Genomic DNA, 113,442 nt, shown 5'->3' on the forward strand with positions numbered 1-113,442 from the left:
TGGTTGGTCATGTCGCGGATTGCTGTGAGGTGGCCGGTTCGGCGTACCAGGGTGAGAGCTGCTTGGAGCAGGGCTTCGTCGTTGGGCAGTCTCTCCAGAGCGAAGCCGGCGGGGCCTTCGATCGCGTGGAGCTCGATGGCGGTGAGGCCTGCTGCTTGGAGTTCGGCTTCTAGTTCCTCGGCGGTGTGGAAGTGGCCGGCGGGGAATCTGCCGCTAGGTGCTGGGGTGCCGGACTCAAGTACCTCGACCCAGGCTTGCGGGTAAGGCTTTGGCGGGATGTTGCCGAGGCTGACCGCCGCGTGGTGGATGAAGCGCGGGATCGCGGCGGCGAAGACCCAACCGCCCGGTGCCACGACGCGGACCGCCTCAGCCAGTGCTTTGAGGCGGTCCTCCGCGGTGCGTAGGTAATACAGCGGACCGAACAACAACGCGACCTCAAAGCTATTGTCAGCGAACCGCAACTGCCGGGCGTCCCCGACCTCTGCGTGGAAGGTCCCATGGCGCTGGGCCTTCACGACCTGCTCCTCGACCGGATCGACGAGCGTGACGCGATGACCCGCCTCGGCCAGCGGGTTGGCATGAATGCCGGTGGCGCCGCCGATGTCGAGCACCCTGGATCCGGCCGCGATCCTGGTGCCGACGAGTTCCTGAACGCGGATGAACTCGAGTGCGCTCTGCGCAGAGCGGGTGGTCAGACGTGCATCTTCATCGAAGACACTCGAGTAGTAGTGCTGGATCCCCGCGTCGATCCCGGCCTGTTCATCCATGGCCGAGGAGTCTAGGGATCACTGGTCCTGAACGAGCCCGAGCACGTTGCCGTCTTGATCCGTGAACGAGCCGACCAGGCGGCCGCCGCCGACATCGCGCGGCGAGTCCTTCACGGTCCCACCCGCGGCCGTCACCTCGGCCAGCTTCGCCTCGATGTCGTCCACGTGCCAGTAGGCCAGCTGACCATCGGGGCTCTGCGGGCCCTGGGGCACCAAGCCGATCTGCTGACCGGCCGTCTCGAAGCCCACGTAGTACGGCGACTCCACCTGCGGCCGGATCCCCAGCAGCGCGGCGTACAACTCGGTCGCCTTCGCCAGGTCCGACACCGGGTGCAGCACGGTCTTGATTCCCTGAGTCTCGCTCATCATCACTCCAGATCTAGTGGCTTGTTCCTTGCCACAAACCTAGAGCCCGGCCAGACGCAAAGCTTCTCGATTCCTGACCAGCTGTCAGTCGTGGTCGGGGTCGTCGGTCCAGTTGCCGCGTTCGGAGTTGAAGATCGACTTGCTCGAGTTGCCGGCGACGCGGGTCGACGTGGCGTGGTGAGCGGGAGCCGTGGTGGTCGTGGTGGTGGTCACCTCGGCGGCCGAGTTCATCCCGATCGGACCGGTACCGTCGTCGTCGGAATCGTCGTCGTCGCCCTGGACGACATCGACACTGGCGGAGGCCCGCAGGCCGGTGCGCTGGATGACGCGCTGGATCGTCAGGTCACGGTCGTCGGGACGGCTGACGTACCGGATCTCGCGGAAACCCTGGTCCTGCGCGGCCGACTCGAAGACGAAGTGGCCGTAGCCGAGCATCCGTCCGATGATCGGCTTCTGCAGGGTGATGTCGAGGATTCGGGCGATCGGGGTGGTCGCGACGGTCTGCGAGAAGACGCCGCGGATCCGCATCACCCGCATGTTGGTGACCACGAACCGGTCGCGATGCTCGGTCAGGAACCGCCAGAATGCGTGCCCGAGCAGCACCGTCACGATCACCAGCAGGGCGAAGGCCGCGTTGCCGAGGTTCTTCCACAGCATCACGATCAACAGGATCACCGCCAGGGCGATCTCAAGCATCGGCACGGTGAACACCACCCAGTGGTGCCGCACCTCGTCGATGACGACCTCGCCCTCGTCCGAGATGAGATGGCGCCGGACCTTCGGATCGAAGGCTCGGAACAGGCCTATTCCGGCCATCCACTCACTCCCCTGTCCACGCCGCTGTCGGCCCCGTCACAGCTAAGTGTCCCGCACGAATGCTCGATACGGGACACCTGAGCTGAAGGATCAGTTGAACAGCGCGGACAGGAAGACGATCACGCTCCCGAACGCATCGCCGACGGCCGAGAACGCACCTCCCACGGCATCTGCGGCACCCTTGGGCTGTGTGAACAGATAGAACGCCGCAAAGGCGATGACCAGCCAGATCAGCAGCTTCTTCGGCATGTCACCACTCCTCGTTCGCAACCAACTTGGTCGACTGTGTTTGTATCACGGATAGTCACCAACTGTCACTGACTGAACACAGCCCACCGCACAATGCTCACCAGCTTCAAGATCCATTCTGTAACGGATCAGGGGGCATGGCAGCCACCGGCGCGCCGCCGCGACACCACGGTAGCCCAGAACCCCGTATCACCGGGCTACTTGCCCGTTTTCGGATGTGACAGAGAGTCGCCGAGTGTGTCACTGGCAACGAATTCAGCTCTCAGCAGATCAGGCAATTAGCCACCGGGCGGAGAGCGCGTGGGGAGGACTTGGTCAGAGGGCGTCTAGTAGTTCGTCGGCGGCGGAGTACGGGTCAGTGCTGCCGTCGGCGACCTTGGCGGCTAGTACGTCGAGACGCGCGTCCCCATGCAGATGCGCGAACCGCGAGCGCAGTGCCGTCATGGCGATCGCCTCGATCTCGTCGCGGGCCCGGGTACGGCGGCGTTCGGTCAGGACGCCGTTGGCGCGCATCCAGGTCAGCCGGTCCTCGATCGCGACCACCACCTCGTCAACACCTTCGTTGCGTGAGGCAACTGTTTTGAGGATCGGCGGGACCCACGCGTCCGGGGCACGGTCGGCCAGGGCGAGCATCGCGCGCAAATCGCGGGTGACGTTCTGGACACCGTCGCGGTCGGCCTTGTTCACCACGTAGATGTCGCCGACCTCCAGGATGCCGGCCTTGGCCGCCTGGATGCCGTCCCCCATCCCCGGCGCCAGCAAGATGATCGTCGTATCGGCCATACCGGCGATCTCGACCTCGGACTGCCCGACACCGACTGTCTCCACCAGCACGACGTCGAAGCCCGCAGCATCAAGCACACGCAGTGCTTGAGGCGTAGTCCACGCAAGCCCGCCCAGATGCCCGCGAGAGGCCATAGAGCGGATAAACACCCCTGTGTCCGTCGCATGGTCCTGCATCCGCACCCGGTCACCCAGCAGCGCGCCACCGGAGAACGGCGACGACGGATCAACAGCCAGTACGCCGACCCGCTTCCCAGTAGCCCGGTACGCCGATACGAGCGCCGAGGTCGAAGTCGACTTGCCGACCCCGGGCGACCCAGTAATCCCGATGATGTGCGCTTGCCCCGCATGCGGAGCAAGCGCCGCCATCACCTCACGCAACAACGGCGACTCGTCCTCCACCAGCGAGATGAGCCGCGCCACCGCTCGGGAGTCACCATCCCGAGCACGCTCGACCAACTCGGCAACCGGTGCAGTCCGTCGGGGCATCAGCATCTCTAACGGCTCGGGGATGTTCTGTCCGGCAACGCTACCGCCGCCGGCTCCACGCGATGCGGAGGCGGCCCGCTCCAGGTCAGCTCTGCTGCGGTACGCGGACGATCAGGGCATCCCCCTGGCCGCCGCCACCACACAGTGCCGCCGCGCCCGTACCGCCGCCGCGCCGCTGCAACTCCAGCGCCAGGTGAAGTACCAGCCGAGCGCCCGACATACCAATCGGGTGCCCGAGAGCAATAGCGCCACCATTGACGTTGACCTTGTCCAGATCGACGTTCAACTCACGCGCACTGGCAATCCCGACAGCAGCGAAAGCTTCGTTGATCTCGATCAGATCCAGAGCACCCGGCTCGATGCCTTCCTTCGAGCAGGCCTTGACGATCGCGTTCGCCGGCTGGCTCTGCAGCGACGAGTCCGGACCCGCGACCGACCCATGCGCGCCGATCTCAGCGAGCCAGGTCAGCCCCAGCTCCTCAGCCTTCGCCTTGCTCATAACAACGACCGCGCAACCACCATCGGAGATCTGCGATGCTGAACCAGCCGTGATCGTGCCGTCCTTGCCAAACGCCGGCCGCAACCGCGACAGCGTCTCGACGGACGTATCGCCCCGCACACCCTCATCGGTGTCGAAGACCAGCGGGTCGCCCTTGCGCTGCGGCACCTCGACCGGCACCACCTCGTCGACGAACACCCCGTTCTTCCAGCTCTCCGCGGCCAGCTGGTGCGACCGCGCGCTGAACTGGTCCTGCTCCTCACGCGTCAGCTTCAGCCCGGAGTCGTTGGCCTGGTCGGTCAGCGCACCCATCGCCTGATCGGTGAACGCGTCCCACAACCCGTCGTACGCCATCGAGTCGACCAGCGTCGTATCGCCGTACTTGAAGCCCTCGCGCGACTTCGGCAGCAGGTGCGGCGCGTTCGTCATCGACTCCATCCCGCCGGCCACCACCACGTCGTACTCGCCGGCGCGGATCAGCTGGTCGGCCATCGCGATCGCGTTCAGGCCGGACAGGCAGACCTTGTTGATGGTGATCGCGGGCACGGTCATCGGGATGCCGCCCTTGACCGCGGCCTGGCGCGCGGCGATCTGGCCGGCGCCGGCCTGCAGGACCTGGCCCATGATCACGTACTCGACCTGCTCCGGTGCGACGCCGGCCTTGGCCAGCGCGCCCTTGATCGCGAAGCCACCGAGCTCGGCGCCGCTGAAGCCCTTCAGGCCACCCAGCAGCTTGCCGATCGGGGTCCGCGCACCGGCGACTATGACAGTTGTGTTCTGCGGGCTGCGAGTGGTGTCAGACATGCGTTCCACGATACCTGCGTGCGCACTGGTACGTGGTTGTCGATCGGGTCACACTCAGTTGGAAACACCCCCGCACTAGGCCAATCTGGGGCCATGGACGTCACCGGAACGCAGACCCTCTTCGAGGCGATCGACCACGTCGGCATCGCCGTCGCGGACTTCGACCAGGCGGTCCGGTTCTATGCCGAGACGTTCGGCATGACGGTCGCGCACGAGGAGATCAACGAGGACCAGGGCGTCCGCGAGGCGATGCTCTCGGTCGGAGACAGCGGCTCCTCGATCCAGCTGCTCGCGCCGATCACGCCCGACTCCCCGATCGCGCGCTTCCTCACCCAGCGCGGCCCCGGCATCCAGCAACTCGCCTACCGGGTCCGCGACATCGACGCCGTCTCGGCCACCCTGCGCGAGCGCGGCGCCGTTCTCCTGTACGACGAAGCGCGCCGCGGTACTGCGGGATCGCGGGTCAACTTCCTGCACCCGCGCTCCACCGGCGGAGTACTGATCGAGCTGGTCGAGCCCGCCGCGGAGCACTAGCCGTCACGCCCGCCGGACTGTCGGTGACGAAGCGCACTTCACCGCGCCCGGCGGCCGATTGAGGACTACTCTGAGCAAGTGCTGATCGACAGCGCCCCTGACGCAGTGAACGGTGGTCCAGCCGGTTTCCAGCACGATGCCTTCGTCTACGCTGACGATGATGAGTTCGTGCGCCGAGCAGCTCCGTTCCTTCGCGACGGCCTGATCGCGGGCGAGGTGGTACTGGCCGCCCTCCCCCAGGCACGCATCGCCTTGCTGCAAAGGGTACTCGGCAGTCTCGCCGAGCAGGTCACCTTCGTCGACATCACCGTCGCCGGGCGCAATCCGGCGCAGATCATCCCGCTCTGGACCGACATCCTGAGAAGGCATCCCGGTCGCCCGATCCGTGGGCTCGGCGAACCGGCGTACCCGGGGCGGAGCGAGGCCGAGTACGCGGAGGCCAAGCTCCACGAGGCCTTGCTCAACGTGGCCTTCGAGCACTCCGGCCCGTTCCGGCTGCGCTGCCCGTACTCCGCGACGGTGGTCTCACCCGAGCTCGATCCGGCCGACAACCACCCCGGTCCGGCCGGCGACGGTCCGCGGGACTGGAACGAGGTCGCGCTCACGCTGTTCGGTGTGCCGCTGCCCGGAGTACCGGAAAAGGCTGAGCGGCGGGAGTTCGGGTTGGCCGAGCTGACTCCGGTACGCCGGTGGGCGGCCGGCTGGGCGCGTTCGTACGGGCTATCTGCCGATCAGGTGGACGATCTGGCGCTCGCGTTGCACGAGATCTGCACGAACAGCGTGCGGTTCGGGGGCGGCCGAGGGACGTTGTCGCTGTGGGCGCAGGACCGCTCGCTGGTGTTCGACATCGCGGACGACGGCCGGATCGGCGACCTGCTGGTCGGCCGGGTGCTGCCGCCTACCGACGGTCATGGCGGGCGTGGCGTCTGGCTGGCGAACCAGCTCTGCGACCTGGTCCAGATCAGGTCCGGCGAGGCGGGGACGCAGGTCCGGCTGCACAGCAGGCTCGATTAGCAGACCACTAAACGCAGTGGACTGGAAAAGTGACGGTCGTCTCAACGGCTGCGACGTGCCTCACAGAAGCCTGCGGAAGGGGCATACTCGTCGGTAGATTCTCGCTTTCACAGCGGCTCCACCGACATGGAGGTACGACGTGAAGGACATCCTCGACGCGATCCTGGCCGGCGACACACCGGCCGAGGAGTTCGGGCGGCTGGAAGTACCGGAGCACTACCGCGGTATCACCGTGCATGCCGACGAGGCCGGGATGTTCGAGGGGCTGCCGGCCAAGGAGAAGGATCCGCGCAAGAGCCTGCACCTGGACGACGTGCCGACGCCGGAGCTCGGGCCGGGTGAGGCGCTGGTCGCGGTGATGGCGAGCGCGATCAACTACAACACGGTCTGGACGTCGATCTTCGAGCCGGTCTCCACCTTCAGCTTCCTCAAGCGGTACGGGAAGCTGTCGCCGCTGACCGCGCGGCACGATCTGCCGTACCACGTGGTCGGCTCGGATCTGGCCGGCGTCGTACTCCGTACCGGGCCGGGCGTGAACGCGTGGAAGCCGGGCGACGAGGTGGTCGCGCACTGCCTGTCGGTCGAGCTGGAGTCGCCGGACGGGCACAACGACACGATGCTCGACTCGGAGCAGCGGATCTGGGGTTTCGAGACCAACTTCGGCGGGCTGGCCGAGATCGCGCTGGTGAAGTCGAACCAGTTGATGCCCAAGGCTGCTCATCTGACCTGGGAAGAGGCCGCATCGCCGGGGTTGGTGAACAGTACGGCGTACCGGCAGCTGGTCTCGTCGAACGGCGCCAACATGAAGCAGGGCGACGTCGTGCTCGTCTGGGGCGCGTCGGGCGGGCTCGGGTCGTATGCGACGCAGTTCGCGCTGAACGGTGGGGCGGTCCCGGTCTGTGTGGTGTCGTCGCCGGAGAAGGCGGAGATCTGCCGGGCGATGGGCGCGGAGCTGATCATCGACCGGTCGGCCGAGGGGTACAAGTTCTGGGCCGACGAGCACACGCAGGACCAGAAGGAGTGGAAGCGGCTCGGGGCTAAGATCCGCGAACTGACCGGCGGGGACGATCCGGACATCGTCTTCGAGCATCCGGGGCGGGAGACCTTCGGGGCGTCGGTGTTCGTCGCGCGCAAGGGCGGCAAGATCGTCACCTGCGCGTCGACGTCGGGTTTCATGCACGAGTACGACAACCGGTACCTGTGGATGAACCTGAAGAGCATCATCGGCTCGCACTTCGCCAACTACCGCGAGGCGTGGGAGGCGAACCGGTTGATCGCCAAGGGCATGATCCACCCGACGCTGAGCCGGGCGTACTCGCTGGAGGAGACCGCGCAGGCGGCGTACGACGTCCACCAGAACCTGCACCAGGGCAAGGTCGGCGTCCTCACGCTGGCGCCGTCCGAGGGGCTGGGCGTGAAGAACACCGAGCTGCGGGAGAAGCACCTCAGCGAGATCAACCGGTTCCGCAACCGGTAGGGCTGTTTTCCACAGGCCCGGTTGGCGTGGTGGGTGGGAGTTCTGACAGGCTCTACTGTGGGGTTTTCATCCGAGCCGCCAGAAGGGACTCATTGGGATGGCTGACGAGTCGAGCCTGCCGTTTTTCGATCGTACTGCGACCGCCGCGGGTGGCTTCCCCGTGGGACGTCGCGGCTACGACAAACAGGCGGTGGACGACTACGTCCGCGCGCTGGAGATGCAGCTCGCCGACGCGCGCGGCCGGCTGGAGGAGTCGCAGGCCAACTCCGCTCCCCTGCAGCGGCAACTCGACGAGGCCAAGCGGCAACTCGAGGCCAGCGCCAACCCGTCGTACGCCGGACTCGGTGACCGGGCCGCGCAGATCCTGCGGCTCGCCCAGGACCAGGCGTCCGAGGCGCTCGAGGAGGCTCGGCGTGAGGCCGACGAGCTTCGCAGTACTGCCGCCAAGGAGGCTTCGGCCACCCGCGCGACCGGTGAGCGCGAGGCACAGGACATTCGTACCGTCGCGCTGAACGAGTCCGACAGCATGCGCCGTACCGCGGAAGGCGATGCCGCCGAGATCCGTCGTACCGCCGACACGGAGGCCGCTGAGGTGCTCGCGGCTGCCCGGCGCAAGGCGGAGACACTGCAGCTGACCGCCGAGTCCGAGTCGAGCACGATGAAGAACGGCGCGCTGCACGAGGCGGAGAAGATCCGCACCGCGATCCAGCGCGAGTCGGCCGCCCTGCGCGCGCGGCTCGCCGACGAGCGCGAGCAGCAGGCCAAGGAGCTCGCCGACAAGCACTCCAAGATCGCCGCCGACACCGAGAACCTGACCACCCAGATGCGCGAGGCCGCCGAGGCGTCCGAGCGCCGGGTCGCCGAGGCCACCGAGCAGGCCCGCAAGATCCGCGCCGAAGCGGACGAGTCCGCCGAGCGCACGCTGTCCCGCGCCCGTCGGGAGGCCGAGCAACTGCTCACCACGGCACGGACCCGCTCCGAGTCCGAGCTGGCCAACGCTGCTGACGAGGCTGAGCGGTCGCGCACGATCGTCGCCCGGGAGACCGAGCGGCTCGCCAAGCGGCGTGACGGGATCCTGGCTCAGATCGCCGGGCTGAACGACATCGCGAGCAACATCGCGCGGCAGGCTGCTGAGCTGGACTCCGAGACGGCTACTCCTTACAGCAACCCGTTTGCGGCTCCGCCCGCCTCCCCGGCACCGCCCGCACCTGCGTCTTCGCCTGCGGAGAGCCCGTTCTCTGCTCCGGCGTCCGCTGCGCCTGCGGGGAGCCCGTTCGCGGCGCCGTCCTTCGGGGATGACGCTCCGAGCAGTTCGTCGAGCTCGTTCGCCGCGCCGGCGGCCGGTGGTGCGGCTGGCAGTCCGTTTGGCACACCGGCGTACGACGAAACGCCTGCTACGTACGTCGGCGGGCCCGAAGAGCCGACCTCGACCTACTCCCCTGCCGCTGTGGAGCCGGAAGAGGCAGAGCTCGGCAAGGGTGGCAACCCGTTCGCCGGCAGCAGCCCGTTCATCGGTTCGGAGGCTGGTGAGGCACGCGTCGACGAGACGCGGATCGACACCGCCCTGCGGGTGGACGCGAGCAGCATCGACGACCTGCGGACGGCCGCCAAGCCGCCGCGCGACGAGACCCGGATCGACGAGTTCCGGCTCACCGATCTGACCTCCGACACCAAGGACGCCGACTCCGCCGATGCCGAGGCCGTCGCGGACCTCGACGACGCGAAGGTGACCGACGCGAAGGCGAAGGTGACCGGGGACGGCAAAGCCGCGAAGGGTGAGAAGTGACGCCTGCCGGCGACCAGGATGCGAACGGCAAGACCCAGGTAACGGAGATCGAGCAAGCCACCCGCGAGGCGAAGGCCGCTGCGGCCGAGGCCGCAGCAGCGGCTGACGACGCGGAGCAGTCCGCGGAGCACTCGGAGACATCTGCCGAGCAATCGGAGGATGCCGCCGAGCACGCCGAGGTCGCGGCCAAGCATTCCGAGCAGGCCGCCGCGGAAGCGAAGGCGGCGAGTGAGGACGAGCAGAGTCTCGTGGGTGAGTTGCTGATCGACGAGCGGCACCCGTCCGAGGGGATGGGTGCGCCCGGCCCGCCGTTGCGCCGGTCGAACCCGTTCGTCTTCGGCTTCTTCGCGGTCCTCGGCGGTCTCGTCGCCTACGGGCTGTGGCACGCGCTCGGCCAGGCGAAGTCGGTACTGATCCTGCTGGTCGTCTCGATGTTCATCGCCGTCGGCCTGAACCCGCTGGTCGAGTGGTTCATGCGCCGCGGACTCAAGCGCGGGCTCGCGGTCGGGGTCGTCTTCTTGCTGATGATCCTCGCGGTCACCGGCGTCGGCTTCGCGATCGTTCCGGTGGTGACCGACCAGATCGACGGGCTGATCAAGAACGCGCCCGGCTGGCTCGACCTGCTGACCAAGTCCAAGACGCTGAACAGCCTGAACGACAAGTACCAGTTCATCCAGAAGGCGACCGACTACATCCAGGACCCGGCGCTGGCCCAGAAGGCCTTCGGTGGCGTCCTCGGCGTCGGCAAGGTGGTCGCGAACGCCCTGTTCTCCGCGTTCACGATCCTGATCCTGACTCTGTACTTCCTCGCCTCGCTGCCGACCGTGAAGCGCGCGGCGTACAGCCTCGTCCCGGCCAGCCGCCGGAGCCGGTTCTCGATCCTCGGCGACGAGGTACTCGGCCGGGTCGGCGGTTACGTCAGCGGCCAGTTCCTGGTCGCGCTCTGCGCCGGCTGCTTCATGTTCATCTTCCTGGAGATCGTCGGCCTCGGCCAGTACGCCGTGGCGCTGGCGATCTGCGTGATGTTCACCGCGTTCATCCCGATGGTCGGCGGCCTGATCGGCGTCGTCCTGGTAGCCCTGATCGGCTTCACCGACAGCCTCTGGGTCGGAGTCGCCTGCCTCGCGTACGGCATCATCTACCAGCAGGTCGAGAACTACTTCATCGCACCTCGCATCATGCGCCGCGCAGTCAACATCCCCGGTGCCGTCACCGTCATCGCCGCCCTCTTCGGCGGCGCCCTCCTAGGCGTGGTCGGCGCCCTGATGGCCATCCCCACCGCCGCCGCCATCCTCCTAATAGTCCGAGAAGTCTGGGTCCGCAAAGCCGACGAGTCCTAACCCTCCGACGGAGGAGCCAGCAGGTCGCCGTCTCGCGTTCGGGTTCTCCCCCCACGCCGGCGCCCCACTCGCTCCTAATGAGTGTTGGCGGGTCGCCGGTTTGGCAGACTCGGGCTGGTAAGCCGCTGGCTGGTGAGCACTGGTCGCTCCTGGACGTTTGAGTTCTAGACGGAGAGCGTGCCCTGGCTGGTGACCGGGAGAAGTTGATCGCTGCTGGGATGTCGTGCCCGCCCCTTGCCGTGTGGTGGGGCGTGAGCACTGGTTCATTAGGTCGCTGACGGTTCTCCCGACCGGCTTGCTGGGTTGGTTAATGGCGTCGAGTTTTGGGAGACGATGTGAAGTTCTTTGTGGGTGATGACTGGGCCGAGGAGCATCACGATGTGGAGGTGATGGATCCCGGAGGTCGGGTGCTGGCCAAGGCGCGGTTGCCGGAGGGAATTGCGGGGATGGCCCGGTTCCACGGGTTGCTGGCTGAGCAGTTCGGTGATGCCGATCCCGACGAGGTAGAGGTGCTGGTCGGGATCGAGACCGACCGGGGTCCGTGGGTGGCCGCGCTGGTGGCGGCGGGCTATCAGGTGTTCGCGGTGAACCCGTTGAGCGCGTCGCAGTACCGCAAACGGCACGTGGTGTCCGGGGCTAAGAGCGACGCGGCGGATGCGCATGTGCTGGCTGATATGGTCCGGACCGATTCCCACCAGCTGCGTATCGTGGCCGGGGATAGTGCCGAGGTGCAGGCGATCAAGGTTGTCGCCCGGATGCACAAGACGCTGATCTGGGAACGGACCCGGACCGGTCAGCGGTTGCGGCATGCGTTGCGGGAGTACTTCCCTGCCGCGCTCGTGGCCTTCGAGGACCTCGATGCATCCGACACGCTGGAGTTGCTGGCCAAGGCTCCTGATCCGGCCGCGGCGGCCCGGTTGACGACCGGCCAGATCAGCGCGGCGCTCAAACGGGCTCGTCGTCGCAGTGTCGGTGAGAAGACCGGCCGGATCCAGGCGGCGCTGCGTGCCGAGCACCTCGGGCAACCCGCGGTGGTCACAGCCGCTTATGCCGCCTCGACCCGCGCGCTGACCGCGGTCCTGGTTGTTCTCAATGAGCAGGTCAAGACGTTGCAAGGTGAGGTGGAGGCGCATTTTGGCCGGCACCCGGACGCTGAAATCGTGTTGTCCCAGCCCGGTCTGGGATTGATCTTCGGCGCCCGGGTGCTCGCAGAGTTCGGCGACGACACCGGCCGCTACGCCAGCGCCAAAGCCCGCAAGAACTACGCCGCGACCAGCCCGATCACCCGTGCCTCGGGCAAGAAGAAAGTCGCTCTGGCCCGGTTCGTCCACAACGACCGCCTCATCGACGCCCTGATGGGCCAAGCCTTCACCGCGCTCACCGCCTCGCCCGGAGCCCGCGCCTACTACGACAAACAACGAGCCCGCGGCATCGGCCACAACCCCGCCCTGCGCCAACTCGCCAACCGGCTCGTCGGCATCCTCCACGGCTGCCTCAAAACCCGCACTCTCTACAACGAAACCACCGCCTGGTCCCACCAACCCCAAGCACTCGCTGCTTGACACCCCTAGCCCCTGGGATGTCTCCGTCGCTCACCAGGCACTGAGCTCCCACCCACCCTGCACACGAGCTCCTACGTCGGCCGCTAGACGACAACAACTCGTTGCCGCGCGCAACCAGCCGATCTGGCGACTCCGAGCCGAGTAGCCCTCCTGGGGTTGCCGTCCGGCGCAAGGAACTCCCCACGCCGGCACCCCGCCCGCACCTCCGTCGCCCACCAGGCGCTGAGCTCCCACCCACCAGGCGCTGAGCACCCACCCACCCGGCACATGAGCTCCCACGTCGCCCGCTAGGCGACAACAGCTCGTTGCCGGGAGCACCAGTTGCCTTGCGACTCCGAGCCGAGTAGCCGCCCCCGGGTGACTGCCCCGCGCAAGGAACTCCCGACGCGGCACCTCGCTCGCGCCTCCGCCGCTCACCAGGTGCTGAGCACCCACCCACCCGGCACGCGAGCTCCTATGTCGCCGCTAGGCAACAGCATCTCGTTGCTGCGCGCAACCAATTACTTTGGCGGCTCCGAGCTGAGTAGCCACCCCGGGTGGCTGTCCGGCGCAAGGAAGCGCCCCATGCCTGCTCCTCCGTCGCTCAACAGGCGCTGAGCTCCGGCTGGGCTTGCCCCCAGGTGGTGGACACCGGGGCCAAGCCCAGGCCCACCCCGAATGGGGGCTCGTCCGTCGCTCACGCGGCGCTCAGCTCCTACCCACCCGGATGCGGGCTCCTAGGTCGGCCGCTGAGCAACAGCAAGCCGGGTCCCTCACCCCTCCAAGGCGACCGCGTCGGCGGCGAAACCGGCGTCTTGGGTGGTGGATCACGCGTGTGCCGCGGCTCCTCACATAACACCTACGTCGCGCGCTGGGTTAGAGCAGTTCGTGCCGGGCGCAACCGATCGGTTCGGCGACTCGGGCCGGGTGAATTCAACCCCCGGCGCCGGGTGGCGAGCGACTGAGCCACGCGATGGCGAGGCAGGGGGCGGTAGGGCGAGGCGGAAGGCGGTACGACGAGGCAGAGGGTGGGTAGGACGAGGCAGAGGGCGGTGGGGCGAGGCTTCGGCATGGCGCCAGGTCGCCAATGCCTGCCAGGCGACGAACCCGCTCATCACCTCGGCACCGCCCGCCATCCGCCATCCGCCATCCGCCACCATCTCTCGGTACCAAGGTTCCGAGGCGACTGTGGACAGGGCAAGCGCGGTGATGTGTTGGGAGGTGCTCCGCGATGCGCCGGTGCTGGTGCGGCACCGGGTCGGCGTACCGGCTGGTTTGCTGTTCGAATTCGTTCGGGATCGAGGACAGGGAGGTGGGCGACGCGCAGACTGGCGGAGTTGATTCGCCAACCGGCTCGTCCTCTGGATGAAGGGCCGTCCGGTATCTGCCTCGGCGTCGCTGCTTCCGGATCGACCGGTACGGGCGTCGACCTGGTCACCTTGGCCGTCGAGAAAGGTCCACTCGTCTCTTCTGGGCGCAGCGCGGCCGACCTCGAAGGGCTGGGGATACAACGCCGTTGGTCGCTCTGCATGACTTACTTCGAATCGAGACAGGACCTCAGTACGTGATCGCGCTTGCCTGGGACGGCCTCCGCTGCTCTCCAAACGAAACTCCTGAAGCAGACCAGTGGGTCAGCCCTGACGAAGGCTCAGACCGCTCGGTCGACGACGGACCCATGTCGACCGAGAGCCTTATGGTCGGCTGCTTTGTGACTCCCGGCGCGGCCCCGATCAGGTGAGGCGGTGGGTGCCGGTGTGGTCGACGCGGAAGGTGAAGCCGTTGGGGGTGGTCCAGTGGAGTGCTCCTTCACCGGCAGGGCGGACTCGCCAGCCGTGGGCGTGGGTTTTGACGCGGTGGTGGTACCGCGTTGCTGGTGTGAGGTTGGTGGTGCTTGTTTGGCCTGGTGGTCCGTGGGGGTCGTAGGGCTGGATGTGGTCCAGGTCGGTGTGTGGGGTGGTTTCTGTGGTGCTGTAGGGGAATCGTTCGACGGGCTGGGCGAGGCGGATGCGTTCGCGGATGCGGGTGGGGATTTCGTAGGCGTTGACGTCGATGTGCTGGTTGAGGTCGATGACTGGTTTGAGGAGTACCTGGTTGTGGCCGAGTAGTTCTTTGAGCTGGGTGGCGATGAATGCTCCGTGCTCTTCGACTCTGACGATGCCTTCACCGGTCAGCAGCGTCTCGTCGGTGATGTGGACGTAGAGCACGACACGTCCACCCCTGCCCACCCCTCTCGCACTGCCGCTCCCGCTGGTCGCGATGCTGGCTCCCGGGGCGTGGGCGGCGTTTTTGATGGTGGCGAGTTTGCTGGCTAGTTGGTGGCGGGAGTATGGGTCGATCGCTGCTCGCGTCTCGACTGCAGGACAGCGGGTAGGGCTTGCCGGTTCTTCGTCGATGCTGGGGTGTGGCGCGTCCCAGTCTGGTTCGTCGGCTAGGTCGGGCTCACGGAAGTCGCCGGCCACGCCGACCGCGCCGAGGCCGTGGAAGTTGCTGGGGTCGCCGGAGTCGCTGGGGTCGCCGTAGTCGCTGAGGCCTACGGGCGGCTCGTCGGCCGGTACTTCGGGCAGGTCCGACTCGACCGTCGGAGAGCCGTCCGGCTGGGTGGCCGGTGTTTGGGGCGAGCCGCGCTCGCCGGTTCCGGTGCGGACGATGTCGGCGCTCAGCTCGGGATCCGGGGAGTTGCCGGGTGATTCTGGGGTGGGTCCTGCGGGTCGGCGCAGCTTGACTCCGAGTACGTCGCCAGATGGCTCTGCAGCGGGTGTTCCGGGCGCGGTTGCATTGGGTGTTGTGGGCTGGTTCGGGTCGGCGTGGGAGAGGTCGCGAGTCGGCTCCGGAGCTGTTGCCTTGGGCAAGCGCGGCTTGGCGTCCGAGGAGTCGTGGGGCGGGTTCGCCGCGGGTCCTCCGAGCGGGTTCGCCGCGGGTGCTCCGAGCGCGTTTGTAGCGGGCGCTCCGGTTGAGTTATCGGTGGGCGCTCCGGGTGGGTTGGTGAGGGGTGCTGCGGTGGAGGGCTGGTTGGTGTTGGTGCCCGGGGCATCGGTGGCCGGAGCGTCGGCGGCTGGGGTGTCGGTGGCCGGAGCGTCGGTGGCCGGAGCGTCGGCGGCCGGAGCGTCGGCGGTTGGGGTGTTGGTGGTCGGGGTGTCGGTGGTTGGGGTGTTGGTGGGGGTGGGGTGGGTGGCTAGGTAGCGGGCGGCGGTGAGGAGTTCGTAGGCGGCTAGGGGGTCGGCTAGCCAGCCGATGGCTTTGGCGCGGCGTTCGGACAGGGAGTCGGGGTCACCGAGTTCGCTGAGGGCCCAGGCGACGTCGTTGAGGGAGGCGTTGATGGCGATGACGTCGCCGCTGGAGGCTTTGACCCAGATGGTTTTGGTGCCGTGGTCGTCGGAGGGCTGGACCCAGACGCCGCGTTCGCGGGCGTGTTGTTCGGCGGCCTGGCGGGCGGCGTCGGGGTCGGCCTCTTTGACGACCGCGTCGATGATTTTCTGTAGGCGGTAGGCCGACAGGGTGTCGATGACGGCGACGACGCGTTCGTCGACGAGGGCGGCCGCTTCGAGGGAGAGTTTCAGGCAGGCGCGGGCGACAGCGCGGGCGCGCCACACGACGGTGTGGCCGTTGAGGGTTTTGGCCCAGATCCGTGGGAGGCGGTGGCGCAGGGCGAGTGCTTCGCCGATGTAGCTTGCGGCCGCGCCGCTGGAGATCTTGAGCAGGACGCCGAGTTCGGCGGGGGCGAATTCGGCGATCGGGGGGGCAGCCGTCGCCGCCGTACACGACGAGCCGCTCACCGCCACGCGCCCCGGAACTCTTCTCGGAGGTTGTGGGCAGGGTGGTGTGGAGGTCGGCGAAGTGCAGGGTTGCTTGGAGTTTGCCGAGAGCGGCGCGGTTTTCTTCCGTGTCGAATTCGACGGCGGCGTCGAGGGTCGCGGCAGCGTCGAAGTCATCCCATCCATCGTCGAACATGCGTTCGATTCTATCGTGACTTTGTGTGACGGTGAAATCGAGAGATGCTCATCTCCCTTATCTATAAGGGATGCCGCCGCGCCCGCGCTGGACCCTGGCGAGCGGCGGCGTTCCGGGTCCGCGGGGTGTTCGAATTCGTTCGGGATCGGCGACAGTGCATGAGCGGTGGCCGAGGCTGGACAACTAGCCCCTCCCCCGAGACAGCACCCGCACGCCCCTCCCCCATCCGCGGGTGCTGTCTCCCCCAACTCGGCACCGCGGGTGTGACCGACACGGAAGGCGAATCGGGGAGACGCGGCAGCACGCGTCCGCCACGGAGCGGCGGGCGTGCAGGACGCGTGGATGTAGGCGGTTAGGCGGGGTTGGGGTGGCTTTTGGCTGCCAGGCGGGCGGCTCGGTGGAGGGAGTCCAGGACGTAGGTGGGGACTCGGAGGCCTTGGCGGTGGGCCCAGAGCATTTCGAGTTCGAAGCGGCCTATTTGCTGGGCGTAGCGGTTGAGTTCGTCGTCGTTGGCTGCCGTGGTGATACCCAGGTGGTGCATCACGTCGCCGAACTGGGCCCACTGCTTCTTGGTGTAGGCGCCTACGGGTTCGAACGTGTACCGGCGCAGGGTTCTGACGATCCACTTCTGCCAGTCGGCCATCTCGGACCACAGACCCTGGGCGGCGATCTTGTAGTAGGCGAAGTGGCCGGGCTCCTGGCGGCGGATCGGAGCGACGACTGTCATCGCGACCGCCTTCTCGCCGAGGTCGAGCAGGCCTTGGTGAAGTTTGTTGTACGCAAGGATGGCCGACTGCTCCGTCGCGACACCGGTCAGGTAGTACAGCATCCGACTCACATCCTGGACGGCGCTCCATCGGCCGAGCGCGCCCAACACCTTGTAGCTGAAGGCCATCGAGGTGAGGTCGGGCTCCGACTGCGGCAAGCCGGCCAGCTGTTGCAACCGGTCCAGCAGGTAACCGTGATGCGTCTCCTGCGGCAGCCACACGTCGGCGTAGAAGTGTTTGTCGACCGGCGGCGGGTCGGGCAGCAGCAGGTTGAGCTCGAGGACGTTCCGCTCGACCTCCAGCTCGACCCGCGACATGTACGTCAGCACCGGACCGAATCGCTCGGCCAGCAACTCCGGCCGCACCATCGAGTAGTCGGCGCTGTCCACCGGGATCGGCGGGTGCTCCTCGGCAAGCCGGTCGACATGCTCGGCCAGCCGCGCCTCCACTGAGAACGGCTTCCGGGGACGACGCCGCCAGGGCGGTCCGCTCGCGGCGCTCATGGCCGGGCCACCTTGGTCGTCCGCACCCGCCGCGTTCTGCTGTTTTCGCAACCTCTCATGACGATTCTCACCCACCCCCAGGCCTCAGATCACCTTCAGCCGGTCTGACCTCTGGTAAGCACTACCTTACTTTCCACGGGGTAACATCACCCACTGCCTTTCACCCTGTACTACGTGATCCCAGGCACTTACACTCTCCCAGCTCGACGACGCGGACCTGAGCGATTCGGAGCAGGTCCCCGTACGGATCGGTGCAACTACTCAGTGCCGAACCAGACCGCCGACCGCAACGGACGGCAGGTGCCCGGTAGCCGGCGCAGCCACCGCCAGGCCGACGCCGACGTCGATCACCACTGACCGGCTCAGCCCGGCAACGGCAGACAGCGGGGTCCATACCGACTCAGCCGTCTCCCCGTTCGGCTCAGGCCGGAACTTACCGCCAGTGATCCGTACTCCGTAGAAGACCCCGACGTTCTGGTGCAGCGTCCCGTTGGTGCTCTCAGCAGCAGAGATCAGTCGCGAGTCCACGCCCAGCAAGCGCTCGACAACAGCCGAACACCCGGTCTCCTCGGCGACCTCACGGATGACCGCGTCGTACGGGTCCTCCGCGTGCTCGACCCGGCCGCCGGGGAGGGTCCACCAAGTCCCTTCCCCTAAAGGAGATACGTACCGGGCGAGCAGCACCCGGCCATCATCGATGCACACCGCGTACGCCGCCAGCCGGAAACTCATGGGCGCACCCTACTCAGAGCGAGGTGCCGCCGTTGATGTGCAGGACTGCGTCGACCTGGTCGAGCAATGCCTGGTCTAGAGGGAAGTACCCCTGCCGTGGGTTGATGTCGGTGCGCGTCCGGGCAGCTGCGAGTGCAGCGGCGGGCGTCAGGCCCCAGTCACTGATCGTGTGCTGCAGGTTGCCCTCGTATGTATCCGGCTCCGGCTCGGCCAGCCCGAGGGTCGGGCTGCTGCCAAGGCTGCTGGCGATCACCGCGTACCGCTGGCCCAGCAACTCACCCACGATGGCGCCGGCGGAGTACCAGTCGCGCTGAAGACCAGCCATGCGTTGCAGGTGGGCGTTGTGCGCAAAGACCAGCGTCGGGCCGCGCTGAGACTCGATACTGCGGATGTCGAGAAGGTTCTGCGCCATCAATGAGTCCCGGGCAGCCATCAACCGGGCGATCCGTACCTCCTGCGAGCCCGGTTGGGCTGCGACCTTGTGGTACCGCAGCAGGCCGAGACCGGCAGTGAGATGGGTACGAGCCCGGTACCAGTCAGCGCGTGAGGTCGCCGCAATGCGCTCCGGCGCACGGGCATAGAGCGAGATGAGCAGATCGTCGGCGATGACGCGCAACTGCTCGGCCTCCGGGGTATCGCCGATCGACTGCGCCGGGTCGAGGATCGCCTCCTCGCGGCTCCACCGTTCGTCGTCACCGACCAGACCGTCAAGATCGAGCTCGACGCCCAAGTAGTCGCGCGCATACTCCAGATAAATCCTCGGGCTGGCAGCGCTCGTGTTCTCAGTCGAAGCATCGAAGCCATGGAAGGCAACCCGCTCATCGGCCGGCCGACCTTCGTTGTACTCCCGCAGCCAGGCGACGAGTCGCTGGTTCGCCACCAGCTCCCCGAACCGATGCGAGAAGCCGGCACCCATGTCGAGCGTCCCCGAACCACCCTGGACGAAGTCGTCCACGAGTAGCCCGGAAACGCGATCGGTCTCCAGCGCGACGGACCGGAACCCCTGCTCCACCAGTACTGCGAACAGCTCGTTGCGGACCAGCCCGAAGGCCGGTTCCTGATGCGTCGGCTCGCCCAGCCCCAGCAGTTCACAGGACGGCGGTACGAAGTGTCGAATGTCTTTGCTCATGTCCCTGAATCTTATCGTTGAAGCTGCAAATGAAGACTTCAAGACCCCGTACTCCGCAAGCCAGCCGAAAAGTCTCAAACCCGTAGATCAAAGAGCCACCAACTGGCGAGCCGAAGAAAGTTGGAAAATGTGCTCGTCTCCGGCGCGGACCGGCGCGTAGTGTCGCTAGCGACGGGATTCCTGCCGAGGGGGGAAATCGTGAGCCAGCCTGCTGTCCAAGAGCCGGACTACCCGGACAACATCGACGCGGCCGTACTGAAGATCGCCGGCGTCGTGGTGCTCGGGGCCATCATGTCGATTCTCGACATCACCGTGGTCAACGTCGCACTGCCGACCTTCCAGGACGAGTTCGGGTCGCCCGACAGTCCGGTCTCCTACTCCACTGTCGCCTGGACCGTGACGGCGTACACGCTCGCGCTCGCGACCGTGATCCCGCTGACCGGCTGGGCCGCCGACCGGTTCGGCACCAAGCGGCTCTACATGACCGCGATCTTCCTCTTCACCGCCGGCTCGGCCCTGTGCGCGACCGCGTCGAGCATCGACATGCTGATCAGCTTCCGTGTCCTGCAGGGACTCGGCGGCGGCATGCTGATGCCGCTCGGGATGACGATCATGACCAGGGCCGCGGGGCCGCACCGGATGGGCCGGCTGATGGCCATCCTCGGCGTACCGATGCTGCTCGGCCCGATCCTGGGACCGATCCTCGGCGGCTGGCTGATCCAGGTGGCGAGCTGGCACTGGATCTTCCTGATCAACGTGCCGCTCGGCGTGATCGCGCTGATCTACGCCTGGCGGGCGCTGGCCCCGGACGTGGCGCACCGGTCGGAGTCCCTGGACATCCTCGGGGTGGTGCTGATGTCCCCCGGACTCGCACTGTTCCTGTTCGGTATCTCCTCGCTACCCGCCGAGGGCGGCGACTTCGGTGCGCCGCGGGTGTGGGTGTCGATGGTGATCGGCATCGCGCTGATGCTGGCCTTCGTCTGGCACTCGTTCCGGCCCGAGCATCCACTACTCGACCTGAGGCTGTTCCGGGACCGCAACCTCACCGTCTCGATCATCACGATGTTCCTGTTCGCCGCCGCGTTCTTCGGCGGGCTGCTGCTGGTACCGACGTACTTCCAGCAGATCCGCGGTGAGTCCACGTTGCACGCCGGCCTCCTGGTAGCGCCGCAGGGGCTCGGGGCGATGGTGACCATGCCGATCGCCGGCCGCCTGGTCGACAAGATCCCGGTCGGCCGGATCGTGCCGGTCGGGCTGGCGCTGATCGTGGTGGGCATGTTCGGCCTGACCCAGATCACCGCCACCACGTCGTACGGGCTGATCATCGCGATGCTGGTCGTGATGGGTTTCGGGATGGGCGGCACGATGATGCCGTTGTTCACCACGGCCCTGCGGACGCTGACCGGCGCCCAGGTCGCGCGCGGCTCGACACTGCTCAACATCAGCCAGCAGATCGCCTCGTCAGTCGGCGTCGCGACGATGTCGGTCGTGCTCACCAACCAGCTCAACGACTCGCCGATCATCCCCGGTACGCAGGGCGCACCCGGCCTGGGAGCGGGACTGCGCGAGACCCAGGCGGCGATCCTGTCCAACACCCGCCCGGACATTCTCAACGCACTCCATGTCGACCCTGCCGCCATCGCACGCGGTCTGGTCGACGCCGCGACGGCCTTCGCGCACAGCTACTGGGTCGCCTGGGTCCTGGTCACCATCACGCTGATCCCGGCGCTGATGCTGCCCCGTAAACGGCAGGCGTCAGACGTGGTCAACGCAGCCGCACCGCCGCCGGTAGTGCACTGATCAAGCGAGGAACGGCGTTACCGCAGCGAGGAAATCGTCGAGGCGTTCGGCATGTACCCAATGCCCAGCCTCGGCGATTTCGGCGTACTGAACCTGCGGGAAGTACCGCGTGATGATGTCGCGGTGGTCCTGCTGGACGTAGTCGGACTTGCCGCCGTAGACGAACAGCGTCGGGCCGTCGTACGTACCGTTCTCGTCGTCCGGCCAGCCGGAGATGGCGGGCAGCGCGGCCTCGATGACCGGGAGGTTCGGCTTCCAGCGGGCGCCCTGGTCGTCGAGGATCAGGTTCTGGAGCAGGAAGGCCCGGGTGCCGGGTGAGTCGACGGCGTCGACCAGTTGAGCGTCGACATCAGCACGGCGCTGGACGTGGGACAGGTCGGCGTGGCGCATCGCCCGGGCGTACTCGACGAAAGCCGGCGGGTACGTCACCGGAGCCGCGTCGACCACGACGAGGCGGTCGACCACCTCGGGGTGCCGGAGCGCGGTGAGCATCGCGGTCTTGCCACCCATCGAGTGCCCGACCAGCCCGACCGGGCCGACGCTGAGGTCGGTGATCGTCTCGAACACGTCCAGCGCCATCTCGGGATAGCTCATCGTGTCGGTGTGCGGCGAGCTCCCGTGATTGCGCAGATCGAAGGCGTACACCCGATGCGCCGACGCCAGCCGTCGCGCGGCCGTCATCCAGTTCCGCCCCGACCCGAACAGCCCGTGCATGACGACGACCGGCGAGCCACTCTCGCCGTACGCCGTAACTGGAAGCTTCATCAACAGCCTTTCTAACGGTGGCGTTGCCAGCAGGCCTTGTGCCAGTGGCGGCGCTCGTCCAGGGACTGGCCGCCACCGATGGCGGAGAGCAGGCTGGGGGTCTCCGGCCAGACGACCACGTGTGGCGTGGCCGGCGGGATCAGCTGGTCGCAGCCGGGGCAGCGGTAGGACTTGCCCGCCGCCGAGCCGCTGACATGGCGGACCATCCAGTCGCCGTCCGAGCGGGATTCCCGGTTCTGGTGTCCACCCATCAGCGGCCGGTCGCTGACCGGTCGCGTGTGTTTCGAGGGCTTCTTCTTCCGGGACACCATGACAACACCCAGCGTATCGGCCGGCCCCCAGCCCTCAGCACTCAGACTGTCTTGCTCTGATCGCGGAGTTCGCTGCCGACCTCGTGCATGTGGCCGAGGCCCATCCGGTACGACTCGACCACGCCGGTGTTCAGGTACGGCATCCCGATCTTGGCGCAGTACGCCTCGACCATCGGCTGGGCGAAGCGCAGGTTGGCGCGCGGCATGCTCGGGAAGAGGTGGTGCTCGATCTGGTAGTTCAGCCCGCCCATCAGCCAGTCGGTGACGAGGCCGCCCTTCACGTTGCGGGACGTCAGCACCTGCTTCTCCAGGTGGCCCCAGTTCGTGTCGGCGTCCGGCATCTCCATGCCCTTGTGGTTCGGGGCGAAGACGCTGCCCAGGTGCAGGCCGAAGAGCGCGTGGTGCAACGCGGCGAACGCGATGGCCTTGCCCGGCGACATGATGAGGAAGAGCGCACCGAAGTACAGGGTGAGGTGGGCAGCCATCAGGCCGAGCTCGATCCTCGCGTCGCGGCGATCGCGGCGGCTCCAGAGGAACAGCACGCTCGACACCTTGAGGTTGAGGCCTTCGAGGGTGAGCAGCGGGAAGAAGATCTTCGCCTGGTGCCTGGTCAGCCAGCCGTACAGGCCGGTGCGGCCCTCGGCCTGCTCCAGTGTCCAGACCAGTACGCCCTCGCCGACGTCGGGGTCCTTGTCGGTGTGGTTCGGGTTCGCGTGGTGCCGGTTGTGCTTGTCGTTCCACCAGCCGTACGACATCCCGCAGACGAAGTCGCCGTGCAGCATGCCCAGTACGTCGTGCAGCTTGCGCGAGCTGCCGACCTGCTGGTGGCCGGCGTCATGGCCGAAGAAGGCCGCGCGGGTGGTGAAGATCGCCAGCGGGATCGCGAGCAGCAGTTGCAGCCAGGAGTTGCCGAGCAGGACGATGCCGGCCCAGGTCGCCGCCAACAGCGCCACGTTCAAGGTGATCGCGATCACGTAGGAGGCGGTCCGGCGTTCGAGCAGCCCGGCTTCCTTCACTTCGCGAAGCAACGGCGCGAAGTCGCTGCCCTTGGTGGCTGTTCGTTCGCGGGTAGGGGCAAGCGCAATGGGCTGAGCCATTGAGTCCTCATCTCAGAGCGGTGGGGAGGCCTAGGCGTTCAGCCGCGGGCCAGCGTAGTGCAACCAGCCTGTGCCCCGGACCATCCGAAAGCATGAGTGCTACTACCTCAGTACCGAGGGGTGCTGAGGCCCAGCGGAGAGTGGGCCTAGCACCACTGAGGCCGACCTGACTCTCGGTCATGATGGTGATATGACGATCACACAGCAGGCGCCGAGGGTGCCGATGCGGTTCCCGGCGCTCGCTCAGCCCTTCGTGGCGCTCGGGCTGGCGATCCTCGCCGAGCTCGGGATCGCGTTCTTCGTCCTGAACGTCGTGGCGGTGCCGCTGATCGCGGTCTGGGTCGGAATCCCGCTGCTGCTCGTCTTCGTGCCGTGCACCCGCTGGTTCGCGAACTGCCACCGGGTCATCTATGCCTCCATCACCGGCGTCCCGATCCCCAAGCCCTACAAGAAGCCCCCGATGAAGGGGCTGTTGATGTGGCTGCGGACCACCCTGACCGACCCGGCGACCTGGCGCGACATCGCCTGGCTGCTGGTGAACGCGGTCGTCGGCTTCACCCTGACGTTGCTCTCGGCCATCTTCTTCCTGGCCTCGATCTTCTACCTGATCTACCCGTTCCTGGTCTGGGTCACCCCGGACGGCGTCTTCACCGAGCCGTTCGGTGGGCTGTTCACCGTCAACGTGGCGACCAGCTTCCTGGTCATCCCGGTCGGTCTGATCGCGTTCCTGATCTGGCGCGGCTCGGGTGAGCGCCTGCTCAAGGCGACTGCTTACATCGGCAAGTCGCTGCTCGGCCCGACCGAGAGCGCGCAGCTGGCGATCCGGGTCCGCGAGCTGTCCGAGTCCCGGGCCGAGACCGTCGACACCCAGGCGGCCGAGCTGCGGCGGATCGAGCGCGACCTGCACGACGGCGCGCAGGCCCGGCTGGCCGCGCTGAGCATGAACCTCGGGATGGCCGAGGAGATGGTGGCCCGCGACCCCGCCCAGGCGGCGGCGCTGCTCACCGAGGCCCGCGAGTCCGCCAGTACTGCGCTCTCCGAGCTCCGCGATCTGGTCCGTGGCATCCACCCGCCCGTCCTGGCCGACCGTGGCCTCGAAGGCGCGGTCAAGGCGCTCGCCCTGAGCATGCCGTTCAAGGTCGACGTGACGATCGACCTGCCCGGCCGCCCGCCGGCGCCGGTGGAGTCAGCGGCGTACTTCGCGGTCGCCGAGGCACTGGCCAACGCACTCAAGCACTCGGCGGCCACCACCGCCTGGGTCCAGCTCAGCCACGAGCGCGAACGCCTGCACATCCTGGTCGGTGACGACGGCGTCGGTGGCGCGACGGTACGGCCCGGCGGCGGTCTGTACGGTATCGAAAGGCGGTTGGCCGCCTTCGACGGTACGTTGACCGTGGCCAGCCCGACCGGCGGGCCGACCACTGTGATCATGGAGTTGCCTTGCGAGTCGTCATCGCTGAAGATCACGCCCTCCTCCGGGACGGCCTGATCCGGCTGCTGGAAGCCCACGACTTCGAGGTCGTGGAAGCCGTCGACAACGGCCCCCGGCTGGTCCCGGCGCTCGTCGAGCACCGGCCGGACGTGGCCGTCGTCGACGTCCGGCTGCCCCCGACCTTCACCGACGAGGGGCTGAAGGCCGCCATCGAGGCGCGCCGGCAGGTACCGGGGCTGCCCGTCCTCGTGCTGTCGCAGTACGTCGAACAGCTCTACGCCCGTGAGCTCCTCACCGGGGGCGGCGGCGCCGTCGGCTACCTGCTCAAGGACCGCGTCTCGAACGTGGCCGAGTTCCTCGATTCGGTACGCCGGGTCGCGGGCGGCGGTACCGCGATGGACCCGGACGTGATCGGGCAACTGCTGGCCCGCAACACGCGGGACGAGCCGATCGGGCGACTCACGCCACGCGAGTCCGAAGTACTGGGGCTGATGGCGGAGGGGCGGTCGAACGCGGCCATCGCGGGTGCGCTGTTCGTCACCGAGAAGGCCGTGTCGAAGCACACCAACAACATCTTCTCGAAGCTCGACCTGCCACCGTCGGAGGACGACAACCGCCGGGTGATGGCAGTACTCACCTATTTGTCGTCGCGCTGATGTAGAGAACCGGGCGCCGGCTTCGTCCCTGGGGTGTAAGCGGCACCTGAATCGATAGGAGTTGTTCGAGATGACGAAGTTCCTGCTGATCGTGGACTACCAGCCCGGCGTGATCGACACCCCGATGACGGAGTGGGCGCCCGAGGACGTCAAGGCGCACATGGAGTACTACAGCGCGCTGAACGACGAGCTCAAGGCGAGCGGCGAACTGGTGGAGCACCTGGCGCTCACCTGGCCTGAGGAGGCCAAGACGGTGGTCTCCGACGGCAAGTCAGCGCCGGTGATCACCGACGGACCGTTCGTCGAGTCCAAGGAGATGCTGGCCGGCTTCCAGATGGTCGACGTCGACTCCCTCGAGCGCGCCCTCGAGATCGCCGCCCTCGTCTCCCAGGTCCCCGGCCCCGGCGGCGTACCGATCCAGCAACCGATCGGCGTCCGCCGCGTCATGGAAGCCGCCGACTTCGAGGAGATCAACCCACTCGGCTGAGTCACAGCCGGATGCGGCGGAGGAACTCCTGGGTGCGCGGTTCGGCCGGGTGCTCGAGGATCTGGCCGGGTGGACCGACCTCCAGGAGACGGCCTTGGTCGAGGAAGCAGACCTTGTCGGCTACCGAGCGGGCAAACGTCATCTCGTGGGTGCAGAGGAGCATGGTCATGCCCTCGGAGCTGAGTTCGCGCAGCAGGTCCAGGACCTCGCCGACCAGTTCGGGGTCGAGGGCTGAGGTGACCTCGTCGAGCAGCATGAGTTTCGGGGAGTTGACCAGGGCCCGGGCGATGGCGGCCCGTTGCTGCTGACCGCCGGAGAGTTCGTCGGGCTTGGCCGATGCCTTGTCGGCCAGACCCACTCGTTCGAGCATCTCCAGGGCGCGGGTGCGGGCCCGGTCGCGGGGAACCCGGTGGACGCGGATCGGCGCGAGGGTGACGTTGTCCAGTACCGACAGGTGGGGGAAGAGGTTGTAGGACTGGAAGACGATGCCGATGCCGGAACGGACCTTGTCGGTGTCGATCCGGGGGTCGGTGATGTCGGCGCCGTCGAGTTCGATGACGCCGTCGTCGACGGTCTCGAGCAGGTTCACGCAGCGCAGCAGGGTGGACTTGCCGGAGCCCGATGCGCCGATCAGGACGACGCACTCCCCCGCCTCGACGTCGAGGCTGAAGTCGTCGAGGACGAGGTTGGTTCCGAAGGACTTCCGCACGTTGCGGATGGACAGCAGGCTCACACCGCACCTCCGCCGGCGCCGTACCAGCCCTGCCGCCGGGCGACCCAGTCGGTCAGCCGGGTCAGCGGGATCGTCAGGGCCACGAAGAGCAGCCCGGCGACGACGTACGGGGTGAAGTTGAAGTCTTCGGCCGTCTCCAGTTGCGCTGCGCGGATTGCGTCGATGACGCCGAGGACGGCGATCAGGCCGGAGTCCTTCTGGAGTGAGACGAAGTCGTTGAGGAGTGGCGGCAGCACTCGTCGAACCGCTTGTGGCAGTACTACGAAGCGCAGGGTTTGCCGGTGCGATAGGCCGAGGGATCGGGCCGCGGCTCGCTGGGACGGGTGGATCGACTCGATCCCGGCGCGGAAGACCTCGGCCACGTACGACGAGTAGGTGAGCACCAGTGCGGCGCCGCCCCATATCACCGCCTGGTTGGGCAAACCGCGCAACTGCAGGGCCGGTACGCCGAAGCCGAGCAGGAAGATCACCAGTAGCAAGGGCAGGCCGCGGAAGATGTCGGTGTAGGCGGCGGCGAAGATCCGGAACGGGAAGAAGATCGGGCCGCGCAGGGTGCGCATGATCGCCAGCGTCAGCCCGAAGATGACGATCAGCACCGCGCAGACCAGCATCACCCGGACGTTCAGCCAGAGGCCCTGGGCGACGACCGGCAACGCCTCCCAGCCGCGATGGAAGTCGAAGAAGGTCGCCCGCACCCGCGGCCAGCCCGGCGTCGACCCGACCCCGAAAACCACCAACGCCAACAGCACAACGGTGCTGATCCCGGCGATGGCGCCGGAGCGGACGGTCTGCCGGCGGCGATAGGCCAACCGCTCCAACTGCACCGCAGACGGCCTCCAGCCGTCAGGCTCCGCGTAGCCGCCGGGCATCTCTGGCTCTCGGCTCACGAGAGTTCCGGTGCGCCTTCCGAGGTCAGCCATTGCTTCTGCAGGGCGGCCAGCGTTCCGTCGGCGCGGAGAGCGTCGACCGCCTGCGAGACACAGGGCGTGAGCTTCGAGCCCTTCTCGAAGACGAAGCCGAACTGTTCGGGCTTGTCCGTCGCCGGGAGCTGGCCGACGATCTTGCCGTCGTCGAGCTGCGCCGCGGTCATGTAGAAACCGGTCGGCAGGTCGACCACGATGCCGTCGATCTGCTTGTTCTTCAGCGCCTGCACGGCCAGGTCGTTGGAGTCGAACACGGCCGGCTGCTGCTTCGGTTTGATCACGTCCCGCAGCGAGGTGTAGCTCGTCGTCCCGACCTGCGCGCCGAGCTTGGCGTCGGCGAGTCCGGCGACCGAGGTGACAGCGGCGATCTTGCTCCCCACCGTGGTGATCACGGTCTGCCGGACGTCGTAGTACCCGGTCGAGAAGTCGACGGCCTTGGCCCGGTCGGCGGAGATCGACACCTGGTTGACGTCCAGGTCGAACTTCTTCGGTCCCGGCGCGAAGGCAGCGTTGAACTGGACCGTCTGCCACTTCACCTCGGCCGGCTCGAACCCGAGCTTCTTCGCCACCGCGTAGGTGACCGCCGACTCGTACCCCTTGCCGTTGGCCGGGTCGTTCCCCGAGAACCACGGCTCGTACGCCGGTTTGTCGGTGCCGGCCGAGAAGGTGCCGGCCGTCTTCAACGCCAGCTTGTCCTTGCTGCAGGCATCGGCCGAGGACGGCTGCGGCGCAGTACCGGCAGAGTCTTCTTCAGGAGCACAGGCGGCGAGCCCGACAACAGCGAGGGCGGCCACGACGACCAGAGCTGAACGAGCAGTCATGGCAGAAGCGTAGAGCCCAACTGCCGCCTGTACTGCGTGGGGCTGTGGCTGGTGTGGGCGCGGAAGCGGGTGGAGAAGTAGAGCGGGTTGGTGAAGCCGACGTCGGTGGCGATGGCGGCGATGGGGCGGGAGGTCAGTTCTAGGAGGCGGGCGGCTGCATCCAGGCGGCGGCGTTCTACGAATTGTTGGGGCGTCACCGCCAACTGGGTGCGGAAGAGGTGGGCGAAGCGGGAGACGGAGAGGGTGCTCTCTCGGGCCAGGGTGACGATCGAGAGGTCGGCTCGGAGGTTGCGGTCGATGTACTCGATGGCGCGGAGGAGGCGGTCGTCGATCTGGGCGGCTTTGGGGTTCTGGGTGTCGCACCAGATGAGGGCCGCCTCCAGGGCGTTGATGCTCAGGAGTTCGCCTTGGGTGAGGACGCTGTCTTGGTGACGGACTGCGTCGGACAGGGCGCGGGTGATTCGGGCAGCGGCGGCTGGGCTGGGCGTCAGTTGGAGGATGCCGGGGGCAACTGCCGGCCAGTCGAGTAAGGGCAGCCAGTCGGGGCGTGGGTGGAAGTGGGCGAAGAGGAAATGCCAGCGGTCGCCTGCGGTTCCGTAGTCCTGGAGGGTGCCGGGACGGATGAGCGTGGTGACGCCGGGGTTGGCGTGGATGCCCGAGCCGACGCTGCCTTGGCCGTCAAGGGTGTGGATCAGGAGCCAGTCCGTCGTGCCGCGCCGACGGTACGTGGCGTAGCTCGGGCCTTCGTCGAACTCGCCGGCCAGCAGGCGGCGGACGGTTGGAGTGAAGGAGTCCGGCGTAGCAGGATCTCGAAGGTTCACAGTTCGATAGAGTATCCACACCTCAGCCTTGGCGGCGGATGCTGGAGGCATGACCAGCACAGTTGCAGAGGTGTACGCGCGGGACGGGATCGTGCAGGTGCCCGGCGTCCTCGGTCCCGCCGAGGTCGAGCAGATCAAGGCTGCGTACATGACGCAGGTCGCCGTGGATCACTCGCTGGCGATCGATGACGGCGTACCGGCGGAGGACCCGCTCGCGCAGTACCCGCGGTTCGTCCATCCGCATCGGCGGACCGAGGTGGAGGCCGGGCGGCTGGCATTGGAGTTGATGCTCGACAACCGGATCCTCGATGTCGTCGAGACCCTGATCGGGCCGGCATTGGGTGCTCAGTCGATGTTCTACTTCAAGCCGCCGGGCGCTCGGGGGCAGGCGATGCACCAGGACAACACGTTCCTGCGGGCGCATCCGGAGACCTGTCTGGCCGCGTGGATCGCGATCGATGATGTGGACGCGGAGAACGGCGGGCTGGCGGTGGTACCGGGCTCGCACGAGGTCGAGTTGGTCTGCCCGGAGCAGGCTGACCTGACTGAGTCGTTCACCAATGCCGAAGTACCGATTCCCGAGGGGCTGAGCAAGGTACAGACCCGGATGAAGGCCGGGGACGTGCTGTTCTTCCACGGCAGCGTCGTGCACGGCTCGCGGCCCAACACGAGCCCGGAACGCTTTCGGCGATCGCTGATCTTCCACTACATCCCAGAGGAGAGTACGGAGATCGCCGGCTTCTACAACCCGCTCGTACGCCCCGACCGCCGCACCACAGTCATCCCCGAAGCCATCGGCGGTGGGCCTTGCGGCGACTACGCCAACGCGGAGCCGTAAACCTGCCGAGCCGGGCCGCGCGGTCGGGAGCCGAGGGCACAGCCGGCGGCCATGATGGCCAGGAACGCGATCGTGATGAGCAGGGTCGGGACTGACCGGGCTGGCCCGAAGGGTTCTTCGGCTGCCGCGGCGGCCAGGCAGCCGGCGAGGGTTAGGGCGAGGAGGGCGCAGGAAAGGCTGAGCAGGCGGAGGAAGGCCGCTGCGACCGAAGGGTTGAAGCGCGCTCCGGTGAAGCGCACGCCTGGTTGTGGCTGAGGTGGGTGCGTCCCCCATTGATCGAAGACATGCCGCGGTACTTCGAGACTGTCGAGCGCGGCGAATCCGTTGGCCAGCACGTCGGCGGTGAGCTCGGTGTCGTCGGAGATCACCAGCGCGGTACCGGCGACGGTCAGCGTGAACGGCCTGGCATCGAGCAGAGCCTGCATCGTGCGCGGATGCAGAACAGCCATCAGGTACCGGGAGTCCTCACCCAGTACGTCGAAACTGCGGTTGAACTCCGCGCTCTCCAAGGACAGATCGGACCGCAGCATTCCGCTCCCCGGACGCACCTCGAGCGGCGGCAGCGCGGCCGGCAACGACGGCGCCACGAACACGGCTAACCGCCGGCGACGGCACAACACCCCATGCCACTCCAGCCACCGCACCTCGAACGCCACTCCCGCCGGAGCCCGTACTACGTTGCGCACGACCGCCGTCCGCCCGACCGGCAGGGGCAACAACGGCAGCTTGAGATCGGCAACCTCCCGACTGGTTGCCCCAGGCCACGAAAACCTCAGCAACAGGACAGCGACGGCCGCAATCACCAGCACCGGAAGCAAGGCGAGCAGGACGACAGCGCCCACGTCGTACAGGCTCCACAAGACCTTGCCGAAAAGAGCGCCGACGGCAACGACCGCGATCCAGCGCGCTACCCGTCCGGTCTGCGGCGAGATGGTGAGCAGCATCGCCGCACTCGGCAGAACGACCACAACCACCAGCACCATGGTCGAACTCCATCCCGGCCACTCCTCCCCGACCAGCCCCGGCATCATCAACAGCCCGAGCCCGGTCCAGACCAGCACCAGCAGATACGCGACGCCCAGCAAGCTGGCGCCTAACGACTTCGTCCGCATCCGCACACTCTGCCACTCCCCAGTGGCACGGCCGGATCAGCTGGAGTAGTCGCGGAAGCCGCGGCCTGTTTTGCGGCCGAGGTAGCCGGCGGTGACCAGGTGTTCGAGGAGAGGGGCGGGGGCGAAGCCGGGCTCGCGGAACTCGAGGTAGAGGGTGCGCTGGATCGCCAGGGAGACGTCCAGACCGACCACGTCGAGGAGTTCGAACGGGCCCATCGGCAGGCGGCAGCCGAGCTTCATCGCGGCGTCGATGTCGTCGACGCCGGCGTAGTGCGCCTCGAGCATCCGGACCGCGTCGTTCAGGTACGGGAAGAGCAGGCCGTTGACGATGAAGCCGGCCCGGTCTCCGCACCGTACCGGGTGCTTGCCTGCGGCAACTGCCACCGCGGCGACGGTGTCGGCGACCTCCGGCGAGGTACTCACCGTGCTGACCACCTCGACCAGCTTCATCACCGGCGCGGGGTTGAAGAAGTGCAGGCCGACGACGTCCGCGGGGCGCTTGGTCGCCATCGCCAGGTCGATCACCGGCAGGCTGGAGGTGGTCGTCGCCAGCACCGCTCCCGGCTTGCAGATCTCGTCGAACGTCTCGAACAGCGCCTGCTTGACGCTGAGTTCCTCGACGACCGCCTCGATCACCAGGTCAGCCTGGGCGAGGTCGTCGAGTTTCGCAGTACCGGTGATCCGGGTCAGGGCCGAGTCGCGCTCCTCGGAGGAGAGCTTGCCGCGCTGGACGCCCTTCTCCAGCGAGCGTTCGAGGGCCGCGCGGACGCGGTCGACCTTTTCGGTGCCGCGGGCGACGTACAGGACGTCGTACCCGGCCTTGGCGCAAACCTCGATGATGCCGACCGCCATCGTGCCGGAGCCGACGACGCCGACCTGCCGGATCGAGCGGACCGCCGGTGCTCCGCCCGAGGCCGAGGGAGTCAGGTCGTCATCGACGACGACCGGCGAGTCGGGCGACTCGTAGGTGTAGAAGCCGCGGCCCGCCTTGCGGCCGAGCAGCCCGGCGGTGACCATCTGCTTGAGGATCGGGGCCGGCGCGTGCAACCGGTTGCGGCCCTGCTTGTACATCGTGTCGAGGATCTCGTACGCCGTATCGAGGCCGATCAGGTCGAGCAGAGCCAGCGGACCCATCGGGTAGCCGCAGCCCAGCCGCATCGCGGCGTCGACGTCCTCGCGAGTGGCGTAGTGCGACTCGACCATCGAGACGGCGTGGTTCAGGTAGCCGAACAGCAGCGCGTTGGCGATGAAGCCCGCGCGGTCGGCCGCGACGACGGGAACCTTCTCCAGCTTGCGGGCCAGCGCGATGACGTCGTCGACCACGTCCGGCTCGGTGACGACGGTCTTGATCACCTCGACGAACTCCTGCACCGGCGCCGGGTTGAAGAAGTGCATGCCGACGACGCGGCGCGGGCGCTGGGTGGCGACCGAGATCTCGGTGACCGAGAGGCTGGAGGTGTTGGTGGCCAGGATGGCGTCCTCGCGGACCACCTTGTCGAGCGCCGAGAAGATCTCGCGCTTGAGCTCCAGCCGCTCGATCACGGCCTCGATCACCAGGTCGCAGTCGGCCAGCGCCTCGATCTCGGTGGCGAAGGTGACCCGGTCGAACAGCGCCTGCTGGTCCTCGGGCGACAGCTTGCCGCGCTTCACGGCCCGGTCGGTCGAGTGCTGGATGTGCCCGCGGCCGCGTTCGACCGCCTGCTCGTCACGCTCCACGCCGACGACGCTCAGCCCGTGCCGGGCGAACACCTCCGCGATACCGGCCCCCATCGTGCCGAGCCCGACCACTCCGACCGTCTTCAGTTCGCGCGCCATGGCTCGAAGTGTGCCAGTCACCACACTGGTCCGCACATGAGCTGTGTCACCCGCGTCGCCAACCTCACACCTCGTCGACCACCAGAGGGGTCCTGGTCCAGTCGTCTAGGAGGCGGTGGTGTTCGGGCGTGGCAGCCAGGGCTTCCGCGATCGAGGCGGGCCTGACATCCCGTACTGCGAGCTGCCGCGGCTCGAGCCACACGGCCCGGTAGCTGCCCGCCTTCGAGTGCTCCGGGCTGGACAGCTCCTCCCCGGTGCCCTTGCCGAACTCGCCGCCCAGTACTTCGGCCCGGTAGTAGTACTGAGTGCTGCCTCGGAAGTTGATGACTGCGAGGAGCCCGTCGACCCGGACAATCAGCCCTAGCTCCTCGTGAGACTCGCGGACGGCGGCCTCTTGCGGGGATTCGCCGTCCTCGACTCCCCCACCGGGCAGCGTGTAGTAGGTCATCCCACCCCGCACCCGCTCGATCGCGGCAACTCCGGCGGCGGTGAGCAGGACGATTCCCGCGCGGATCATCCCGGCGTACCGGCGGCTACCACGTGCCAGCCGTCGCCTTCGTGCTCGATGACGGCCGGGAGGTCGATGCCGAGGTTGAGGTCGGGGGCGATCACCACCACAGTCTCCCCACGATGTTGATCCGCAATCTCGCGCACCATCGCCTCGACCAGCCGCCGGTCCGCCTGGCTCGGGTTTGCCGGGGCCGGATGCTGTGCGGCGGGCAGCAGCGTCAACCTGACACTGAGTTCGTCCGCCAGCTGGGTGGCTGGACCTGTGGCCGCTGCGGTGGCGTAGACGGCGGCGATGCGCTCGCCCGCCAGGCGCTCGCGTGAGCCGGGCGGCAGGAGGATCAGCCGGGCGGGGCACATCAGGTTCATGGCTGGGGGCCCAGCGGGGGCCAGGGGCGGTACGGCAGGTTCACGGGCGGACGAAGGCCAGGGCCTGTTCGGCGTATTGGGGCCAGGTGGCGGCGTGCTCGAGGGGGATTACCACCCATTCCTTCATCGGGCGGCCCATGCCTGGGTCGAAGTGCTCTGCGCCGGTCAGTTTGAGGGCTTCTTCGCGGGGCTCGGGCGGGAGTTTGAAGGTCATCGCGTCGCCGAACAGGCCGGCCAGCATCTTCTTCTCGATCTTCAGGCACGGCATGCCGAACATGCTGCCCTCGACCACCCCGGCATCGGCGAGCCCTTTGGCGACCGCGTCGTACTCCAACCGCGTCTTCAGGCTGATCTTCGGCTTCATGGGCCCAGCTTCTCACCCGGCCCGGCAGGGCGACATGGGGTTCAGCACCGGATTGGACTACGGTGCTTTCTCGTGCGCCTGGTGATTGCTCGTTGCTCAGTGGACTACTCCGGACGGCTGACCGCCCATCTTCCGATGGCGCCTCGGTTGTTGATGGTGAAGGCGGACGGGTCTGTCCTGATCCACGCCGACGGCGGGTCGTACAAGCCGCTGAACTGGATGTCTCCCCCGTGCAAGCTGACGGAGGAAGACGGCGTCTGGAGCGTCACCAACAAGGCCGGCGAGGAGTTGCGGATCACCTTCGAGGAGGTGCTCAGCGATTCGTCGTACGAGCTGGGCTTGGACCCGGGGCTGATCAAGGACGGCGTCGAGGCGCACCTGCAGGAGCTGCTGGCCGAGCACGTGCACACCTTCGGCGAGGGCTTCACCCTGGTACGCCGGGAGTACCCGACCGCGATCGGCCCCGTCGACCTGCTCTGCCGGGACGCCGAGGGCAAGCACGTCGCCGTCGAGATCAAGCGCCGCGGCGAGATCGACGGCGTCGAACAGCTCACCCGGTACGTCGAACTGCTCAACCGCGACCCGCTGCTGGCCCCGGTCCGCGGCATCTTCGCCGCTCAGCTGATCAAGCCGCAGGCCCAGTTCCTGGCCACCGACCGCGGCCTGGAGTGCGTCACCGTCGACTACGACCTCCTCCGCGGGATGGAATCCGACGTACTACGCTTGTTCTGACTCAGCTACAGTGTGTGATCCACGTAAAGCCTGCCCGATATCGGGCAGATCTTTGCCAATGAACCTCATTTCACTGCACAGTGGGCGGGTGATGAGTGAGGCGGCGGATCCCAGCGAAGACCTCGTTGACCAGGTCAGCCGCACCACCGGACTGACGCCGGACGACGCCCGCCGGGTGGTGGCCGACGTCCTGGCGTACTTCACCGAGACGACCGAGCAGTACGTCCGGCGCCGGCACCGCGAGCTGCAGACCTACGGCGCCCGCAACGACGAGATCTTCGCCCGCCTCGGCAGCGAGCTGCGGCACTGGCCGGTCCGCTCCCCCGAGCTCTCGGCCCGCCAGCTGCGACGCATCGTCTACGGCTAACTGAACTGAACCCCCACGAAAGGAACACCCCTCCCCATGTGCGGAATCGTCGGATACGTCGGCACCAAACCTGCCGCGCCGATCCTGGTGGACGGCCTGGCCCGGCTGGAGTACCGCGGCTACGACTCGGCCGGTGTCGCCGTCGTCGGGTCCAGCGAGCTGAAGGTGCACAAGGACGCCGGCCGGGTCCGTGAGCTGGAGGCGTCGCTGCCCAAGCGGTTCGGCGGCAAGCTCGGCATCGGCCACACCCGCTGGGCCACCCACGGCGGCCCGAGCAAGGACAACGCGCACCCGCACGCCAGCGGCAACGAGCGGATCGCCGTCGTCCACAACGGCATCTTCGACAACGCCGGTGTGCTCCGCCGTCAGCTCGAGGAGGCCGGCGTCAAGCTGCGCTCCGAGACCGACACCGAGGTCCTCGCGCACCTGATCGAGCAGTCCGACGGCGCCACCCTCGAGGAGAAGGTGATGGCCGCGCTGCGCCGGATCGAGGGCACCTACGGCATCGCCGTGGTCGACCTGGACTTCCCCGACCGGATCGTGGTCGCCCGCAACGGCAGCCCGCTGATCCTCGGCATCGGCGACGGCGAGATGCACGTCGCCTCCGACGCGGCCGCGCTGATCCGCTACACCCGTCAGGTCGTCTACCTGGACGACGGCGAGATGGCCACCGTCAAGGCCGACGGCTACCGCACCTTCACCCAGGACGCGTCGCCGACCACCAAGACCGCCAAGACGGTCGAGTGGAGCGCCGACGAGTACGAGCGTGGCCTGCACGAGCACTTCATGATGAAGGAGATCCACGAGCAGCCGGAGGCCGTCCAGCGCGCCCTTCGCGGCCGCCTGGACGAGCGCTTCCACACCGTGCACCTGGGCGGCCTGAACATGGACGCGCGGGAGGCCCGGGAGATCAAGCGGGTCAAGATCCTCGGTTGCGGTTCGGCGTACTACGCCGGCCAGATGGGCGCCCAGTTCATCGAAGAGGTAGCCCGGATCCCCGCTGACGCCGAGCCGGCGTCGGAGTTCCGCTACCGCAACCCGGTGGTCGAGCGCGACACCCTGTACGTCGCGGTGAGCCAGTCCGGCGAGACGCTCGACACGCTGGTCGCGGTACAGGAGCTGAAGCGCAAGGGCGGCCGGGTGATCGGCCTGGTCAACGCGGTCGGCTCCAGCATCGCCCGTGAGGTCGACGGCGGTGTCTACCTGCACGCCGGCCCGGAGGTCTCGGTCGCGTCGACCAAGGCGCTCACCAACATGGCCGTCGCGTTCGCGATGCTCGGCATCCACCTCGGCCGGATCCGCGACGTCTCCCCCGCCGACGGCCGCCGGCTGATCGAGGGCCTGAAGCGGATCCCCGAGCAGATCCAGACGATCGTCGACCAGGAAGAGGCGCTGGGCGAGATCGCCGGCCGCCTCTCCAAGCACGAGAGCGTCTTCTTCGTCGGCCGGACCCGCGGCTACCCGGTCGCCCGTGAGGGCGCCCAGAAGCTGAAGGAGATCTCGTACCGGCACGCCGAGGCGTACCAGACCTCCGAGCTGAAGCACGGCCCGCTGGCGCTCATCTCGCCGGACGTGCCGAGCGTCGCGATCGTGCCGAAGGACGAGCTGCTGGACCGCAACATCGGCGCGCTGCACGAGATCGCCGCTCGCTCGGGCCCCCTGTACGTCGTCACCCACCCCGGCGTCGACGTCCCGGACGGCGCCGCCGCGGTGATCGAGGTCCCGAAGAACGAGCCGGAGCTCGACCCGATCCTGCTCACCATCCCGCTGCAGATCATCGCGTACTACGCCGCGGTCGCCCTCGGCCACGACGTCGACAAGCCGCGCAACCTGGCGAAGTCGGTCACCGTCGAGTAGTCCCGCACCTCCTCCGAACGCCGGCTGCAGCAACCTGCAGCCGGCGTCCGGCGTTCACGACCGGGTTGTAGGTTCTGTGGCGGCCCCCAATGCCTGACTTTCAGAGGACATCCCATGCACTGGAAGACTCCCCTGGCCGCGACCGTCACGCTCGCAGCTCTCACCGCCTCACTGACCGCCACGGCGGCCTCGCCCCAGATCGATCGCCACAGCAGCGACCCGGCGGCCTGCTCGCCGGACGCGAGCTTCCGCGGCTTCACCGACAGCCTGGACAAGACGACGTACGCCGGACTGCCGGTGGCCGGGCTGTCCGCGATCAACCTCAATGCGCCGCATCACGCGGTCGCGCTGGTCGACAACGTGACGAACACCCCGGCCCGGGTCTTCGGGCTCCAGCTGGGCGATGACCACGGCAAGCCCGAGGTCGCCGTGGACAGCGTCACGATCCTGCGCCGGCCGGACGGTACGCCGTACAACAACGTGGACTTCGACGGCGAAGGCCTGGTCAACGATCTGGGCGGCAAGACGATCCTGGCCACCTCCGAGCGCGAACCGTCGATCCGCCGCTTCAGCCTCTCCACCGGTCTCGAGCTCGCCTCGCTGCCGGTACCGTCGCGGTTCCAGGTCGCGCCGGCCGGCGAAGCCACCAGCAACGCGACCTTCGAGTCGCTCGCGATCAGCACCAACGGCCGCACCCTGTACGCCGGAATGGAAGGCCCACTCGCCTCCGACGGCACGGACGCCGCCGGCAGCACCCGCAATCGGATCCTCCAGTACACGGGCCGTCCCGGTGGCGCGTACTCCGTCGCCGCCCAGCTCGCCTACAAGCCCGACCCGGGGCTCGCCCTGGTCGAGCTCGCCTACGTGCACAGCGACCAACTGGTGTCGATGGAGCGGACCTTCACACCCGGCGTCGGCAACACGATCCGCGTCTTCAGCGTCTCGCTGACCGGGGCGAAGGACGTGAGCACCCAGGCATCGCTCGCGGACGCTCCGGAGAACGTGTTCGTCAAGAAGAAGCTGCTGTTCGACCTGGTGAACTGCCCGCCGTCGGGCGCGGTCGCCAAGCAGCCGCAGCCGAACCCGTTGCTGGACAACGTCGAGGGCCTCGCGCTCGGCGGCTTCCTGCCGAGCGGCCGCCGCCAGCTCTACCTGATCTCCGACGACAACTTCGGCGCCACCCAGATCACCCGGCTGTACTCACTCGCGGTCGACCTGCACTGAATCGTTGCCCTCAGCCACTCTCCTACAGCGTTCAGGTAGCGGGAGTGGCTGAGGGGCGACACAATGCGTGAATGCGCGTCATCGTGGTCGGAGCCGGAGTGATCGGGCTCAGTTGTGCCGTTCGGCTGGCCGAGTCCGGGTATGACGTGGCGGTGTTCGCTCGCGATCTGCCGTTGGAGACGACGTCGGGGGTCGCCGCCGCGATCTGGTACCCGTTCCTGTCGGCTGGTGATCGGGTCGCGGGGTGGGCGCGGACGTCGTACCGGGAGTTCGGCGAGCTGGCGGAGAGCGAGCCGTCGGTGCAGCTGCGGCACGGCAAGGAGTACCTGCTCGAGCCGACTCCCGATCCGGTGTGGGCCGATGTGCTGACCGACATGCAACGCGTCGGGTCGCCGCCGCCTGGCTTCCGCGACGGGTGGTCGTTCACGACGCCGGTCGTGGAGATGCCGCTCTACCTGCAGTACTTGGTGAAACGGCTCGAAGCTGCCGGTGGCACGCTCAACCGGGCCGCGCTGTCCGCCCTGCCGAACACGGCTGCGATCGTTGTGAACTGCGCGGGCATCGGCGCGCGGCTGACCGCGGCCGATCCGACGGTGACGCCGATCCGCGGGCAGGTGTTCACCGTCGAGCAATTCGGCCTGACCGAGTGGTCGATGGCCGACAGCAACTCCGAAGAGCTTTGCTACGTCGTACCACGCTCGAACGACATCGTCGTGGGCGGCACCGGCCAGCCGGGCAACTGGGATGTCGCCGTCGACGACAAGACCGCCCGGGAGATCCTCGAGCGCGCCGTCAAGCTGGTTCCCCAACTGCGCAAGGCGAAAGTCCTCCGGCACCGCGTCGGACTGCGACCCGCTCGACCGTCCGTTCGCTGCGAAAGCGTCCGCACTGGCGACCGCCAGGTGATCCACTGCTACGGCCACGGCGGCTCCGGCATCACCCTGTCCTGGGGTTGCGCGGACGAAGTGCTCGAACTGGTTCGGGAAGGTTGAGCCGTGCACATCCTCGACGGTGGAATGTCGAACGCCCTGGAAGATCGCGGGCACGATCTGTCCGATGCGCTCTGGTCGGCGCGATTGCTGAAGGACGCGCCGGGCGAGATCGCGGCGGTGCATCGGGCGTACTACGAAGCAGGCGCCACCTTCGCGACGACGGCCAGCTACCAGGCGAGTGTCGCCGGCTTCGGCGAGGCGGGAGTGCCACGTGACGAGGCAGAACGGTTGATCAGTTCCAGCGTCGCCATTGCCAAGCGAGTCCGAGACGAGTTGGCCATCGACGGGCAGGATCGGTTTGTGGCGGCATCGGTTGGTCCGTACGGCGCGGTCCTGGCCGACGGATCGGAGTACCGGGGCCGGTACGGCGTGAGTAAGGCGTTCCTGCGCGATTTCCATCTGCCCCGGCTGGAGTTGCTGATTGCCGCAGGCCCCGATCTGCTCGCCGTCGAAACGATTCCCGATCTCGAGGAGGCAGCGGTACTGGTCGAGCTGATCGACGAGATCGCCTTTCCTGCTTGGCTTTCGTACTCCGTGGCCGGTACTCGCACTCGCGCCGGACAGTCGCTCGAAGAGGCGTTCGCCATCCGGAGTACCAGCCTCGTCGCCGTTGGCATCAACTGTTGCGCACCGGAAGATGTCCAAGGGGCCGTCGAACTCGCCGCCGCGGGGACCGGAAAGCCGGTAGTCGCCTACCCCAACAGCGGCGAAGGATGGGACGCAGGAGGTCGCCGCTGGACCGGCGACGCCGCTGACTCCACCTCGTTGACGCCCGGATGGGTGGCGGCCGGAGCGGAGTACATCGGCGGCTGCTGCCGAGTAGGGCCTGAGGACATCCGGGCCTTGACCCGCGCGATCAGCTAGGGCTAGGTGGCCAGGCGGGCGTAGCGGCCGTTGCTTTCTACCAGGGTGGCGTGGGTTCCTGACTCGATGACCCGGCCATGGTCGACGACGGCGAGTTGGTCGGCGTCGCGGACAGTGGAGAGCCGGTGGGCGATGGTGATGGTGGTACGGCCCTCGGCTAGGCGGTCGAATGCTTGCTGGACGGCGCGTTCGGTCTCGGTGTCGAGGGCGCTGGTGGCCTCGTCCAGGACCAGGACACGCGGGTTGCGCAGGAGCGTACGGGCGATCGCGATTCGCTGCTTCTCGCCTCCGGAGAAGCGGTGCCCTCGGGAGCCGACCATGGTGTCGTAGCCGTCAGGGAGTCCGGAGATCAACTCGTGGACCTGAGCAGCTCGGGCTGCCTCTTCGATCTCCGCGTCCGTCGCGTCGGGCTTTGCATAGCGGAGGTTCTCGCGCACTGTCGTGTGCAGCAGGTAGGTCTCCTGGCTCACGACGCCGACCACACCGGCGAGATCCGCCAGCCGTAGGTCACGCAGGTCGATACCGTCGATGGTGACGCGTCCGCTGGTCGGGTCGTAGAGCCGCGCGACCAGTGAGGCGAGGGTGCTCTTGCCTGAGCCGGTCTCGCCGACCAGGGCGAGCGTAGTACCGGCTGGAACGTCCAGGCTGACACCGGCCACCGCGGCCGTTTCGCTGCCCGGGTAGACGAAGGTGACGTCCTCGAACCGCACATGGCCTTCGATCCGGGACGGATCGATCTCGATCGGGTCGGCCGGGTCGTCCACGTCGATCGGCAGGTCGAGGTACTCGAAGATCCGCGCGAACAAGGCCAGCGAGCTGGTGAGCGCGACTCCGACGTTGAGCAGTCCCATCAGCGGCCGGAACAGGCCGGCCTGCAGGGTGGTGAAAGCGATCAGGGTGCCGATGGACAGGGTTCCGGCAGTGAAGGGCAGACCGGCGCTCAGGTAGATGATCGCGGGGATGGCGGCGAAGATGACGCTCATCGAGGCCATCCGCCAGCGGCCGGCCAGCTCCGAGCGGAGCTCCAGATCGATCAACCGGGAAGATGACGCAGTGAAGCGGTCGACCAGGGTCGCGGCGGTGCCCATGGTCTTGCTGAGCTGCACGCCGCTGATCGAGAGGCCTTCCTCGACCGTCACGTTGAGATCCGCGAGCTCGCGCTGGCGTTCCGCGGTAATGGTCCGGCGCATCCGGGCGACCTTGCGGGTCAGGTAGATGGACGGCGGCATCACGACGAGCGAGATGAGCGAGAGCTGCCAGGACAATGCGAGCATGGCCGTGGCGGTGGCGATCGCCGTGGTCAGGTTGGAGGCGATCGAGGTCGCCGTCGAGGTGACGACAGGCTCCATACCGCCGATGTCGTTGGTGATCCGGGACTGCACCTCGCCGGTGCGGGTCCGGGTGAAGAAGGCGATCGACTGGCGCTGCAGGTGGGCGAACACGTCGGTCCGCAGCTTGTGCATGACGTGCTGGCCGACCTTGGTGCTGATCCAGGTCTGGACGACGCCGAGGGCCGAAGTCACCGCGGCGACGGCGACCATGCCGGCCACCAGCCAGATCAGCAGGTTGAGGTCCTGGTGCGGCAGCGCGTCATCGATGACGGCGCGCAGCAGGAAGGGTGACGCCATGGCCACCAGGGAGGATGCGACGATGATCGCCGTGACCACGCCGAGGGAGAGTTTGTGGGGACTGAAGAGCCGGCCGATCCGGGCCAGCGATACCTCGCGGGCCTGGGCCTTCTCGGCGGCTGTGGCTGACTTCCGGCCGCCTTCGGGGCGGCCACGTTTCTGATTCTCGTAATCCAAGGCTTACACCCGTTTCTGTCGGAAGAATATACTGAGGTTACCTCACTATGAGGGTACAACAGGATTGGTTGGTACGGTATTCCCATGGCCGCTGAGGACGAGGAGACGCTGCCCGAGTCGTTCTGGGGGGTCGCTCGCCAGCTCCGGCATCTGCGCAAGGAGTCGTTGGCCCCGCTGGACATCGCGCCGTCCCACGCGCGCGCCCTCGGGGTGCTGCTGCGCGAGGGTGCGCTCCGGCTCAACGAGCTCTCCGACCGGCTGCGCATCGCGGCCCGCTCGACCACAGAGGTGGTCGACGCGCTGCAGGATCGCGGGCTGGTCGAACGGCGTCCGGATCCGCAGGACCGCCGGGCGACGCTGGTGGCGCCGACCGACGAAGGGACCCGGGTCGGCGAGGCGATCCGCGCCTCCAACGACGCGGAGGCCGAGGCCTACTTCAGCATCCTCAGCGAGGCGGAGCGGGCCGAGCTGGCCGACATCCTTCGCAAGCTGCGGCGCTAGACGGCCAGGATCTGGCAGAGCAGGTCGAGGGCGCCGTTGTAGGAGTGGTCCGGCGGGGTGCCGTAGCCGACGATGAGGGCTTGGCGGGCGGCCGGGTCCGGGGTGAAGCGGTACCTGTCCAGCGACGCGAGCAGTAGGCCTTGCTGCTTGGCTCGGGCGACCACGTCGGCTGCGTCACCTGGTACGTCGAGCAGTACGTGGAGGCCGGCTGAGATGCCGGCGACTGTGACGCTGGGGGCTCGGACGGCTAGTAGCTCGACCAGGTGGTCGCGGCGGCGACGGTAGTGCTGGCGGGTACGGCGTACGTGGCGGTCGTAGTGGCCGGAGGCGATGAACTCGGCTAGTACGAGTTGGTCGAGGGTGGCCGTCAGTAGGTCGGTGGTGCGCTTCACCTCGAGGACTGGGTCCATCAGGTGTTCGGGCAGGACCATCCAGGCGAGTCGGAGGGCTGGGGCGAGGCTCTTGCTCGCAGTACCGGTGTAGACGACTCGCTCGGGGTCCAGGGCTTGCAGGGCGCCTACCGGCTGGCGGTCGTAGCGGAACTCGCCGTCGTAGTCGTCCTCGATCAGGATCGCGTCGGTCTCGCGGGCCCACTCGACTGCTTTGGTACGCCGGTCCGGTGCCAGCGGGACGCCGAGGGGCATCTGGTGGGCTGGGGTGAGGAGGGCGGCTTTGCCTGCGAGCAGGTCTGCGCGGACGCCGTGCTCGTCTACCGGGACGGGGGTCGGTTGGAGTCCCCTTGAGCGGATGACGTCCCAGTGCAGGTCGTAGCCGAACTCCTCGACGGACATGGTCCGGGCGCCTTGCAGTCTGAGCACGTCGGTGAGCAGGTTGAGTGCTTGGACATAGCCGGAGCAGACGAGGATGCGGTCGGGATCGGCCCGTACTCCGCGCGCTCGCGCGAGGTAGTCGGCCAGGTTCTCCCGCAACTCGGGCCTCCCCCGCGGATCGCCGTACCCGAAGGCGTCGTTGGGTGCCGCTGGCAGAGCCTTCCTCGCTGCCGCGAGCCACTCGCTCCGCGGGAAGGTCGACACGTCGGGTGAGCCAGGGGTCAGGTCATACCGGTAGTTCCTTGCCTCCGGCAAAGAAATTCCGGAGGAGGGGCGGAGGCGGCCGGAGCCGGCGGGGCTGGGGGCGGGGGGCCCGGAGGCGGCGGGGCCGGGGGTGGTGGGGCGGCGGGGATTGGTGTGGGTGGGGAGGACGCGGTTGGCGACGACTGTGCCTGAGCCTTGGCGGGCGGTTAGCCAGCCTTCGGCTACCAACTGACCGTAGGCGTCGGCGACTGTGTTGCGGGCTATGCCTAGGTCTTTGGCCAGTTGGCGGGAGGACGGGAGGCGGGTGCCCGCGGGGAGGCGGCCGGTGCGGATTGACTCGTGCAGGGCGTTGACGAGGTCGGCGCGGCCCCGCCGCTGCGCCAGGTCGAGATGCAGATCGGATCCCGCTGCCCCTCCCTCCCCCACCGCGGCATCCGCGGCGGAGCCGCGGATGCCGCGGTCTTTCACGTCTGCTTCCGGGCTGGAATTGGCCCTCGAACCTTCCATGGAAGTGGACCATACACCTGGGCCGATCTGGGCCTAGCGTTGTCGGCATGAGCACAAACACACGTCGCAGGGTCAAACTCGCCACTCACGCACCGGAGTTCTACCAGGCGCTGATCGCGCTGGACGAGGTGTCGGCGCTGGGGCTGGACACCAAGCTGGCACACCTGGTGCGGATTCGCGCTTCGCAGCTGAACGGCTGCGCCTACTGCCTGGACATGCACACGCTGGACGCCCTGCACGAGGGTGATACCGCCCAGCGGGTCAACGTCGTCGCCACCTGGCGGGAGGCGCGCAAGTTCTACACCGAGCAGGAGCTGGCGGCGCTCGAGCTGACCGAGGCGATCACCCTGATCAGCGTCGACCACGTCCCGGACGACGTCTACGAGATCGCCGCGAACGCCTTCGACGAGAAAGAACTCGCCCAGCTGATCAGCCTGATCATCATGATCAACGCCTGGAACCGGGTCGGCGTCACCTGCCGGATCGAGCCCGGCCACTACGACCCGAGCTGACCAGCGATGACCGCCCCAAGCAAGTCTGAGGCCTTCAGGGCGATGCATCACGGGCCGACTCCCCTGGTGCTGCCGAATGCATGGGATCCGGTCAGCGCCCGGGTCATCGCAGCGGCCGGGTACCCGGCGATCGCCACCAGCAGTGGTGCGGTCGCCCGGGTGCTCGGGTACGACGACGGGCAGCTGACCCCGGTGGCCGAGATGTTCGAGGCGGTCGCGCGGATCACCCGCGCGGTCGACGTACCGGTCACTGCCGACATGGAGGCCGGCTACGGGCTGGACGCGAAGGAGTTCGCCGAGCGGCTGCTGGAGACCGGTGCTGTCGGCTGCAACCTGGAAGACTCAATCGACGATCAGCTGATCGACGTAGAGCGGCAGGCCGACTACCTGTGCGCAGTACGGGCTGCTGCCGGTGCAGACCTCGTCATCAACGCCCGGGTCGACATCTTCATCACCAGTGGGAGCGTTGATGAAGCCATCGCCCGGGGCCGCGCCTACCGTCGCGCCGGCGCCGACTGCATCTACCCGATCGCAGCACCGCTCGACGTCTTGCAGAAGCTCGCCACGGACATCGGTGGTCCGCTCAACGCGCACGCGAAGCCGAATGGCCCGTCCGCAGCAGACCTGATCGCTCTAGGCGCCACCCGCATCTCCTACGGCACCAGTCTGCACAACTTCACTACCGACGTACTGCGGGAGCTTCTGCCGGACCTGACCTGATCACTTGCCGCGCCTGCGGGGTAGGAGGCCGGGGTCCCTGCGACCCCGGCCGACGTCGATCCCGAGCTGCTGCAACCGTAGGTTCATCGCGATGGCGCGAGCGCCGCCGCTGTCGAAGAAGCCGAACCGGTAGGCCTCGTTGGGATCGCCGGCCTCCCAGTACGGGACGTTCAGCTCGCCGTACTTGATGTAGTGCACCTCTGGCTCGCTACCGGCCGCGATGCGCGCCGCATCCTGCGCGCAGACGGGCACCCGCCTGGTACCACCCTTCGGCGGCGTCCAGAGGACCTCCGTCGTCGACGGGCCATGCCGCGGACTGAAGTAACACGGCACCCGTCGCTCGGGTACTGGCCGGCCGGTAGCGCGCGCTTGGACGCAGGCCAGCGCGTAGCGGCCGTCGGCCAGCAGGTCCACGACAGCACTGATCGACTCCCTGGTGTGCAGCCGAGGGGCGGCTCGCTTGGCTTGCTCGTAAGCATCCAGGGCCGCCTGGTAGTCGTACCGGGTGTCTCTATCCAGCTCCTGGCCCGCCAGACTCTCGTCGAGGCGGCTCAACTGCTCACCGAAGTGCGTGACGTCGTCGTCAGCGAGCCTGCGGATGTCCGCGAGCTCTGCGGCCGTTTGGCGGCGTGCTGCTCGCTTCGCCCAGACATACCGGCTCACCGCGGCGACCCCGCCACCGCCGAGGACGATCAGCAGCCACTCCATACTCGATGTTAGACGCGGAGCAGGCCCCTTGATCAGGTCCCGAGCAAGCGCACGGTCTCTGCCCGGCACGTCTGCCAGGCCTTGTCATCCGGGTCGATGAGCTCAAAGTGACCGACGTGTTCGAGTTCGGTCAACTTCACCTGATCGCCTTTGGCTACTGCGGCGTCACGGTAGCGGCGGCTCTGCTCGATCGGGACCTGGCCGTCGCGGGTGCCGTGCACGAGCGCGACCGGGACGTTCAACGGCAGCCGCTCGTACGGCGATGCCAGCTGATACCGCTTGCGGTCCTTGGCAGGCGTCGTACCGAGGAAAGCCGGCACCGCATCGCCGCCGACCTGCTCGTCATAGGCATTCACCAGATCCAGTACTCCGGCCTGTGACACGGCCCCAGCCAGTACGACCCGCGGTGTGGCACCCGGCGCCTCGGGCGGGAGACCCGCGCGGCCGGCGGCCCAGACGGCCAGGTGCCCGCCTGCCGAGTGCCCGACGGCCACCACCTTGCTGAGGTCCACTCGCGGCTGGTCAGCCAGCTTGTCGATCGCGGCCGCGACGTCCTCGAAAGTCGCGGGCCAGCCGCCGCCGTTGCCGACTCGGCGGTACTCGATCGCGTACCCGGCGATCCCTTGCTTGGCGAGGTCCTCGGCCAGCGGGGTGGCCAGTTCGCGACCGTAGCTGCTCATCCAGAAGCCGCCATGGATCACGACGGCCACCGGAACCTTGCCGTTGCCCTCGGGGAGGTAGAGATCCGCGACCTGCGACTCGTCGGTGCCATAGGAGATCGTCATCGCGCCCTTCCCGGGTTGAGCCTTCGGACTGCGGCGGGCCAGCGCGGCCACACCAGCGGTCGCGCCGACACCGGCAACACCGACCGTGCCTGCGAGCAGGAGGTTGCGACGTGTGATCACGAGACGAAATTCGGCGCCGGAGGCCGGCCGGATGGGTGATGATGACCGGCATGGCTAGCTATCGCGCGCGCTTCGACGCCACTGTCTCCTTCACGAACGGCGGCGGCCTGCAGGCCGAGGGGTTCCTCGTCGACGTACCGTCCGCAGACGTTACGTCCGCGGAGGTCGGCGAACTCTTCCTCGACTCCCTCGGCCTGCTGATGGCCGGCGAGGTCCAGCTCACCAACCTGGAGATCGTCGAGGCCGCCCACAAGGGCACCCGCGGCGGCCCGTCCGCCGACACCCGGCCAACCAGCGACCGACCGACGTACGTGGAACTCAGCCATGTCATCCGCGACGGGATGGTGACGCTGCCGAATCTGCCCGGTCCGGAGCTCGGCCTGCAGTTGACCCGAGAGGCGTCGCGGGAGATCTACGCGCCGGGTACCGAGTTCGAGATCGGCAAGATCTCGATGGTCGCCAACACCGGGACGTACCTGGACAGCCCGAACCACCGCTATCCCGACGGGCATGACCTCACCGGCTTCCCACTCGACCGGCTGGTCGAGCTGCCTGCGGTTGTGGTGCGGGTAGAGGACAGCGGGCGGCTCGGGATCGATGCGGCGGCGCTGGCGACGTACGACGTACGAGGCAAGGCGGTGCTGCTGCACACCGGCGACGACGCACGCTTCGGCACCCCGCAGTACGTCGAGAACCCGCACTTCCTCACCCGCGACGGCGCGCAATGGCTGATCGACAACGGCGCCGCACTGGTCGGCATCGACGCGGCCAACATCGACGACATGACCGACGGCACCCGCCCCGCGCACACCCTGCTGCTCGGTGCGGGCCTGCCGATCGTCGAACATCTGACCAGCCTGGCACAGCTCCCCCCGACCGGCGCGACCTTCACCGCCACGCCACCGCGGATCGAGGGCCTCGCCACCTTCCCAGTCCGAGCCTTCGCAACACTGAGCTAGGAATTTGTCGTGACTGCCAGACGGAGCGCATAGACAAGAGCCCAGTCCTGGTCGTTGGCGAGCGGGTCGGCGTGGTGGGCGGGGCGGTTGTTGACGGCGCTGGGGTAGACGAAGGCACAGGTGGCCGAGCCGTCCTGGTGGAAGTTGACCAGGTTGGCTTGGAGGATCGCGTTGCCTTTGGTCGTGAGCTGGTCGGCTTCGGACTGGGTGAGCAGGTCGCGGGGCCAGGTGAGGTAGACCGCGGCGCTGAGGATCGACCAGTAGTGCGGGAAGACGTCACCCCACTGACGCAGTAGGCCGAACCAGTAGCCGTCCCAGTGGCGGATGGGGATGTGGCGCAGGCGGACGTCGGGTTGGTCGGCGGCGAAGGCTGTGAGCCACGGGAGGCGGCGGGTTAGTTCGTTGGGGTCGAACGAATCGGGGGCCTCTTGGTGGGCGGCGATCAGGAGTTCCAGGAGTGGGGCGACCATGGATTGCTCGTAGTTGACCTCGTGGGGCGGGAGGTCGTCGCCGTAGTCGAGGAAGGCTTGCGCGTGGTTGGCGAGGTGGGTGCGCATCTTGGGGTCGACCTTGGCGAGTTCGCGCAGGAGCGGTCCCAGGTCGAAGGCCAGGAAGTGGGTGCCGCCTAGTTCGTAGTACCGGTCGAGGATGCGGATCGCGGTCCTGGGGTCGCCCTGGTTGAGGAAGAAGCGGGCGAACCAGGGGAAGTTGTGGAGGCGGACGTTCTCGTGGAGGCTGTCGTCGGCGACGGTGCCGTCCTCGGAGACCAGGTACTCCGAGACGAACTGCTGATAGCCGGTCAGCGCCTCGTCGAGCTCGGTGCGATCGCCCCAGCCGTTGTCTCTCGTTGCCTGGAGCAACAATGCTGTGCCGACGCGTTCGCGGGCGTCGGACCAGTCGCGCCAGGCGCCGGCGAGCATGCGCAGGCCGGTCTCGGTGTCGTACGGGACGAAGGAGAAGCGGCGGCTGTCGGCCAGCTCGACCGGGCGCTGGTGATCCAGTACGAAGCGGACGCGGCGCTCGACGATGGTGCGGAGGGGCTCGTGAAACAGAACGTTGATGCGGGACGTCACGGTGCCGTCGGTTGCTTCGACGTACTGCGTGCCAGGGGTTGCCGATGTGATGGTGGATGGGCCTTTTGCTCGCTCGGCCAGCTGGATCGCGATGGATTCGCCGACCTCCGCCACAAGCGTCGGCGCGTCGATGAGCGGCTGCCTGGTGGCGTGGAAGGCGGCGAGGGTGTCGTGCCAGGCGAGTTGCCAGGTCCAGCGGTGGGACTCGCCAGGGTGGAGGACGATCTTCGGCTGGCCGCCCATCGCGTGGGGCGCGCGGGCGTGGTCGGTGGGGTGGAGATAGAGGTGGCCGCGGATGTTGCTGCCGGTGTCGGCGTCGCGGGATTCGACGGAGTACGCCCAGAGCTCACCCTCCGTGAGTTGCAGACCGAGCCCGGGGCCGCTGCCGTCCATCGGCTGCGCCCAGACCCAGGAATCGGCGCCGCCCGTCCAGATGTGCGCGTGGACCGCGGTGTTGAGGCTCTCACGGGATGAGCTGTAGAGGTCGCGGTACGGGGTACTGATTCCGAGTGAGCCGATTGTCTGCGTCTCGCCGCTGGTGTTCCGTACTTCGTAGGTCTCGGTCCAGTGCTCTCCGAACCGGCGGCCGACCCGCAGTTCGAGGTCGCCGAGGCGGTACAGGAGATCGATCCCGGTCTGCCGCCACCGAGTGAAGTCCGGCGCGTCGAACCGGTGGCTGCCGCTGCTGGCGATCACGAAGCCCTTGCCCCAGTACCGCGCTGGGTCGTGGACCGGCCCGTCGTCGAGCAGCATCGAGTGCTTCCGGGTCGGATGCAGTACCGCCTTGACGGCCCCGTCATCCGTCAGCTCGACCCGTCCGGCCCCGAACGCAAAAGTTTCCGGCATTTCCCCAACCTAGCGATGTCGAGAACCCGTCGGCAGCCTCGTCCCCGGGGTGTAAGAGCCAATCCTTAGGGCCAAACCGAGAGGAAGAACATCATGAACAAGACCGAGATCGCCGAGATCCTCGCCAAGCCGTACTCGCAGGACCTGTTGAACGGCCCCGAGCCGGCCCGGTTCGCCTACAACGGCCTGGACGGCGATCCGCGGGTGATCCCGATCGGCTTCTGGGTGGAGGACGACCAGATCCAGATCGCCACCGTGCCGAAGGCGGCCAAGGTCGCCGCACTGCGCAAGCACCCGAAGGTCGCGCTGACCATCGACACCGGCGCCTTCCCCCCGAAGGTCCTGCTGCTCCGCGGCACCGCCGAGGTCGAGCTGGTCCAGGGCATCCCCGAGGGCTACCTGGTCGCCGGCCGCAAGGTGATGGCCGACGAGGAGCAGTACGCCGGCTGGCTCGAAGGCGTGAAGGCCCTGTACGACGAAATGGTGCTCATCACCGTCACCCTCACCTGGGCCAAACTCCTCGACTTCGAAACCACCATCCCCAAGGCCGTCGAAGACCTGATCACCGCCAAACAGCAGCAGAGCTAGAGATGGTTGGCGCGGCGGATGACGTCGACGACGTTGGACATCATGCCGGTCAGGTCGTAGTCCTTTGGGGTGTAGACGGCGGCGACGCCGGCGGACTGGAGGGCTCGGGCGTCGGCGTCGGGGACGATGCCGCCGACGACGACCGGGACGTCTTCGAGGCCGGTTTCGCGGAGGCCTTTGACGACCTGGGGGACGAGTTCCATGTGGGAACCGGACAGGATCGAGAGGCCTACGCAGTGGACGTCCTCTGCGACGGCGGCGGCGACGATCTGTTCGGGGGTCAGGCGGATGCCCTGGTAGATCACCTCGAAACCGACGTCACGGGCCCGTACCGCGACCTGCTCGGCGCCGTTCGAGTGACCGTCCAGGCCGGGCTTGCCGACCAGGAAGCGGAGCCGGCCGCCCAACTCGTCGGACGTTGCCGCGACCTTCGCGCGGACAGCCGCAATCGCTTCGCCTCCGCCGGAGACGCCGACTGATCCGGAGACGCCGGTCGGCGCGCGGTACTCGCCGAACATCTCCCGCAGTACGCCCGACCACTCCCCCGTCGTCGCGCCCGCGCGGACGCAGGTGAGGGTGGCTTGCATGAGGTTCTCAGTGCCCTTGGCGGCCTCACGCAGCCGGGCGAGTGCATCCTCGACCGCTTTCGCGTCGCGCTGCTCGCGCCAGAGCTGCAAAGACTTCAACGCGGCCGCCTCGGCCTGCGGGTCCGCCGTCTGGATCGCGGTGTCGAGATCGGCCGTGAGCGGTGACGGGTCGGTGTTCTCGAACTTGTTGACCCCGACCACGACCTGCTCACCCGACTCGATCCGCTGCCGGCGCTCGGCGTGCGACGCGACCAGCGCCTGCTTGAGATAGCCACTCTCGACCGCGACGACGGCGCCGCCCATCGCCTGAACGCGGTCGATCTCCTCCTGCGCCCCGGCGACCAGCTCGTCCACCTTCGCCTCGATCACATGCGAGCCGTCGAAGATGTCGTCGTACTCGAGCAGATCGGACTCGTACGCCAGTACCTGCTGCATCCGGAGCGACCACTGCTGATCCCACGGCCGCGGCAACCCGAGCGCCTCGTTCCACGCGGGCAGCTGGACGGCCCGGGCACGCGCGTTCTTTGAGAGCGTGACGCCGAGCATCTCGAGCACGATTCGCTGGACGTTGTTCTCAGGTTGGGCCTCGGTCAAGCCGAGCGAGTTCACCTGTACGCCGTACCGCAACCGGCGGGCCTTGGCGTCCGTCACGCCGTACCGGTTGAGGCAGACCTCGTCCCACAGCCGCACGAACGCGCGCATCTTGCAGGTCTCCTCGATGAACCGCACGCCCGCGTTGACGAAGAACGAGATCCGCTGGACGACATCCCCGAACCGATCGGCCGGTACCTGACCACCGTCGCGCACGCGGTCCAGTACTGCGATGGCCGTCGACAACGCGAACGCCAACTCCTGCACGGGCGTCGCGCCGGCCTCCTGCAGGTGGTAGCTGCAGATGTTGATCGGGTTCCACTTGGGAACGTTGGAGACCGTGTACGCGATCAGATCGGTACTGAGCCGCAGCGACGCGTCGGGCGGGAAGGCGTACGTGCCGCGGGAGAGGTACTCCTTGACGATGTCGTTCTGCGTCGTACCGGTCAGCTCGTCCGGCAGCGCACCCTGCTCCTGCGCGGCGACCTGGTAGAGCGCGAGCAACCACATCGCGGTCGCGTTGATCGTCATCGACGTGTTCATCTGCGCGAGCGGGATCTGATCGAACAGCGCCCGCACGTCGCCAAGATGAGCCACCGGTACGCCGACCTTGCCGACCTCACCCTTGGCGAGTGGATGATCCGCGTCGTACCCGGTCTGCGTGGGCAGGTCGAAGGCGACCGACAACCCCGTCTGGCCCTTGGCCAAGTTGCGCCTGAAGAGCGCGTTCGACTCCGCCGCCGACGAGTGCCCGGCGTACGTCCGCATAACCCACGGCCGATCCTTCTCGCTGCCCATGTACCCGAGAGTAGGACTATGTGCCCTTGTGAGTCCCCCACCCGTGACTGGTGTCACGAGCGGGGTAGGTCACACACCAACCCCACCGACGGCGAGGAGCCATCTCGGGGGTTAACCCCTCAGATGGTCGGTTGCCACCCCAGGTTCTCGGCAGGCAACCCACCACTTCAGGGGTTAACCCCTGAAACGGGCATGGGCTGGTTGAGCGCCGAGGGGAATGCTCAGGCGGATATCGGGAGGGGGGTGCGTTCGACGTGGAGGATTCGGTGGAGGCGGGTGACCGCGAGGATGCGGATCACCGACGGGAGTGGGTGGCGTAGGACCAACTGCCGGCCCAGGAGCTGGGTGCGGCGGTGGGTGGCTACGAGGAGGCCCAGGCCGGTGGCGTCCAAGGCGTCGAGGGATTCCAGGTCGACGATGACGTCGCCGTCGGAGTTGTCGATCAGGTGGTTGAGTCGCTGTCGTACGTCGCCCACCGAACGGACGTCCAGCAGTCCGGTCAGGTAGATCACGTGGGTCGGTGCGAGCATGTCCGTGCCCTCCGCTCTTCCGGCGGCCCCCGAGAATCGGCCGCGCTTGCAGCGTTGTATTGGTAGAGACTCCCTGGCGACGCGTTAGGTTGCCAAGAGTTCGTGATCTTCCATTTCGCGAGACAATGGTGTCCGTGTTCGCTGAGCACTACTTCCTCTTCCCCGTCGTGGCCATCGCGTTCGCGGGCGGCATGGTGCTGCTCACCCGCTGGGCGTTCTCCAAGGCCAAAGGCGGGTCCTTGGTGCGCCGTACTGACTACTCCCCGGCCGAAAAGGACAGTTTCGGACTGTTGATCGACGTCCAGACGGTCCAGACGTACAACGAGGCCCGGGTGAAGGTCGCGATGCTGAAGGATTTCGGCATCAAGGCGACGGCCGCGCGGACCAAGCAGGACGCCAGACCGGCCGTGAAACACGGCTGGAGCGTCTACGTCTGGCCGGCCGACGAGCAGGCCGCCCGAGGATTCCTGAACTCTTTCTGACTCCCGTTGTCATCCGGATCGACCCCCAGCGCGTCATGAACGCGGACTGTCGGCGGGGTCGAGAAGGGTTCTGGGGACATCGGACAAGAACAGGGTGAGCCGGACGGCAGCACCAGCGCTGCCCCGGGACCGACAGGTCCCGGCGAGCCTCCGGCCGACAGCATGAGGAGTTCGATGACGCCCGACCTCGCCTTGGCGACGCTCGCGTTGCCCGGCCGGCCGCTGGTGTCCAGCCGGGTGGACCTGATCCCCGACGAGGACGCCCGCACTCTGGAAGCGTCGACACGGGAGCCCGACCGGTTCACCCTGATCTTCGACCGGTACTTCCCTCAGGTGCACTCCTACGTCGCGCGCCGGCTGGGCAGCGACCTGGCCGACGACCTGGCCGCGGAGACGTTCCTGGTCGCGTTCCGGCAGCGGGCCAAGTTCGACGGGCGCAACGGCGTCGTCCGGGCCTGGCTCTACGGGATCGCGACCAACCTGATCCGGCGACACCGGCGCGACGAAGTACGGGCATGGCGGGCGACTGCCAAGCTGCCGCTGCCGACGTCGACGGGTGGTCATGAGGAACGCGTCGCCGCTCAGGTGACCGCGCAGGGCGCCAGTCGCCAGCTCGCGGCCGCGCTGGCGAAGGTTTCCGCCAAGGACCGCGAAGTACTCATGCTCGTGGCGCTCGGCGAACTCACGTACGACGAGGTCGCCGCAGCGCTCGGCATCGCCAACGGGACCGTGGCGTCGCGCCTGTCCCGAGCCCGCAAGGTGGTTCGTGAACACCTCGGCCACACCGATCCGACCGCAACTCGCGATGAGGCCTGAGATGAACGAGTTCGACAAGATCCGCAAAGCCTTCCCCGAGCAGCCCGGCCCGTCCGCGGACGCGACGAACAAGGCGCGCCGGCAGGTCCAGGACCTCATCCGTGAGGCGCAGACCGCCAAACACCGAGACCGCTGGTACGCCGCGGCGAAGTCGGGGCGGGTCGGAATGGCCCTGACCGCGACGGCCGCCACCGTGGCGCTGGCCGCGCTCGCGACACCGCTGATCCTGGCGCCCGGCCCCGATGCCGGCGATGCGGGACCGGTGCCGAGCACGATCACGCCGACCAGCCCCAGGCTGACGACGGCCAGCCAGGTCCTGGTCCAGCTCGCCCTCAAGCAGGAGATCGACGAGAAGGTCTCCGGCAAGTACTTCCGGGTCCGCAACCTTCAGATCCGCGGCTTGATCGAGGTCGGCTCACCGAAGTACAAGATCGCGCAGAAGAGCATCACCGAGAGCTGGATGCCGATGCGGCAGGGCGTCGAGTCCTGGTTCGGCTGGGTCGATCTAGGGGCGCACCCGGCGACTCGCGCGGACGCGGCCAAGTGGCGAGCCCAAGGGTCGCCGACGCAGTGGCCGCAGAGCGAGACCGATCCGATCACGATGGCGCCGAGCGAGCCGGTCGTGAACAAGATGACCTTCGACGAGGTTCCGCCCGGCTACTACCTGAGCGGGGTCAAGCCGGTGACCGCCCAGCAGATCCAGGCGCTGCCGACCGACCCCGAGAAGCTCCGCGCCGTGCTCGCGGCGAAGCCGGAGGCGTGGATGACGGCCGACGACATCAACTACCAGGTCTTCAACGCGGCCGGGCGGTTGCTGTTCGAGATGCCGTCGCCGCCGAAGCTGCGGGGCGCGGCGCTGCGAGTGCTGTCGATGCTGCCGGGCGTGCGGATCAAGGAGAACGTCAAGGATCCGATCGGCCGGACCGGCACCCAGATCAGCATGGACTGGGCCAAGCCCGGTCGGCCTTCCAGCGGACCGACCCGGCTCTGGGACGGCAAGACCAACTACGTCGTCGACCCGGCCACGGGCCGGTTGCTGAGTTCGGAGTACGACGGTCAGAAGAAGGGTGCCAGCGTCGTCCTCGAGTCCGGCTGGACCGACGAGAAGCCGACGCCGCCCTCCCCAGCCATCCGCTGAAGCCCGCTCCCCGCTAGAGCCCGCTAAAGCCCCTCGCCTGATCCGGCGACGGCCCCGCCCGGCCGTCGCCGTGCTTCGCCCTGCCCGACTGTGCTTTCCCACGCCCCAGAAACGCCCATTTCGTGAGGTGAACCTTGTCCCGATCCCGCAAGCTGGCCGCCGCGACCATCGTGTCGCTGGCGGTCGCCGCCGCCCTCGCGGTCCCCGCCGCCGGCCTCCAGAACCCTCCCCCGAGCCAACCCAGCGCCGGTACTGATGGAGCCGGCGCTGGGTTGGCGGCCACCGTCAATCCGCTCACCATCACCCTCGTCACCGGCGACAAGGTGACCGTAGGGCGAACCGCCACCGGTTACACCCCCGTCACCGTCCAGGCAGGCCCCGGCCGCGAAGGAATGGCCTTCCACAAGGTCTCCTTCAAGGGCAAGGAACTCGTCGTCCCGCTGGACGCCTTCCCGCTCGTCTCGTCGGGCATCGTCGACGAGCGACTCTTCGACGTCAGCCTGCTCGCCACCCTCGGCCTGGATGACAAGTCGTCGCCCCGCCTCCCATTGCTGGTCCAGTACGCCGCCGGTGGCGCGGCCCGTGCCGTCCGCTCCGCCCTCCCCGAGGGCACGTTGGTCAAGCGCGAACTGCCGATCATCGACGCCGTCGCGATCGGCCAGGAACGATCGCAAGCCGGCGACCTCTGGTTCAACTGGCTCAACAGCCCGCAGGCCAAGCGCAAAACCGGCCTGGCCGGCACCGTCAAGAAGCTCTGGCTCGACGGCGGCGTCACCCCGAACCTCGACCGCAGCGTCCCGCAGATCGGCGCCCCGGCAGCCTGGAAGGCCGGCTTCACCGGCAAGGGCGTGAAGGTCGCCGTGCTCGACTCCGGGTACGACGCGACGCACCCCGACTTCAAGGACCGGGTGATCGCCACCAAGGGCTTCACCGCGGACCAAGATGGCACTGTCGATGAGAAGGACGTCGTCGACCGGATCGGCCACGGCACCCACACTGCCTCGACCGTGGCCGGTACCGGTGCAGCGTCGGGCGGCAAGTACAAGGGCGTCGCTCCCGATGCCGGCCTGATGATCGGCAAGGTGTGCGGCGATCGCAACTGCGAGTCGTCCGCGATGATCGCCGGCATGCAGTGGGCCGCCGAGTCCGGCGCGAAGGTCGTCAATATGAGCATCGGCGGCGGCCCGAGCGACGGTACGGACATCCTTTCCGAGACCATCAACGAGCTGACCGCCAGTACCGGCACGCTGTTCGTCGTCTCGGCCGGCAACTTCGGCGCCGCGCAGACCGTATCGACCCCGGCCGCGGCGGATGCCGCCCTGGCCGTCGCCTCGGTCACCAAGTCCGACACCCACAGCGAGTTCTCCAGCCAGGGCCCGCGCGTCGGCGACCTGTCGGTGAAGCCCGACATCTCCGCTCCCGGCAGCCACATCGTGGCCGCCCGCGCGGCGAACACGCCGCTGGCACCGTTCGCGATCAACGATTCGTACGCGGATCTGTCCGGTACTTCGATGGCCGCGCCCCACGTCGCCGGCGCGGCCGCCCTGCTCGCCCAGCAGCACCCGGACTGGAAGGCCCCGGAGCTGAAGTCGGCGTTGATGGGCTCGTCGGTCGGACTCGACGGCCAAGGCATCTACACCCAGGGCGCCGGCCGGGTCGACGTCGCGCAGGCGATCAAGCAAGAGGTCCTGGCGATGCCCAGCAACCTCAACCTCGGGCTGCAAGCGGCACCGCACGACGACGACAAGCCGGTCACGAAGCCGGTGACGTACGTCAACAAGAGCTCCCACCCGGTCAGGCTGACTCTCCGCCTCGAAGGCGCCAAGCTGTTCCGCCTCGACCGGTCCTCGATCACCATCCCGGCCAACGGCAGCGCGCAAGTCAACGTCACGGGTCGCACCGACGGGCGTGAGGCCGAGGGCGCGTACGCCGCCTGGCTCATTGCCAACGGCAACGGCAACGGTCCGGCGATCCGCACGACCGTTGGCATCGGCAAGGAGGTGTCGACCTACGAGCACACCCTGCAGATGACGGACCGTACCGGCGCACCCGCCACCAACGACGACCTGCATCTGGCCGGTACCTACCTGATCAACATCGAACGCCAGGAGGGGTACTCGGTCGCGGCCGGCGACACCGTCAAGCTCCCGGCCGGGCACTACCTGGTCGACGGCTACGCCGCCACCCTCAGGTCCGACGCGCCAGGCCTCCAGGAGATCACGTACTACACCGAAGGCGACCTGGTGATCGGCAAGACCGGGCCGGTCGTACTGGACGGCCGCCGGGCGGCGAAGGTCGCGTTCAAGGCTCCGGTCACCGGCGCCACCGCCGCGACCGGCGGGATTGGGATGAACCGGACGCTTGCCACCGGCACCTATATCGGCGGCGTCGGCCTCGACGGGAACGGCGTCCCCAACGCGGAGCCCGAGCTGTACGTCGTACCGAACAAGACAGGCACCGCTCAGACCTACACGGCGTACTCGCATGTCGCCTGGGCCGGCGCTCCGGACGGGCCGGTGCCCGGCGTCGGGAGCTTCCTGAACAGCCCCTACCTGTACCACGATGTCGCCGTCTGGCCCGGCCGCATTCCGGCCCACCCGTCGGTGATCACCAAGCCTGCCGACTACGCGCACATCAACGCGTCGTACGCCGGTGAGCCCGGCTTCTACGCCGACAACTACGGCTTCCCCACGGCGCCGCAGCCGGCTGCGGACGGTACCCGGCTGCCGTTGTTCGTCTTCACGCCGGCGATCAGCATGAGCCTGCCGTTCCGGCGGGACGAGTACTACTCGGCGAAGGGCGTGGAGTGGGCCTTCAGCAACCAGGTCTACAGCTTCAGCGAGGAGAACGGGTACGAGTACCACTCGGTGCTCGACTCCGAGGTGAATGCCTTCCGGGCCGGGAAGACGACGAAGCTCGACTGGCAGCGGGGTGTCTTCGGCCCGAGCCTGCCCGACCCGCGGATCGGCAATCCGGGACGGCCGAAGCTGCCTTGGGTGTCGCGCGATGGTGACATCCTGAGCGTCTACGTGCCGACCTTCTCCGACGGCGTGCCCAACCGGCTCGGTGATGTGGGCAGCGCGTCCGAGCAGACCACGCTGTTCCGCAACGGCCAGCAGATCGGCTCGACGGATTCGGTGGCGATCCAGACGTTCGCGCTACCGGCCGGCGCTGCGACGTACCGGCTGGCGAAGGTGGTCAAGCCGGGTCAGGTGTGGACCAAGCTGTCGACGGAGATCTCGTCGGAGTGGACGTTCAAGTCGCAGCGGACGCCGGACGGTGTCGACACTGCGCTGCCGCTGCTGAATGTGCGCTACACGCCGGCTTTGGATGACCGCAACCGGGCGCCCGGCGGCCGGTTCGAGTTCCCGGTCACCGTCCAGACGGCGTTCCTCGCGCCCACCAAGCCGATCGTGTCGCTGCAGGTGTCGGCGTCCTTCGATGACGGCGGCTCGTGGCGGCCGGTGGCGGTACGGCGTACCGGCGTGAACACCTTCAAGGCGGCCGTCGACCAGCCGTCCAGCGGCTTCGTCACCCTGCGCTCGATCGCGATCGATGCCGCAGGCAACAAGGTCACGCAGACCATCAAGCGGGCTTACGAAGTCAAGTAGCCCACCTCGAACACCTGGCGGCTCGCGGCTGAGGGGCTCCGAGCCGCCAGGGTTTCATTGGTGATCTCCAGACCGGGGAAGCGGCGGCGCATGGCGGCCTCGTAGCGGTCGGCGTAGGCGTGGTCGCCGATGTACTCGCCGATCTGGTGCTGGCCGAACCACAGCCGGACCCGGCGCCGGGACGACAGAACTGTCACGCCGCGAAGCTACAAGCCTCATCGATCAGCCATGTTTCCGCTGATTACAGCAGGAAGTCCTCGGCCTGGCGCGCGGAAGAACAGGCGAGCCGCTGAGTTCGCAGGGACAATTCAGTGCATGTTGCTGGTACCGGGGGACCCGTCGGAGCCGCGGCGAGTGGATCCACACTTCGCCGCGGAGGCGGACGCGGCGCGCGCTCTCGGCGTACCGGTCGCGGTGGTCGACCACACCGCACGGGAGCACCCGGAAGACATGGTGGCCGCGGTACCGGCCGGCGACGACGCCGTTTATCGCGGCTGGCCGATGACGATTGCTGAGTACGCCACCTTCGCCAAGGTGCTCGATGCTCGGCGGGTGACGTTGCGCACCAGTCCTGACGACTACCGGCTGGCGCAGGACCGTACTCGCTGGCCTAAGGCGCTGCGAGCCGTAGTGGTGGACTCTGCGGACGGCCCGCTCCTGCGGACCTGGTGGATCGGTGGCCGCTGCCTCCAACTCTCGGCCGGGATCGATCTGGTCGAGATCGAGCCTGTCATCACCGATCTGGCCCTCCCCTTCGTCACCGCCGACCTGGTACGCCGTGCCGACGGCGCCTGGCGGATCGCCGCCCTCACCGACGGCCAGATCAGCGCTTGGCCCGTCTCCAGGGACCCCGCGGACCTCCTGGCGGGGCTGTTCTGACGGATGCGGGACAATGGCAGTGATGACGCTCACCGAGAAGCTGCCCGGCTCCACCGAAGTCGATGCCCTGTACGACGCCTTTGCCACCTGGGTGGGTGAGCAGGGGATCTCGTTGTATCCGGCGCAGGAAGAGGCGCTGATCGAGGTGATGACGGGGTCGAACGTGATCCTGTCGACGCCGACCGGCTCCGGGAAGAGCCTGGTGGCCACCGGGTCGCACTTCGCGGCGCTCGCGAACGGGAAGCGGACGTTCTACACCGCGCCGATCAAGGCGCTGGTGTCGGAGAAGTTCTTCGCCCTGTGTGATGTCTTCGGGGCCGACAAGGTCGGGATGCTGACCGGGGACGCGTCCGTCAACGCCGGGGCGCCGATCATCTGCTGTACCGCCGAAGTGCTGGCCAACGTGGCGCTGCGCGAGGGCCGGGCCGCCGATGTCGGTCAGGTGGTGATGGACGAGTTCCACTTCTACTCCGAGCCGGACCGTGGCTGGGCGTGGCAGGTACCGCTGCTGGAGCTGCCCGACGCCCAGTTCATCCTGATGTCGGCCACGCTCGGCGACGTCGAGCGGTTCAAGATCGACCTGAACCGGCGGACCGGCCGGCCGACGGCGATCGTCTCGTCGGCCGAGCGACCGGTGCCGCTGGTCTACAAGTACGTCACCTCGCCGCTGCACGAGACGCTCTCCGAGCTCCTGGTCACCCACCAGTCCCCCGTGTACGTCGTCCACTTCACCCAGGCGTCCGCGCTGGAACGCGCTCAGGCGCTCACCAGCATCAACGTCTGCACGAAGGAGGAGAAGGACAAGATCAAGGAGCTGATCGGGCACTTCCGGTTCAGCCCGGGCTTCGGCAAGACGCTGCAGCGCCTCATCATGCACGGGATCGGCGTCCACCACGCCGGCATGCTCCCGAAGTACCGGCGGTTGGTCGAGCAGCTCGCGCAGGCGGGGTTGCTGAAGGTCATCTGCGGCACGGACACCCTCGGCGTCGGCATCAATGTCCCGATCCGTACCGTCCTGCTGACCGCGCTGAGCAAGTACGACGGCCGCCGGCAGCGCATCCTCAAGGCGCGTGAGTTCCACCAGATCGCGGGTCGCGCGGGCCGGGCCGGGTACGACACCTCCGGCACCGTCGTCGTCCAGGCGCCGGATCACGTGGTGGAGAACGTCCGGCTGATGGCGAAGGCCGGCGACGACCCGAAGAAGCAGCGCCGGGTGCAGCGCAAGAAGCCGCCGGAGGGTTTCGTCACCTGGGGTGAGGACACCTTCGACCGGCTCGTCGCCGCCGATCCCGAGCCGCTGCAGTCGCGGATGCGGGTCAGCCACGCGATGCTGCTGAACGTGATCGCCCGCGACGGCGACGCGTTCGCGAGCATGCGGCACCTGCTGCAGGACAACCACGAGGACTCCAAGGCGCAGCTCCGGCTGATCCGGCGCGCGATCCAGATCTACCGCACGCTGCTCACCGCGGGCGTCGTCGAGCGCTTGGACGAGCCCGACGAGAACGGCCGCACGCTGCGCCTGACGGTCGACCTGCAGAAGGACTTCTCGTTGAACCAGCCGCTGTCCACCTTCGCGCTGGCGGCGCTGGACCTGCTCGATCCTGAGGACCCGCTGTATGCGCTGGACGTGGTCTCGGTGGTCGAGGCGACGCTGGAGGACCCGCGCGCGATTCTGATGGCGCAGCTGCACCACGCCAAGGGCGAGGCCGTGCAGGGGATGAAGGCCGACGGGATCGAGTACGAGGAGCGGATGGAGCTGCTCGACGAGATCAGCTGGCCGAAGCCGCTCGAAGAGTTGCTCGAGGCAACTTTGGACATCTATCGACAAACCCACCCGTGGATCGCCGAGGCCGGCCTGTCGCCGAAGTCCGTCGTCCGGGACATGTTCGAGCGCGCGATGACGTTCGGCGAGTACATCCAGTACTACGCGCTGGCGCGCTCCGAGGGCATCGTCCTGCGGTACCTCAGCGACGCGTACAAGGCGCTCCGCCAGACGGTCCCGCCGGACAAGGCGAACGAGGACCTGACCGACCTGATCGAGTGGCTCGGCGAGGTCGTCCGCCAGACCGACTCCAGCCTGCTCGACGAGTGGGAAGAGCTGACCAACCCGAGCACCGACGAGATCGTCGCGCCGGTACCGGTCGGCCCTCGCCGGATCACCTTGAACACAAGGGCTTTCCGGGTACTCGTCCGCAACGCGATGTTCCGCCGGGTGGAGCTCGTCTCGCTGCACCGCTGGGCCGAGCTGGGCCAGCTGGACAACGACTCCGGCTGGGACGCCGGACGCTGGGCAGAGGCCGGTACTGCGTACTACGCCGAGCACGACTCGCTGCCGACCGGCCCTGCCGCTCGTGGGCCGGCCCTGTTCATCGTCGAGGAGCACCCGGGCTACTGGGAGGTCCAGCAGATCATCGACGACCCCGAGGGCAACCACGACTGGCGCATCACCGCCACCATCGACCTGGACGCCTCCGACGAGGCAGGCGACCTGGTCCTGGAGATGGTCTCCTTTAAGCCTTTGTAGGCCACTCCACGTCGACCTCTGCGGGAGCCTCGTAGTCCACACCGGCTACGTCGAAGCCGTAGAGGCGGCGGACCTCCTCGTAGAACCAGACGGTGTCGGCGACCTCGGCGATGTTGTCCTGGGTCGCTGCGTCCCACTGCTTCTTCACAGCGCCCTGCACGTCGTCAGTCAGCTCCCAGCGGTCCAGGCGGATGCGGCCGTCCTCATCCAGGTCCAGGGGCTTCTCGCCGGTCAGTTGGTCCCAGAGGGAGATGGACTGCTGCATGGGTGTCTGCAGGCCGTCGCCGAGCACCTTGTGCAGCAGGCTCACGTACAGGCCGATGCCGGGGATCGCGGACGACGCCTGCGTGACAGCGGCGCCGTTGACCGACGTACGGGCCTCTACGCCGTCTCGCTGGCGCAGTTCGCTAGCGGTGGCTTCCAGGTGGGCCTTGGCGGCGCCGATCGAGCCCTGGCGATAAATCGGGCCGGTGAGCTCACTGCCGATGTAGGTGAGGGCAACAGTGCTGAAGCCGTCCTTGAGCAGCTTGCGCTCCTCCAGGGCGTCCACCCAGCGGGCCCAGTCCTCGCCACCCATGACCGCGACGGTGTCGGCGATCTCCTCGTCGGTGGCGACCTCGATGCCGACCTCTTGCAGGACCGGCTGGCCGTCGTCGTACGCGAGGCTCTTGGTCTGCGCGGCCTGGCCGATCGCCTTGATGGCCGACTGGTACGTCGTGTCGGTGCGCGGGTCGACCCGGCGCGGTGCGGCGACGGAGTAGATCAGGTAGTCGACTCCCCCGAACTTCTCCTGCAGCAGGTCGAGCACGTCACTCTTGGTGGTGTCGGCGAACGCGTCGGCATTGATGAAGTGGAACGTGCTGCCCACGCTTTCGGCGTACGCGGCGGTGGCGGCCGTGCGGTACCAGCCCGCGGTGGCAGTACGACGTGCCGGCGCCTTCTCGAAGGAGACGCCGATGCCGTCGATGCCATACCGGGCCAGCCCAGCGACAGTCGCGGCCAGTCCGTAGCCCGAGCTGGAACCGATCACGAGCGCGACCGGGCGCGTCTCCGGCGTCCGTGCCTCGACCTGCTCCGTCAGCCCTCGGACGATCTGCTCACACCCAGCAGGGTGCGAATCGAGGAAGAGGAAACCGCGGCCGACGGGCTTGATCACGCGCTCAGTCATGCGACCGACTTTAAGGCATTTAGTTCCAGTAGAGCTCTGCGTCGTCCGGCTCGACAGTCACATCGGCACCCAGGCGGCGCAGGTTGCCCGCGAAGTCCGTGTAGCCGCGGTGTACGTGGTGGGCCGCTGAGACCAATGTCTCGCCCTCGGCCGCGAGACCCGCGATGACCAGCGCGGCACCGGCGCGGATGTCACTGGCGACCACCGGAGCGCCGGACAACCGCGGCACACCCCGTACGACGGCGTGGTGGCCGTCCGTCTGGATGTGCGCGCCGAGCCGGGTGAGCTCCTGGGCGAAGGTGAAGCGGCCCTCGAAGAGGTTCTCGGTGACCATCGCGGCGCCGTCGCTGACCGCGTTCATCAAGATCACGAACGCCTGCAGGTCGGTCGCGAACCCCGGGTACGGCAGCGTGACGACGTCGACCGGCTTCGGGCGGTCGTTCATGACGACGCGGAAGCCCGGGTTCAGGATGGTGATCTCGGCGCCGGCCTTGTGCAGCTTGTCCAGCGGCAGTTCGAGGTGCTCGGCGTGACCGTTCGAGACGGTGATGTCACCCTTGGTGATGGCGGCGGCGAACGCCCAGCTGCCGGAGACGATCCGGTCCGGCACGGTCACGTGGTCGACCGGCTTGAGCAGCCCGTCGACGCCGGTCACCTCGATTCTCGGCGTACCGGCGCCCTCGATCACCGCGCCCATCTCGACCAGCATCGCGGCGATGTCCTGGATCTCCGGCTCGCGGGCGGCGTTCTCGATCACCGTGGTGCCCTTGGCGAGCACCGCGGCCATCATGATCGTCTCGGTCGCGCCGACGCTCGGGAAGTCCAGCCAGACCTCCGCGCCGTGCAGGCCCTGGGGTGCCTCGGCGATCACGAAACCGTGCTCGATATGGACTTTCGCGCCCATCGACTCCAGGCCGGCGACGTGCATGTTGAGGCCGCGGGAGCCGATGTTGTCGCCACCCGGCAGCGCCACCTCGGCGCGGCCGCAGCGGCCCAGCAGCGGTCCGAGGACCGAGATGGAGGCTCTCAGCTTGCGGACCAGCTCGTAGTCGCACTGGTACCCGATCTCCGCCGGCACCGCGATCGTCGCGCTGGCCGAGTCCGCGTCGATCTTCACCGAGCAGCCGAGGGTGTCCAGCAACTGGGCCATGAAGGTGACGTCGAGAATGTTCGGCACTTGCCGCAGCGTCGTCGTCCCCTCCGCCAGCAGTGCCGCCGCCATCAGCTTCAGCACGCTGTTCTTCGCGCCTGCCACCTCGACGCTGCCCTCGAGCCGTGCCTCGCCTGCAATCCGAAACCGTTCCACCTGCTGACTGTATCGGCTCGTCGTCGCGGGCTTGCGTAGAGTGCCGTGACATGGCTGTGAACTTGACGCGGATCTATACCCGGACCGGAGACGCCGGCGAGACCCGCCTGGGCGACATGAGCAAGGCATCGAAGACCGATCCACGGGTGGTGGCGTACGGCGATGTCGACGAGGCGAACTCCTCGATCGGCGTCGCGATCGCGGCCGGCCACCTGAACAGTTCCCTGGTGCTGCTGCTGACCAGGATCCAGAACGACCTCTTCGACGTCGGCGCCGACCTGTGCAACCCGATCTCTCCGGACCCGGAGTACCCGCCGCTGCGGATCACCCAGGACTACGTCGACCGGCTGGAAGGCTGGTGCGACGAGTACAACAACCGCCTCACCAAACTCCGCTCCTTCATCCTCCCGGGCGGTACGCCGGGCGCCGCATACCTGAACGTCGCCCGCACAGTCACCCGCCGCGCGGAACGCTCCGCCTGGACAGCCGTCGAAACCCACGGCCCCACGATCAACCTGCTGGCGATCACGTACCTGAACCGCCTGTCAGACCTACTCTTCATCCTCGGCCGAGTAGCCAACCTGTCCTCGGGCGGCGACGTCCTCTGGGTCCCTGGTGGCGACCGCGACCCTAAGTAAGACGCCAGCTCATCGGCATCGTGAGGACGCCAGTGGGTGGGAGGCCTAGGGCCGCGTAGATGGTGCTGGTGAGGCCGTCTGCGGTCCAGGACCGCGCTGTGGCCGCCAGGTCGTCGCTGGACTCCGGCGGGCGCAGGCGGTCCAGCAGGGTGCGGTGAGGGGCTGCAGTGAGGGTGATGTTGTCCCGGTCGAGGCCTGCACGGTTACAGGCGAGGCGGAGGGCGTGCTCGAAGCCACCCAACTCGTCGACCAGCTTGCGCTCGTGGGCGTCGGCGCCGGTCCACACCCGGCCGCGGGCCAGGGCTTCCAGGTCAGCCACTGGGAGACCACGGTCCTGAGCGGCCTTGGCGACGAAGTCTTCGTAGATGCGATCGAGGGACTCTTCCAGCCGCTCCCACTGCTCGGTGGTGAACTCCTCCTGGGCGGAGTACATCCGGGCGTTGGCGCCTTCCGACACAGCCTCCTGGGAGATGCCGATGCGTCCAAGGGCGTCCCGTACTACGCCCTTGCCGGAGAAGACTCCAATGGAGCCGGTGATGGTGCCGGGCTGGGCGACGATGACATCGGCGGGCATCGCGACGAAGTACCCGCCGGACGCTGCCACGCTGCCCATGGAGGCGATCACTGGGCGGCCGGTGGCCCGTAGGCGGAGTACCTCGTGGCGGATGGCGTCTGAGGCGACGTATGAGCCGCCTGGGCTGTCTATCCGTAGTACGACGGCCCTGACCTTGTCGTCTTCGGCTACTGCGCGCAGGGCGGCGCCAATGGTGTCCGAACCCGAGCCGGGGCCGCCGATGGGTCTGCCACCCGAGTTGCGGCCGACACTGATGCCGCCGCTGATCCGGATGACCGCCACTACGGGCTTCTGCGGCCAGGGGAGGTTCTGGCGGACCTCCTGGAGCGTCCTGGGACCGCGGCGGACGTACCGCTCGGCCAGGAGCGGTGTGGTCTCCCCCAGCTGCTTCTCCAGCGCCTCGTACACATCCGACCGGTAGCCGAGCTTGTCGACCAGCCCAGCCTCACGACCCGCCTCCGCCGACAGCGGAGCGTCATCCACGAGCTCCCGCACCTTCGCAGGCTCCAGCCGGCGCCGTACTGCGATGCCCTCGACGATCTGCTCGTACGCCGACTCGGCCAGCCGCGACGCCATCTCACGGGCCGGCCCGGACATCTCCTTCTCGGTGAAGGTCTCCACCGCCGACTTGTACTCCCGGCGCTTGCCGAACTGCGGAATCACGCCAGCCTTGTCCAGCGCCCCCTTGATGAAGGTGGCCTGGATGCTGACGCCGGTGATCGCGAGATCGCCCGACGGCTGGACCCAGATCTCGTCGAACGCCGTCGCCAGGTAGTACGGCACGGTCCCGCCGCCGATCTCGCCGAACGACTCGGTCCAGGCGACCGCGCCCTTGCCCGACGCCCGAAAGTCCGCCACGGCCTCCCGCAGGTCCTGTACCTGAGCCAGCGACAGCGCCGGCCCACCCAGGTGCGCGACCAGCCCGACCACCTGGTCGTCCTCGGCGCCCTTGCGCAGCGCCCGCACCAACTCCCGCATGGTCGGCAGATGCCGAGCCCGGAAAGCGGCCAGCGGCGAAGCAGGCGGAGTCTCCAGGACCCCACGCGTCAGATCCAGTTCCAGCAGAATGCCCGTCATGTATCGACCCTAGACGGACCGATCAACTGAACAAGCCGCGGATGTCGTCCGGGCTCAGACCGGCGCCGAAGGCGTTGCCCTCGTCCATCACGCTGGCGAACAGGGCCGCCTTGCGCTCCTTGAGCTCCATCACCTTCTGCTCGATGGTGTCCTTGGCGATCAGGCGGTAGACCATCACCGACCTGCGCTGGCCGATCCGGTGGATCCGGTCCACGGCCTGCGCCTCGGTCGCCGGGTTCCACCACGGATCGAGCAGGAAGCAGTAGTCCGCCTCGGTCAGGTTGAGCCCGACACCACCGGCCTTGAGGCTGATCAGGAACAGCGGCGCCGTACCGTCCTTGAACTTCTTCAGTACTGCGGGCCGGTTGCTGGTGCTGCCGTCGAGGTAGCAGTACTCGATCCCCTCCGCGTCCAGCCGCTGCCGGACCAAGGCGAGGAACCCGGTGAACTGGCTGAAGACCAAGGCCCGGTGACCGCTGCCGATGATGTCGGGGAGCTGCTCGAGCAGAGCGTCGATCTTCGCACTGGGCAGGTCGCCATGGACCTCGTCGATCAGGCCCGCATGCAGGCTCAGCTGCCGCAGGAGGGTCAGCGACCGGAAGATGGTCATCCGGTTCTTGTCGAAGTCCGCGACCAGGCCGAGCACCTTCTGGCGCTCACGTTGCAGGTGGGTCTGGTAGATCTTGCGATGCCTCGGATGGAGCTCCACCTCGAGCACCTGCTCCTGCTTTTCCGGGAGGTCACCGGCCACCTGCTCCTTGGTCCGGCGCTTGACCAGGGGCTTGATCCGGCGGCGCAACTGGGCCAGCCGCTCGGCGTCGCCCTCCTTTTCGATCGGGCGTACGTAGTACCGGTCGAAGTGGGTCGGGCTGGGGAACAGGCCGGGCGAGGTGATCGAGAGGAGCGACCAGAGCTCCATCAGGTTGTTCTCCATCGGCGTACCGGTGATGGCCAGCTTGAACGGAGCAGGCAGCCGGCGGCAGCACTGGTAGACCTTCGACTGGTGGTTCTTGGCGAACTGCGCCTCGTCGAGAACCAGTCCGGCCCAGGTGCGGCCAGCGTACGCGTCGATGTCCAGGCGGAGCAGCGTGTACGAGGTCACCACCACGTCGGCGTCGCGCATCACCTCGTCGAGGCTCTGGCTGCGGCGACGCAGGGTGTCGGGGACGGTCACCACCTTCAGCCCGGGAGCGAATCGCGCAGCCTCGGACGGCCAGTTCGACACGACGCTGGTCGGAGCGACGATCAGGAACGGGCCGGCGCCCGTCTCCTTCGCATGGGCGATCAAAGCCAACGTCTGCAGGGTTTTACCGAGCCCCATGTCGTCGGCGAGGATGCCACCCAGCCCGAACTTCCAGAGGAAGGCCAGCCAGCGGAACCCCTCCAGCTGGTACGGACGCAATGATGCCGCGATCATCGCCGGGAGCTCGGTCGCGTCGGTCGTCTCGATCGAACGCAGCGCGGTCAGCTGCTGCTGCCACCCCTCGGCCTGATGCTCCACCAGACCTAGGTTTTCCAGGTCCTCGAAGAGGCCGACCTGGTACCGGCTGATCCTGAGATTGTCATTGGGGATGTCCTGGAGGGCCTGTGCCTCCTCGATCAGGGCTCGCAATGCCCGCAGCTCTGGTTTCTGCAGGCTGAAGTGGGCGCCGCTGGTCATCAGCACGGACGACTTGCCGGCCGTCAGGGCCCGGAAGACGTTGACGAACGGCACCCGCTGCCCCTCGACCTTGATCGTGATCCCGAGATCGAGCCAGTCCGTCTCACCGGCCTCGGCCGAGGTCGAGACCTCGATGGTCAGCGAGTCACCGACCTCGCGATAGTCGGCCGGCTCGCCACTCACCTCGACGTCCACCTGCGGATCCGCGACCAACTGCGGAAGCAGCTCGGTGCTGAACCGCACGGTGTCGAACTCCTGCAGGCTCTCGGGGAGGGACTCCGGCTGCAACTCGAGCTCGGCGAGGATCTCGCGTTCCTGGTCCAGGTCGCGGTAGATCTCGCCTGGTCCGGTGGCCTGTCCGACCGGTACCCGCAGTTGCGAGCCGTCGACCTTGTAGAGCCAGCTCCACTGCAGATCCAGCGCATGCCCAGGACCGTAGTCGGCCTGCAGGCTCAGCTCGGGGCCGGAGATCGTCGGCGGGCTGAACGAGTCGTCGGAGGAGATGACCGTGGCCAGCTGCCGGAGCTTCGGGTAGTACTCCGCGCGGAACCGCGCGCCGTCCGCTGCCGGGATCTTCAGCTCCTGCGCGGTCAGGGCGACCTGCTGGAGCTCGGGCGGTACCGGCCGGGTGAACTTGGCCAGCCGGAACCGCAACCCCTCGAGATCTGTGGACGGACCGAGATCCGACCGGTCGACCCAGACCAGCCCGTGGCCCTCGGCGCCGATGAACTCGACCGGCACCACGGCGGACGGCGGGTCCTGCTGATCGCCGGCGATCCGGGTGAGCGGCCGGATGAGCAGCGCCCCGGACTCCTCCGTCGTGATGTCCAGACAGAACTCGGCGACACCGTACGGATCGAGATCCCCAGCATTCTTCCTGCTGTGGACGAGGCGTACGCCGACGGCCAGCGCCTGGTCCAGCAGCGGCCAGAGCTGCCTGCTGTCGAAGGCCGACAGCTCGAACGTCTTCTCGTCGCCCTGCCGGTACGGCGACCTGGCCCGGCGCGAGGTGTAGGACGCGTACAGCTCCTGGAGCGCCTGCGAGTGCGCCCTGACCAGCTCGCCGTACGGGTTGTCCAGCGTCGCCCAGGTCAGGTTGCCCCGGATCCAGCCGTTCTTGCCCCGCTTCATCACCCGGGCGAGGAGCACCGGCTCGCCCGCTCCGGACCGGCTCTTCGTCGAGTACGGAGCCGGTATCACCAGGGACAGCTCGATCGCGAGCGGTGCCGAACCGGCTCGATCGCGCAGGACCGGCGCCTCCTGGCCGACCAGGGAGTCCAGCGATGCTTCCCAGCCGACCGCCCGCGCGATCGCCCGGCCGACGGGCGCCGGCTCCACTTGCACAGTCGCAGTCGTGGCAGCCGACAGGCCCGACCCGTCCGACTCCGAAGAGGACAGGATCGCATTCAGCGCGACTGCGGCGACGTGCTTGCAGTCGAGCCCGACCGGGCAGGTGCACTCGCCGTCGAGATAGCTCGCCCGGCCGTCGACGCCGATCGAGACGAAGACCGCGACCTCGTACAGATTCTCCAACTGCCCACGAACGCGACCGCGCAGCGCGTTCACCGTCGGGTCCCACCATGTCGACCGAACAGCCCCACCCTGGGCATAGCCGAGTCCACGCGCGTAGGCAGCCATCCCAACGGCGTCCTTCACCTCAACAGCACTGAGGCCCTGCACGATCGGTGGCGGCACCTACAGGTAGGTCTGGGTGCTCGGGGGTGCGGATTCCATCCACGCGAGGACGCCGGTGAGGGCCTCTTCGGTCATCGCGAAGTGGACGGTACGGTCGCGCAGCTCGGCGTCCACGATGACGTGGCCGGCGTAGGTGACCAGGGGCTCGTTGCCCATCGGGCGGCGGGTGGTCACGCCTTCGAGCTGGCGGCGGTTGACGGTGAGTTTCGGCCACCAGGCGAGGCTGAAGACCCGGAACCACTGCAGGTCGTCGCCGACGTAGCGGGCCAGTCCGAGGGCCCAGCCACGCCCATGGTCCTTCTCAGCGAGTTGCAGGCTGCAATCGAACGTGCCGCCGTCCCTGGACAACCAGCGACGACGGCACGCGAAAGCGATGATCAGCAGTACGGCAGCAAGGCAACAGACCCCGACCAATTCGAGGACTGTGCTCATAAGTTGCCAACCTCATTCCTGGCGCCCTCGCTGTGGTGGCGCCATGCCCGAACCGTACTGAGTACAACTCTTTTCAATTATTGCAGGTGGGGTCAGGACGCCTTCTCGGCGGCCCTCACCCTGGCTTCGGCGAGCCGGACCTGCTCCTGCTCGTCCTCGCTGTCGGTCCCGGTGGACTGGGCCTGCTCGAGCGCCCGCTTCGCCTCTTCGAGGTCGATGTCGTGCCCCATCTCGGCGTTCTCGGCCAGGATCGAGACCCGGTCGTGCGCCACCGAGATGAAGCCGTCCGGAGCGGCCGCGACGAAGTACTCGTCGTCGACCGTCCGCACCTGGACCGTACCGCCCTCCAGCAGACCCAGCAGCGGGGCATGGCCGGGGAGGATACCGACGTCGCCGTCGGTGGTACGGGCGATGACGATCTTCGCCTGTCCCTCCCAGACCACCCGTTCGGCCGCGACCAGCGCGACCTCGAGGTGCTTGCCCGACTCGTCGGCCATCAGAGTTCCTTCTGGAGCTCAGCCCAACGCCGCTCGACGTCGTCGAGCGAACCGACGTTGAAGAAGGCCTGCTCGGCGATGTGGTCGCACTCGCCCTCGGTGATCTTCTTGAACGACTCGATGGTGTCCTTCAGCGGCACCGTCGAACCCGGCGTGTTGGTGAACTTCTCCGCCATGTACGTGTTCTGCGAGAGGAACTGCTCGATCCGGCGCGCACGCGCGACGGTGATCTTGTCCTCTTCGGAGAGCTCGTCGACACCCAGGATGGCGATGATGTCCTGCAGTTCCTTGTTCTTCTGCAGGATCTGCTTCACCCGGACGGCCACGTCGTAGTGCTCCTGGCCGATGTACTGCGGGTCGAGGATCCGCGACGTGGAGGTCAGCGGGTCGACGGCCGGGTACAGACCACGCGACGCGATGTCACGCGACAGCTCGGTGGTCGCGTCCAGGTGCGCGAAGGTGGTGGCCGGCGCCGGGTCGGTGTAGTCGTCGGCGGGAACGTAGATCGCCTGCATCGAGGTGATCGAGTGACCGCGGGTCGACGTGATCCGCTCCTGCAGAACGCCCATCTCGTCGGCCAGGTTCGGCTGGTAACCAACCGCCGACGGCATCCGGCCGAGCAGCGTGGAGACCTCGGAACCGGCCTGGGTGAAGCGGAAGATGTTGTCGATGAAGAGCAGTACGTCCTGCTCCTTCACGTCGCGGAAGTACTCCGCCATCGTCAGCGCGGACAGCGCGACGCGCAGCCGGGTGCCCGGCGGCTCGTCCATCTGGCCGAAGACCAGCGCGGTGTCCTTGAAGACGCCGGCGTCTTCCATTTCACCGATCAGGTCGTTGCCCTCACGGGTGCGCTCACCGACACCGGCGAACACCGAGGTGCCACCGAAGTTGTGCGCGATCCGGTAGATCATCTCCTGGATCATGACGGTCTTGCCGACGCCCGCACCGCCGAACAGGCCGATCTTGCCGCCCTGGACGTACGGGGTGAGCAGGTCCAGCACCTTGATGCCGGTCTCCAGCATCTCGGTCTTGGACTCGAGCTGGTCGAAGGCCGGCGCCTTGCGGTGGATCGGCCAGCGCTCGGTGATCTCGAACTCGGACTCGTCCTGGTTCAGGCACTTGCCGGTCACGGACCAGACCCGGCCCTTGGTGACGTCGCCGACCGGTACGGAGATCGCCGCGCCGGTGTCGCGTACCTCGGCGCCGCGGACCAGGCCGTCGGTCGGCTTCATCGAGATCGCCCGGACGATGTTGTCGCCGACGTGCAGCGCAACCTCGAGGGTGATCGTCGTGGTGACGTCGTTCAAGGCGATGTCCACCTCGAGCGCGTTGTAGATGTCGGGCATCGCGTCCGCGGGGAACTCGATGTCGACGACCGGGCCGATGACCCGGGCGACGCGACCAACGGCACCTGCCGCGCCGCTGTTGTCCTTCTCGGTAACCGTGGCAGTCATCTCTCTCACTCGCTCCCGGCGTTGGCGTCGGCCAGCGCGTTCGCGCCACCGACGATCTCGCTGATTTCCTGGGTAATGGCCGACTGACGCACCTGGTTGTACTCGCGGGTCAGTCGTTCGATCAGATCCTGCGCGTTGTCCGTGGCGGACTTCATCGCGCGCTGCCGGCTGGCCAGCTCGGAGGCCGCCGCCTGCAGCATGCAGAAGTGGATCCGGCTCGCGACGTACTTCGGCAGCAGCCCGTCGAGCACGTCCTCGGCGGACGGCTCGAACTCGTACAGCGGCAGTACGTCCTCGGCGGCCGGTGCCTCCTCGCCCTCGACGACCTCCAACGGCAGCAACCGGATGACGTCCGGCTTCTGCGTCAGCATCGAGACGAACCGGGTGAAGACGATGTGGATCTCGTCCACGCCGCCCTCCTCGGTGGGCTTGAGGAAGGCCTCGATCAACGCGTCGGCGATCTCCCGCGCACGGGCGAACGACGGCGCGTCGGAGTCGCCGCTCCACGACTGCGCGACCTCGCGCTGCCGGAAGGTGTAGTAGGCGATCCCCTTGCGCCCGCTCAGGAACGGGACGATCTCCTTCTCGGACTCCCGGAGCAGCTGGTTCAGCCGCTCGCCCTCCCGGATGACCGAGGAGGAGTACGCGCCGGCCTGGCCGCGGTCGGAGGTGATCAGGAGAACCGCGGCCCGCTTGGGGTTCGGCTTCTCGGTGGTCAGCGGGTGGTCGACGTTCGAGAACGTCGCCACCGCCGACACCGCTCGGGTGAGCTCACGCGCGTACGGACCGGCCGCCTTGGCGCGTTGCTGCGCCTTGACGATCCGGGACGCAGCGATCAGCTCCATCGCACGGGTGAGCTTCTTGATCGTCGAGACGGAGGCTCGCCGATCCTTCAGCTCACGTTGGGTTGCGGGCATGGACGATCAGCCCCGCTTCTGCTTGGTGATCTGCTCCTGCTCGACGTCCTCGGAGTCCATCGCCGCCGTCTCTTCCTTGCCGACCAGCAGCTGGCCGTCGGAGGTCTGGAAGGTCGGCTTGAACTTCTTCAGCGCGTCGGTGACGGCGTCGGCCGAGTCGTCCTCGAACTTGCCCGACTCGCGGACGGCGTCGAGCACGTTGCTCTCCCGGCGCAGGAAGTCCAGGAACTCACGCTCGAACCGGAGCACGTCGTTGACCGGCACGTCGTCGAACTTGCCGGTGGTACCGGCCCAGATCGAGACGGTCTGGTCCTCGACCGGGTACGGCGAGTACTGCGGCTGGCGGAGCAGCTCGACCAGCCGCTGACCGCGGTCCAGCTGGCGGCGCGAGGTGGCGTCGAGGTCGGAGGCGAACATCGCGAACGCCTCCATCGCGCGGAACTGCGCGAGGTCCAGCTTCAGCGAGCCGGAGACCTTCTTCATGCCCTTGACCTGCGCGGCGCCGCCGACCCGGGACACCGAGATGCCGACGTCGATGGCGGGGCGGATGTTCGCGTTGAACAGGTCCGACTGGAGGAAGATCTGGCCGTCGGTGATGGAGATGACGTTGGTCGGGATGAAGGCCGAGACGTCGTTGGCCTTGGTCTCGATCACCGGCAGACCCGTCATCGAGCCGGCGCCGAGCGCGTCGCTCAGCTTCGCGCAGCGCTCGAGCAGCCGGCTGTGCAGGTAGAAGACGTCACCCGGGTAGGCCTCACGGCCCGGCGGGCGGCGGAGCAGCAGCGACATCGACCGGTAGGCCTCGGCCTGCTTGGTCAGGTCGTCGAAGACGATCAGGACGTGCTTGCCCTGGTACATCCAGTGCTGGCCGATGGCCGAACCGGTGTACGGCGCGACGTACTTGAAGCCGGCCGCGTCGGACGCCGGGGAGGCCACGATGGTGGTGTACTCCATCGCGCCGGCCTCTTCGAGCGCGCCGCGGACGGCGGCGATCGTCGAGCCCTTCTGGCCGATCGCGACGTAGATGCAGCGAACCTGCTTCTTCGGGTCGCCGGACTCCCAGTTGGCCTTCTGATTGATGATCGTGTCGATCGCGATCGCGGTCTTGCCGGTCTTGCGGTCGCCGATGATCAGCTGACGCTGGCCACGGCCGATCGGGATCATCCCGTCGATCGCCTTGATGCCGGTCTGCATCGGCTCGCGGACCTCCTGGCGGTCCATCACGCCGGCCGCCTGCAGCTCCAGCGCGCGGGTGCCCTCGAGGCCGGTGATCTCACCGAGGCCGTCGATCGGCTTGCCCAGCGGGTCGACGACGCGACCCAGGTAGCCCTCACCGACCGGCACGGACAGGACCTGGCCGGTCCGGCGGACCTGCTGGCCCTCTTCGATGCCGCCGAAGTCGCCGAGCACGACGACACCGATGCTGCGGACGTCGAGGTTCAGCGCGATGCCCTGGGTGCCGTCCTCGAACTCGAGCAGTTCGTTCGTCATCGCCGAGGGCAGGCCCTCGACGTGCGCGATGCCGTCACCCGCGTCGATCACGGTGCCGACCTCTTCGCGGGCAGCCTCGTCCGGCGTGTAGTCGCGGACGAACTGATCCAGGGCGTCCCGGATCTCCTCCGGCCTGATCGTGAGCTCAGCCATTATCTTCCGTCCCTGCTTCCTTGACCTTTGCTGGCCTGGTGATGGGCTCTAGAGGCTTGCTGACCACTAGCGCCGTATATGTCGTTAGGGGTCAGCCCGCGATGCGCCGTTGCGCCTCGTCGAGCCGGGCCGCGATGGTTCCGTCGATCACTTCGTCACCGATGTCCACCCGGACGCCGCCGACCACGCTCGGGTCGACGATCACGTTCAGCTGGATGTCGCGGCCGTACTGCCGGCCGAGCACCGTCGCGAGCCGGGTGCGGTCCGCCTCGGACAGGTCCGCGGCGACCCGGACGGTCGCGATGCTGGCGCTGCGCCGGTTGGCGGCAGCGACCTGGTACGCCCGCATCGAGCCCGCGAAGTTGCGGCCCCGGCCGTCCACCGCGCGCTCCGCCAGCCGCACGGTCACGTCGGTCGCCTTGCCCTGCAGCAGCCCGTGGATGAGCTCCTGCCGGGTGGCCACCGGGATGTTGCGGTCGCTCAGCTTGTCATTCAGTGCCCGCTCGGCGGTGACGATCCGGTCGAGCCGGAACAGCTCGTCCTCGACGTCGTCCAGCTTGCGCTGCCCATCGGCGTAGGCCACATCGGCCTGCACGCTCAGCTCGTCCAGCGAGTCGCCGAGGTCGCGCCCGCTGACCCAGCGGCCGGACACCGCGGCGGTCAGGATCTCCAGCGCCTGAGCGGAGATCTTGCCGCCGAGCAACTGCTGGGCCAGACCGGTCCGGGTCGCCACGGGGCGGGCCGGGTCGGTCAGGGCCCGCCGGAGCGAGCCGTTGCCGTCGAGCAGCTTGGCCACCGAGAACAGCTCGGCGCCGAGGCCTTCCGTGACGGTGACACTCGCCAGGGCCTCCTGGGCCTTGGCGAGTGACTCCCTCGATGTGCCGCGCATCAGCCGTCCGTTCCGACGGCCTGCCGTGCCGACTCAGAAGCTTCCAGGTCGGCCAGGAAGCGCTCGACGGTCCGGCGCTGACGCGCCTCGTCCTCGAGCGACTCACCGACGATGCGACCGGCCAGCGTGGTCGCCATCGTGCCGACCTCGCTGCGCAGCGAGGCCACGGCCTGCGTGCGCTCGGCGTCGATCTGGGTGCGGGCGTGCGTCACGATGCGCTCGGCCTCGGTGTTGGCCTGCTCACGCATCTCCGCGATGATCAGCGCACCCTGCTCACGCGCGTCCTCACGGATCTTCGCAGCTTCCTGCCGGGCTTCCGACAGCTGCGCGTTGTACTTGTCGAGGGCCGCCTTCGCCTCGGCCTGGGCCACCTTGGCCTCGTTCATTCCGCCTTCGATCGCCGCGGTCCGATCGGCATAAGCCTTTTCGAACTTCGGAACTACGACCTTGGCGAAGGCGATGGCCAAGAGGACCAGGAACACGAAGCCGAAGATGATCTCAGCCGTGTGCGGCAGCAGCGGGCTGGGGGTTTCCTCAGCGGCCTCTGTCAGCGGCAGAAGTGTCGTCAGCATGTTCAAGTCCTGTCAGTCAGGGGTGGAAAGATCAGGCGCCGGTCTTGCCCTTGAAGACGAAGGCGAGCGCGATACCGATGATCGCCAGAACCTCGGTGACGCCGAAGCCGATCCACGCGATCGACTGCAGCTTGCTCTGTGCCTCGGGCTGACGCGCGGTGCCGTTGATGACCGCGGCGAAGATCAGACCGACGCCCACGCCCGGGCCGATCGCGGCGAGACCGTAGCCGAGGACGGCGATGTCACCGGTGATTGCGAGAGCGATGTTGCTCATTGCGGTGGTTCCTTTCGGTACGGATAGGGACTATCCGGGTTTCCGTTACGACGGTCAGGTGTACAGCTGGGTGGTGCTGATCAGTGCTCGTCGGAGATCGCGCTACCGATGTACTGCGCGGTCAGTACGACGAAGATGTAGGCCTGGATGCACTGCACGAACAGTTCCAGGCCGCCGATCGCCAGCGCCATCAGCCAGGTGATGATGCCGACACCGCCGATCGCGATGCTGCCGGAGTGCAGCACCATGTACTCGCCACCGGTGACGAAGACCAGCAGCAGGATGTGGCCGGCGAACATGTTGGCGAACAACCGCAGGCTCAGCGAGATCGGCCGGACCAGGATGTTCGAGATGAACTCGATCGGGATCATCAGCGGCATCAGCCAGACCGGCACGCCGGCCGGCATCGTCTGGTGCTTGAAGTAGCCCCAGAGGCCCTTCTTCTTGATGCCGACCGCGTTGTAGATGACCCAGCTCATGATCGCGGCCACGTACGCCCAGCCGATGTGGCTGAAGGTCGGGAACTGGATGAACGGGATCGTCGCCGCGACGTTGTTCAGCAGGATGAAGTAGAACAGGCCGCACAGGTACGGCACGTACTTCATGTACTCCTGGCTGCCGATCGCGTCGCGCGCCATCGAGTTGCGGACGAAGTTGTAACCCAACTCCCCGGCGAACTGCAGCTTGGACGGCACGATGGCGGCCTTGCGGGACGCACCCCAGTAGAACCAGATGATCACCACCACCGACAGCGCCGCGACCAGCACCGGCTTGGTGAACCAGTCGACGCCGTCGATGATCGGCGGGGTGTCGAAGCTTTGTGGACCGGGTGGGATGAACTCGGTCGGAACGCCGGCGCTCACCGGGTCTCCTCTCGCGTCGTGCTCAAGTCGTTCGCCATAGGGCTAAGGGCAGGGCGGCTCAGGGCAAGGCGGTCAACTACGTCAGACCCGGTAGGGCTCAGGACCGCTGCCGGTACCGGAAGTTCAGCAACATGATCGTCAGGCCGGCACCGAGCACGATGCCCACCGGAAGCAGAAACTTGGTGCCGAGCCAGCGATCCAACCCGAAGCCGATGCCCCCGTAGACGAGGACTCCGCCGATCAAGTAGGACAGGACCCGCCAGCCATCGCCGGATGTGTTCGGCGTCGGCTTCGGATCCTCGTTCTGGCTCATTGGCACCCGAAAGGTACCAGCCCGCGACACGCCGGGTCACATCGGCCTGAGCGGGGTGTCCAGTGCCATTCGACACACCTTCGGTAACGGCTTGGAAACGGCTATCCCAGGCGTCACGCAGGGTGCTCACGGGTTCACCTCGTGGTCGAGGTCGTAGATCGGGACGCGCAGCCGCGACCAGGCCCAGATCTCGCCGGCCATCCAGCCCATCACGACCACCATCGCGGTGATCCCGAGCGCGGTCAGGTTGACGTTGCGGGCCAGCGAGTCGGAGTTGATCGCGAGTGCGAGCAGGCCGCCGAAGATCGCGATCCGGCCGGTGTAGGAGGCCATCGCGACACCGAGCTGCATGGTCGGGCTGGTGTGCCGCGCGGCGTGCAGCGCGAGCAGACCGGCGCCGGAGAAGATCAGCACCGTCAACAGGCCGAGCAGCGCGCCCCACAGACCTTTGGATCCGGCGGCGACGGTCGCGACGGCGGCTGCGTTCACGCCGACGACCACTGCGGCGATCGCTGCGCCGCGCAACATCGCGAGAGCCGGGTGCTTTGTTGCTTGGCCGGCTTCTTTGGGGCTACTTACTGCGGGAGCCATCTGGTGGTTCCGTCCTGCTGGCGGCCGGGATTTTGCCCTCGGTCGTCGGGTGGGCGGGGTCAGGGGTGAAGCTGTTGATTGCTGGTGCTTGTGAAAACTAGCACAAAGTCTGCACGGTCAGCAAAACCAGCGTCCCTGCCGCTGTACACGAACACCTTATCGGTAGGCCACGAGACCCACTGGTCTGGTCCTGGTCAGACCTTCGACAGGGTCCGCGCGGAGCGCCTCGGGAGGCCGGTGGTGAGGAGGATGGCGGTGACCGCGACGGTGAGTACCAGGAGGGCGGTCCACCACTTCAGCTGGAGGCCCAGGACCACCACGCCGAAGGCGATCAGGAAGGTCCACAGGTACATCAGCAGGACCGCACGGCGGTGCGAGTGGCCGCGCTGCATCAGGCGATGGTGGAGGTGGAGCTTGTCGGCGGCGAAGGGGGAACGGCCGGCCTTGGTACGCCGGATGTAGGCCAGCGTCAGGTCGAGCGCGGGGATCGCCAGCACCGCGATCGGGAGGATCAGCGGGAGCAGTGCGGGCAGCAGGCTGGAGCCGCCGACCTCGTACGGGACGGCGTTGGGGTCCATCTGGCCGGTCAGGCTGATCGTCGACGCGGCCAGCATCAGACCGATCAGCAAGGCCCCTGAGTCACCCATGAAAACTCTTGCTGGGAAGAAGTTGTGCGGCAGGAAGCCCAGGCAGGCGCCGGCCAGCGCTACCGTGATCAGGGTCGAGGTGGTGGCGCGGTCGAGGTTCTGCTCGACGTTCAGCAGGTACGAGTAGGTGAAGAAGGCGGCCGCGCCGATCGCGGTGACGCCGGCGGCCAGTCCGTCCAGGCCGTCGACGAAGTTCACCGCGTTGGTGGAGACGAGCAGGATGCCGGCGGTCAGCACGGCGAGCTGGGCGGGCGGCGGCGAGAAGATGCCGCCGGGCAGCGGGAGCCAGTACAACTGGATGCCTTGGACAACCATCACGCCGACGGCCAGGACCTCGCCGGCCAGCTTGGTGATCGCGTCCAGTTCGTACAGGTCGTCGACGACGCCGACCGCGCAGATCACCACGCCGCCGATCAGGATCGCCCGCGCGTCGTGCGCGACCTGCAGGCTGTCACCGAGGAACGGCAGGCTGGAGGCGACCGCGAAGCCGGCGATCAGGCCGCCGAGGATCGAGATGCCGCCGAAGTACGGGATCGGGACCTTGTGCACGTCCCGGGTGCGGACCTTGGCGACGGCGCCGTACCGCAACGCGATCTGCCGGGCCACACCGGTCAGCAGGAAGGTCGTGGCCATCGCCACGAACAGGACCAGCAGATACTCGCGCACTAGTCCGCAGGCCTCACATCAGCTGCCTTGTCATCCTCGGGCTTGTCTTCGGTCTTCTCGTTGGACGCCTCGGCCGGTATTTCGGTTGGCTCGTCCTGCGGCTTCGCGTCCTGGACGGTCTCGTCGGCGGGCTTCTCGTCAGCGAGCTTCTCGTCTGTGGGCTTCTCGTCAGCGAGCTTCTCGTCGGCGGGCTTCTCGTCGGCGGGCTTGTCGTCCGGTTCGAGGTCCGTGGTGGCTTCGGGGACGACGTCGCGGATCTGCTGGACGGACAGGGCACCGATCCGGACGACGTGCGGGACGTCGCCGGTGAGGTCCACGATCGTCGACGGCTGTCCGCCGGTGGCGACCCCACCATCGAGGTAGACGGCGACCGAGTCGAGCAACTGCGCCTCGGCGTCGTACACGTCCAGTGCCGCCGGCTGCCCGCTCAGATTCGCCGAGCTCACTGCGAGCGGTCCGGTGCGGGACAGGAGTTCACGGGTGTTCTCGTGGTCGGGCACACGCAGCGCCACGGTCCCCTGGGTCTCCCCCAGGTCCCACATCAGCGAACCCTGCGCGTGGCAGATCACGGTCAGCGGCCCCGGCCAGAACTTCTCGCACAGCTTCCGGCCGGCCTCCGGTACGTCGGTCGCCAGCGCGTCCAGCGACTCGACCACCGAGATCAGCACCGGCGGCGGCATGTCGCGGCCGCGGCCCTTGGCGTCCAGCAGCCGCTGGACGGCGTCGGCCTTGAAGGCGTCGGCCGCGATCCCGTAGACGGTGTCGGTCGGCAGGACGACCAGGTCGCCCGCCTCGATCGCGTCCACGGCCGCGCGGTAGGCCGGGGCCAACTCGTCACCGGTGAAGTCAAAGCGCTCGCTCACGGAGTGAATCGTGCCACTCCGGTGGTCACCCGCCCCAATCGGGTGCACCCTGACATTCGCGTGTCAGCTTCCCGGCGGACCGCCCGCGGCCGTGCATAAGATCCCGGCCATGACTGTGACACGCGACTTTCTCGCCGGCCTGCCGAAGGCCGAGCTGCATGTCCACCACGTCGGCTCCGCCTCGCCGCGGATCGTCGCCGAGCTGGCCGCCCGGCACCCGAATTCGGCGGTGCCCGCCGACGCGGCCGCGCTGGCGGAGTACTTCGTCTTCACCGATTTCGCCAAGTTCATCGAGATCTACCTGTCCGTGGTCGACCTGATCACCACGCCCGAGGACGTCCGGCTGCTCACCTACGAGGTGGCCCGCGAGATGGCCGGCCAGAACATCCGGTACTCCGAACTCACCGTCACGCCGTACTCGTCGGTCAAGCGCGGAATGGCCGCCGAGGCGTTCTGCGAGGCGATCGAGGACGCCCGGACCGCAGCGGAGAAGGAGTTCGGCGTCGTGCTGCGCTGGATCTTCGACATCCCCGGCGAATCCGGTCTGCCCGCGGCCGCTGAGACGCTGCGGATCGCCACCGAGATCCGCCCCGATGGCCTGGTCGGCTTCGGGCTCGGCGGCCCGGAGATCGGCGTACCGCGGCCGCAGTTCGCCCCGTACTTCGATGCCGCCCGCGCCGTCGGTCTGCACAGCGTGCCGCACGCGGGTGAGTCCACCGGCCCGGAGACCATCTGGGACGCCCTGCGCGTGCTCAAGGCTGAGCGGATCGGCCATGGCACCTCTGCCCTGCAGGACCCGGCTCTGGTCGACTACCTAGGCGAGCACCGGATCCCGCTCGAGGTCAGCCCGACCTCCAACCTCGCCACCCGCGTCGTCGCGTCGTACGACGAGCACCCGCTCCGCGGCATGGTCGACGCCGGCCTAGTCGTCACCATCAACTCCGACGACCCGCCCATGTTCGGCACCGACCTGGTCAACGAGTACGCCGTCGCCGCAGACCTCCTCAACCTCGACAACCAAGGCGCCGCCGACCTGGCCCGCACCGCAGTCCACACCTCCTTCGCCGACGAAACCACCAAAACCAACCTCCTCACCGAGATCGACGACTACGTAGCCAAGGCCTGACCAACACCACCCACAGGCCACCACCCACACAGCCCCACTCCGCCTCCCTGGCCCACGTCCGCACCCGGGCTAGCCACCACCACGCCGTACACCACTCTGCGGGACGCACCTCCTCGCGCCCACCCCGCTTCCCTCGCCCACCGCTCCGCCCGCCCCGCCTTTCTCCCCGCCCAGCCTCCCTCCCGCTGCCCCAGCACCCCCCGGCGTCCCATCTCGGGGGTTAACCCCCGAGATTGCGGGTTGCCACCCAAGATTCCGGGGTGGCAACCCACCATTTGAGGGGTTAACCCCCGAGATTGCGGGCGGCGAGGCGGGTGGTCGGTGGGGCGGGTGGTGGTGGGTGTGGATTTGTCGGCGGAGCGTGGTTCCCTGGTGCGGTGCGTAGGACGGCTGTCGTTGTCACGAGCTTGATGCTGCTGCTGGCGGCGGGCTGCAGCGACGGTAAAGCGGATGCGGGGCCGGGGCCGGTGCTCAAGCCTGTTCCGAAGTCGTCGGCTGCTAGTTCGATGCCTGGTCCGCCGGCTGATGGGGATCTTCCTCGTGGTGGGCGGCAGCTGTTCCCGAAGTACCAGCTGGTTGGGTACGTCGGGTTGCCGGGCTCACCTGCACTCGGGCCGCTCGACAAGGATCTGGACGCGAAGGCGGACAAGCTGGAGAAGCTCGCCAAGTCGTACGCCGTCGGGCGTACTCCGCTGCCGGTGCTCGAGCTCATCGTCGTCGTCGCGAGCGGCGGCCCGGGCAAGGATCGCAAGTACCGCAACCGGCTGGCCGACGAGAAGATCGAGAACTACCTGAAGGTCGCGCGCGAGCACAAGATGCTGCTGTTGCTCGACATCCAGCCCGGCCGGGCGAAGATCCTCGACGAGGTGAAACGGCAGGAGCGCTGGCTGAAGGAACCCGACGTCGGCCTCGCCTTCGACCCCGAGTGGGCGGTCGGTCCGGGCCAGGTGCCGGGCCGGGTCTTCGGGCACACCAGCGGTGGCGAGCTGGACAGCATCGCGAAGTACCTGTCCGGTCTGGTCGAGCAGAACGACCTGCCGGAGAAGGTGTTCGTCTTCCACCAACTGTCGACGCGGATCGTCAGCAATGAGAAGGCCCTGAAGGAACATCCGGGCGTCGTCACGATCAAGTCGGTCGACGGAATCGGCAACCGGAAGGACAAGGAGTCCACCTGGCGCAAGCTCACTCCGACGATGGCCGCCGGGGTGCATGCGGGGTTCAAGCTCTTCTACCAGGAGGACACCCGGCACGGCCCGCTGATGACGCCGGCACAGGTGATGGCGCTCAAGCCGCGCCCGGAGTTCGTCGTCTACGAGTGAACTCTGCGCCCAGTGGCGAAGCGGTGCTTGCCAGTCAGGTCGAGCTGATCGCGTACCTCGGTGAAGAGACCGGTAGCCGCGAAGACGGCCGGCGCCGACTCCCCCTGTACGTCCGCATGCTCGCAGCCGAACCAGCCACCGGGCTTCAGCAAACGACCGGCCGTGGCGGCGACGACCTTGATCTCGTCGAGCCCGTCGTCACCCGACCAGAGCGCCAGCGCCGGGTCATGGTCACGCACCTCGGCGGTGACGGATTCCCAAGCAGTCAAAGGGATGTAGGGCGGATTGGAGATCACCGCGTCGACCTGGCCGTCCAGCTCCGGTAGGCAGCCGTCGATGTCGCCCTCGTGCAAGGTGGCCCCGGTCCCGGCCAGATTGCGCCGGGCCCAGACGCACGCCTCGGGCGACAGCTCGACTGCATGCACCGTGCTGTCGGGTCGCTCGGTAGCGACGGCGCCCGCGATTGCACCTGAGCCGCTGCAGAGGTCGACCACTAGCGGGTTCTCGACGTCGGCGATGCGGTCGAGGATCCAGCCGACGAGCACCTCGGTCTCAGGCCGCGGTACGAACACCCCTGGCCCTACTGCGAGGTCGCGGTAGCGGAAGGCCGCAGTACCGGTCAGGTGTTGCAGTGGCTCACGCTGCGCTCTACGGGCGAGCAGGGCGGCGTACTGCGCCTCCTGGTCGGCGGTGGGCTTCACGAGCCCCAACTGCATCCGCCGTACGCCGGTGACGTGGGCAAGCAGCTCAGCGGCGTCGTAGTCGGGGGACGCGACCCCTGCGTCGGCCAGCTGGGCAGTGGCCTCCGCTAGCAACGTACGGACGCTCACTGGCTTTCGACGGCCTCTAGACGAGCGGTGAGGTCCGCATCGGTCAGTGCCTGGATCACCGGGGCAAGCTCGCCGTTGAGCACCTGGTCAAGGTTGTGCGCCTTGTAGCCGACCCGGTGGTCGGAGAAGCGGTTCTCCGGGAAGTTGTAGGTGCGGACGCGCTCGGAGCGGTCGACCGTACGGATCTGCGACCGGCGGGCGTCGGACGCCTCCTGGTCAGCCGCCTCCTGCGCGGCGGCGAGCAGCCGGGATCGCAGTACCCGCATGGCCTGCTCGCGGTTCTGCAGCTGGGACTTCTCGTTCTGCATGGAGACGACGATGCCGGTCGGCAGGTGGGTGATCCGGACGGCGGAGTCGGTCGTGTTGACGCTCTGGCCGCCGGGGCCGGACGACCGGAAGACATCGATCCGCAGATCGTTCTGGTCGATCTCGACGTCCACGTCCTCGGCCTCGGGCAGCACCAGGACACCGGCCGCGCTGGTGTGGATCCGGCCTTGCGACTCGGTCACCGGCACCCGCTGCACGCGGTGCACGCCACCTTCGAACTTCAGCTTCGCGTACGGCGCTTCGCCGGGCTCGGGCGTGCCCTTCGCCTTCACCGCGACGGTGATCGACTTGTACCCGCCGAGGTCGGACTCGGCCGAGTCGAGCACCTCGGTCTTCCAGTTCTGCGACTCGGCGTACTTCAGGTACATCTTGAGCAGGTCGCCGGCGAAAAGGGCCGACTCGTCGCCGCCCTCCCCCGCCTTGATCTCGAGGATCGCGTCCTTGTCGTCACTCGGGTCACGCGGCACCAGCAGCACCTGCAGCTTCTCGGCCAGCTCATCGCGCCGGCGCTCGAGCTTGGTCGCCTCTTCCGCGAAGCTCGCGTCCTCGTGGGCAAGCTCCTTGGCGGCCTCGATGTCATCGGCCGTCTGCAACCACTCCGCGTACGTCCGCACCACGGGCGCCAGCGCGGCGTACCGCTTGCCGACCTGCCGCGCGACCGCCTGGTCGGAGTGCAGCTCAGGATCCGACATCCGCCGTTCCAGCTCGGCGTACTCCGCCTTCAGCGACTGCACTGCCTCGAACATGCCTGCACTCCTTCCTTCGGTTCCACTGTGGACAACGCAACGGCGCCGGTCCCGAATCCCCTGGGGGACTCGTGGACCGGCGCCGGAAAGTCGCTACTTCTTCGCGTACCGCTTCTCGAAGCGGGCGACGCGGCCACCGGTGTCGAGAATCTTCTGCTTGCCGGTGTAGAAGGGGTGGCACTGCGAGCAGACCTCGGAGCGGATGGTGCCGCTCTCGGCCGTCGAGTGGGTCTCGAACGACGCGCCACAGGTGCACGTCACCTTGGTCAGCACGTAGTTCGGGTGGATGTCGCTCTTCATGGATCTCCTCGAGTCAAAGGCGGGCCCGGGTCGTCCGCTTGGTACGAACGTGAACCGGAACCAACAGACAAGTTTGCCATCTCAGGCCCCAACCTGACGAATCGCCCCGGTATTCCGGGGCGATTCGGTCAGCTTGTGGTTACTTCTAGTTACCGTTGTCCGTCGTGTGACCGTTGCCGGCCGACGGAGTCGTCTTGTTCACCTGGAGCAGGAACTCGATGTTCGACTTGCTCTCCTTGAGCTTGCCGATCAGCAGTTCCAGCGCGGCCTGACCGTCCAGCGCGCTCAGCACCCGGCGGAGCTTCCAGACCACCGCGGTCTCGTCCTTCGACATCAGCAGTTCCTCGCGGCGGGTGCCGGAGGCGACCACGTCGATGGCGGGGAAGATGCGGCGGTCGGCGAACTCGCGGCGGAGCCGGAGCTCCATGTTGCCGGTGCCCTTGAACTCCTCGAAGATGACCTCGTCCATCTTGGAGCCGGTCTCGATCAGCGCCGTCGCCAGGATGGTCAGCGAGCCGCCGTCCTCGATGTTGCGGGCCGCGCCGAAGAACCGCTTCGGCGGGTAGAGCGCCGACGAGTCGACACCACCGGACAGGATCCGGCCGCTGGCCGGGGCCGCGATGTTGTACGCCCGGCCCAGGCGGGTGATCGAGTCGAGCAGGACGACCACGTCGTGGCCGAGCTCGACCAGGCGCTTGGCCCGCTCGATCGCCAGCTCCGCGACCGTGGTGTGGTCGTCGGCCGGCCGGTCGAAGGTCGAGGCGATGACCTCACCCTTGACCGTGCGCTGCATGTCGGTGACCTCTTCGGGCCGCTCGTCCACCAGCACGACCATCAGGTGTACTTCGGGGTTGTTCGTGGTGATCGCGTTGGCGAGCGCCTGCAGCACCATCGTCTTACCGGCCTTCGGCGGCGAGACGATCAGGCCGCGCTGGCCCTTGCCGATCGGGCTGACGATGTCGACGATCCGGGTGGTCAGGATGTTCGGCTCGGTCTCGAGCCGGAGCCGCTCGGTCGCGTACAGCGGGGTCAGCTTGTTGAAGTCCTGACGCTGCTTGGCGACCTCGGGGTCCGACCCGTTGACGGTGTCGATCCGGACCAGCGGGTTGAACTTCTCCTTGCGCTCGCCGTCCGACGGCTGCTTCACCGCGCCGGTGATCGCGTCACCCTTGCGCAGGCCGTAGCGCTTAACCATCGACAGCGCGACGTACACGTCGTTCGGGCCGGGCAGGTAGCCACTGGTCCGGACGAAGGCGTAGTTGTCGAGCACGTCGAGGATGCCGGCCGCGGGAACGAGGACGTCGTCCTCGTTGATCGTCGGCTCCGGCTCGAAGCGGTCGTTGCGGCCACGGTTGCGCTGGTTGTCCCGGCCGCCGCGATCGTTGCGGTCGTTGCGGTCGGTGGTGGGACGGTCGGTGGTGGTGCGGTCCCGATCGCGGCCCCGGCGGCGACGGCGACGGCCCTCACCCTCCTCGCCCCGGTCGTTCTGGTTCTGCCGGTCGCGGTTGTTGTCGCGGCCACCATCGCGGTTGGCATCGCGATCGGTGCGCTGACCGTCGCGGTTGCCGTCCCGCTGGCTCTCGCCGCGGCTCTGCTGAGAGTCGCGAGCCTGGCCATCACGCGCCTGGCCATCGCGGGCCTGGCTGTCACGGCTGTCCCGGGTCTGGCCTTCACGGCTGTCGCGGGTCTGGCCGTCGCGGCTGTCCCGGGCCTGGCTGTCGCGCTGGGTGTCCCGCGCGTTGTCGCGGCCACGGTTGCGGTCGCGGTTGCCTTCGGTACGGTCGCCGCGGCTCTCGCCACGGTCGGTGCTCTGCTCGATCGACGGGCTGTCGGCCGGCTCACGAGTCTTCTCCGGCGCCTGCACGACCTCAGTCGTGGCTGCGCCGTTCCGCGCCGCGACCGGGGCCGACTCGGCCGACCGGTCGGTGACGCTGGTGGTGGCGCCGTTCTGCTCGGCCGTCTCCGTGCCACTCTGGGTGGCGGCGGCGCGCGTCCGGCGACTGCCGGCCCGCTGCGGTGCGTCCTGAGCGGGAGCCTCGGCCTTGACCTCAGCGGTCTTGGCCCTGGCCTTGGTGGCCACCGGCTCCGCGGCCTCGTCCAGGGTCGGCTGACTCGACCGCGAGCGAGAGCCCGCGGCGCCGATACTCGCCTGGTTGGCCTTGATCGCCTCGATCAGCTGGCCCTTGCGCAGCGCGCCGGTGCCCTTGATGCCGAGCGTCCCGGCGAGCTGCTTGAGCTCGGGGAGCAGCATGCCTTCGAGGCCGCCTCCGGTCTTGCGGCGCCGCGTTCCGGCGGTAGCCGTCGCGTCAGTGCCCGGGGCCGAGGTACCGGCTCCGCTGGAGGCTTCAACAGTTTCTGTCACGTGAGGTCCTTCCCACACGGATGGACGATGTCCTGAGAGGCTCATCGCCCGGAATCATCTCCCGCGACCGACGAAACGGCGACGCGGGGTAACAAAGAGGCGGCTCTCGCTGAATCTGGGTCCCCCGGAAATCTCCGGCGCAGGCGGCGCAAGTTCTTCACTGGGAGATCGCCACGTACACCTGGGGTGCCGGGAACAAAGCCCGATGCGGCGAGAGTTCGCCGATCACCTGGAAGGCGATCGGGTGAGTCGAGACTAGCACCCATCAGGGTCAGTCTGCTGCCTCGGGATGTTCAACGCGTGTCCGGGATCGTTCATTCCCGCCCTCGGCGAGCAGAAGTTCTGCATCCGCGGGCCAGACCTGTACACCGAGTGGATCGATGCCGAGCTCGTACCGCCGCCAGCCGTCCGGTGCTTCGTCGGCACGTTCGGGCTCCTCGCCGATCACCAGCACCGTCGGGCCGGCGCCACTGACGACCGCGGCCAGACCGCTTCCCCGGAGCTTGTGCACAAGGGCAAGGCTCTCGGGCATCGCGGGTTGCCGGTACTCCTGGTGCAGCCAGTCCTCGGTCGCTGTCATCAGCAAGGATGGCCGCGAGGTCAACGCAGCAACGAGCAATGCGGCCCGTCCTGCATTTGCAGCTGCATCTGCATGCGGTACTGCGGATGGCAGCAACCCGCGAGCCTCTTTGGTCAGCACTCGCGTCGACGGCACGTACGCAACTACCGACAACTCGGCCAACGGCTCCAACCGAACTGTCCGGCCGGTGTCCCCATCGGTCCACGCGATCGTGAACCCACCCAACGCACAAGCAGCCACGTTGTCCGGATGCCCTTCGATCTCGTGAGCGAGCTCCACCACCCGCTCCCGATCCAACGGCTCCCCCGCCAACCCGTACGCCGCCGCGATCCCCCCAACGATCGCAGCCGACGACGACCCCAACCCCCGCCCATGCGGAATCCGGTTCTCACACCGCAACGTAAATCCCGGCACCGACGCCCCAAGTGCATCCAACCCAGCCCGAATAGCCCGCACCACCAGGTGCGACTCATCCAGCGCGACCTCACCCTCACCGGGCCCAGTCACCTCAACACTCACCCCGGTACCACCAGGAACCACCGTCAACTCGTCATACCGGGTCAACGCCAACCCAAACGCATCAAACCCCGGCCCAAGATTCGCACTGGTAGCCGGCACCCGAACCCGAACCGCCCCGGCTGCGCCTAGCCCGGACCCGCCGTCGGCCGCGTCGCTGCCCGGAGTGCCGCCGGCCACTTCGCCGTCATCCAACTCGCCGCTGCCCGATCCGACGTGCCCGCTTACACCGTCGGCCGTCTCGCGGCCGGCCGAGTTGCCGAACGGATCGCCGCTGGCCGTTTCGCCGTCGTCCAGCTCGCCACCACGCCTTCCAGCGTCGGCGAACTCTCGCCCGGCTGACTGGTCGCTGGTCGAGGCCAACTCAAACCAGCCCAGCCACGCGGGCGACCGCGTCGGTGTCGGCCGGCGTGACCGGGGACTCGGCGACCGTTGCATAAGACAGTGCAGTGTCGATGTCCTTCAAGCCGTGGCCGGTGACTGTGATGACGATGGTGGAGCCGCCGTCGAGGCGACCTGCCGCCTTCGTTGCCAGTAGGCCGGCGACGCCAGCGGCTGAGGCGGGTTCTACGAAGACGCCTTCTCGGGCGGCCAACTCACGTTGGGCGGAGAGGATCTGGTCGTCGGTGACTGCCTCGATGCGGCCGCCTGACTCGTCCCGGGCGGCTTCGGCGAGGGTCCAGGATGCCGGGTTGCCGACCCGGATCGCGGTCGCCTGGGTGTCCGGCTTCTCGACGATCCGGCCGGTCACGATCGGCGCCGCGCCCTCGGCCTGGAAACCCCACATCTGCGGGACCTTCGAGGAGATCTTGTCCTTCCGGTACTCCTGGTAGCCCTTCCAGTACGCCGCGATGTTGCCCGCGTTCCCAACCGGCAGCAGGTGCAAGTCAGGAGCATCACCAAGCGCGTCACACACCTCGAACGCCGCGGTCTTCTGGCCTTCCAGCCGGACCGGGTTGACCGAGTTCACCAGCGCGACCGGGTAGTGCTTGCCCAGCTCACGCACGATCCGCAGGCAGTCGTCGAAGCCACCGTCGATCGACACCAGCTTCGCGCCGTGCACGATCGCCTGCGCCAGCTTGCCCTTCGCGATCCGCCCGGCCGGGATCAGCACCAGCGGCAGCATCCCCGCCCGCACCGCGTACGCCGCGGCCGACGCCGACGTGTTCCCCGTCGAGGCGCAGACAACAGCCTTGTCACCGGCCTGTGCGGCGAGCGAGATCGCCACCGTCATGCCACGGTCCTTGAACGAGCCGGTCGGGTTGTTGCCCTCGACCTTCAGCCAGACCTCGCAATTGGTCTGCTCGCTCAGCCACTGCGCGGCCACCAGCGGCGTACCGCCTTCGCCCAGCGTGACCACCGGAGTGTCCGCCGAGACCGGCAACCGGTCGCGGTATTCCTCGATCACGCCTCGCCATTGATGAGGTCGCTGCTGTGGCCTCTGCTGACTCATTGTCTTCAATCCCCTTCGACCCGCATCACACTGCTGACCTCACGGACGATGTCCATGTCGCGCAGGGCTTCCACGGTCGCGGAGAGTGCGGCGTCGGTGGCGGTGTGGGTGACGACGACGAGCTGCGCCTCACCACCCCGGCCCTCCTGGCGGACGGTCTGGATCGACACGCCGTGCTCGGAGAACGCGAGGGCCACCGCCGCCAGCACGCCGGCCTTGTCGGCCACGTCCAGCGACACGTGATAGCGAGTCCGGGTGGCACCCATCGGACGGGCGGCCCGCTGGGTGTACGACGACTCGCCGACCCCCGGCACGCCCTTGAGCCGGTTGCGCGCGGCGGAGACCAGATCCCCGAGGACAGCGCTGGCCGTCGGGGCGCCGCCGGCCCCACGACCATAGAACATCAGCTGGCCGGCCGCTTTGGATTCCACGAAAACGGCGTTGTACGCGTCCCGGACCGACGCCAGCGGATGGCTCAGCGGGATCATCGCCGGGTAGACCCGCGCGCCGACCGAGTCGTTCTCCTCGTCCAGCTCGCAGATCGCCAGGAACTTCACCACGCAGCCCATCTCGCGGGCCGAGGCGATGTCCGTCGCGGACACCTCGGTGATGCCCTCGCGGTGCACGTCAGCGATGGAAACCCTGGTATGGAAGGCCAAACTGGCCAGCAGAGCAGCCTTGGCGGCGGCATCGAAACCCTCGATGTCGGCGGTCGGGTCGGCCTCGGCGTACCCGAGGGCCTGGGCCTCCTCGAGCGCCTCGTCGAAACCGGCGCCGGTGGAGTCCATCTTGTCGAGGATGTAGTTCGTGGTGCCGTTGACGATGCCCATCACCCGGGTCACGTCATCACCGGCCAGCGACTCACGCAACGGGCGCAGGATCGGGATCGCGCCGGCGACGGCGGCTTCGAAGTACAGATCTCGCTCGTACTTCTCCGCGGCGGCGAACAGGGTCGGGCCGTCCTCCGCGAGCAGCGCCTTGTTGGCCGTGACGACGGAAGCGCCATGCTCGAGAGCGGTGAGGATCAGGCTGCGGGCCGGTTCGATCCCGCCGATCACCTCGATCACCAGGTCGAGGTCACCGCGCGAGACGAGCGCTTGGGCGTCGGTGGTGATGAGGGCCGGGTCGACCGCGATGTCGCGCGCCCGGCCTGCTCGGCGTACGGCGATGCCGGCGATCTCCAGCGGAGCGCCGACCCGGGCGGCGAGGTCGTCGGCCCGCTCGGTGAGGATCCGGACCACCTCGGTCCCGACGACGCCGCAACCCAGCAGCGCCACCTTCAAGGGTTTGCCTGACGGTTTCACTCGGCCCCCATGTCCAGTGCAAGCATGTCGTCCTCGGTCTCGCGACGGATGACGACGCGCGTCTGCCCGTCCTTGACCGCGATCACCGGTGGCCGCGGTACGTGGTTGTAGTTGCTCGCCATCGACCGGCAGTACGCGCCGGTGCCCGGTACGGCGACCAGGTCGCCCGGCGTGACGTCGGCCGGCAGGAACTCGTCCTTCACCACGATGTCGCCCGACTCGCAGTGCTTGCCGACCACCCGGGCGAGCGTCGGCCCGGCCTCGGAGTAGCGATTGGCCAGCGTGCAGGAGTAGTCGGCGTCGTACAGCGCGGTGCGGATGTTGTCGCTCATCCCGCCGTCGACCGAGACGTAGGTGCGGTAGGCGTCGCCATCGAGTGCGACCTCCTTGACCGTGCCGACCGCGTAGACCGTGCACATCGCCGGGCCGACGATCGCGCGGCCGGGCTCGATCGAGACCCGCGGCACGTCGATACCGTGCCCGCGGCACTCGTGCTCGACGATCTTGCCCATCTCGGTGGCCAGCTGCGCGGGGTCGGACGGGTCGTCCTGGGTGGTGTACGCGATGCCGAAACCGCCACCGAGGTCGAGCTCGGGCATGTCCACGCCGAGCTCGTCGGAAACCCTTGCGTGCAAGGCGATCACGCGCTTCGCGGCGACCTCGAACCCGGACGAGTCGAAGATCTGCGAGCCGATGTGCGAGTGCAGGCCGAGCAGCTCCAGCTCGGGCGCTTCGTTGATCCGGGCAACGGCTTCGTAGGCCGCGCCCGAGGTGATCGAGAAGCCGAACTTCTGGTCCTCGTGCGCGGTCGCGATGTACGCGTGGGTGTGCGCCTCGACGCCCGCGGTGACCCGGACCATCAGCGGCGCGACGACGCCGCGCTCCTTGGCCAGCTCGATCAGCCGGGTGATCTCGTACTCGGAGTCGACGATGATCCGGCCGACGCCGGCGTCGAGCGCCCGGGCCAGCTCCTGCTCGGACTTGTTGTTGCCGTGGAACCCGAGCCGCTTCGGGTCGGCGCCCGCTCGCAGAGCGACGGCGAGCTCGCCGCCCGAGCAGATGTCGAGGTTGAGCCCCTCCTCCATCACCCAGCGCACGACGGTCGTACTGAGGAAGGCCTTGCCCGCGTAGTAGACGTCGAAGTCCTTGAAGCCGAGCTTGAACGCGCGCGCCCGGGCCCGGAAGTCGTCCTCGTCCAGCACGTACGCCGGGCTGCCGTGCTCCGCGACGAGCTCGCGCAGGTCGACGCCGCCGACCTCGAGGGCGCCGTCGCCGTTCTTCTTGGCGGTCGTCGACCACAGCGAAGTGACCAAGTCGTTGGGGTCACGGGGCGCGCGCAGCCAGGGCGGTGAGTTGTGCCCGAGGTCGGCGTGCAGCGTGCCCGCCTCGTGCGCCCTCACATCCGCTCCGGGGCACTGACGCCGAGCAGGTCGAGCCCGTTGGCGAGGACCGTCTTGGTGGCGCCGACCAGGGTCAGCCGAGCCTTGTGCACCGGCTCGATCTCCTCGTCGCCGCGCGGAAGTACCCGGCAGACGTCGTAGAACTTGTGGAACGCCGACGCGGTGTCCTCGAGGTAGCGGGCAACCCGGTGCGGCTCGCGCAGCTCGGCGGCCGTGGCGATCACCCGCGGGAAGTCGGCGAGCGCGCGGAGCAGGTCGCCTTCCTTCTCGTGGCTGAGCAGGCCGGGCTCGAACTCGTCCAGCTTGATCCCGAGCTCGTCGGCGTTGCGCAGGATCGAGGCGAGCCGGGCATGCGCGTACTGCACGTAGTACACCGGGTTCTCGCTGACCTGGCGGGTCATCTCCTCGATGTCGAGCGTCAGCGGCGACTCGACCGGGTAGCGGCACAGCGTGTACCGCAGCGGGTCGACGCCGCTCTCCTCGACCAGCTCTGCGAGCGTGACGATCGTGCCCGCGCGCTTGGACAGCTTCATCTCCTCACCGTTCTTGAGGATCTTGACGAGCTGGCCGATCAGGATCTCGATGTTGTGCTCGGGGTCGTCGCCGGCGCAGGCCGCGATCGCCTTCAGCCGGTTCACGTAGCCGTGGTGGTCGGCGCCGAGCAGGTAGATGCAGACCTCGAAGCCGCGGTCGCGCTTGTTCACGTAGTACGCGGCGTCGGAGGCGAAGTAGGTCGGCTCGCCGTTGGTCCGGATCAGCACCCGGTCCTTGTCGTCGGTGAAGTCGGTGGTGCGCATCCAGAGCGCGTCGTCGGCCTCGAACAGGTGGCCCTGCGCGCGGAGCTTCTCGATCGCGTGACCGACACCGTTCTGCTCGTGCAGGGTGCGCTCGGACATCCAGACGTCGAACTCGGTCCGGAACTGAGCCAGCTGGTCCTGCTGCTCCTTGAGCTGCCGGACATAGCCGGCCTCGCGGAACGCGACCAGTTGGTCGGCCTCGGGCAGCTCCTTGATCCCCGGCTCCTCGGCGACGATCCGCGCCGCGAGGTCGTGGATGTACTCGCCGTGGTACCCGTCCTCCGGCACCGGTACGCCGTTGGCCGAGGCCATCAGCGAGGCGCCGAACTTCTCCATCTGGGCGCCCCGGTCGTTCACGTAGAACTCGCGGGTGACCTTGGCGCCGGCGGCGATCAGCACCCGGGCCAGCGCGTCGCCGACGGCGGCCCAGCGGGTGTGGCCGAGGTGCAGCGGGCCGGTCGGGTTGGCGGAGATGAACTCCAGGTTGATCGGCTGGCCCTTGAGCGAGTCGGTACTTCCGTACGCCGCGCCCGCCTCGAGGATCTGGGCCGCGATCTTGCCCTGGGCATCGGCCGCGACCCGGATGTTGATGAAGCCCGGGCCGGCGATCTCGGCCGCCGTGATGGCGTCGTCGTCCTGCAGTTTGGCCGCCAGCAGCTCGGCCAGCTTGCGCGGGTTGCCCAGGCTGGAGCGCTTGCCCAGCTGCATCGCGATGTTGGTCGCGTAGTCGCCGTGCTCGGGATTCTTGGGCCGCTCGACCTTGAGCTCACCAGGCAGCCCACCCTCGACCGTCAACGTCCCGTCGTCGACGAGCGCGGTCAGAGCCAACAAAATCTTCTCAGCGAGCTGTTCCGGAGTCACCGGGCCAGCCTAATGGCCAGCGCGCCAAACCCTTGACCCAGTATCCACAGCCCGGTACGGCGCCGCTCCCGGGCGGCCGCTCAGGCGGGTTTGAGGCTGAGGATGGCCGTTTTGCCGGTGACCGAGACGGTGGTGACTTTGAGGCTGTTGAGGATGTAGCTCTTGCCGGGGCCCTGGGCGCTGGTGCTGAGGCTGCAGCAGCCGCCCTTGGCGCTGTAGGCGACCGTGCCGTCGCTCACGCGGTCGATCTTCAGGGTGCTGGTGAAGCCCAGGGTGCTCCGCTTGACCGGGAGGCGGGTGCCGGTACGGACCGTGACCTCGCAGCGGGAGTCGGCGCAGGCCTTGTAGTTCGTACCGTCAGCCGCCTTCGGGAGCGGCTTGGCCGGCGGGGTCGGCGTACCGGCGGTGTCGGGCGGTGGGGTGTCGCCGGGGCCTGGGGTGGGGGTGGCCGTGGGGCTTGCGGGGGTGGTGGAGGCCGGGGCGGCCGCGCCGTTGTCGTTCTGGCCGCCGCAGCCGGTCAAGGCGAGTGCTGCGAGGGCGGTGGCGACTACTGCGAGCTTGCTGTTCATACCGGTAGTCAAGCGGGCCCTAGGGGTTGTCAGGGGCGGTTGCCACCTTCCTGCCACCCGATCAGTGCTTGGCTGCGACCTGGATGACGCTCTCCCGGGGGAGCTTGGTGTCCCAGGCGGCCTTCTCGCCGTTGACGACGACGGTCAGCGAGCCGCAGGCATCGGCCAGGCAGCGGTCGTCGTACTTGACTCCCCAGAGGGTGAAGAACTGGTTCAGGGTGGGGCGCTCGGCCTTCGTCTTCGCCTCCACCCACAGCACCCCGTCGGTACCGTGCGTGTGGACCGCCGCCTGCTCGGCGCGCAGCCGGTCGACGCCGATGTCCGCCGGGATCTCCACCGGCTTGCCGTCGACCGTGACCGAGAGCTTCAGCGTGTACGGCGCCGGGCCGCTGAAGTCGAGCGGCAACCGCTCGAACCCGGCCTTGTCGATGTACGAGACCGCATCCCGTGGCGCGCTCCACGGGGGTGCGCTCGTCCTCAGCTCCGCCGGCCCGGGTTCGGCCGGACCGACCTGGCAGCCGCTCAGCACCGGTACCAGGCTCAGTGCGACGGCGACCGCCAGCAGACCCGCTCTCATGGGGAGCAGGGTTTCATGCCACCCGCGTCAGTCCTCCGACGGCATCATCACCCAGAGCACGATGTAGATCAGGAACTGCGGACCGGGCAGCAGACAGCTGATCACGAAGATGAGCCGCATCGTGTTCGCGGAGATGCCGAAGCGGCGCGCCAGACCGGCACACACACCGCCGATCCAGCGGTTACCGGACGGTCGGACCAAGGAGCTAGCCATGAGTTCGTTTTCCTTTCGGTGCTTGGGGTTACGTCCACTATGACGACTCCGGTACCCAGTGGGATCCCGCAACACGGAAGACCCAGGGACCGACCAGGGTCTCCCCCAATGCGAACCCTCACTGAATTTCCTGCTAAGGTTCTGCTCGTTCCTGAGCCCCCGTAGCTCAGGGGATAGAGCACCGCCCTCCGGAGGCGGGTGCGCAGGTTCGAATCCTGCCGGGGGCGCCCGAAAGCAAGAAGCCCGTGACCGAACTGGTCACGGGCTTTCGTGCTTTCTCAGCGCTGGAAGCGGTAGGTCTTGCTGTCGGTGGTGATGCAGACGCTGGGCGAGAGGACGATGACGCGGAGGGTGGCGTCGGGCTCGAAGTAGTCGATGCCTTCTACCTCGAAGGTGCCGGTGCAGGCGCTCTGCAAGGGCAGTCGGCCGAGTGAGGTGACCGTGCCGGTGACGTCGGTGCTGCCGACCGGGGCGGAGAGATCGACCTGCAGGAGCGGCTTCGTCGTACCGAAGAGGGTGCCGTCGGGGTCGTCGGAGGCGCAGAGCAGTTGGGTCGCGGTGACGAAGTCGCAGCCCTGGATGTCGCGGACCTGGTGGTTCAGCCGGATCGCCGAGGCGTACGGCAGGTTCTGCGCCGGGTTGGTGGCGCCGACCCCGGGCATCGGAAGTACCAGCAGCCGGTCCATCGTTCCCCACTCGCCGGTCACCATCCAGTGCACGTCCGGTGATACCGCGGAGAAGCTGTTGTTGCTGGCCTCCCAGGACTCCAGCGCGTGCTTGTAGTTGGCCCACTTACCGGCCGGCGACTGCACCCGGTACAGCTTCGCGCCCCGGTCGTCGCGTTGGTACGGCTCCACGTACCAACCACCGGCGGCACCCGGATCGCCGACATGGTTCCAGCCGCCGAGCAGCAGATCGAGTGGGATGGTCGTGCTCCCGGTGTACCGGTACGACGTCGTGCCACCACGCGTCACCGTGGCCAGTCCCTGGCCTTCGTCGAGCGGCCGGGCGTTGTCGGATCCGACGATCCGCCACCCGGTGACGGCGTGGGCTTGCAGCGGAATGAGCAGGGCGGTCAGCGCCGCCACGAAGATGATCCCCAGTTTGCGCATTCACTGGTTGTAGCAGCACATGCTGTCAGCGTGATGAAATCCCGGTGCCTACCGAACAAATCGGTTGGTGCCGAGCGGGAATCGGCGTTTGATGAGCCGCATGGCTGAGGTTGAGGGGACCTGCGACGCCCGGTTCGGGGCGGTGCGGGAGGCGCTGGTCGCGTCGCTGGACGGTAAGGACGTCGGGGCTTCGGTCGCCGTCTATCTGGGGGACGAGCCCGTCGTGGATCTGTGGGGCGGGTACTTCGACGAGGCCCGCACCAGGCCCTGGGAGTCCGACACGATCACCTGCGTCTTCTCCACGACGAAGACGATGGCCGCGTTGTCGATGCTGATCCTGGCCGATCGCGGCGTACTCGACCTGGACGCGCCGGTGGCGAAGTACTGGCCAGAATTCGGTGCCCTGGGCAAGGACAAGGTGCTGGTGCGGCAGGTGCTCGGGCACACCTCGGGCCTGCCCACTTGGGAGGTACCGGTACGGACCGAGCAGCTCTACGACTGGTCGCTGATGACCAGCCTGCTGGCCGAGCAGGCACCGAGCTCTCCGCCTGGGGAGGTCGGCGCCTATCACGCGGTGACCCAGGGATTTCTGATCGGCGAGATCGTACGGCGGGCAACCGGCCGGACCCTCGCCACCTTCTTCGCCGAGGAGGTCGCCGGGCCGCTCGGCGCCGACTTCCAGCTGACCGTGCCGCCCGAGGACGACCACCGGGTCTCGCCGGTCATTCCAGCTCCGACCAGAGCGCCTGAGCTGGTCGCGGCAGGGCCTGGGAACCCGCCGATTCCTGCTGAGACCGCCAACACCGAGGCGTGGCGGCGGGCCGATATCCCATCGGCCGCCGGCTTCGGGAACGCACGGTCGGTCGCGGCCGTGCAGTCGGTGCTTGCCTCCGGCGGCGAGGCGCGTGGGGTGCGGTTGCTGTCGAAGGCCGGGTGCGAGCGGGTCCTCGAGGAGCAGTTCTCCGGCATCGACGAGCTGTTCGGCGGCCGGATGCGCTACGGGATGGGGTACAGCGTGCAGGGCCGGACCTGCAGTTGGGGTGGTTGGGGAGGGTCGATTGTGCTGGTCGACCTCGAGACCCGCCTCACCGTCGCGTACGTGATGAACCAGATGCTGGAGGAGAGCGCGCTGGGGGACGAGCGCGGGCTCGGCATGGTGTTCGCGGCCTATGAAGGCCTTATGGCTTAAGGGGTTCGGTCCTCGGCCGGCGTACGGCCGAAGGCCTTGTGGTAGGTCCGGGTGAAGTGGGCGGGGCTGGTGTAGCCGACCTGGTACGCGACCTCGGCGGCGGTCAGGGGCTGCGTCCGGAGCAGGACCCTGGCCTCCTGCAGGCGTAGCTGTTTCTGGAACTGGATCGGCGTCATCGAGGTGGCCGCAAGGAAGTGCCGGTGGAAGGTGGACGGGCTCATCCCGGCCAGATCCGCCAGCTCGGCCACCAGGATCGGCTCGTTGTGGTGCTGCCGGATCCAGCGGATCGCGTCCGAGATGTGGGCGAGCATGCCGTCGGCCAGCCCGATCTGCTGAACCAGCGCACCCTGGTCACCGGTGAGCAGGCGCCAGAGGATCTCGCGCCGGATGCCCGCGCCTAGGACCCGTACGTCGTCCGGCCGGTCAGCGATCCGCAACAACCGGACGACCGGATCGAGCAGGTCGGCGGTCGCGTCGCTGACCACCATGCCGCCGTACTGCGGTGGGCGGGCCGGCGTCTCGAGCAGCAGCGGCGCGATCGCCAGCGGGTCGAGCCGGATGCTGACCACCGCGAACGGCTCGTCCGCGCTGGCCTTCAGCGCCTGGCCGATCACCGGCAGGTCCAGCGAGGTGACCAGGAACTGCCCGGCGCTGTACTCGTAGGCGACCCCGTTGAGCAGCGTCAGTTTGACGCCCGAGGCAACGATCGCGACCGAGGGCTCGGCCACGCCGGCGCTCAACTCGGTCGGCGCGTCCACCCGGCTCACCTGGACACCGTCCAGCAGGTGCCGGCTGTGCCCGCGCTGCCCGACGGCATGCCGCAGGATCAGCGTCCGGAGCTCTTCGAGCAGGTCCACTCCCCCAGTGTTCCACCCAAGTCGGCAGGATCGCGCAAGTCGGCGCCAGCATCAGGCTCACACCTCGCCGCTCACCGGTGGTCTGATCGAAGGACCAACAGAAAGGCTTTCCCATGAACCGCAGAATTCTCGGCGGCACCGGTCTCTCGGTCAGCGAGCTCAGCCTCGGCGCGATGATGTTCGGCGCGATGGGCAACCCGGACCACGAGGACTCGGTCCGGATCATCCATCGCGCCCTCGACGCCGGCATCAACCTGATCGACACCGCTGACGTCTACTCGGCCGGTGAGTCCGAGGAGATCGTCGGTACTGCGATCAACGGCCGGCGCGACGACGTCGTACTGGCCAGCAAGTTCGGCCTGCCGATGGGCGAGGACCCGAACCAGAGCGGTGCCTCCCGACGGTGGATCATCCAGTCGGTCGAGAACAGCCTGCGCCGGCTCGGTACCGACCACCTTGACCTGTACCAGCTGCACCGGCCTGACCACGACACCGACGTCGCCGAGACGCTGTCCGCGCTGTCCGACCTGGTCCAGGCGGGCAAGATCCGCGCGTTCGGGTCGTCAATGTTCCCGGCGGAGACCATCGTCGAGGCGCAGTGGGCCGCGGAGCGGCGTAGTACGCACCGGTTCCTGACCGAGCAGCTCATGTACTCGATCTTCACCCGGCGCCCGGAGGCCAGCGTCTTCCCGGTGACCCAGCGGCACGACCTCGGCGTACTGACCTTCAGCCCACTCAACGGCGGCTGGCTGTCCGGCCGGGCGGACCTGTTGTCGTCCCACCGGGCGTCCACGCGGCAGAGCCACTACGACCCCACCACCCCGACCGGTGCCTTGAAGGCCGCCGCAGTCGGCAAGCTCAGCGCCCTCGCCGACGAGGCCGGGATGACGCTGCCGCAACTGGCGATCGCGTTCGTCCGGGCGCACCCGGCGGTGACGTCCGTCCTGATCGGCCCGCGAACCCACGAGCAACTCGACAGCCTCCTACCCGCCGCCGACATCGCCCTGTCCGCCGACGTGCTCGACCGGATCGACGAAATCGTCCCGCCTGGCACCGAGCTGGACCCTGCCGACAACTACAACGCCACCTCACCCGCGATCGAGCACGCACACCTACGCCGGCGCTGACCTGCCTCGGCTCCGGCGGCGTAAGAGAACTGCGGCCAGTACAAGGACCAGAAGGACTACCAGGGAGCCGAGAAGGTACCGGGGCCAGGTGGGTTTTGTGTGGGCGTAGACCGTGACGACCCCACCCTTGCCGGGGACGGCGGTCAGTTCGGCTGGGGTGAGGATGAGGTCGGAGGATGTGAGGAGTTCGTTGGTGCTGCGGAACTCCTTCAGGTCGGTATAGGTCTTGCCTGTCTCGTCGATTGCCTGGTTGCCCGCCAGATAGAGGGTGAGAAGCTCCAGCGAATTGTCCTTGTGCTTGACGACGAGAACTCGGGCGTTGAGCTTGCCGCCGAGGCGTTCGGCGGTCTTCGCAGCCGCCGTGCTCGGACTGCATGAGGTGTCGAAGAACTCGTCCTGTCCTTCGCTGGTGCTGCACGGGAAGGCCAGCAGAAGGCGCGACTGCAGTTGCTCTGCCGAGTAATGGGCAGCGAGGTTGGCTAGGCGGTCTTCGCTGGAGCCGCCGGTGTTCGGGAAGCGGTCGTTTCTGACGCTTGTGGACTTGAGGTATTCGCCCAGCAGGTTGGGGGCGGGGTCCGGAGCCTCGTCGGCGGCGCAGGCGGACGCGGTGAAGGCGAGGGCCGCGAGGACGATAGCGAGGAAGCTGTGCCGGAGCTGCATAGGCCGAGGCTAGGTCTCGCTGAGCGGTGGGCGGCCGGGGTGACCTGATGCTGACATGTGGGTCTTATGAAGGTCTTACCAGTAGTTCTTGACCTTTGTTCTGGCATGCCACACTCAGGATTGTGCGGACACTTCTCGGTCGGGCGGCGGAGCAGGAACGGCTGAGTGCGCTGGTTGCCGGGGTCACCGAGTTCGGTGGGGCTCTGGTGATTCGGGGTGCGGCGGGGATCGGGAAGTCGGCGTTGGCGGCCGAGGCTGCGGCTCGGGCTAGGGCGGCTGGGGCGAAGGTGTTGTCGGTTGCTGGTTCGGAGTCCGAGCAGAACTTCCCGTACGCCGGACTGCACCAGCTGCTGCATCCCGTCCGCAAGGGAGTCGACGCCCTCCCCGGATCGCAACGTGACGCCCTTCGAATCGCGCTTTGCCTCGCCGACGGAGACATCCCCGACCTCTACCTGGTCGGCATGGCAGCGCTCAATCTGCTCTCCGACACCGGTACTCCGCTCCTGCTGCTGGCCGAAGACGCTCACTGGCTGGACCAGGCGAGTGCCGACGTCATCGCCTTCGTGGCTCGGCGGTTGGACTCCGAGCCGATCGTGCTGATCGCCACCGTCCGCGACGGCGTCCCTTGCCAGCTGGACTCGGCCGGCCTGCCGACCCTGCACGTCGAACCGCTCACCGACGAGGTCGCATCGGCCCTACTTGACGAGGTCGCCCCGGGGCTGGAGCCTGCCGTCCGTGATCGGCTGCTGTCCGAGGCCGCGGGCAACCCGCTCGCGCTGACCGAGCTGCCTGCCACAGTCCACGGCGATTCGTTGCTGAAGGCCACCTTGCCGCTGAACGCCCGACTAGAGCAGGCCTTCGGCGCCAGGATCTCAGCCCTGCCCGCCGAGACCCGGATGTGCCTATTGGTTGCCGCACTCAACGATCGCGGATCGCTCGGCGAGATGTTCGAGGCCGCGAGCGCGGCGCTGGGCGGCCGGTCGGTCGACGCAGATGCGTTGACGCCGGCCGTCGATGCCGGGTTGATCGAGGCGATGCAAATCGGTGCCGGGCTGGTCGGGGGTACGGGTGGGCCGTTGGGGTTTCGGCATCCGTTGGTGCGGGCGGCGATTGTTCAAGCCGCGACGGTTGCTGAGCGGCGGGCGGCTCATCGGGCGTTGGCTGAGGAGTTGGTGAAGGATCCGGAGCGGCAGGCTTGGCATTTGGCTGCGGCGGCTCAGGGGCCTGATGAGGGGATCGCGGGGACGCTGGTCAAGGCGGCTGAGCGGGCGCAGTACAGGGGTGGGGTTGGAGCGGCGATTGCGGGGCTGGAGGAAGCCGCCCGGCTGAGTGAGACGGGTGAGTTGCGGGCTGATCGGTTGCTCAGGGCAGCGGATCTCAGTGTTGAGGCCGGGCGGCCCGATCTGGTCGAGCGGCTGCTCAGCGAGGCTTCCAAAGAGGAGCTCTCGTTTCAGGATCAGGCGCGGGTTACCTGGATTCGGAGCATCTTCGATGACGGCCTGGTCGACGATACGGCCGGGCCGATCGAGCTGGCCAAGCTAGCGCGTTCGGTCTACGAGGACGGCGATCTCGACCTCGCGATGCGGATCCTGTGGGGCGCCGGGATGCGCTGCTTCTGGGCCGAGCCCGGCCCGGAGGCACGCCAGCATCTGCTCGACGTCGCCGACAGTCTCCCGCTCGACGAGCACGACCCGCGGCTGATTGCGATCCTCGCCTACGTCGCGCCGATCGAGCGCGGCAAGGCTGTCGCGGCCGGACTGATGGAGCTGGCCGGACAGACAGGCGGCGACCCTGAGGTCGAGCGATTCCTCGGCAGCGCCGCCCTGCAAATCGGTGCCTTCGAGCTGGCCGCCCGATTCTCGGCGTCCGCCGCGGCCGGTCTGCGAGCGCAGGGCCGCCTCGGCCTGCTGGCCCGCGCGCTAGCGGTACACGCCTGCAGCGCCACCCGCCTGGGCAACCTCAGCGTCGCGCTGCCTGCCGCCGAGGAAGCGGCCCGGCTCGCGAAGGAGACCAACCAGATCTTCATGTACGGCTTCGCCCTCTCCGCCCAGGCCGAGATCGCCGCCCTCCGCGGCCAGTACGCCGAAGCCGCCGAGCTGATCGCCGAGGCGGAGCAGGTCGCCCTCGCCGCAGGCGCCCGCCCGATCCTCGCCACCGTCCAACTGGCCCGTGGCCTGTCCGCCCTCGGCGAGGGCCGGCACGCCGATGCCTTCGCCGACCTGCACCGCGTCTTCGACCTGACCGAACCGTCGTACCAGCTCGCGCTCCGCTGCTACCTGATCGCCGACCTGACCGAGGCGGCGATCCGTTGCGGCCAGGAAGACGCAGCACGCAAGACCGTGCGCAGACTGGAGAAGGAGGCGCAGCAGACCGGCTCCCCCTCCCTCCACATCGGCCTGCGCTACGCCCGCGCAGCACTGGCGAGCGACGCCGACGCGGAGAAGCTCTTCCTGGCCGCGCTGGCCGGTGACCTCACCGGATGGCCGCTGGAGCGAGGACGGCTGCACCTCGCGTTCGGCGAGTGGCTGCGGCGGCACCGGCGAGCAGCCGAGTCGCGGGTCCACCTCAGGGCGGCTCGGGACACCTTCGACGCGCTCGGCCTGCTCCCCTGGAGCGAGCGCGCCCGCAACGAGCTACGCGCCGCCGGGGAGACCAGCCCACGTCGTACGCCGGATGCGCGCGAGCAACTCACTCCACACGAGCTGAGCATCGCCCAACTGGCCGCCGAGGGCCTGACGAACCGTGAGATCGGCCAGCGCCTCTACCTGTCGCACCGGACCGTCAGCACCCACCTGCACCGGATCTTCCCGAAGCTCGGCATCACGTCACGCGCCGATCTGCCCGCAGTACTGCGTTCGACCGGGTGACGTACACCGCCAGCGTCATCTGACGGGCGCGGCGGCCAGCGAGTAGCTCCTACGTTGCAAGGGCAACCTCAAGCTGACCACTCGTAGGAGTCACACCATGCCCGAACAACCCTCGCGGCGGACCTTCCTCGCCACCTCAGCTGCCGCCGTCACGGTGGCTTCCACCGGAGCCATTTCGAGCTCCGAAGCCTTCGCCAGCACCGGAGACAGCGCCATCCGGAAGTACAAGGTGAACGTGCCGGACTACGTACTGGCCGACCTGCGGCACCGGATCAAGGCGACTCGCTGGCCCGCCAAGGAGACCGTCAACGACCAGGCGCAAGGCGTCCAGCTGGCCAAGCTGCAGGAGCTCGTCCACTACTGGGGCACGCGCTACGACTGGCGCAAGGTCGAGCGGAGGCTGAACGCGCAGCCGCAGTTCGTCACCAAGATCGACGGCCTCGACATCCACTTCACCCACATCCGCTCCAAGCACGCGAACGCGCTGCCGCTCATCATCACGCACGGCTGGCCCGGCTCGATTCTCGAACTGCAGAAGGTGATCGGCCCCCTCACCGATCCCACCTCGTACGGCGGCCGCGCGGCGGACGCGTTCCACCTGGTCATCCCGTCGATGCCCGGCTACGGATTCTCCGAGCGGCCGACGGCGAAGGGCTGGAACGCGGACCGGATCGGGCTCGCCTGGGACGTACTGATGAAGCGGCTGGGCTACTCGAAGTACGTCTCGCAGGGCGGTGACTGGGGTGCCGTCGTCTCGGACAAGATGGCCAAGCGCGCCTTCCCGGGGCTGCTCGGCATCCACATCAACATGCCCGCGACCGTACCGCCGGACGTGGCGAAGGCGCTCAACGACGGCGACCCCGCGCCGGCCGGGCTCGGTCCGGTGGAGAAGAAGGCCTTCGACACGTTGAAGACCTTCTACGCGCTGAACACCGGGTACTCCGCGATGATGGCGACCCGCCCGCAGACGCTCGGCTACGGGCTGACCGACTCGCCGGCCGGGCTGGCCGCGTGGATGTACGACAAGTTCGCGCAGTGGACGTACAGCGGCGGCGACCCGGAGCGGTCGCTGACCAAGGACGAGATGCTCGACGACATCACGCTGTACTGGGTGACCAACACGGCCGTCTCGTCGTCGCAGCTCTACCTGGAGAACGGCGAGAACAACTTCAACGCCGTCGACATCTCGATCCCGGCCGCGATCACCGTCTTCCCCGGCGAGATCTACCAGACCCCGCGCAGCTGGGCCGACCGTGCGTACCACGACCTCATCTACTTCAACGAGGTCGACAAGGGCGGCCACTTCGCCGCCTGGGAAGAGCCCGAGCTGTTCAGCCGGGAGATCCGCGCCGCCTTCCGCTCCCTGCGTTGAGAGGACCGTGTTCATGATCAGCAGAAGGACTTTTGGCAAGGTGGTGGGCGCAGGAGCCGCCGCCGCGGCAGCGGTGCCGAGTGTTGCCGGTGCTGCAGTCGGCGGGCTCGGGCGGCTTCGGCACGTGCGCACTGACCTGCTCGACATCGCGTACTACGAATCCGGGCCGGCCAATGGGCCCGTCGTACTGCTCGGGCACGGTTGGCCGTACAGCCCGTACGCCTTCACGCATGTCGTGCCCGAGCTGGTGCGCGCCGGGTATCGGGTACTCACGCCGTTCCTGCGAGGACACGGCGAGACGACGTTCCTGTCGGCCGACACCTTCCGCTCCGGGCAGCAGGCAGCGCTCGGGTCGGACTGGATCGCCTTCATGGACGCTTTGCAGATCCCTCGTGCGATCTTCGCGGGCTACGACTGGGGCGGTCGCGGCCTGTGCGTCGCCGCGGCGCTCTGGCCGGAGCGATGCGTCGCACTGGTCTCAGTGAACAGCTACCTGGTCCAGAACCTCGATCCCAAGCTCGCCGTGATCCCGGCGGCTCCGGCGGTCGAGGCCGCTCAGTGGTACTTCGACTACTTCACCACCGAGCGCGGCAAGAACGGCCTGACCCAGAACCGCAAGGAGATCGCCCGGGTCGTCTGGACCAAGAACTCCCCCACCTGGCACTACACCGAGGCCGACCTCGACCGGGCCGCCACCCTGATGACGAACCCGGACTACGTCGCCGTCGTCCTGCACGTGTACCGCCACCGCCGGCTGACCGAGCCAGGCGATCCCCGGTACGACGCGCTGGAGGCGCAACTCCGCCAGCAGCCGCCCATCACGGTCCCCACGGTCACGCTCGATGGCAAAGACGACGGCAATTTCCCATGGACGGACGGCAAACCCTCGGCCTTCCACTTCACCGGGCCCCGGGTGCATCACGTAGTACAGGGTGCTGGGCACAACCTCCCGCAGGAGAAGCCGCGTGCGTTCGTGCAGGCGATCCTGGAGGCGGCGCGCCTACACTGAGGGCGGTTTGCCGCGTCGTCCGTAGGAGGACCTGAGAATGCCCGATTCCCGTACCCAGACGATCGCCTATCCGGCGCCCGGCGCGCGTCCGTCGCGGCGGGATCTGGAGCCGCTCGCGCCGCACGTGATCGTGCTGTTCGGGGCGACCGGTGACCTGGCCAAGCGCAAGTTGCTACCGGGGCTGGCCTACCTGCAGCAGAATCGGTTCGCTCCGGACGTACGGATCATCGGGACCGCGACCGAGGAGCTCACCACCGAGGAGTTCCAGGCCCGGGCGCGGCTCGCGGTGGACACCTACGGGACGCACAAGATCAGCGAGGAGGAGTGGGCGCAGTTCTGCGACCGCCTCTCCTACGTGCCGACGACCGCCGGGCCGGACGCCCTCGCCGCCGCGGTGAAGGAGGCCGAGACCCTGCTCGGCCCCGACACCCGGCGGCTGCACTACCTGTCCGTACCGCCGAAGGCCGCGCACTCGGTGATCCAGATGCTGCGCGACGCCGACCTGGTCGAGCGGGCCCGGGTGGTGATGGAGAAGCCGTTCGGTGACGACCTGCAGTCCGCGATCGCGCTGAACGACTTCGTGCACGAGACCTTCGACGAGTCGCAGATCTTCCGGATCGACCACTTCCTCGGCAAGGAGGCGGCGCAGAACATCCTCGCCTTCCGGTTCGCCAACGGGCTGTTCGAGCCGATCTGGAACCGCAACTTCATCGACCACATCCAGATCGACATCCCCGAGTCGCTCGGGCTGGACCAGCGGGCCACCTTCTACGAGCCGACCGGCGCGTTCAAGGACATGGTCGTCACGCATGTGCTGCAGGTGCTCGCGTTCGTCGCGATGGAGCCGCCGACGGCGCTGGAGCCGCGGGCCATCTCGGAGGAGAAGAACAAGGTCTTCCGCTCGATGCTGCCGATCCAGCCGACGGACGTGGTCCGCGGCCAGTACGGCGGCTACCGCAGCGAGGAGGGCGTCGCGCCGGACTCCGACACCGAGACATTCATCGCGATGAAGGTCGGGATCGACAACTGGCGCTGGGCCGGCGTGCCGTTCTACCTGCGCACCGGCAAGAAGATGGCCGAGGGGATGCGGATCATTTCGATCGCCTTCAAGGAGGCGCCGAAGACGATGTTCCCGTCCGGCTCCGGCGTCGGGTCGCAGGGCCCGGACCACCTGACCTTCGACCTGGCCGACTCGTCGCGGGTGTCGCTGTCCTTCTACGGCAAGCGCCCGGGTCCGGGGATGCGGCTGGAGAAGCTGTCGATGCAGTTCTCGACGCAGGAGACCGAGACGGCGGGCGATGTGCTGGAGGCGTACGAGCGGCTGATCCTGGACGCGATGCGCGGCGACCACACGCTGTTCACGACGGCTGAGGGTATCGAGTCGTTGTGGGAGAACTCGACGCTGCTGCTCGAGGACCCACCGCCGGTGAAGACGTACGCGCCCGGTACTTGGGGCCCGAACGCCATTCACCAGCTGATCGCTCCGCATGCGTGGCGACTGCCGTTCGAGCGCGAGTGGCGCGAGGGCAAGCCGTCGGCTGAGGACTAACCGCGGGGGCGGCGCATGCTCTCCAGTGCCTCGGCGAGGCCGTCTTCGAGGTAGCGGAGGTTGTCGGTCGACAGGAGCAGGGTCGCGCCGCCGGTGACGGCCGCCAGGATCGCGTTGGCGGTCTTCTGTACGTCAACCCGCGGGTCGATCTCGCCTGACTCCTTGAGCGCCTTCACCCCGGCCGCCAGGTGGCTGCGCCATTCGCTGGTGAGGCCGTTGATGATCTCCAGAGTCGCTGGGTTCGTCCTGCCCAACTGCACGGTCAGGGAACTCAGCGGGCACGCCTGGCGCTGCTTGTCGTAGATCTGGATCACCCGGCGTCGCCAGGCCTGCCATTTGCGCCAGCTGGTGAGGTCGCCGAGCTGTGGCATCTGGTCGGCGATCACCTGCTCCGCTTCGTACCGGGCGACGGCGAGCAGCAGGTCACCCTTGCCGTCGGCGAAGTAGTGGAAGAGCTGGCTCTTGCTCGTCGCGGTGGAAGCCCGGATGTCGTCGAGCCCGACGTTCGGCACCCCGCGCTCACGGATGAGCTGCGCGGCGCCTTCGACGATCCGCTGCCGGGTCGCCGCGCCCTTGGCGGTCAGAACTCGCTCCATGGTGCCCAGCCTAGCGCGGCCGGGTTCATCTTGGGCTGGACCGGGCGGTCCATTCCTGGTGCTACTCTGGACTCAACGGTCCATTCTTAGTCGTTGAGGAGAACGTCATGCGGTTGGCAGGCAAGACGGCACTGGTCACCGGTGCCACCAGCAACATCGGCCGCGCGATCGCCGTCGCGCTGGCCGGGCAGGGCGCCCACGTGGTCGTTGCTGGGCGCAACAAAGAGCGTGGCGACGAGGTGGTCGCGGAGATCCGGTCGGCGGGTGGTCGAGCCGACTTCGTCGCGGTCGACCTGGCGGGCTCGACGGCTGCCGGCTCGACCGCGCTGGGTGGCGCGGGCGGTACGAAGGCTGCGGCGGAGGAGTTGGCGGCGACGGCGACGCGGCTGCTCGGTGGGCGGATCGACGTACTGGTGAACAACGCCGGCGCGATCGACGGTAGCGCGACCGTCGATACGGATGAGGCGACCTTCGATCAGGTGTTCGCGGTCAACGTGAAGTCGCCGTACTTCCTGACCGCGGCGATCGCGCCGGCGATGGCAGCGGCCGGCGGTGGCGTCATCATCAACCTCGGGTCATGGGTGGCCCGGCTGGGGATCCCGATCGGCGCCGTGTACGCCGCGTCGAAGGGCTCGCTGGAGACGTTGACCCGCGCGTGGTCGGCCGAGTTCGGGCCTTCCGGCGTACGGGTCAACGCGATCGCTCCGGGTGTCGTGCACACCGTCGAGGATCATCCCGCCGAGTCGATGATGGCCGGTACGCCGTACGGCCGGATCGGCTCCCCGGACGCCATCGCCCAAGCAGCCGTCTACCTCGCCAGCGACGACGCCTCCTTCATCCACGGCACCGTTCTGGACGTCGACGGCGGCCGCCTCGGCGTCGCCGTCATCGCGAGCTGATTCAGAAGGCTGCGGCGACCGGGATGATGTCCGTGCCGATGCGTTCTACCGCTTCCAGGTCGGGGAGTTGGGGGATGCCACCGATGGCGACGTCGAAGCCGAGGGTGTGGAGGCGGCCGAGTTCGTCGATCAGCTCCTGGGTCTTCTCGCCGTCGGGGCCGGCGTCGAGGGTCTGGTAGACGGTCTTGGTGATCTCGGCGTAGTCGCGGCCGACGTCCTCGCAGTGCTGTTTGAGGACGTCGAGTTTGTGCTCGAGCTCGGGGGTGTTGAAGAGGTTGCAGGACTGGGCGTACTGCGCGACCAGGCGGAGCGTCTTCTTCTCTCCCCCGCCGCCGACCATGATCGGCGGGTGCGGCTTGCTCAGCGCCTGCGGGACGTTGAGCAGCCGCTCGGCCTGGTAGTGCTTGCCCTCGAACGGCTTGTCCTCGTCGCTCCACATCTGCTGCAGGTACTTGAGCGTCTCCTCCAGCCGCTCGAACCGCTCGGCGACGGGCGGGAACTCGAAGCCGAGCCCGCGCGACTCCTCCTCGTTCCAGCCGGCGCCGATGCCGATCATCGCGCGACCGCCGGACAGTACGTCGAGCGTCGTCACCGCCTTCGCGAGCAGGCCGGGGTGGCGGTAGTGCACGCCGGTGATCAGCGCGAAGAGCTTGACCCGCTCGGTGTGCGCGGCGAGGAAGCCGAGCGTCGTGTAGGCCTCGAGCATGTCGTTCTCGGCCGGCCCGACACCGCGGATCTGGAAGAAGTGGTCCATCACGGCCAGGTGGCTGAAACCGGCCCGATCGGCGGTCTCGGCCACGACGGCGAGCTCGGAGCCGAGCACGGCAGCGCCGTTCGGCCAGGTGAAGTCAGGAATCTGCAGACCGATGTCCATCGGAAGTCCTTCCGGGGGCTTTTCCTCCCAGCCAACACCCCGGAACAGCCGCATTCAACCGATCCGCACCGATCTGCTGGACTACCTGCCATGAAGCTCCCGTTCAAGTATCGGAAGATCGACGCCGACGGGGTCGGTATCAACTGCGCGATCGGGGGCGACGACGGGCCGCCGGTCTTGTTGCTGCATGGGTATCCGCAGACGCATCTGATCTGGCACCATGTCGCGCCGGTGCTCGCCCGGACGCACACGGTCGTGGCGACGGACCTCCGCGGGTACGGCGACAGCGACAAGCCGCCGGCCGGCCCGGACCACGCGGAGTACTCCAAACGCGCGATGGCCCGCGACCAAATCCTCGTCATGCGCGCGCTCGGCTTCGACCGCTTCTCGGTGGTCGGCCATGACCGCGGCAGGCGGGTCGGACACCGGCTTGCGCTCGATCACCCGGAGGCGGTCGAGCGGCTGGCTGTACTGGACATCGTGCCGACCCGCTACACCTTCGAACACGCCGACGCCGGGTTCGGAGCGGAGTACTACCACTGGTTCTTCCTTGCCGCGGGCAACGGAATCCCGGAACGCCTGATCGGCGGCGCCCCGGAGTACTGGATCCGCGCCCGGATGACGGCCCGCCACCACGGCGGTACTCCCTTCGACCCAGCCGCCATGGCCGAGTACATCCGCTGCTTCTCCACCCCGGACGCCATCACCGCCTCCTGCGAGGACTACCGAGCCGCCGCCACCATCGACCTACTCCACGACAACGCCTCCTACGGCACCCCTCTCACCTGCCCAGTCCTAACCCTCTAGGGCGAGACCAGCTTCGTAGGCCGCACATACGACGTACTGGCAGCTTGGAGCGAATACGCCACCAACCTCCGAGGCGCCGCCATCCCCTCCGACCACTACCTCCCCGAAGAAGCGCCGACCGCAACCGCCGCCGCCCTCCTGGACTTTCTGGACGGGGAGGGAAATACCCCAGAACTGGGCTAAATGGGTACCCAAGTCCCGCGAAAATCCTCCCCAGACCGTCGATCCGGCACTACTCGCGCCCCGCGGCAGGTGTTTCCGGGCACCGCTGGCGGGTTGTGGTGCCGATGGCGTGATGCTTCATGCCATCGGCACGAGAACCTGCCAGTGGCGGCGCAATAGAGTGCCCACCCGGAAGTCCCTCACCATCAGCAACCCCTGACCGCGAGTAGGTCAGGGGGCGATTTCGAGGTGGGTGATGAGGGTGGATTCGGGGTCGAGGGTGAAGCGGTAGAGGAGGTCTACTACGCCGCCGGGGAAGTTGCCTTCGAGGTGGTTGGTGGTGACGTAGTGGGTGTCGTCGAGTTTTTCCACGTGGGTCAGTTCGACGGTGTAGGTGTATTCGGTGGCGGCGGTTTCGCGCCAGCGGTGGATTTCGTCGTGGCCGGTGTAGGTCTTCTCCTCGTCGACGACGACGGCGTCGGTGGTGAAGGCCGACAGGAGATCGTGGGCGTTCGCGCGGTGGGCGGGGTCGGCCTCGCGCAGGTAGGTGACGATCGAGTGCGGGAGCTGCTTCGCGTGTTCGGCGGCGGTCGGGTCGGGCGGGGTGGGGATGGTCATCAGTTGCCTTCCGTGGTGAGGGTGAAGGTGGAGCGGCCGAAGGTCCGGCCGTTGATCTGGAGTTCCAGCGCGTGCTCGCCGGCGTAGTACCGGCGGGTCGAGATCGGCTTGAACGAGTGCAGTTTGGCGATCGTCGCCGACTCGCCGGGCGCGAGGGTACGGGTGGTGAGCTTGAAGACCTTCGGCGCGAGCGTCCCGTTCGCCTTGACGTGGTGGACGACGTAGTCGATCGCCAGCCGCAGCTCCCCGGCCCCGCGATTGTGCGCGCTGAACTCGAAAGCCAGCGACTCCCCCACAGCAACAGCCGGTACTGCGACCAGCGGCCCGTCGACCACCAACCCGACAGGCGGCTCAAACCCCAGCAATGCAAGGGCTCCCGGGTCAGCCGCCTTGATCAAGGTCCGCAACGCATGCCGCACCAGCCGCTCGGTCGTCGGCTCCGGTGATGCAAGCCACTCACCGGCGATCGCGACAGCCAGCCCCGGATCGAGCCGGCTCAAGTCGTTGAGGTGGTTGGCCACCGAGCGACGAACGTACTCCGACTCATCGCGCCGCAGCGCCTCAAGAATCGGCCGCGTCACGTCCGGCCGCTCGATCAACCCCGGCACACGCTTGGCCCACGGCAGTCGCGCCCGAGTGCCTTCGCTCGCCAGCCGCCGAACATGCTCATCTGGATGCCGAGTCCACCCGAGGACCACCGCCAGCGTGCGATCCAGATCCGCAGCCAGGAAGGTCCGCAGCGCGAACTCACCGGTCAACCGCGACGTGAGCTCAGCCGTCAACGCAAGACCCGCTTCAAGCTCGCCGTCCGCAACCGCCCGGACAGCGACCGCCTCGGTGACCGGCCAGATCATCCACCCGCTGAACGAGGGATCCTCGAGCGCCGCCCGGAAGATCTTCTCCATCGCCCCGTACTCCGCGGGCAGGTCGGCCAGCAACGCGTCCCGCACCAGCCGCCCGCGCTCGCTGAAGGCCAGCCCGGCCAACTCTGCAGGAGCCGCGGTCACCATCGCCAGGTCCAGTGAAGGTGCCGCCTCGCGAAGGCACACGCCGAGCGCGACCACAGACGCAGTGCTGAGCATTTCTTCCGCAGTGGGCACGGGGACCTCTCGACGAAGTTACTTTGAAATTAGCAGTAACTGGGCAGCCAGCCAACCCAGGCCTCCCCACTACTGTCGG

Annotated in this window: 106 protein-coding genes and 1 tRNA gene (1 of these 107 only partly in view); 41 read left to right on the plus strand and 66 right to left on the minus strand. The window is 67.9% G+C overall.

Features of this window, described 5'->3' with window-relative positions; genetic code table 11:
• The 6 genes from OHA70_RS38855 to OHA70_RS38880 all read right to left on the minus strand — a co-directional run.
• On the minus strand, positions 1-767 hold the 5' portion of the coding sequence (locus tag OHA70_RS38855) for a class I SAM-dependent methyltransferase (protein WP_328326736.1). It extends 25 nt beyond the left edge of the window; 767 of the gene's 792 nt are visible here — the first part of the coding sequence; the start codon lies at positions 765-767; the stop codon falls past the left edge of the window.
• Between the two features lie 18 nt (positions 768-785).
• Positions 786-1,133, minus strand: coding sequence for a VOC family protein (locus OHA70_RS38860; RefSeq protein ID WP_328326738.1), 348 nt, complete (start codon positions 1,131-1,133; stop codon positions 786-788).
• A gap of 84 nt (positions 1,134-1,217) precedes the next feature.
• Positions 1,218-1,949, minus strand: a complete 732-nt coding sequence (locus tag OHA70_RS38865) for a PH domain-containing protein (protein WP_328326740.1) — start codon at positions 1,947-1,949, stop codon at positions 1,218-1,220.
• 90 nt (positions 1,950-2,039) lie between these two features.
• The gene (locus tag OHA70_RS38870; RefSeq protein WP_328326742.1) at positions 2,040-2,198 is read right to left on the minus strand and encodes a hypothetical protein; all 159 of its coding nucleotides are present in this window, start codon (positions 2,196-2,198) and stop codon (positions 2,040-2,042) included.
• A gap of 315 nt (positions 2,199-2,513) precedes the next feature.
• Entirely contained in the window at positions 2,514-3,470 is a 957-nt protein-coding gene (meaB, locus tag OHA70_RS38875) for a methylmalonyl Co-A mutase-associated GTPase MeaB (RefSeq protein ID WP_328326744.1), read from the minus strand.
• A gap of 85 nt (positions 3,471-3,555) precedes the next feature.
• Positions 3,556-4,773, minus strand: a complete 1,218-nt coding sequence (locus tag OHA70_RS38880) for an acetyl-CoA C-acetyltransferase (RefSeq protein ID WP_328326746.1) — start codon at positions 4,771-4,773, stop codon at positions 3,556-3,558.
• Positions 4,774-4,866: 93 nt separating this feature from the next.
• Here OHA70_RS38880 and mce point away from each other — a divergent pair, with 93 nt between their 5' ends.
• The 6 genes from mce (at position 4,867) to OHA70_RS38910 (ending at position 12,486) form a co-directional block, all read left to right on the plus strand.
• Positions 4,867-5,307: a methylmalonyl-CoA epimerase gene (mce, locus tag OHA70_RS38885; RefSeq protein ID WP_328326748.1), complete on the plus strand. Its 441-nt coding sequence runs from the start codon at positions 4,867-4,869 to the stop codon at positions 5,305-5,307.
• Between the two features lie 78 nt (positions 5,308-5,385).
• Positions 5,386-6,321 (plus strand): sensor histidine kinase, encoded by a 936-nt coding sequence (locus tag OHA70_RS38890; protein WP_328326750.1) that lies wholly within the window; start codon positions 5,386-5,388, stop codon positions 6,319-6,321.
• Positions 6,322-6,460: 139 nt separating this feature from the next.
• Positions 6,461-7,798 (plus strand): crotonyl-CoA carboxylase/reductase, encoded by a 1,338-nt coding sequence (gene ccrA / locus OHA70_RS38895; protein ID WP_328326752.1) that lies wholly within the window; start codon positions 6,461-6,463, stop codon positions 7,796-7,798.
• Positions 7,799-7,895: 97 nt separating this feature from the next.
• Positions 7,896-9,584 carry a transposase gene (locus tag OHA70_RS38900; protein ID WP_328326754.1) on the plus strand — a complete coding sequence of 563 codons (1,689 nt, stop codon included), beginning with the start codon at positions 7,896-7,898 and terminating at the stop codon, positions 9,582-9,584.
• Entirely contained in the window at positions 9,581-10,924 is a 1,344-nt protein-coding gene (locus OHA70_RS38905) for an AI-2E family transporter (RefSeq protein WP_328326756.1), read from the plus strand. Before OHA70_RS38900 ends, OHA70_RS38905 begins: the two co-directional genes overlap by 4 nt.
• Before the next feature lie 335 nt (positions 10,925-11,259).
• Positions 11,260-12,486, plus strand: coding sequence for an IS110 family transposase (locus OHA70_RS38910; RefSeq protein ID WP_328326758.1), 1,227 nt, complete (start codon positions 11,260-11,262; stop codon positions 12,484-12,486).
• Positions 12,487-14,195: 1,709 nt separating this feature from the next.
• On the opposite strand, the gene OHA70_RS38915 is transcribed toward OHA70_RS38910, so the two are convergent.
• Positions 14,196-16,238 carry an HNH endonuclease signature motif containing protein gene (locus tag OHA70_RS38915; protein WP_328326760.1) on the minus strand — a complete coding sequence of 681 codons (2,043 nt, stop codon included), beginning with the start codon at positions 16,236-16,238 and terminating at the stop codon, positions 14,196-14,198.
• A 46-nt stretch (positions 16,239-16,284) separates the two neighbouring features.
• On the opposite strand from OHA70_RS38915, the gene OHA70_RS38920 reads away from it, so the two are divergent.
• Positions 16,285-16,575 carry a hypothetical protein gene (locus tag OHA70_RS38920; protein ID WP_328326762.1) on the plus strand — a complete coding sequence of 97 codons (291 nt, stop codon included), beginning with the start codon at positions 16,285-16,287 and terminating at the stop codon, positions 16,573-16,575.
• A gap of 190 nt (positions 16,576-16,765) precedes the next feature.
• Here OHA70_RS38920 and OHA70_RS38925 read toward each other — a convergent pair whose 3' ends face one another.
• From OHA70_RS38925 to OHA70_RS38935, 3 genes are all read right to left on the minus strand, one after another.
• Complete coding sequence (locus tag OHA70_RS38925; protein ID WP_328326764.1) at positions 16,766-17,683, minus strand: GTP-binding protein LepA; 918 nt, start codon at positions 17,681-17,683, stop codon at positions 16,766-16,768.
• Between the two features lie 261 nt (positions 17,684-17,944).
• Positions 17,945-18,415 carry an NUDIX hydrolase gene (locus OHA70_RS38930; RefSeq protein WP_328326766.1) on the minus strand — a complete coding sequence of 157 codons (471 nt, stop codon included), beginning with the start codon at positions 18,413-18,415 and terminating at the stop codon, positions 17,945-17,947.
• Positions 18,416-18,428: 13 nt separating this feature from the next.
• Positions 18,429-19,544 carry an erythromycin esterase family protein gene (locus OHA70_RS38935; RefSeq protein ID WP_328326768.1) on the minus strand — a complete coding sequence of 372 codons (1,116 nt, stop codon included), beginning with the start codon at positions 19,542-19,544 and terminating at the stop codon, positions 18,429-18,431.
• A gap of 198 nt (positions 19,545-19,742) precedes the next feature.
• On the opposite strand from OHA70_RS38935, the gene OHA70_RS38940 reads away from it, so the two are divergent.
• On the plus strand, positions 19,743-21,344 hold the full coding sequence (locus tag OHA70_RS38940; RefSeq protein ID WP_328326770.1) for a DHA2 family efflux MFS transporter permease subunit: 1,602 nt from the start codon (positions 19,743-19,745) through the stop codon (positions 21,342-21,344).
• Here OHA70_RS38940 and OHA70_RS38945 read toward each other — a convergent pair whose 3' ends face one another.
• The 3 genes from OHA70_RS38945 to OHA70_RS38955 are packed head-to-tail and all read right to left on the minus strand — an operon-like array spanning position 21,345 to position 23,517.
• Positions 21,345-22,109: an alpha/beta fold hydrolase gene (locus OHA70_RS38945; RefSeq protein ID WP_328326772.1), complete on the minus strand. Its 765-nt coding sequence runs from the start codon at positions 22,107-22,109 to the stop codon at positions 21,345-21,347.
• Between the two features lie 11 nt (positions 22,110-22,120).
• On the minus strand, positions 22,121-22,420 hold the full coding sequence (locus OHA70_RS38950) for a hypothetical protein (protein ID WP_328326774.1): 300 nt from the start codon (positions 22,418-22,420) through the stop codon (positions 22,121-22,123).
• 41 nt (positions 22,421-22,461) lie between these two features.
• Positions 22,462-23,517, minus strand: a complete 1,056-nt coding sequence (locus tag OHA70_RS38955; RefSeq protein ID WP_328326776.1) for a fatty acid desaturase family protein — start codon at positions 23,515-23,517, stop codon at positions 22,462-22,464.
• Between the two features lie 190 nt (positions 23,518-23,707).
• On the opposite strand from OHA70_RS38955, the gene OHA70_RS38960 reads away from it, so the two are divergent.
• The 3 genes from OHA70_RS38960 (at position 23,708) to OHA70_RS38970 (ending at position 26,092) form a co-directional block, all read left to right on the plus strand.
• Entirely contained in the window at positions 23,708-25,006 is a 1,299-nt protein-coding gene (locus OHA70_RS38960) for a sensor histidine kinase (RefSeq protein ID WP_328326778.1), read from the plus strand.
• Positions 24,958-25,605, plus strand: coding sequence for a response regulator transcription factor (locus OHA70_RS38965; protein WP_328326780.1), 648 nt, complete (start codon positions 24,958-24,960; stop codon positions 25,603-25,605). The genes OHA70_RS38960 and OHA70_RS38965 overlap by 49 nt, the downstream gene beginning before the upstream one ends.
• Before the next feature lie 70 nt (positions 25,606-25,675).
• Entirely contained in the window at positions 25,676-26,092 is a 417-nt protein-coding gene (locus tag OHA70_RS38970; RefSeq protein WP_328326782.1) for a YciI family protein, read from the plus strand.
• A 1-nt stretch (position 26,093) separates the two neighbouring features.
• Here OHA70_RS38970 and OHA70_RS38975 read toward each other — a convergent pair whose 3' ends face one another.
• Genes OHA70_RS38975 through OHA70_RS38990 form a run of 4 tightly spaced genes read right to left on the minus strand, consistent with a single transcriptional unit; the run spans position 26,094 to position 29,390 of the window.
• The gene (locus OHA70_RS38975; protein ID WP_328326783.1) at positions 26,094-26,825 is read right to left on the minus strand and encodes an amino acid ABC transporter ATP-binding protein; all 732 of its coding nucleotides are present in this window, start codon (positions 26,823-26,825) and stop codon (positions 26,094-26,096) included.
• Positions 26,822-27,712: an amino acid ABC transporter permease gene (locus tag OHA70_RS38980; protein WP_328326785.1), complete on the minus strand. Its 891-nt coding sequence runs from the start codon at positions 27,710-27,712 to the stop codon at positions 26,822-26,824. Before OHA70_RS38980 ends, OHA70_RS38975 begins: the two co-directional genes overlap by 4 nt.
• Positions 27,709-28,569 carry an ABC transporter substrate-binding protein gene (locus tag OHA70_RS38985; protein WP_328326787.1) on the minus strand — a complete coding sequence of 287 codons (861 nt, stop codon included), beginning with the start codon at positions 28,567-28,569 and terminating at the stop codon, positions 27,709-27,711. The genes OHA70_RS38980 and OHA70_RS38985 overlap by 4 nt, the downstream gene beginning before the upstream one ends.
• Positions 28,566-29,390, minus strand: a complete 825-nt coding sequence (locus OHA70_RS38990) for a helix-turn-helix domain-containing protein (protein ID WP_328326789.1) — start codon at positions 29,388-29,390, stop codon at positions 28,566-28,568. The genes OHA70_RS38985 and OHA70_RS38990 overlap by 4 nt, the downstream gene beginning before the upstream one ends.
• 49 nt (positions 29,391-29,439) lie before the next feature.
• Here OHA70_RS38990 and OHA70_RS38995 point away from each other — a divergent pair, with 49 nt between their 5' ends.
• On the plus strand, positions 29,440-30,228 hold the full coding sequence (locus OHA70_RS38995; RefSeq protein WP_328326791.1) for a phytanoyl-CoA dioxygenase family protein: 789 nt from the start codon (positions 29,440-29,442) through the stop codon (positions 30,226-30,228).
• On the opposite strand, the gene OHA70_RS39000 is transcribed toward OHA70_RS38995, so the two are convergent.
• From OHA70_RS39000 to OHA70_RS39020, 5 genes are all read right to left on the minus strand, one after another.
• Positions 30,207-31,340 (minus strand): hypothetical protein, encoded by a 1,134-nt coding sequence (locus tag OHA70_RS39000; RefSeq protein WP_328326793.1) that lies wholly within the window; start codon positions 31,338-31,340, stop codon positions 30,207-30,209. The two genes, OHA70_RS38995 and OHA70_RS39000, sit on opposite strands and share 22 nt — an antisense overlap.
• Before the next feature lie 36 nt (positions 31,341-31,376).
• Entirely contained in the window at positions 31,377-33,155 is a 1,779-nt protein-coding gene (locus OHA70_RS39005) for a 3-hydroxyacyl-CoA dehydrogenase family protein (protein WP_328326795.1), read from the minus strand.
• 64 nt (positions 33,156-33,219) lie between these two features.
• Positions 33,220-33,672, minus strand: a complete 453-nt coding sequence (locus tag OHA70_RS39010) for an NUDIX domain-containing protein (RefSeq protein WP_328326797.1) — start codon at positions 33,670-33,672, stop codon at positions 33,220-33,222.
• Entirely contained in the window at positions 33,669-34,031 is a 363-nt protein-coding gene (locus tag OHA70_RS39015; protein ID WP_328326799.1) for a hypothetical protein, read from the minus strand. Before OHA70_RS39015 ends, OHA70_RS39010 begins: the two co-directional genes overlap by 4 nt.
• 40 nt (positions 34,032-34,071) lie before the next feature.
• Entirely contained in the window at positions 34,072-34,395 is a 324-nt protein-coding gene (locus OHA70_RS39020) for a hypothetical protein (protein ID WP_328326801.1), read from the minus strand.
• A gap of 72 nt (positions 34,396-34,467) precedes the next feature.
• Between OHA70_RS39020 and nucS the strand changes: the two genes are divergently transcribed.
• The 6 genes from nucS (at position 34,468) to mmuM (ending at position 40,431) form a co-directional block, all read left to right on the plus strand.
• Positions 34,468-35,127: an endonuclease NucS gene (nucS, locus tag OHA70_RS39025; protein WP_328326803.1), complete on the plus strand. Its 660-nt coding sequence runs from the start codon at positions 34,468-34,470 to the stop codon at positions 35,125-35,127.
• 58 nt (positions 35,128-35,185) lie between these two features.
• On the plus strand, positions 35,186-35,494 hold the full coding sequence (locus OHA70_RS39030; RefSeq protein ID WP_442913861.1) for a hypothetical protein: 309 nt from the start codon (positions 35,186-35,188) through the stop codon (positions 35,492-35,494).
• Between the two features lie 36 nt (positions 35,495-35,530).
• Complete coding sequence (gene glmS / locus OHA70_RS39035) at positions 35,531-37,351, plus strand: glutamine--fructose-6-phosphate transaminase (isomerizing) (protein ID WP_328326805.1); 1,821 nt, start codon at positions 35,531-35,533, stop codon at positions 37,349-37,351.
• A gap of 114 nt (positions 37,352-37,465) precedes the next feature.
• Complete coding sequence (locus OHA70_RS39040) at positions 37,466-38,575, plus strand: esterase-like activity of phytase family protein (RefSeq protein WP_328326807.1); 1,110 nt, start codon at positions 37,466-37,468, stop codon at positions 38,573-38,575.
• A gap of 71 nt (positions 38,576-38,646) precedes the next feature.
• Positions 38,647-39,567, plus strand: a complete 921-nt coding sequence (locus tag OHA70_RS39045) for an FAD-dependent oxidoreductase (RefSeq protein WP_328326808.1) — start codon at positions 38,647-38,649, stop codon at positions 39,565-39,567.
• A 3-nt stretch (positions 39,568-39,570) separates the two neighbouring features.
• The gene (mmuM, locus tag OHA70_RS39050; protein ID WP_328326811.1) at positions 39,571-40,431 is read left to right on the plus strand and encodes a homocysteine S-methyltransferase; all 861 of its coding nucleotides are present in this window, start codon (positions 39,571-39,573) and stop codon (positions 40,429-40,431) included.
• Positions 40,432-40,433: 2 nt separating this feature from the next.
• Here mmuM and OHA70_RS39055 read toward each other — a convergent pair whose 3' ends face one another.
• A complete protein-coding gene (locus OHA70_RS39055) occupies positions 40,434-42,236 on the minus strand; it encodes an ABC transporter ATP-binding protein (RefSeq protein ID WP_328326813.1) in 1,803 nt (600 codons plus the stop codon).
• Positions 42,237-42,320: 84 nt separating this feature from the next.
• On the opposite strand from OHA70_RS39055, the gene OHA70_RS39060 reads away from it, so the two are divergent.
• Complete coding sequence (locus OHA70_RS39060) at positions 42,321-42,737, plus strand: MarR family winged helix-turn-helix transcriptional regulator (protein ID WP_328326815.1); 417 nt, start codon at positions 42,321-42,323, stop codon at positions 42,735-42,737.
• Here the strand turns inward: OHA70_RS39060 and pdxR are convergent.
• Entirely contained in the window at positions 42,734-44,278 is a 1,545-nt protein-coding gene (gene pdxR / locus OHA70_RS39065; RefSeq protein WP_328326817.1) for a MocR-like pyridoxine biosynthesis transcription factor PdxR, read from the minus strand. The two genes, OHA70_RS39060 and pdxR, sit on opposite strands and share 4 nt — an antisense overlap.
• A 47-nt stretch (positions 44,279-44,325) precedes the next feature.
• Here pdxR and OHA70_RS39070 point away from each other — a divergent pair, with 47 nt between their 5' ends.
• Together OHA70_RS39070 and OHA70_RS39075 are read left to right on the plus strand one after the other, a co-directional pair.
• A complete protein-coding gene (locus OHA70_RS39070) occupies positions 44,326-44,790 on the plus strand; it encodes a carboxymuconolactone decarboxylase family protein (protein ID WP_328326820.1) in 465 nt (154 codons plus the stop codon).
• 6 nt (positions 44,791-44,796) lie between these two features.
• Entirely contained in the window at positions 44,797-45,510 is a 714-nt protein-coding gene (locus tag OHA70_RS39075) for an isocitrate lyase/PEP mutase family protein (RefSeq protein ID WP_328326822.1), read from the plus strand.
• On the opposite strand, the gene OHA70_RS39080 is transcribed toward OHA70_RS39075, so the two are convergent.
• Both OHA70_RS39080 and OHA70_RS39085 read right to left on the minus strand, forming a co-directional pair.
• A complete protein-coding gene (locus OHA70_RS39080; RefSeq protein WP_328326824.1) occupies positions 45,511-46,218 on the minus strand; it encodes a hypothetical protein in 708 nt (235 codons plus the stop codon). It lies immediately after the preceding gene.
• Between the two features lie 32 nt (positions 46,219-46,250).
• Positions 46,251-47,123 (minus strand): alpha/beta hydrolase family protein, encoded by an 873-nt coding sequence (locus tag OHA70_RS39085; protein WP_328326826.1) that lies wholly within the window; start codon positions 47,121-47,123, stop codon positions 46,251-46,253.
• A 50-nt stretch (positions 47,124-47,173) separates the two neighbouring features.
• Here OHA70_RS39085 and OHA70_RS39090 point away from each other — a divergent pair, with 50 nt between their 5' ends.
• On the plus strand, positions 47,174-48,082 hold the full coding sequence (locus OHA70_RS39090) for a cyclase family protein (protein WP_328326828.1): 909 nt from the start codon (positions 47,174-47,176) through the stop codon (positions 48,080-48,082).
• Here the strand turns inward: OHA70_RS39090 and OHA70_RS39095 are convergent.
• On the minus strand, positions 48,079-50,001 hold the full coding sequence (locus OHA70_RS39095) for a hypothetical protein (RefSeq protein ID WP_328326830.1): 1,923 nt from the start codon (positions 49,999-50,001) through the stop codon (positions 48,079-48,081). The genes OHA70_RS39090 and OHA70_RS39095 overlap by 4 nt on opposite strands.
• Positions 50,002-50,094: 93 nt before the next feature.
• Here OHA70_RS39095 and OHA70_RS39100 point away from each other — a divergent pair, with 93 nt between their 5' ends.
• Positions 50,095-50,589: a pyridoxamine 5'-phosphate oxidase family protein gene (locus OHA70_RS39100; RefSeq protein WP_328326832.1), complete on the plus strand. Its 495-nt coding sequence runs from the start codon at positions 50,095-50,097 to the stop codon at positions 50,587-50,589.
• Here the strand turns inward: OHA70_RS39100 and OHA70_RS39105 are convergent.
• Together OHA70_RS39105 and OHA70_RS39110 are read right to left on the minus strand one after the other, a co-directional pair.
• Positions 50,586-52,565 carry a protein meaA gene (locus tag OHA70_RS39105; protein WP_328326834.1) on the minus strand — a complete coding sequence of 660 codons (1,980 nt, stop codon included), beginning with the start codon at positions 52,563-52,565 and terminating at the stop codon, positions 50,586-50,588. The genes OHA70_RS39100 and OHA70_RS39105 overlap by 4 nt on opposite strands.
• A gap of 221 nt (positions 52,566-52,786) precedes the next feature.
• A complete protein-coding gene (locus OHA70_RS39110; protein ID WP_328326836.1) occupies positions 52,787-53,095 on the minus strand; it encodes an STAS domain-containing protein in 309 nt (102 codons plus the stop codon).
• A gap of 125 nt (positions 53,096-53,220) precedes the next feature.
• On the opposite strand from OHA70_RS39110, the gene OHA70_RS39115 reads away from it, so the two are divergent.
• The 4 genes from OHA70_RS39115 to OHA70_RS39130 all read left to right on the plus strand — a co-directional run bounded on the left by OHA70_RS39115 (position 53,221) and on the right by OHA70_RS39130 (position 59,142).
• Positions 53,221-53,577, plus strand: a complete 357-nt coding sequence (locus OHA70_RS39115) for a hypothetical protein (protein WP_328326838.1) — start codon at positions 53,221-53,223, stop codon at positions 53,575-53,577.
• A gap of 174 nt (positions 53,578-53,751) precedes the next feature.
• Positions 53,752-54,393 carry an RNA polymerase sigma factor gene (locus OHA70_RS39120; RefSeq protein WP_328326840.1) on the plus strand — a complete coding sequence of 214 codons (642 nt, stop codon included), beginning with the start codon at positions 53,752-53,754 and terminating at the stop codon, positions 54,391-54,393.
• 1 nt (position 54,394) lies between these two features.
• Positions 54,395-55,531, plus strand: coding sequence for a CU044_5270 family protein (locus tag OHA70_RS39125; protein ID WP_328326842.1), 1,137 nt, complete (start codon positions 54,395-54,397; stop codon positions 55,529-55,531).
• 134 nt (positions 55,532-55,665) lie between these two features.
• Positions 55,666-59,142 (plus strand): S8 family serine peptidase, encoded by a 3,477-nt coding sequence (locus OHA70_RS39130; protein WP_328326844.1) that lies wholly within the window; start codon positions 55,666-55,668, stop codon positions 59,140-59,142.
• On the opposite strand, the gene OHA70_RS39135 is transcribed toward OHA70_RS39130, so the two are convergent.
• A complete protein-coding gene (locus OHA70_RS39135) occupies positions 59,127-59,339 on the minus strand; it encodes a hypothetical protein (protein ID WP_328326846.1) in 213 nt (70 codons plus the stop codon). The genes OHA70_RS39130 and OHA70_RS39135 overlap by 16 nt on opposite strands.
• Before the next feature lie 118 nt (positions 59,340-59,457).
• On the opposite strand from OHA70_RS39135, the gene OHA70_RS39140 reads away from it, so the two are divergent.
• Together OHA70_RS39140 and OHA70_RS39145 are read left to right on the plus strand one after the other, a co-directional pair.
• A complete protein-coding gene (locus OHA70_RS39140) occupies positions 59,458-60,021 on the plus strand; it encodes an ATP-grasp domain-containing protein (protein WP_328326848.1) in 564 nt (187 codons plus the stop codon).
• Between the two features lie 22 nt (positions 60,022-60,043).
• Positions 60,044-62,545 (plus strand): DEAD/DEAH box helicase, encoded by a 2,502-nt coding sequence (locus tag OHA70_RS39145; RefSeq protein ID WP_328326850.1) that lies wholly within the window; start codon positions 60,044-60,046, stop codon positions 62,543-62,545.
• Here the strand turns inward: OHA70_RS39145 and fabV are convergent.
• Positions 62,532-63,713: an enoyl-[acyl-carrier-protein] reductase FabV gene (gene fabV / locus OHA70_RS39150; protein WP_328326852.1), complete on the minus strand. Its 1,182-nt coding sequence runs from the start codon at positions 63,711-63,713 to the stop codon at positions 62,532-62,534. The two genes, OHA70_RS39145 and fabV, sit on opposite strands and share 14 nt — an antisense overlap.
• Positions 63,714-63,732: 19 nt before the next feature.
• Positions 63,733-65,019: a UDP-N-acetylglucosamine 1-carboxyvinyltransferase gene (gene murA, locus OHA70_RS39155; protein WP_328326854.1), complete on the minus strand. Its 1,287-nt coding sequence runs from the start codon at positions 65,017-65,019 to the stop codon at positions 63,733-63,735.
• A gap of 50 nt (positions 65,020-65,069) precedes the next feature.
• Here murA and OHA70_RS39160 point away from each other — a divergent pair, with 50 nt between their 5' ends.
• Positions 65,070-65,657, plus strand: a complete 588-nt coding sequence (locus OHA70_RS39160; protein ID WP_328326856.1) for a cob(I)yrinic acid a,c-diamide adenosyltransferase — start codon at positions 65,070-65,072, stop codon at positions 65,655-65,657.
• Here OHA70_RS39160 and sppA read toward each other — a convergent pair.
• From sppA to OHA70_RS39235, 15 genes are all read right to left on the minus strand, one after another.
• Positions 65,650-67,308 (minus strand): signal peptide peptidase SppA, encoded by a 1,659-nt coding sequence (gene sppA, locus OHA70_RS39165; RefSeq protein WP_328326858.1) that lies wholly within the window; start codon positions 67,306-67,308, stop codon positions 65,650-65,652. The genes OHA70_RS39160 and sppA overlap by 8 nt on opposite strands.
• Positions 67,309-67,330: 22 nt before the next feature.
• Positions 67,331-70,606 carry a DEAD/DEAH box helicase gene (locus tag OHA70_RS39170; protein WP_328326860.1) on the minus strand — a complete coding sequence of 1,092 codons (3,276 nt, stop codon included), beginning with the start codon at positions 70,604-70,606 and terminating at the stop codon, positions 67,331-67,333.
• A gap of 57 nt (positions 70,607-70,663) precedes the next feature.
• Entirely contained in the window at positions 70,664-71,095 is a 432-nt protein-coding gene (locus OHA70_RS39175) for a DUF2550 domain-containing protein (protein WP_328326862.1), read from the minus strand.
• Positions 71,096-71,187: 92 nt separating this feature from the next.
• Positions 71,188-71,592, minus strand: a complete 405-nt coding sequence (locus OHA70_RS39180; RefSeq protein ID WP_328326864.1) for a F0F1 ATP synthase subunit epsilon — start codon at positions 71,590-71,592, stop codon at positions 71,188-71,190.
• Entirely contained in the window at positions 71,592-73,046 is a 1,455-nt protein-coding gene (gene atpD, locus OHA70_RS39185; RefSeq protein WP_328326866.1) for a F0F1 ATP synthase subunit beta, read from the minus strand. Before atpD ends, OHA70_RS39180 begins: the two co-directional genes overlap by 1 nt.
• Before the next feature lie 5 nt (positions 73,047-73,051).
• Complete coding sequence (locus tag OHA70_RS39190) at positions 73,052-73,963, minus strand: F0F1 ATP synthase subunit gamma (RefSeq protein ID WP_328326868.1); 912 nt, start codon at positions 73,961-73,963, stop codon at positions 73,052-73,054.
• Positions 73,964-73,969: 6 nt separating this feature from the next.
• Positions 73,970-75,607, minus strand: coding sequence for a F0F1 ATP synthase subunit alpha (gene atpA, locus OHA70_RS39195; protein WP_328326870.1), 1,638 nt, complete (start codon positions 75,605-75,607; stop codon positions 73,970-73,972).
• Between the two features lie 91 nt (positions 75,608-75,698).
• On the minus strand, positions 75,699-76,496 hold the full coding sequence (locus OHA70_RS39200) for a F0F1 ATP synthase subunit delta (RefSeq protein WP_328326872.1): 798 nt from the start codon (positions 76,494-76,496) through the stop codon (positions 75,699-75,701).
• Positions 76,496-77,068: a F0F1 ATP synthase subunit B gene (locus OHA70_RS39205; protein ID WP_328326874.1), complete on the minus strand. Its 573-nt coding sequence runs from the start codon at positions 77,066-77,068 to the stop codon at positions 76,496-76,498. Before OHA70_RS39205 ends, OHA70_RS39200 begins: the two co-directional genes overlap by 1 nt.
• Before the next feature lie 31 nt (positions 77,069-77,099).
• Positions 77,100-77,342: an ATP synthase F0 subunit C gene (gene atpE / locus OHA70_RS39210; RefSeq protein WP_328326876.1), complete on the minus strand. Its 243-nt coding sequence runs from the start codon at positions 77,340-77,342 to the stop codon at positions 77,100-77,102.
• An 80-nt stretch (positions 77,343-77,422) separates the two neighbouring features.
• The gene (gene atpB / locus OHA70_RS39215; RefSeq protein ID WP_328326878.1) at positions 77,423-78,205 is read right to left on the minus strand and encodes a F0F1 ATP synthase subunit A; all 783 of its coding nucleotides are present in this window, start codon (positions 78,203-78,205) and stop codon (positions 77,423-77,425) included.
• Positions 78,206-78,302: 97 nt separating this feature from the next.
• A complete protein-coding gene (locus OHA70_RS39220) occupies positions 78,303-78,518 on the minus strand; it encodes an AtpZ/AtpI family protein (RefSeq protein ID WP_328326880.1) in 216 nt (71 codons plus the stop codon).
• Positions 78,519-78,644: 126 nt separating this feature from the next.
• Positions 78,645-79,109: a hypothetical protein gene (locus OHA70_RS39225; RefSeq protein WP_328326882.1), complete on the minus strand. Its 465-nt coding sequence runs from the start codon at positions 79,107-79,109 to the stop codon at positions 78,645-78,647.
• Positions 79,110-79,303: 194 nt separating this feature from the next.
• Positions 79,304-80,422, minus strand: a complete 1,119-nt coding sequence (locus OHA70_RS39230; protein WP_328326883.1) for a glycosyltransferase family 4 protein — start codon at positions 80,420-80,422, stop codon at positions 79,304-79,306.
• Positions 80,422-81,285: an L-threonylcarbamoyladenylate synthase gene (locus tag OHA70_RS39235; RefSeq protein WP_328326885.1), complete on the minus strand. Its 864-nt coding sequence runs from the start codon at positions 81,283-81,285 to the stop codon at positions 80,422-80,424. Before OHA70_RS39235 ends, OHA70_RS39230 begins: the two co-directional genes overlap by 1 nt.
• Positions 81,286-81,394: 109 nt before the next feature.
• On the opposite strand from OHA70_RS39235, the gene OHA70_RS39240 reads away from it, so the two are divergent.
• On the plus strand, positions 81,395-82,411 hold the full coding sequence (locus tag OHA70_RS39240; RefSeq protein WP_328326887.1) for an adenosine deaminase: 1,017 nt from the start codon (positions 81,395-81,397) through the stop codon (positions 82,409-82,411).
• A 377-nt stretch (positions 82,412-82,788) separates the two neighbouring features.
• The gene (locus OHA70_RS39245; RefSeq protein WP_328326889.1) at positions 82,789-83,730 is read left to right on the plus strand and encodes a hypothetical protein; all 942 of its coding nucleotides are present in this window, start codon (positions 82,789-82,791) and stop codon (positions 83,728-83,730) included.
• Here OHA70_RS39245 and prmC read toward each other — a convergent pair.
• The 12 genes from prmC to OHA70_RS39305 all read right to left on the minus strand — a co-directional run bounded on the left by prmC (position 83,721) and on the right by OHA70_RS39305 (position 96,565).
• Positions 83,721-84,560, minus strand: a complete 840-nt coding sequence (gene prmC, locus OHA70_RS39250) for a peptide chain release factor N(5)-glutamine methyltransferase (RefSeq protein ID WP_328326891.1) — start codon at positions 84,558-84,560, stop codon at positions 83,721-83,723. The genes OHA70_RS39245 and prmC overlap by 10 nt on opposite strands.
• The gene (gene prfA / locus OHA70_RS39255; RefSeq protein ID WP_328326893.1) at positions 84,557-85,633 is read right to left on the minus strand and encodes a peptide chain release factor 1; all 1,077 of its coding nucleotides are present in this window, start codon (positions 85,631-85,633) and stop codon (positions 84,557-84,559) included. Before prfA ends, prmC begins: the two co-directional genes overlap by 4 nt.
• Before the next feature lie 93 nt (positions 85,634-85,726).
• Positions 85,727-85,933 (minus strand): 50S ribosomal protein L31, encoded by a 207-nt coding sequence (rpmE, locus tag OHA70_RS39260; protein WP_328326895.1) that lies wholly within the window; start codon positions 85,931-85,933, stop codon positions 85,727-85,729.
• A 145-nt stretch (positions 85,934-86,078) separates the two neighbouring features.
• Positions 86,079-88,295, minus strand: a complete 2,217-nt coding sequence (gene rho / locus OHA70_RS39265) for a transcription termination factor Rho (RefSeq protein WP_328326897.1) — start codon at positions 88,293-88,295, stop codon at positions 86,079-86,081.
• 271 nt (positions 88,296-88,566) lie between these two features.
• Complete coding sequence (gene thrB / locus OHA70_RS39270; RefSeq protein ID WP_328326899.1) at positions 88,567-89,754, minus strand: homoserine kinase; 1,188 nt, start codon at positions 89,752-89,754, stop codon at positions 88,567-88,569.
• Position 89,755: 1 nt separating this feature from the next.
• Positions 89,756-90,844, minus strand: a complete 1,089-nt coding sequence (gene thrC / locus OHA70_RS39275) for a threonine synthase (RefSeq protein WP_328326901.1) — start codon at positions 90,842-90,844, stop codon at positions 89,756-89,758.
• A gap of 5 nt (positions 90,845-90,849) precedes the next feature.
• Complete coding sequence (locus OHA70_RS39280) at positions 90,850-92,148, minus strand: homoserine dehydrogenase (RefSeq protein ID WP_328326903.1); 1,299 nt, start codon at positions 92,146-92,148, stop codon at positions 90,850-90,852.
• Positions 92,145-93,548, minus strand: coding sequence for a diaminopimelate decarboxylase (gene lysA / locus OHA70_RS39285; RefSeq protein WP_328326905.1), 1,404 nt, complete (start codon positions 93,546-93,548; stop codon positions 92,145-92,147). Before lysA ends, OHA70_RS39280 begins: the two co-directional genes overlap by 4 nt.
• The gene (gene argS, locus OHA70_RS39290) at positions 93,545-95,206 is read right to left on the minus strand and encodes an arginine--tRNA ligase (RefSeq protein ID WP_328326907.1); all 1,662 of its coding nucleotides are present in this window, start codon (positions 95,204-95,206) and stop codon (positions 93,545-93,547) included. Before argS ends, lysA begins: the two co-directional genes overlap by 4 nt.
• A gap of 80 nt (positions 95,207-95,286) precedes the next feature.
• Positions 95,287-95,775 (minus strand): hypothetical protein, encoded by a 489-nt coding sequence (locus OHA70_RS39295; protein WP_328326909.1) that lies wholly within the window; start codon positions 95,773-95,775, stop codon positions 95,287-95,289.
• A gap of 61 nt (positions 95,776-95,836) precedes the next feature.
• The gene (locus tag OHA70_RS39300; RefSeq protein ID WP_328326911.1) at positions 95,837-96,352 is read right to left on the minus strand and encodes a hypothetical protein; all 516 of its coding nucleotides are present in this window, start codon (positions 96,350-96,352) and stop codon (positions 95,837-95,839) included.
• Between the two features lie 27 nt (positions 96,353-96,379).
• On the minus strand, positions 96,380-96,565 hold the full coding sequence (locus OHA70_RS39305) for a PspC domain-containing protein (RefSeq protein WP_328326913.1): 186 nt from the start codon (positions 96,563-96,565) through the stop codon (positions 96,380-96,382).
• A gap of 155 nt (positions 96,566-96,720) precedes the next feature.
• Here OHA70_RS39305 and OHA70_RS39310 point away from each other — a divergent pair.
• Positions 96,721-96,792 (plus strand) — tRNA-Arg (locus OHA70_RS39310).
• Between the two features lie 51 nt (positions 96,793-96,843).
• Here OHA70_RS39310 and OHA70_RS39315 read toward each other — a convergent pair.
• Positions 96,844-97,677 (minus strand): hypothetical protein, encoded by an 834-nt coding sequence (locus OHA70_RS39315; protein WP_328326915.1) that lies wholly within the window; start codon positions 97,675-97,677, stop codon positions 96,844-96,846.
• A gap of 100 nt (positions 97,678-97,777) precedes the next feature.
• Between OHA70_RS39315 and OHA70_RS39320 the strand changes: the two genes are divergently transcribed.
• Positions 97,778-98,866: a serine hydrolase domain-containing protein gene (locus OHA70_RS39320; RefSeq protein WP_328326917.1), complete on the plus strand. Its 1,089-nt coding sequence runs from the start codon at positions 97,778-97,780 to the stop codon at positions 98,864-98,866.
• Here the strand turns inward: OHA70_RS39320 and OHA70_RS39325 are convergent.
• The gene (locus OHA70_RS39325; RefSeq protein ID WP_328326919.1) at positions 98,863-99,723 is read right to left on the minus strand and encodes an AraC family transcriptional regulator; all 861 of its coding nucleotides are present in this window, start codon (positions 99,721-99,723) and stop codon (positions 98,863-98,865) included. The genes OHA70_RS39320 and OHA70_RS39325 overlap by 4 nt on opposite strands.
• Before the next feature lie 113 nt (positions 99,724-99,836).
• On the opposite strand from OHA70_RS39325, the gene OHA70_RS39330 reads away from it, so the two are divergent.
• On the plus strand, positions 99,837-100,850 hold the full coding sequence (locus OHA70_RS39330) for an aldo/keto reductase (protein WP_328326922.1): 1,014 nt from the start codon (positions 99,837-99,839) through the stop codon (positions 100,848-100,850).
• Here the strand turns inward: OHA70_RS39330 and OHA70_RS39335 are convergent.
• Positions 100,836-101,510, minus strand: coding sequence for a hypothetical protein (locus tag OHA70_RS39335; protein ID WP_328326924.1), 675 nt, complete (start codon positions 101,508-101,510; stop codon positions 100,836-100,838). The two genes, OHA70_RS39330 and OHA70_RS39335, sit on opposite strands and share 15 nt — an antisense overlap.
• A gap of 122 nt (positions 101,511-101,632) precedes the next feature.
• Here OHA70_RS39335 and OHA70_RS39340 point away from each other — a divergent pair, with 122 nt between their 5' ends.
• From OHA70_RS39340 to zwf, 4 genes are all read left to right on the plus strand, one after another.
• Positions 101,633-104,377 (plus strand): ATP-binding protein, encoded by a 2,745-nt coding sequence (locus OHA70_RS39340; protein WP_328326926.1) that lies wholly within the window; start codon positions 101,633-101,635, stop codon positions 104,375-104,377.
• 97 nt (positions 104,378-104,474) lie between these two features.
• On the plus strand, positions 104,475-105,749 hold the full coding sequence (locus OHA70_RS39345) for an epoxide hydrolase family protein (RefSeq protein ID WP_328326928.1): 1,275 nt from the start codon (positions 104,475-104,477) through the stop codon (positions 105,747-105,749).
• 13 nt (positions 105,750-105,762) lie between these two features.
• Positions 105,763-106,758 (plus strand): alpha/beta fold hydrolase, encoded by a 996-nt coding sequence (locus OHA70_RS39350; protein ID WP_328326929.1) that lies wholly within the window; start codon positions 105,763-105,765, stop codon positions 106,756-106,758.
• A 37-nt stretch (positions 106,759-106,795) separates the two neighbouring features.
• Positions 106,796-108,307 (plus strand): glucose-6-phosphate dehydrogenase, encoded by a 1,512-nt coding sequence (gene zwf, locus OHA70_RS39355; RefSeq protein WP_328326931.1) that lies wholly within the window; start codon positions 106,796-106,798, stop codon positions 108,305-108,307.
• On the opposite strand, the gene OHA70_RS39360 is transcribed toward zwf, so the two are convergent.
• Positions 108,304-108,903 carry a TetR/AcrR family transcriptional regulator gene (locus OHA70_RS39360; protein WP_328326933.1) on the minus strand — a complete coding sequence of 200 codons (600 nt, stop codon included), beginning with the start codon at positions 108,901-108,903 and terminating at the stop codon, positions 108,304-108,306. The genes zwf and OHA70_RS39360 overlap by 4 nt on opposite strands.
• 107 nt (positions 108,904-109,010) lie before the next feature.
• Between OHA70_RS39360 and OHA70_RS39365 the strand changes: the two genes are divergently transcribed.
• The gene (locus tag OHA70_RS39365; RefSeq protein WP_328326935.1) at positions 109,011-109,802 is read left to right on the plus strand and encodes an SDR family NAD(P)-dependent oxidoreductase; all 792 of its coding nucleotides are present in this window, start codon (positions 109,011-109,013) and stop codon (positions 109,800-109,802) included.
• A gap of 1 nt (position 109,803) precedes the next feature.
• Here OHA70_RS39365 and OHA70_RS39370 read toward each other — a convergent pair whose 3' ends face one another.
• Positions 109,804-110,676, minus strand: coding sequence for an LLM class F420-dependent oxidoreductase (locus tag OHA70_RS39370; RefSeq protein ID WP_328326937.1), 873 nt, complete (start codon positions 110,674-110,676; stop codon positions 109,804-109,806).
• Between the two features lie 90 nt (positions 110,677-110,766).
• Here OHA70_RS39370 and OHA70_RS39375 point away from each other — a divergent pair, with 90 nt between their 5' ends.
• Complete coding sequence (locus OHA70_RS39375; RefSeq protein ID WP_328326939.1) at positions 110,767-111,483, plus strand: alpha/beta fold hydrolase; 717 nt, start codon at positions 110,767-110,769, stop codon at positions 111,481-111,483.
• Between the two features lie 393 nt (positions 111,484-111,876).
• On the opposite strand, the gene OHA70_RS39380 is transcribed toward OHA70_RS39375, so the two are convergent.
• The gene (locus tag OHA70_RS39380; protein WP_328326941.1) at positions 111,877-112,263 is read right to left on the minus strand and encodes a nuclear transport factor 2 family protein; all 387 of its coding nucleotides are present in this window, start codon (positions 112,261-112,263) and stop codon (positions 111,877-111,879) included.
• Positions 112,263-113,363 carry a DNA alkylation repair protein gene (locus OHA70_RS39385; protein WP_328326943.1) on the minus strand — a complete coding sequence of 367 codons (1,101 nt, stop codon included), beginning with the start codon at positions 113,361-113,363 and terminating at the stop codon, positions 112,263-112,265. Before OHA70_RS39385 ends, OHA70_RS39380 begins: the two co-directional genes overlap by 1 nt.
• Between the last annotated feature and the right edge of the window lie 79 nt (positions 113,364-113,442).

It is taken from the genome of Kribbella sp. NBC_00382, from assembly GCF_036067295.1.
GTDB lineage: Bacteria > Actinomycetota > Actinomycetes > Propionibacteriales > Kribbellaceae > Kribbella.

What these genes read in the sequence shown, in the direction of transcription:
- OHA70_RS38860 (WP_328326738.1), bottom strand. Translation starts at nt 1,133, where the DNA reads ATGAGCGAGACTCAGGGAATCAAGACCGTGCTGCACCCGGTGTCGGAC.
- OHA70_RS38865 (WP_328326740.1), bottom strand. Translation starts at nt 1,949, where the DNA reads ATGGCCGGAATAGGCCTGTTCCGAGCCTTCGATCCGAAGGTCCGGCGC.
- OHA70_RS38870 (WP_328326742.1), bottom strand. Translation starts at nt 2,198, where the DNA reads ATGCCGAAGAAGCTGCTGATCTGGCTGGTCATCGCCTTTGCGGCGTTC.
- meaB (WP_328326744.1), bottom strand. Translation starts at nt 3,470, where the DNA reads ATGCCCCGACGGACTGCACCGGTTGCCGAGTTGGTCGAGCGTGCTCGG.
- OHA70_RS38880 (WP_328326746.1), bottom strand. Translation starts at nt 4,773, where the DNA reads ATGTCTGACACCACTCGCAGCCCGCAGAACACAACTGTCATAGTCGCC.
- mce (WP_328326748.1), top strand. Translation starts at nt 4,867, where the DNA reads ATGGACGTCACCGGAACGCAGACCCTCTTCGAGGCGATCGACCACGTC.
- OHA70_RS38900 (WP_328326754.1), top strand. Translation starts at nt 7,896, where the DNA reads ATGGCTGACGAGTCGAGCCTGCCGTTTTTCGATCGTACTGCGACCGCC.
- OHA70_RS38925 (WP_328326764.1), bottom strand. Translation starts at nt 17,683, where the DNA reads ATGAGCGCCGCGAGCGGACCGCCCTGGCGGCGTCGTCCCCGGAAGCCG.
- OHA70_RS38930 (WP_328326766.1), bottom strand. Translation starts at nt 18,415, where the DNA reads ATGAGTTTCCGGCTGGCGGCGTACGCGGTGTGCATCGATGATGGCCGG.
- OHA70_RS38935 (WP_328326768.1), bottom strand. Translation starts at nt 19,544, where the DNA reads ATGAGCAAAGACATTCGACACTTCGTACCGCCGTCCTGTGAACTGCTG.
- OHA70_RS38945 (WP_328326772.1), bottom strand. Translation starts at nt 22,109, where the DNA reads ATGAAGCTTCCAGTTACGGCGTACGGCGAGAGTGGCTCGCCGGTCGTC.
- OHA70_RS38950 (WP_328326774.1), bottom strand. Translation starts at nt 22,420, where the DNA reads ATGGTGTCCCGGAAGAAGAAGCCCTCGAAACACACGCGACCGGTCAGC.
- OHA70_RS38955 (WP_328326776.1), bottom strand. Translation starts at nt 23,517, where the DNA reads ATGGCTCAGCCCATTGCGCTTGCCCCTACCCGCGAACGAACAGCCACC.
- OHA70_RS38960 (WP_328326778.1), top strand. Translation starts at nt 23,708, where the DNA reads ATGACGATCACACAGCAGGCGCCGAGGGTGCCGATGCGGTTCCCGGCG.
- OHA70_RS38970 (WP_328326782.1), top strand. Translation starts at nt 25,676, where the DNA reads ATGACGAAGTTCCTGCTGATCGTGGACTACCAGCCCGGCGTGATCGAC.
- OHA70_RS38985 (WP_328326787.1), bottom strand. Translation starts at nt 28,569, where the DNA reads ATGACTGCTCGTTCAGCTCTGGTCGTCGTGGCCGCCCTCGCTGTTGTC.
- OHA70_RS38995 (WP_328326791.1), top strand. Translation starts at nt 29,440, where the DNA reads ATGACCAGCACAGTTGCAGAGGTGTACGCGCGGGACGGGATCGTGCAG.
- OHA70_RS39000 (WP_328326793.1), bottom strand. Translation starts at nt 31,340, where the DNA reads ATGCGGACGAAGTCGTTAGGCGCCAGCTTGCTGGGCGTCGCGTATCTG.
- OHA70_RS39005 (WP_328326795.1), bottom strand. Translation starts at nt 33,155, where the DNA reads ATGGCGCGCGAACTGAAGACGGTCGGAGTGGTCGGGCTCGGCACGATG.
- OHA70_RS39010 (WP_328326797.1), bottom strand. Translation starts at nt 33,672, where the DNA reads ATGATCCGCGCGGGAATCGTCCTGCTCACCGCCGCCGGAGTTGCCGCG.
- OHA70_RS39015 (WP_328326799.1), bottom strand. Translation starts at nt 34,031, where the DNA reads ATGAACCTGATGTGCCCCGCCCGGCTGATCCTCCTGCCGCCCGGCTCA.
- OHA70_RS39020 (WP_328326801.1), bottom strand. Translation starts at nt 34,395, where the DNA reads ATGAAGCCGAAGATCAGCCTGAAGACGCGGTTGGAGTACGACGCGGTC.
- OHA70_RS39030 (WP_442913861.1), top strand. Translation starts at nt 35,186, where the DNA reads ATGAACCTCATTTCACTGCACAGTGGGCGGGTGATGAGTGAGGCGGCG.
- glmS (WP_328326805.1), top strand. Translation starts at nt 35,531, where the DNA reads ATGTGCGGAATCGTCGGATACGTCGGCACCAAACCTGCCGCGCCGATC.
- OHA70_RS39040 (WP_328326807.1), top strand. Translation starts at nt 37,466, where the DNA reads ATGCACTGGAAGACTCCCCTGGCCGCGACCGTCACGCTCGCAGCTCTC.
- OHA70_RS39045 (WP_328326808.1), top strand. Translation starts at nt 38,647, where the DNA reads ATGCGCGTCATCGTGGTCGGAGCCGGAGTGATCGGGCTCAGTTGTGCC.
- OHA70_RS39060 (WP_328326815.1), top strand. Translation starts at nt 42,321, where the DNA reads ATGGCCGCTGAGGACGAGGAGACGCTGCCCGAGTCGTTCTGGGGGGTC.
- pdxR (WP_328326817.1), bottom strand. Translation starts at nt 44,278, where the DNA reads ATGGAAGGTTCGAGGGCCAATTCCAGCCCGGAAGCAGACGTGAAAGAC.
- OHA70_RS39070 (WP_328326820.1), top strand. Translation starts at nt 44,326, where the DNA reads ATGAGCACAAACACACGTCGCAGGGTCAAACTCGCCACTCACGCACCG.
- OHA70_RS39075 (WP_328326822.1), top strand. Translation starts at nt 44,797, where the DNA reads ATGACCGCCCCAAGCAAGTCTGAGGCCTTCAGGGCGATGCATCACGGG.
- OHA70_RS39080 (WP_328326824.1), bottom strand. Translation starts at nt 46,218, where the DNA reads ATGGAGTGGCTGCTGATCGTCCTCGGCGGTGGCGGGGTCGCCGCGGTG.
- OHA70_RS39090 (WP_328326828.1), top strand. Translation starts at nt 47,174, where the DNA reads ATGGCTAGCTATCGCGCGCGCTTCGACGCCACTGTCTCCTTCACGAAC.
- OHA70_RS39095 (WP_328326830.1), bottom strand. Translation starts at nt 50,001, where the DNA reads ATGCCGGAAACTTTTGCGTTCGGGGCCGGACGGGTCGAGCTGACGGAT.
- OHA70_RS39100 (WP_328326832.1), top strand. Translation starts at nt 50,095, where the DNA reads ATGAACAAGACCGAGATCGCCGAGATCCTCGCCAAGCCGTACTCGCAG.
- OHA70_RS39105 (WP_328326834.1), bottom strand. Translation starts at nt 52,565, where the DNA reads ATGGGCAGCGAGAAGGATCGGCCGTGGGTTATGCGGACGTACGCCGGG.
- OHA70_RS39110 (WP_328326836.1), bottom strand. Translation starts at nt 53,095, where the DNA reads ATGCTCGCACCGACCCACGTGATCTACCTGACCGGACTGCTGGACGTC.
- OHA70_RS39115 (WP_328326838.1), top strand. Translation starts at nt 53,221, where the DNA reads ATGGTGTCCGTGTTCGCTGAGCACTACTTCCTCTTCCCCGTCGTGGCC.
- OHA70_RS39120 (WP_328326840.1), top strand. Translation starts at nt 53,752, where the DNA reads ATGACGCCCGACCTCGCCTTGGCGACGCTCGCGTTGCCCGGCCGGCCG.
- OHA70_RS39125 (WP_328326842.1), top strand. Translation starts at nt 54,395, where the DNA reads ATGAACGAGTTCGACAAGATCCGCAAAGCCTTCCCCGAGCAGCCCGGC.
- OHA70_RS39140 (WP_328326848.1), top strand. Translation starts at nt 59,458, where the DNA reads ATGTTGCTGGTACCGGGGGACCCGTCGGAGCCGCGGCGAGTGGATCCA.
- OHA70_RS39145 (WP_328326850.1), top strand. Translation starts at nt 60,044, where the DNA reads ATGACGCTCACCGAGAAGCTGCCCGGCTCCACCGAAGTCGATGCCCTG.
- fabV (WP_328326852.1), bottom strand. Translation starts at nt 63,713, where the DNA reads ATGACTGAGCGCGTGATCAAGCCCGTCGGCCGCGGTTTCCTCTTCCTC.
- OHA70_RS39160 (WP_328326856.1), top strand. Translation starts at nt 65,070, where the DNA reads ATGGCTGTGAACTTGACGCGGATCTATACCCGGACCGGAGACGCCGGC.
- sppA (WP_328326858.1), bottom strand. Translation starts at nt 67,308, where the DNA reads ATGACGGGCATTCTGCTGGAACTGGATCTGACGCGTGGGGTCCTGGAG.
- OHA70_RS39170 (WP_328326860.1), bottom strand. Translation starts at nt 70,606, where the DNA reads ATGGCTGCCTACGCGCGTGGACTCGGCTATGCCCAGGGTGGGGCTGTT.
- OHA70_RS39175 (WP_328326862.1), bottom strand. Translation starts at nt 71,095, where the DNA reads ATGAGCACAGTCCTCGAATTGGTCGGGGTCTGTTGCCTTGCTGCCGTA.
- OHA70_RS39180 (WP_328326864.1), bottom strand. Translation starts at nt 71,592, where the DNA reads ATGGCCGACGAGTCGGGCAAGCACCTCGAGGTCGCGCTGGTCGCGGCC.
- atpD (WP_328326866.1), bottom strand. Translation starts at nt 73,046, where the DNA reads ATGACTGCCACGGTTACCGAGAAGGACAACAGCGGCGCGGCAGGTGCC.
- OHA70_RS39190 (WP_328326868.1), bottom strand. Translation starts at nt 73,963, where the DNA reads ATGCCCGCAACCCAACGTGAGCTGAAGGATCGGCGAGCCTCCGTCTCG.
- atpA (WP_328326870.1), bottom strand. Translation starts at nt 75,607, where the DNA reads ATGGCTGAGCTCACGATCAGGCCGGAGGAGATCCGGGACGCCCTGGAT.
- OHA70_RS39200 (WP_328326872.1), bottom strand. Translation starts at nt 76,496, where the DNA reads ATGCGCGGCACATCGAGGGAGTCACTCGCCAAGGCCCAGGAGGCCCTG.
- OHA70_RS39205 (WP_328326874.1), bottom strand. Translation starts at nt 77,068, where the DNA reads ATGCTGACGACACTTCTGCCGCTGACAGAGGCCGCTGAGGAAACCCCC.
- atpE (WP_328326876.1), bottom strand. Translation starts at nt 77,342, where the DNA reads ATGAGCAACATCGCTCTCGCAATCACCGGTGACATCGCCGTCCTCGGC.
- OHA70_RS39220 (WP_328326880.1), bottom strand. Translation starts at nt 78,518, where the DNA reads ATGAGCCAGAACGAGGATCCGAAGCCGACGCCGAACACATCCGGCGAT.
- OHA70_RS39225 (WP_328326882.1), bottom strand. Translation starts at nt 79,109, where the DNA reads ATGGCTCCCGCAGTAAGTAGCCCCAAAGAAGCCGGCCAAGCAACAAAG.
- OHA70_RS39240 (WP_328326887.1), top strand. Translation starts at nt 81,395, where the DNA reads ATGACTGTGACACGCGACTTTCTCGCCGGCCTGCCGAAGGCCGAGCTG.
- prfA (WP_328326893.1), bottom strand. Translation starts at nt 85,633, where the DNA reads ATGTTCGAGGCAGTGCAGTCGCTGAAGGCGGAGTACGCCGAGCTGGAA.
- rpmE (WP_328326895.1), bottom strand. Translation starts at nt 85,933, where the DNA reads ATGAAGAGCGACATCCACCCGAACTACGTGCTGACCAAGGTGACGTGC.
- thrC (WP_328326901.1), bottom strand. Translation starts at nt 90,844, where the DNA reads ATGAGTCAGCAGAGGCCACAGCAGCGACCTCATCAATGGCGAGGCGTG.
- OHA70_RS39295 (WP_328326909.1), bottom strand. Translation starts at nt 95,775, where the DNA reads ATGAACAGCAAGCTCGCAGTAGTCGCCACCGCCCTCGCAGCACTCGCC.
- OHA70_RS39300 (WP_328326911.1), bottom strand. Translation starts at nt 96,352, where the DNA reads ATGAGAGCGGGTCTGCTGGCGGTCGCCGTCGCACTGAGCCTGGTACCG.
- OHA70_RS39305 (WP_328326913.1), bottom strand. Translation starts at nt 96,565, where the DNA reads ATGGCTAGCTCCTTGGTCCGACCGTCCGGTAACCGCTGGATCGGCGGT.
- OHA70_RS39315 (WP_328326915.1), bottom strand. Translation starts at nt 97,677, where the DNA reads ATGCGCAAACTGGGGATCATCTTCGTGGCGGCGCTGACCGCCCTGCTC.
- OHA70_RS39320 (WP_328326917.1), top strand. Translation starts at nt 97,778, where the DNA reads ATGGCTGAGGTTGAGGGGACCTGCGACGCCCGGTTCGGGGCGGTGCGG.
- OHA70_RS39330 (WP_328326922.1), top strand. Translation starts at nt 99,837, where the DNA reads ATGAACCGCAGAATTCTCGGCGGCACCGGTCTCTCGGTCAGCGAGCTC.
- OHA70_RS39335 (WP_328326924.1), bottom strand. Translation starts at nt 101,510, where the DNA reads ATGCAGCTCCGGCACAGCTTCCTCGCTATCGTCCTCGCGGCCCTCGCC.
- OHA70_RS39345 (WP_328326928.1), top strand. Translation starts at nt 104,475, where the DNA reads ATGCCCGAACAACCCTCGCGGCGGACCTTCCTCGCCACCTCAGCTGCC.
- OHA70_RS39350 (WP_328326929.1), top strand. Translation starts at nt 105,763, where the DNA reads ATGATCAGCAGAAGGACTTTTGGCAAGGTGGTGGGCGCAGGAGCCGCC.
- zwf (WP_328326931.1), top strand. Translation starts at nt 106,796, where the DNA reads ATGCCCGATTCCCGTACCCAGACGATCGCCTATCCGGCGCCCGGCGCG.
- OHA70_RS39360 (WP_328326933.1), bottom strand. Translation starts at nt 108,903, where the DNA reads ATGGAGCGAGTTCTGACCGCCAAGGGCGCGGCGACCCGGCAGCGGATC.
- OHA70_RS39365 (WP_328326935.1), top strand. Translation starts at nt 109,011, where the DNA reads ATGCGGTTGGCAGGCAAGACGGCACTGGTCACCGGTGCCACCAGCAAC.
- OHA70_RS39370 (WP_328326937.1), bottom strand. Translation starts at nt 110,676, where the DNA reads ATGGACATCGGTCTGCAGATTCCTGACTTCACCTGGCCGAACGGCGCT.
- OHA70_RS39375 (WP_328326939.1), top strand. Translation starts at nt 110,767, where the DNA reads ATGAAGCTCCCGTTCAAGTATCGGAAGATCGACGCCGACGGGGTCGGT.
- OHA70_RS39380 (WP_328326941.1), bottom strand. Translation starts at nt 112,263, where the DNA reads ATGACCATCCCCACCCCGCCCGACCCGACCGCCGCCGAACACGCGAAG.